The 115,343-nt window shown below is 60.6% G+C and carries 77 protein-coding genes, 1 rRNA gene and 2 pseudogenes; 43 read left to right on the plus strand and 37 right to left on the minus strand.

The genetic code is table 11. The features are described from left to right. The first annotated feature begins 67 nt into the window (after positions 1 to 67). The 3 genes from rrf (at position 68) to BK662_RS06840 (ending at position 2,907) form a co-directional block, all read left to right on the plus strand. Positions 68 to 183 (plus strand): 5S ribosomal RNA (gene rrf, locus BK662_RS06830). Between the two features lie 228 nt (positions 184 to 411). Then, positions 412 to 2,304 carry a penicillin-binding protein 2 gene (gene mrdA, locus BK662_RS06835; protein WP_123357436.1) on the plus strand — a complete coding sequence of 631 codons (1,893 nt, stop codon included), beginning with the start codon at positions 412 to 414 and terminating at the stop codon, positions 2,302 to 2,304. Between the two features lie 348 nt (positions 2,305 to 2,652). Further along, positions 2,653 to 2,907, plus strand: coding sequence for a DUF1652 domain-containing protein (locus BK662_RS06840; RefSeq protein ID WP_123357550.1), 255 nt, complete (start codon positions 2,653 to 2,655; stop codon positions 2,905 to 2,907). Between the two features lie 212 nt (positions 2,908 to 3,119). Here the strand turns inward: BK662_RS06840 and BK662_RS06845 are convergent, their stop codons facing one another. From BK662_RS06845 to BK662_RS06855, 3 genes are all read right to left on the minus strand, one after another. Next, positions 3,120 to 3,521, minus strand: a complete 402-nt coding sequence (locus BK662_RS06845) for a lysozyme inhibitor LprI family protein (protein ID WP_123357437.1) — start codon at positions 3,519 to 3,521, stop codon at positions 3,120 to 3,122. A gap of 93 nt (positions 3,522 to 3,614) precedes the next feature. Then, on the minus strand, positions 3,615 to 4,013 hold the full coding sequence (locus BK662_RS06850) for a GFA family protein (protein ID WP_123357438.1): 399 nt from the start codon (positions 4,011 to 4,013) through the stop codon (positions 3,615 to 3,617). Beyond that, positions 4,006 to 4,953 carry an ADP-ribosylglycohydrolase family protein gene (locus BK662_RS06855; RefSeq protein ID WP_123357439.1) on the minus strand — a complete coding sequence of 316 codons (948 nt, stop codon included), beginning with the start codon at positions 4,951 to 4,953 and terminating at the stop codon, positions 4,006 to 4,008. The genes BK662_RS06850 and BK662_RS06855 overlap by 8 nt, the downstream gene beginning before the upstream one ends. Before the next feature lie 198 nt (positions 4,954 to 5,151). Here BK662_RS06855 and BK662_RS06860 point away from each other — a divergent pair, with 198 nt between their 5' ends. Then, complete coding sequence (locus BK662_RS06860) at positions 5,152 to 5,637, plus strand: SRPBCC family protein (protein WP_007907615.1); 486 nt, start codon at positions 5,152 to 5,154, stop codon at positions 5,635 to 5,637. Between the two features lie 623 nt (positions 5,638 to 6,260). Here BK662_RS06860 and inhA read toward each other — a convergent pair. After that, complete coding sequence (inhA, locus tag BK662_RS06865; protein WP_123357440.1) at positions 6,261 to 6,947, minus strand: isonitrile hydratase; 687 nt, start codon at positions 6,945 to 6,947, stop codon at positions 6,261 to 6,263. Positions 6,948 to 7,038: 91 nt separating this feature from the next. Between inhA and BK662_RS06870 the strand changes: the two genes are divergently transcribed. Further along, entirely contained in the window at positions 7,039 to 8,031 is a 993-nt protein-coding gene (locus BK662_RS06870; protein WP_123357441.1) for a GlxA family transcriptional regulator, read from the plus strand. Here the strand turns inward: BK662_RS06870 and BK662_RS06875 are convergent. Genes BK662_RS06875 through BK662_RS06885 form a run of 3 tightly spaced genes read right to left on the minus strand, consistent with a single transcriptional unit; the run spans position 8,000 to position 9,964 of the window. Next, positions 8,000 to 8,902 (minus strand): alpha/beta fold hydrolase, encoded by a 903-nt coding sequence (locus tag BK662_RS06875; protein ID WP_123357442.1) that lies wholly within the window; start codon positions 8,900 to 8,902, stop codon positions 8,000 to 8,002. The two genes, BK662_RS06870 and BK662_RS06875, sit on opposite strands and share 32 nt — an antisense overlap. 27 nt (positions 8,903 to 8,929) lie before the next feature. Further along, a complete protein-coding gene (locus BK662_RS06880; protein ID WP_123357443.1) occupies positions 8,930 to 9,562 on the minus strand; it encodes a BRCT domain-containing protein in 633 nt (210 codons plus the stop codon). A gap of 12 nt (positions 9,563 to 9,574) precedes the next feature. Beyond that, positions 9,575 to 9,964, minus strand: a complete 390-nt coding sequence (locus BK662_RS06885) for a hypothetical protein (protein WP_123357444.1) — start codon at positions 9,962 to 9,964, stop codon at positions 9,575 to 9,577. Between the two features lie 686 nt (positions 9,965 to 10,650). Between BK662_RS06885 and BK662_RS06890 the strand changes: the two genes are divergently transcribed. Then, entirely contained in the window at positions 10,651 to 11,025 is a 375-nt protein-coding gene (locus tag BK662_RS06890; protein WP_123357445.1) for a DUF6124 family protein, read from the plus strand. 195 nt (positions 11,026 to 11,220) lie between these two features. Here BK662_RS06890 and BK662_RS06895 read toward each other — a convergent pair whose 3' ends face one another. Continuing rightward, the gene (locus BK662_RS06895; RefSeq protein WP_123357446.1) at positions 11,221 to 13,044 is read right to left on the minus strand and encodes a glycoside hydrolase family 15 protein; all 1,824 of its coding nucleotides are present in this window, start codon (positions 13,042 to 13,044) and stop codon (positions 11,221 to 11,223) included. Positions 13,045 to 13,215: 171 nt separating this feature from the next. On the opposite strand from BK662_RS06895, the gene BK662_RS06900 reads away from it, so the two are divergent. From BK662_RS06900 to BK662_RS06925, 6 genes are all read left to right on the plus strand, one after another. Further along, positions 13,216 to 13,959: a thioesterase II family protein gene (locus BK662_RS06900; RefSeq protein ID WP_185047091.1), complete on the plus strand. Its 744-nt coding sequence runs from the start codon at positions 13,216 to 13,218 to the stop codon at positions 13,957 to 13,959. A 42-nt stretch (positions 13,960 to 14,001) separates the two neighbouring features. Beyond that, complete coding sequence (locus BK662_RS06905) at positions 14,002 to 14,985, plus strand: TauD/TfdA family dioxygenase (protein WP_123357447.1); 984 nt, start codon at positions 14,002 to 14,004, stop codon at positions 14,983 to 14,985. Positions 14,986 to 15,321: 336 nt separating this feature from the next. After that, positions 15,322 to 18,729 carry a non-ribosomal peptide synthetase gene (locus BK662_RS06910; protein ID WP_123357448.1) on the plus strand — a complete coding sequence of 1,136 codons (3,408 nt, stop codon included), beginning with the start codon at positions 15,322 to 15,324 and terminating at the stop codon, positions 18,727 to 18,729. Beyond that, complete coding sequence (locus tag BK662_RS06915) at positions 18,726 to 26,558, plus strand: non-ribosomal peptide synthetase (RefSeq protein ID WP_123357449.1); 7,833 nt, start codon at positions 18,726 to 18,728, stop codon at positions 26,556 to 26,558. Before BK662_RS06910 ends, BK662_RS06915 begins: the two co-directional genes overlap by 4 nt. A gap of 12 nt (positions 26,559 to 26,570) precedes the next feature. After that, positions 26,571 to 38,957, plus strand: a complete 12,387-nt coding sequence (locus BK662_RS06920; protein WP_123357450.1) for a non-ribosomal peptide synthase/polyketide synthase — start codon at positions 26,571 to 26,573, stop codon at positions 38,955 to 38,957. 75 nt (positions 38,958 to 39,032) lie between these two features. Further along, positions 39,033 to 39,989 (plus strand): alpha/beta hydrolase, encoded by a 957-nt coding sequence (locus tag BK662_RS06925; RefSeq protein WP_123357451.1) that lies wholly within the window; start codon positions 39,033 to 39,035, stop codon positions 39,987 to 39,989. 160 nt (positions 39,990 to 40,149) lie between these two features. On the opposite strand, the gene BK662_RS06930 is transcribed toward BK662_RS06925, so the two are convergent. From BK662_RS06930 to pvdM, 7 genes are all read right to left on the minus strand, one after another. Further along, complete coding sequence (locus BK662_RS06930) at positions 40,150 to 40,509, minus strand: DUF6124 family protein (protein ID WP_123357452.1); 360 nt, start codon at positions 40,507 to 40,509, stop codon at positions 40,150 to 40,152. A gap of 581 nt (positions 40,510 to 41,090) precedes the next feature. Further along, positions 41,091 to 41,672, minus strand: coding sequence for a nucleotidyltransferase family protein (locus BK662_RS06940; protein WP_123357454.1), 582 nt, complete (start codon positions 41,670 to 41,672; stop codon positions 41,091 to 41,093). Between the two features lie 323 nt (positions 41,673 to 41,995). After that, positions 41,996 to 44,476: a TonB-dependent siderophore receptor gene (locus BK662_RS06945; RefSeq protein WP_123357455.1), complete on the minus strand. Its 2,481-nt coding sequence runs from the start codon at positions 44,474 to 44,476 to the stop codon at positions 41,996 to 41,998. Between the two features lie 114 nt (positions 44,477 to 44,590). Further along, positions 44,591 to 46,240: a cyclic peptide export ABC transporter gene (locus tag BK662_RS06950; protein ID WP_123357456.1), complete on the minus strand. Its 1,650-nt coding sequence runs from the start codon at positions 46,238 to 46,240 to the stop codon at positions 44,591 to 44,593. Between the two features lie 272 nt (positions 46,241 to 46,512). Continuing rightward, on the minus strand, positions 46,513 to 47,400 hold the full coding sequence (pvdO, locus tag BK662_RS06955; RefSeq protein WP_123357457.1) for a dihydropyoverdine dehydrogenase: 888 nt from the start codon (positions 47,398 to 47,400) through the stop codon (positions 46,513 to 46,515). Between the two features lie 253 nt (positions 47,401 to 47,653). Then, on the minus strand, positions 47,654 to 48,940 hold the full coding sequence (gene pvdN, locus BK662_RS06960) for a pyoverdine-tailoring periplasmic protein PvdN (RefSeq protein ID WP_123357458.1): 1,287 nt from the start codon (positions 48,938 to 48,940) through the stop codon (positions 47,654 to 47,656). Further along, entirely contained in the window at positions 48,937 to 50,307 is a 1,371-nt protein-coding gene (gene pvdM / locus BK662_RS06965; RefSeq protein WP_123357459.1) for a pyoverdine-tailoring dipeptidase-like protein PvdM, read from the minus strand. The genes pvdN and pvdM overlap by 4 nt, the downstream gene beginning before the upstream one ends. 312 nt (positions 50,308 to 50,619) lie before the next feature. On the opposite strand from pvdM, the gene pvdP reads away from it, so the two are divergent. Continuing rightward, positions 50,620 to 52,245 carry a pyoverdine maturation tyrosinase PvdP gene (pvdP, locus tag BK662_RS06970; RefSeq protein ID WP_123357460.1) on the plus strand — a complete coding sequence of 542 codons (1,626 nt, stop codon included), beginning with the start codon at positions 50,620 to 50,622 and terminating at the stop codon, positions 52,243 to 52,245. A gap of 140 nt (positions 52,246 to 52,385) precedes the next feature. Here pvdP and BK662_RS06975 read toward each other — a convergent pair whose 3' ends face one another. Genes BK662_RS06975 through BK662_RS06985 form a run of 3 tightly spaced genes read right to left on the minus strand, consistent with a single transcriptional unit; the run spans position 52,386 to position 56,922 of the window. Beyond that, on the minus strand, positions 52,386 to 53,780 hold the full coding sequence (locus tag BK662_RS06975; RefSeq protein WP_123357461.1) for an efflux transporter outer membrane subunit: 1,395 nt from the start codon (positions 53,778 to 53,780) through the stop codon (positions 52,386 to 52,388). Positions 53,781 to 53,787: 7 nt separating this feature from the next. Further along, on the minus strand, positions 53,788 to 55,761 hold the full coding sequence (locus tag BK662_RS06980) for a MacB family efflux pump subunit (RefSeq protein ID WP_123357462.1): 1,974 nt from the start codon (positions 55,759 to 55,761) through the stop codon (positions 53,788 to 53,790). Beyond that, positions 55,762 to 56,922 (minus strand): efflux RND transporter periplasmic adaptor subunit, encoded by a 1,161-nt coding sequence (locus BK662_RS06985; RefSeq protein WP_123357463.1) that lies wholly within the window; start codon positions 56,920 to 56,922, stop codon positions 55,762 to 55,764. It lies immediately after the preceding gene. Positions 56,923 to 57,213: 291 nt separating this feature from the next. Here BK662_RS06985 and BK662_RS06990 point away from each other — a divergent pair, with 291 nt between their 5' ends. The 5 genes from BK662_RS06990 (at position 57,214) to BK662_RS07010 (ending at position 63,703) form a co-directional block, all read left to right on the plus strand. Next, entirely contained in the window at positions 57,214 to 57,696 is a 483-nt protein-coding gene (locus BK662_RS06990; RefSeq protein ID WP_123357464.1) for a sigma-70 family RNA polymerase sigma factor, read from the plus strand. 130 nt (positions 57,697 to 57,826) lie between these two features. Beyond that, on the plus strand, positions 57,827 to 59,164 hold the full coding sequence (locus tag BK662_RS06995; protein WP_123357465.1) for a lysine N(6)-hydroxylase/L-ornithine N(5)-oxygenase family protein: 1,338 nt from the start codon (positions 57,827 to 57,829) through the stop codon (positions 59,162 to 59,164). Positions 59,165 to 59,323: 159 nt separating this feature from the next. After that, positions 59,324 to 59,782, plus strand: a complete 459-nt coding sequence (locus tag BK662_RS07000) for a helix-turn-helix domain-containing protein (RefSeq protein ID WP_123357466.1) — start codon at positions 59,324 to 59,326, stop codon at positions 59,780 to 59,782. 54 nt (positions 59,783 to 59,836) lie between these two features. Continuing rightward, the gene (locus tag BK662_RS07005; RefSeq protein ID WP_123357467.1) at positions 59,837 to 60,463 is read left to right on the plus strand and encodes a response regulator transcription factor; all 627 of its coding nucleotides are present in this window, start codon (positions 59,837 to 59,839) and stop codon (positions 60,461 to 60,463) included. Beyond that, entirely contained in the window at positions 60,464 to 63,703 is a 3,240-nt protein-coding gene (locus tag BK662_RS07010; RefSeq protein ID WP_123357468.1) for a transporter substrate-binding domain-containing protein, read from the plus strand. It abuts the gene before it with no gap. Positions 63,704 to 63,730: 27 nt separating this feature from the next. On the opposite strand, the gene BK662_RS07015 is transcribed toward BK662_RS07010, so the two are convergent. Continuing rightward, positions 63,731 to 64,639, minus strand: coding sequence for a LysR substrate-binding domain-containing protein (locus BK662_RS07015; RefSeq protein WP_123357469.1), 909 nt, complete (start codon positions 64,637 to 64,639; stop codon positions 63,731 to 63,733). A gap of 106 nt (positions 64,640 to 64,745) precedes the next feature. Here BK662_RS07015 and BK662_RS07020 point away from each other — a divergent pair, with 106 nt between their 5' ends. The 7 genes from BK662_RS07020 to BK662_RS07055 all read left to right on the plus strand — a co-directional run bounded on the left by BK662_RS07020 (position 64,746) and on the right by BK662_RS07055 (position 74,659). After that, positions 64,746 to 65,612, plus strand: a complete 867-nt coding sequence (locus tag BK662_RS07020) for a pirin family protein (protein WP_123357470.1) — start codon at positions 64,746 to 64,748, stop codon at positions 65,610 to 65,612. Positions 65,613 to 65,739: 127 nt separating this feature from the next. Beyond that, positions 65,740 to 66,366 (plus strand): isochorismate family cysteine hydrolase YcaC, encoded by a 627-nt coding sequence (ycaC, locus tag BK662_RS07025; protein WP_123357471.1) that lies wholly within the window; start codon positions 65,740 to 65,742, stop codon positions 66,364 to 66,366. A gap of 200 nt (positions 66,367 to 66,566) precedes the next feature. Then, positions 66,567 to 68,012, plus strand: a complete 1,446-nt coding sequence (locus BK662_RS07030; protein WP_123357472.1) for a mechanosensitive ion channel domain-containing protein — start codon at positions 66,567 to 66,569, stop codon at positions 68,010 to 68,012. A gap of 244 nt (positions 68,013 to 68,256) precedes the next feature. After that, a complete protein-coding gene (locus tag BK662_RS07035) occupies positions 68,257 to 68,697 on the plus strand; it encodes a carboxymuconolactone decarboxylase family protein (RefSeq protein ID WP_123357473.1) in 441 nt (146 codons plus the stop codon). 315 nt (positions 68,698 to 69,012) lie between these two features. Then, entirely contained in the window at positions 69,013 to 73,677 is a 4,665-nt protein-coding gene (locus tag BK662_RS07040) for an RHS repeat protein (RefSeq protein WP_123357474.1), read from the plus strand. After that, a complete protein-coding gene (locus BK662_RS07045; RefSeq protein WP_123357475.1) occupies positions 73,674 to 73,982 on the plus strand; it encodes a contact-dependent growth inhibition system immunity protein in 309 nt (102 codons plus the stop codon). The genes BK662_RS07040 and BK662_RS07045 overlap by 4 nt, the downstream gene beginning before the upstream one ends. Before the next feature lie 350 nt (positions 73,983 to 74,332). Beyond that, entirely contained in the window at positions 74,333 to 74,659 is a 327-nt protein-coding gene (locus BK662_RS07055; protein WP_123357552.1) for a hypothetical protein, read from the plus strand. Positions 74,660 to 74,807: 148 nt separating this feature from the next. Here the strand turns inward: BK662_RS07055 and BK662_RS07060 are convergent, their stop codons facing one another. The 3 genes from BK662_RS07060 to BK662_RS07070 form a co-directional block, all read right to left on the minus strand. Continuing rightward, positions 74,808 to 76,400, minus strand: a complete 1,593-nt coding sequence (locus BK662_RS07060; RefSeq protein WP_123357477.1) for a DHA2 family efflux MFS transporter permease subunit — start codon at positions 76,398 to 76,400, stop codon at positions 74,808 to 74,810. After that, on the minus strand, positions 76,397 to 77,518 hold the full coding sequence (locus BK662_RS07065; protein ID WP_123357478.1) for an HlyD family secretion protein: 1,122 nt from the start codon (positions 77,516 to 77,518) through the stop codon (positions 76,397 to 76,399). The genes BK662_RS07060 and BK662_RS07065 overlap by 4 nt, the downstream gene beginning before the upstream one ends. Before the next feature lie 93 nt (positions 77,519 to 77,611). After that, positions 77,612 to 78,376 carry an AraC family transcriptional regulator gene (locus BK662_RS07070; RefSeq protein WP_123357479.1) on the minus strand — a complete coding sequence of 255 codons (765 nt, stop codon included), beginning with the start codon at positions 78,374 to 78,376 and terminating at the stop codon, positions 77,612 to 77,614. A 100-nt stretch (positions 78,377 to 78,476) separates the two neighbouring features. Between BK662_RS07070 and BK662_RS07075 the strand changes: the two genes are divergently transcribed. The 3 genes and pseudogenes from BK662_RS07075 to BK662_RS07085 form a co-directional block, all read left to right on the plus strand. Beyond that, entirely contained in the window at positions 78,477 to 79,598 is a 1,122-nt protein-coding gene (locus BK662_RS07075) for an MFS transporter (RefSeq protein WP_123357480.1), read from the plus strand. 116 nt (positions 79,599 to 79,714) lie between these two features. Next, positions 79,715 to 80,093, plus strand: a pseudogene (locus BK662_RS35150) (sigma-70 family RNA polymerase sigma factor); the annotation flags it as partial. A gap of 11 nt (positions 80,094 to 80,104) precedes the next feature. Then, positions 80,105 to 82,423 (plus strand): annotated as a pseudogene (locus BK662_RS07085) (TonB-dependent siderophore receptor); the annotation flags it as partial. A 114-nt stretch (positions 82,424 to 82,537) separates the two neighbouring features. Here BK662_RS07085 and BK662_RS07090 read toward each other — a convergent pair. Continuing rightward, positions 82,538 to 83,689, minus strand: coding sequence for an MFS transporter (locus tag BK662_RS07090; RefSeq protein ID WP_123357481.1), 1,152 nt, complete (start codon positions 83,687 to 83,689; stop codon positions 82,538 to 82,540). 169 nt (positions 83,690 to 83,858) lie between these two features. Here BK662_RS07090 and BK662_RS07095 point away from each other — a divergent pair, with 169 nt between their 5' ends. After that, entirely contained in the window at positions 83,859 to 84,851 is a 993-nt protein-coding gene (locus tag BK662_RS07095) for a diaminopimelate epimerase (RefSeq protein WP_123357482.1), read from the plus strand. A gap of 130 nt (positions 84,852 to 84,981) precedes the next feature. Here the strand turns inward: BK662_RS07095 and codA are convergent, their stop codons facing one another. From codA to BK662_RS07125, 5 genes are all read right to left on the minus strand, one after another. Further along, positions 84,982 to 86,229: a cytosine deaminase gene (gene codA / locus BK662_RS07100; protein ID WP_123357483.1), complete on the minus strand. Its 1,248-nt coding sequence runs from the start codon at positions 86,227 to 86,229 to the stop codon at positions 84,982 to 84,984. A gap of 13 nt (positions 86,230 to 86,242) precedes the next feature. Further along, positions 86,243 to 87,514, minus strand: coding sequence for a cytosine permease (gene codB, locus BK662_RS07105; protein WP_123357484.1), 1,272 nt, complete (start codon positions 87,512 to 87,514; stop codon positions 86,243 to 86,245). A gap of 249 nt (positions 87,515 to 87,763) precedes the next feature. After that, positions 87,764 to 88,594: an alpha/beta fold hydrolase gene (locus BK662_RS07110; RefSeq protein ID WP_123357553.1), complete on the minus strand. Its 831-nt coding sequence runs from the start codon at positions 88,592 to 88,594 to the stop codon at positions 87,764 to 87,766. A gap of 262 nt (positions 88,595 to 88,856) precedes the next feature. Next, the gene (queD, locus tag BK662_RS07115; RefSeq protein ID WP_003173033.1) at positions 88,857 to 89,213 is read right to left on the minus strand and encodes a 6-carboxytetrahydropterin synthase QueD; all 357 of its coding nucleotides are present in this window, start codon (positions 89,211 to 89,213) and stop codon (positions 88,857 to 88,859) included. Positions 89,214 to 89,468: 255 nt separating this feature from the next. Further along, a complete protein-coding gene (locus BK662_RS07125) occupies positions 89,469 to 90,548 on the minus strand; it encodes a patatin-like phospholipase family protein (RefSeq protein ID WP_123357485.1) in 1,080 nt (359 codons plus the stop codon). Between the two features lie 325 nt (positions 90,549 to 90,873). Here BK662_RS07125 and BK662_RS07130 point away from each other — a divergent pair, with 325 nt between their 5' ends. The 7 genes from BK662_RS07130 (at position 90,874) to BK662_RS07160 (ending at position 97,378) form a co-directional block, all read left to right on the plus strand. Continuing rightward, the gene (locus BK662_RS07130; protein WP_123357486.1) at positions 90,874 to 91,182 is read left to right on the plus strand and encodes a PepSY domain-containing protein; all 309 of its coding nucleotides are present in this window, start codon (positions 90,874 to 90,876) and stop codon (positions 91,180 to 91,182) included. Positions 91,183 to 91,220: 38 nt separating this feature from the next. Continuing rightward, positions 91,221 to 91,502 (plus strand): PepSY domain-containing protein, encoded by a 282-nt coding sequence (locus BK662_RS07135; protein ID WP_375538984.1) that lies wholly within the window; start codon positions 91,221 to 91,223, stop codon positions 91,500 to 91,502. 3 nt (positions 91,503 to 91,505) lie between these two features. Beyond that, positions 91,506 to 92,174: a response regulator transcription factor gene (locus BK662_RS07140; RefSeq protein WP_123357488.1), complete on the plus strand. Its 669-nt coding sequence runs from the start codon at positions 91,506 to 91,508 to the stop codon at positions 92,172 to 92,174. Then, the gene (locus BK662_RS07145) at positions 92,171 to 93,484 is read left to right on the plus strand and encodes a sensor histidine kinase (RefSeq protein ID WP_123357489.1); all 1,314 of its coding nucleotides are present in this window, start codon (positions 92,171 to 92,173) and stop codon (positions 93,482 to 93,484) included. The genes BK662_RS07140 and BK662_RS07145 overlap by 4 nt, the downstream gene beginning before the upstream one ends. Before the next feature lie 253 nt (positions 93,485 to 93,737). Continuing rightward, positions 93,738 to 95,054, plus strand: coding sequence for a Na+/H+ antiporter family protein (locus BK662_RS07150; RefSeq protein WP_123357490.1), 1,317 nt, complete (start codon positions 93,738 to 93,740; stop codon positions 95,052 to 95,054). A 184-nt stretch (positions 95,055 to 95,238) separates the two neighbouring features. Further along, positions 95,239 to 96,915 carry a methyl-accepting chemotaxis protein CtpM gene (gene ctpM / locus BK662_RS36040; protein ID WP_511262097.1) on the plus strand — a complete coding sequence of 559 codons (1,677 nt, stop codon included), beginning with the start codon at positions 95,239 to 95,241 and terminating at the stop codon, positions 96,913 to 96,915. A gap of 304 nt (positions 96,916 to 97,219) precedes the next feature. Continuing rightward, positions 97,220 to 97,378: a metallothionein gene (locus BK662_RS07160; RefSeq protein ID WP_123357491.1), complete on the plus strand. Its 159-nt coding sequence runs from the start codon at positions 97,220 to 97,222 to the stop codon at positions 97,376 to 97,378. Between the two features lie 70 nt (positions 97,379 to 97,448). On the opposite strand, the gene BK662_RS07165 is transcribed toward BK662_RS07160, so the two are convergent. From BK662_RS07165 to BK662_RS07175, 3 genes are all read right to left on the minus strand, one after another. Further along, positions 97,449 to 97,676, minus strand: a complete 228-nt coding sequence (locus BK662_RS07165) for a DUF6555 family protein (RefSeq protein ID WP_008071169.1) — start codon at positions 97,674 to 97,676, stop codon at positions 97,449 to 97,451. Between the two features lie 316 nt (positions 97,677 to 97,992). Further along, positions 97,993 to 99,027, minus strand: coding sequence for a purine-nucleoside phosphorylase (locus tag BK662_RS07170; RefSeq protein ID WP_123357492.1), 1,035 nt, complete (start codon positions 99,025 to 99,027; stop codon positions 97,993 to 97,995). Between the two features lie 24 nt (positions 99,028 to 99,051). Next, entirely contained in the window at positions 99,052 to 100,008 is a 957-nt protein-coding gene (locus tag BK662_RS07175; RefSeq protein WP_123357493.1) for a nucleoside-specific channel-forming protein Tsx, read from the minus strand. Between the two features lie 517 nt (positions 100,009 to 100,525). Between BK662_RS07175 and selD the strand changes: the two genes are divergently transcribed. Continuing rightward, complete coding sequence (gene selD, locus BK662_RS07180) at positions 100,526 to 101,560, plus strand: selenide, water dikinase SelD (protein WP_123357494.1); 1,035 nt, start codon at positions 100,526 to 100,528, stop codon at positions 101,558 to 101,560. Further along, positions 101,560 to 102,663, plus strand: coding sequence for a tRNA 2-selenouridine(34) synthase MnmH (mnmH, locus tag BK662_RS07185; protein ID WP_123357495.1), 1,104 nt, complete (start codon positions 101,560 to 101,562; stop codon positions 102,661 to 102,663). The genes selD and mnmH overlap by 1 nt, the downstream gene beginning before the upstream one ends. A gap of 137 nt (positions 102,664 to 102,800) precedes the next feature. Here the strand turns inward: mnmH and BK662_RS07195 are convergent, their stop codons facing one another. Next, positions 102,801 to 103,475: a histidine phosphatase family protein gene (locus BK662_RS07195; RefSeq protein ID WP_123357555.1), complete on the minus strand. Its 675-nt coding sequence runs from the start codon at positions 103,473 to 103,475 to the stop codon at positions 102,801 to 102,803. A 379-nt stretch (positions 103,476 to 103,854) separates the two neighbouring features. Between BK662_RS07195 and BK662_RS07200 the strand changes: the two genes are divergently transcribed. After that, positions 103,855 to 104,562, plus strand: a complete 708-nt coding sequence (locus BK662_RS07200; protein WP_123357497.1) for a glutathione S-transferase family protein — start codon at positions 103,855 to 103,857, stop codon at positions 104,560 to 104,562. 129 nt (positions 104,563 to 104,691) lie between these two features. Here BK662_RS07200 and BK662_RS07210 read toward each other — a convergent pair whose 3' ends face one another. After that, complete coding sequence (locus tag BK662_RS07210) at positions 104,692 to 106,221, minus strand: FAD-dependent monooxygenase (protein WP_123357498.1); 1,530 nt, start codon at positions 106,219 to 106,221, stop codon at positions 104,692 to 104,694. A 203-nt stretch (positions 106,222 to 106,424) separates the two neighbouring features. Between BK662_RS07210 and BK662_RS07215 the strand changes: the two genes are divergently transcribed. Continuing rightward, complete coding sequence (locus BK662_RS07215) at positions 106,425 to 107,519, plus strand: DUF1615 domain-containing protein (RefSeq protein WP_123357499.1); 1,095 nt, start codon at positions 106,425 to 106,427, stop codon at positions 107,517 to 107,519. Between the two features lie 145 nt (positions 107,520 to 107,664). Further along, positions 107,665 to 108,285 carry a glutathione S-transferase N-terminal domain-containing protein gene (locus BK662_RS07220; RefSeq protein WP_123357500.1) on the plus strand — a complete coding sequence of 207 codons (621 nt, stop codon included), beginning with the start codon at positions 107,665 to 107,667 and terminating at the stop codon, positions 108,283 to 108,285. Between the two features lie 211 nt (positions 108,286 to 108,496). Here the strand turns inward: BK662_RS07220 and BK662_RS07225 are convergent, their stop codons facing one another. Further along, a complete protein-coding gene (locus tag BK662_RS07225) occupies positions 108,497 to 108,937 on the minus strand; it encodes a CBS domain-containing protein (RefSeq protein ID WP_007901706.1) in 441 nt (146 codons plus the stop codon). 353 nt (positions 108,938 to 109,290) lie between these two features. Between BK662_RS07225 and BK662_RS07235 the strand changes: the two genes are divergently transcribed. Next, positions 109,291 to 111,651 carry a DNA polymerase II gene (locus BK662_RS07235; RefSeq protein ID WP_185047093.1) on the plus strand — a complete coding sequence of 787 codons (2,361 nt, stop codon included), beginning with the start codon at positions 109,291 to 109,293 and terminating at the stop codon, positions 111,649 to 111,651. On the opposite strand, the gene BK662_RS07240 is transcribed toward BK662_RS07235, so the two are convergent. The 3 genes from BK662_RS07240 to BK662_RS07250 all read right to left on the minus strand — a co-directional run bounded on the left by BK662_RS07240 (position 111,616) and on the right by BK662_RS07250 (position 114,256). Then, positions 111,616 to 112,086 carry a DUF1810 domain-containing protein gene (locus tag BK662_RS07240; RefSeq protein ID WP_123357502.1) on the minus strand — a complete coding sequence of 157 codons (471 nt, stop codon included), beginning with the start codon at positions 112,084 to 112,086 and terminating at the stop codon, positions 111,616 to 111,618. The two genes, BK662_RS07235 and BK662_RS07240, sit on opposite strands and share 36 nt — an antisense overlap. A gap of 30 nt (positions 112,087 to 112,116) precedes the next feature. Continuing rightward, entirely contained in the window at positions 112,117 to 112,938 is an 822-nt protein-coding gene (locus BK662_RS07245) for an aldo/keto reductase (protein ID WP_123357503.1), read from the minus strand. Positions 112,939 to 113,107: 169 nt separating this feature from the next. Then, positions 113,108 to 114,256, minus strand: a complete 1,149-nt coding sequence (locus BK662_RS07250) for an aldose epimerase family protein (RefSeq protein WP_123357504.1) — start codon at positions 114,254 to 114,256, stop codon at positions 113,108 to 113,110. Positions 114,257 to 114,506: 250 nt separating this feature from the next. Between BK662_RS07250 and BK662_RS07255 the strand changes: the two genes are divergently transcribed. Then, the gene (locus BK662_RS07255; protein ID WP_008011377.1) at positions 114,507 to 115,256 is read left to right on the plus strand and encodes a hypothetical protein; all 750 of its coding nucleotides are present in this window, start codon (positions 114,507 to 114,509) and stop codon (positions 115,254 to 115,256) included. Positions 115,257 to 115,343 lie beyond the last annotated feature (87 nt).

A 115,343-nucleotide genomic window follows, 5' to 3' on the forward strand; every position in this document is an offset into this window, starting at 1 on the left:
CAAACTATCGCATACCCATTCGCTGGAGCGTGATCTTGCAAGAGAAAACGACCCGGCTACCGAATTTCTTGACGACCATAGAGCATTGGAACCACCTGATCCCATCCCGAACTCAGCAGTGAAACGATGCATCGCCGATGGTAGTGTGGGGTTTCCCCATGTGAGAGTAGGTCATCGTCAAGATTAAATTCCGAAACCCCTATCTGCGTATGCAGGTAGGGGTTTTGTTTTGTCCGCAGAAAAGGGTCGTAGAGGCTATCCCAGGTAACAGCAGCATTGTTCATGAAGTTTCGATAGAACGGGCGCTAAAGTAACCGCGCCGTTTTTGGTATGGTGCAGCTCGTTTTTTAACGGACTGATTTCAAGCCTACGGATCGGCACTCCCTCTACAGTCAAAGAGTTGCTGCAGAAATGCCCGAACCAATACCAATCAAGGACCACGAAAAAGAGACGCGCCTGGTCAACAAAAGACTGATGGCCTGCGCCTTGTTCGTCGTCGCTATTACCTGCGCGCTGGTGGTGCGGCTGTATGTTCTGCAGGTGGTCGAGTACGACTACCACTCGACGATCTCCGAAAACAACCGTGTACACGTATTGCCGATAGCCCCTACCCGCGGGCTGATCTACGACCGCAACGGTGTGCTACTGGCGGACAACCGACCCAGCTTCAACCTGACCATCACCCGCGAACGCGCCTGCGACGTCAAGGAAGAGCTGGATGACGTGGTCAACCTCCTGCACCTGCCGGCTGAAGACCGCACGCTGTTCGACAAGGCAATGAAGCAGGCTCGACACCCCTTCGTGCCCGTCACCTTGTTCTACGAGCTCAGCGAAGAACAGATCGCGGTGTTGGCAGTCAACGAGTTCCGTTTGCCAGGGATCGACGTAGAGCCACAGTTCGTTCGCCACTACCCGATGGGCGCGCACTTTGCCCATTCGATCGGTTACGTCGGCCGCATCAACGAGAAAGAATCCAAGGCTCTGGATACGGTGGAATACCGTGGCACCCAATCCATTGGCAAGACCGGCATCGAGAAGTTCTACGAGCCCGAGTTGCACGGCCATGTGGGTTATGAAGAAGTCGAGACCAACGCTCAGGGCCGCGTGCTGCGAGTGCTCAAACACACCGACCCGATCCCCGGCAAAAACATCGTACTGAGCCTCGACGTCAAACTTCAGGAAGCAGCCGAGGAGGCATTGGGCGATCGCCGTGGCTCGGTGGTTGCTCTGGACCCGTCGACCGGTGAGGTGTTGGCTATGGTCAGTAAGCCAAGCTTCGATCCGAACATGTTCGTGACGGGCATCAGCTTCAAGGAATACGCGGCGCTGCACGATTCCATCGACCGGCCGTTGTTCAATCGTGTGCTGCGTGGGCTCTACGCGCCGGGCTCGACTATCAAGCCGGAAGTGGCGATTGCCGGCCTCGACGCCGGGGTGGTCACCCCGCAGACCCGTGTCTTCGATCCGGGTTATTACCAGCTACCGGATTTCGATCATAAATACCGTAACTGGAACCACAGTGGCGATGGCTGGGTGGACATGGACGCGGCGATCATGCGCTCCAACGACACCTATTTCTACGATCTGGCGCACAAGCTGGGCATTGACCGCCTGCACGATTACATGACGATGTTTGGCCTGGGCGAGAAGGTCTCGCTGGACATGTTCGAAGAGTCTGCGGGGTTGATGCCATCCCAGGCCTGGAAGCGCGCCACGCGCCGTCAGCCATGGTTCCCTGGCGAGACTGTGATCCTCGGAATCGGTCAGGGCTACATGCAGGTCACGCCCCTGCAGCTGGCTCAAGCCACCGCGCTGATCGCCAACAAAGGTATATGGAACCGACCACACTTGGCCAAAATGGTGGATGGCATAGCGCCGGTGGACGAGCATCCGATGCCGAACATCCTGCTCAAGGACCCGCGTGACTGGGAACAGGTCAATCACGGCATGCAGATGGTGATGCACGATGCCCGTGGGATTGCCCGAGCGGCAGCGATAGGGGCTCAGTACCGTATTGCAGGCAAAAGTGGGACCGCGCAAGTGGTGGCAATCAAGCAGGGTGAACGCTACAACCGGGCGAAAACCCTGGAGCGCAACCGTGACAATGCCTTGTTCGTCGGTTTCGCCCCGGCCGCACATCCGAAGATTGTCATCTCGGTCATGATCGAAAATGGCGAGGCCGGAGGTCGCGTCGCCGGTCCGGTGGTGCGGCAAATCATGGACGCCTGGCTGCTTGATCAGGATGGTCACCTGAAGCCGCAATACGCTGTGCCGAGCAAAACGCCGGGCGACCCTCACGTCTAACGATCAAGGCTTCACAGCACAGGCTCACGAATACTGAGCATGTGCTGGCGGGTCAATCGAGCGGCGAACATTATCTCGACCGCCTGATCGTCTTCTCCTGCACTTCAATACCGATTTATTGCCCGCAGGGCGACATCCTAGAGCTGGACCTGTGGCACGACGGTGTCGGCAGGTTTTGTATGATGCAGGGCAGCTCCCAAGTGTTGTCGTAAATCGCGACAACCAATGAGACGACGAGCAACCTGTTACGGTCTTGAGACACCTGCTATTGAAGACTAGAATTCTCAGGTTAATGGGTGAATGAGGGAACATTTGCCCGGCCACACACCTGGCATGAGGGAGATAGCAATGTTCCTTTCAACCCTGGAAATTCAAAATATCATTGAGCATAGTTTCTTGCCCGCTGTGTGCACTTGCAGCATGGAGGCGGACCAGTCTCTGACAATTCGGGTCTGCGATTGCATGACCGGGAAAGTGGATCTGGTGGCCACCCATGTTCCGGTATGGACACTGGATAGTCCCCACGCGATCGCGTCGCTAGTGGCTGATATGCGGCAAGAAATCGAGGCTTACAAAGGCAGTCACCCTCCGTTTTACCGCTAAACCTGCGTCACGCCGCACCACATTGGCGGTGCGGCGTGTATCCGAAGCCGAGAAGGAAGACTCGGCCACTGCCGAACACTCCGATAGCCTGAAGCAGATCGGCAACATCAAGTTGCCGGGGGATTTTTGGTGAACACACAATTTTTGTCCCGCCAAAAGCCCCCTCAGGAGCGAGGCTTGCCCGCGAAGAAGCCCTCAAGAACACTGAACCCTCAAGCCCCAGGCACCGGACAACTCAAATCCCCTTCCTCACACTTCAAGTAAGTCTTGAACGCCTCGACCCGCGCCTTGGTCAGCTCAGTGGTGCAGTTGCTGTAGATCAGCGGATACACACTGCCACCCGCCACCCCGGACGCCGAGAACTTGCACTCGGCATCGCGAAACGCAATCCATGAGCGCTGCGCACCGATCAACAGCTTTTTCTCGTCGGGGCTATCCTTCAACCGTGTGGTGATCTGCTGATAAAGCGCATTCAGCTCCTTGTCGGCGGCCTTGTTCTGCTGCGCCGCGCACTGATTCATCGTCGACTGGTCAGTGGCATTGTCGCAGTCAATGGCATGCGCAATGGGGGTAAACAGCAGCGGCGTCAGCGCAAGGAGAAAACGTGGGGGCATGGTGGGCTCGCGGTGGTGATGGAAAGTTGGGGTGCAGTGTAGCGGGGCGCCGCCATCCAACAAATCAGAGTCTGGCGCGGTGTATCCGGAAAACTATGTCTGCCACTCCGGACATTTCTCATTCGATTCATATTCAAGCCAGGACACGTCATGGGACGTCCAGATATGAGCCTGAGGTGTCATTTTCGGATCATCGTCGAGCGTCGCCACGCGAACGATTACATGGGTTTGGGCCAAGCGCTCTGCCATCAGATGCGATCCGCAGATCGAACAGAAATGCCGAAGCTTGCCCGGCGACGACTCATAGGTGCTTAGCCGGTCCTGTCCTTTTATCCAGCGAAAATGCTCACGCATGACCCCGGCCGTCGAGACGAATGCTGCTGCATGTGCCTTGCGGCAGGTGTGGCAGTGGCAGTGACTGATGGGCATGTCGAGGCGATCAAGTTCGTATTCGATGGCTTTGCACAAGCAACTGCCATGTAAGTTATTCATGGGGTTTCCCTGGTTGCGTGGCTGAGATGGCGGCAGCGGTGGCGGCCCGAAGCAGGGCGTCAGCCGTGGCTTCGATGTCTTCGCGCTGGTGCAATTTCGCAAGCCAGCCGTCAGGTATGGCCTGCACACCGTAGTGAGCCCCGGCCAACTGGCCGACGATGGCAGCAGTGGTATCGGCGTCGTCGCCCAGGTTCGCGGCTTCGAGGATGGCGGCTTCAAAACTGTCAGTGTGGTGAAAGCACCACAAGGCCGCTTCCAGTGATGCAACGCAGTAACCGGTACCGCGAATATCGTCTTTGGATTTTCCGAGGTAATCGCCGCGGGCGATGCTCGCGACCTTCGGTTCCAGAAGCGTCGTTTCTGGCAGACTCTGCAAATCCGGCTTGGACGCGCCTTGCAATGCCTTGCGGATCAGATCGGCAAGCAACTGACAGCATTCAAGTGCCTCCGGCGCCGCATGGGTAGTGCGCGAGCTGTCTGCGGAAAACCTCCTGATCCGGTCGAGGTCGGGAAAGTAGTACAACACTATTGGCGCTAACCGCATCAGCGAGCCGTTACCGGCCGTATGGGGATCGGTGGATCCCGCGAATGGCTGACCGGTTTGCTGATAACGAGCCAGCGCTTCACGGACGGTCATACCAATGTCGAAGCATTCGCCGGTCGAACTCAGGTAACCCCATTGCCACCAGTTGAGGTAACGACCCATTTGGTCGGCAGCATCAAAACCTTTTTTGTTCAGCAAGCTTTCGGCCAGGCAAAGTGCCATGGAGGTGTCATCGGTCCATTGCCCTGGCTCCAGATTGAACGGGCCGCCCCCAACCATATCGGTCAGAGGGGCGAATGAGCCGCGCGGCTGGAATTCGGCATGGGTGCCAACGGCATCCCCACAAGCAAGCCCCAGCAGGGTTGCGCGATAACGTTCCGTGAGTGAAGGCTGCATGAATCTTCCTTGTAAGGGTTCCACGTCGTTGCAAACGTTAGCAGTTTCAGCCCGCTGACTCCCCCTTCAAACCAGAACTTATGGCCAAAACTGAGGCCGAATATTTCAGGTACGGGTGATTGCGGCACCTGTTTGATACAACTTTTAGGTTGGTCTTATGGTCTTTACGGGCCTACTGTTCAATACAGGAGGTGATTTATGAACCCAGCATCAGATCGCATCGAAAGGAAGATCCTGCTCAAGGTGCCGCGCTCGCAGGTCTGGCGCGTGCTGGCCAATGCCGAAGCCTTTGGGCAATGGTTCGGCGTGGCACTGGAAGGCAAGCGCTTTGTCGCCGGCGAGTGGACCCAGGGGCAGATTACTTATCCTGGTTATGAGCACTTGTTGTGGAATGTTCTGGTGGAGCGGGTCGAGCCGGAGCGGGTGTTTTCGTTTCGCTGGCACCCGTATGCAGTCGAACCCGATACCGATTACTCCCAGGAGCCCACCACGCTGGTGAAGTTCGAACTCCAGGATATGGACGAAGGCACATTGTTGACGGTCGTCGAGTCCGGTTTCGATCACATCCCTCAGTCGCGCAGGCTCAAGGCGTTCCGCATGGACAGCCGGGGTTGGGATGAGCAGATGAGCAATATCGAAAAATTTCTGGTAGACACCAAGGACCACGAGCGTCAGGGAGGTTGATGGCTGCAGGCCATGAAACTCGTGACTCAGCGTATGATGGCTGATACATCCAAGGGTTTTCGGAGGGGCGGCTATAGCGAATGTCTTACACGCGGTAGTAGCTATGTCGTCTATTGCAGATTGGATCCCAAGTGTAATCTAGCCTCATCAACTGAAGCACAGGAAGTGCTTCAGGGTCACGGATGATCGACCATAGCAAGGATCGCTGCCGACAGGGAGTCGATATGGTCTTGGGAAAAACCCGCTTCGGCGGGTTTTTTTTCGTCTTTAGAAAACTGAAGCCCGATTTCCCTGTAGCAACTGCTACAAGTTCAGGTTTCAGGCGTTGAATGGTCAATGGCTTACACGTAGCCAGTGGTATGTCGTCTTTTGAAGCTTCACCGATGCGTCTAATCTGGATCCATCAACTGAAGCACAGGACGTGCTCAGGATCACGGATGATCGACCATACGCCAGGATGGCTGCCGACAGGATGTCGCAATGGTCTTGAGAAACCCGCTTCGGCGGGTTTTTTTTCGTCTGCAGAAAACTTAAACCCTATCTCCTGCAGCAGCTGCCGAACGCAGCCTTCGGCAGCTGTTGCAGGGGGCAGGCTGGGGCAATACCTCCCGCAACCGTTTCTTTCACTGACGGGCGAGTTTCGCCGCTGCACGCTCGGTGATTTCCGAGCGCAACTTCAACGATGCGGCAGCGCGTTTGCGGGCTTCATCCAGCACGCTGACCGGCGCTGTCTCCGGGCTTCCCGAAGCAAACGGCGGCGCCGGGGCGTATTCCAGCTGCAACTGCACCAGTTGCGCCGTGTCCTTATCGAACAATTCAGCCGCCAGGGTCAGGGCAAAATCGATCCCCGCGGTGATCCCGCCACCGGTCAGCAGATTGCCGTCGCGCACCACCCGATCGTTCACCGGAATCGCCCCCAAAACCCCGAGCAATTGGTGATACGCCCAGTGAGTGGTGGCGCGTTTGCCCTTGAGCAACCCCGCCGCACCAAGCACCAGCGCGCCGGTGCATACCGAAGTGACATACTTCGCGTTAGCGGCCTGAGCCTTGATGAAGGCCAGGGTTTCGTCATCCTCCATCAACGGCCCCACGCCGCTGCCGCCGGGAATGCAGATCACATCCAGTACCGGGCAATCGTCGAAGGTTGTGGTCGGTTTCAACACCAGTCCGGTACTCGCGGTGATCGGGACCAGGTCCTTCCAGATCAGATGCACTTTCACGTCCGGCAGCGAGGCCAGCACGTCATAAGGGCCGGTCAGGTCCAGTTGTTGAAGCTGTGGAAACAACAGAAAACCGATCTGCAACGTCATGGCGTTTTTTCTCCTGGTTGGGGTGGACGACTTCACTGTAGGCTCGTAGGATCTGGCGCATACGCCAATAACCCCACGAATTACGCCAAACATGCCGAACAACCCGAAAACCATTCATGTGCTGGCCTTTGCCAACGTGCAACTGCTCGACGTCACCGGGCCGTTGCAGGTGTTCGCCTCGGCCAACGACATTGCTCGCCAGCAAGGTTTGCCGCCGCCCTATGCGCCGTCGGTGATTGCCAGCGGTGGCGGGGCGGTGATGTCGTCGGCGGGGTTGGCGCTGTTGGCAGAGCCCCTGCCGGATCAGGGCAGCGACACTTTGATCATTGCCGGTGGCTGGGGCGTTTACGCGGCGGCGAAAGACGAGTCGCTGGTGGCCTGGGTACGTGAGCACGCGACGGGGTGTCGGCGGGTGGCGTCGGTATGTACCGGGGCGTTTTTGCTGGCGGCCAGCGGTTGGCTCGATGGCCGGCGGGTGGTCACGCACTGGACCCGCTGCGAGCAATTGGCGCACCAGCATCCCAAACTCCAGGTCGAACCCAACCCGATCTTCATCAACGACGGCCCGGTCTGGACCTCGGCCGGTGTCACCGCGGGCATTGACCTGGCCTTGGCGATGGTCGAAGAAGACCTCGGCCGAACCATGGCCCTGGACGTCGCCCGGCAACTGGTGGTGTTTCTCAAGCGTCCGGGTGGCCAGTCGCAGTTCAGCGTGACCCTGTCCCTGCAAAAGGAAGGCAACCGATTCGACGATCTTCATGCCTGGATCAGCGAAAATCTTACCAAGGACCTCGGCATCCCGACCTTGGCCTTGCAGGCCGGCATGAGCGAGCGCAGCTTCGTCCGTCACTATCGCGCCGACACCGGCCAAACCCCGGCGCGGGCCATCGAACTGATTCGGGTCGAGACTGCGCGACGGCTGCTCAGCGACACCGGTGTGCCGATCAAGCGGGTCGCGGTGCAATGTGGGTTTGGCAGTGAAGAAACCTTGCGCCGCAGTTTTCTGCGAGCCATGGGCGTGACACCGCAAGCCTATCGCGAACGGTTTTCCGTCAGCTCTCCAGCAGATCCTGTATTGCCTTGAGGGTCGCCTCGGGCGCTTCTTCGGCAATGTTATGCCCGACGCCTGCCAATACTCGGCGTTCGTAAGGGCCGGTAAAACGCTCGGCGTCTTCATCGATTTCAGATGCGGGGCCGACACCGTCATCGGCGCCGCACAGGGAAATCGTCGGCACGCTGATCACCGGTTGTTGGGTCAGTGCTTCTTCCATCCACTCCAGCGCCGGATCGCCGGGCGCATACATGAACCGGTGTCGGTACGAGTGAATCACTACGTCGACGAAATCCGGATTATCGAAGGCTGGCGCACTCAAGGGATAACGTTCGGCATTTTTGGCCCAGGTCGGCGACCACAACTTCCAGAGCAGTTCGCACAGTGCCCGGCGGTTTTGGGTCAAGCCTTCAACACCGCGCGGGGTGTGAAAGTAGTACTGATACCAGAGACGGTGTTCAGTCTCCGGATCCAGAGGCTGGGTAGAGTGGGGAATGTTCTGAAGATTGTAACCGTCCCCGGTCACCAGGCAGCGCACTCGCTCCGGCTTCAGCGCCGCAACAATGCATGCCGCCCGACCGCCCCAGTCGTAGCCGCACAAAGCGGCTTGTTTGATGGCGAGGGCGTCCATCAGGTCCAGCAAGTCCTGGGCGAGGGCGGCTTGCTGGCCGGAGCGCAGGGTGTCGGGGGCGTTGAAGCGAGTCGGGCCGTAGCCGCGCAGGTACGGGACGATCACGCGGCAGCCCTTTGCGGCGAGGGCCGGGGCGATTTCGTCATAGGCGCGGGGGGAGTAGGGAAAGCCGTGGAGCAGAATGACCGGGTCGCCGGTGCTGGGGCCGTGTTGTTCGTAGGCGAGAGTCAAACTTGGAGTTTTGGTGAATTGGATCTGCACGTCCTTGTTCATTTGACATTCCATAGAAGCTGTAATGGGTTATCCGAACAGCACCTTTTGCCAATACTCTTCACTGATGATCGCTATCGGCACACCACTTTCTCTCAGTTCGACCGCTCTTTTGATCTTGGTCCCGTAGGTGCTATGCAGCCATTGATCATTGCCGATGCTGCCTACCACTAAATAGTGGATCTTCTTGCTGACGGATCCGCCGATAAGCCCGCCACGTTCAATAATCAGTGATTCGCACTCCTTGCGCGGACCGTAAGCCATGATCCCGGTAAACAGGAACATTCGGTCAGCCCAACTTAAAGAGGGCGCCGGGTTATCGAGAGGAAGGCTGGTCGGCGCAGTGAACGTTTGGGCCGAACCAATTGGCAGGCCTGCAAACTGGTGAAGCATCTCCAGCAGCTCGCCAGACTCCTCGGCATCTAGCACGCCGTCGCTCAACATGCCGGCGAGGCGCTTGTAGAGGATATTCACCACCGGGTCGCCGAGATGGATCAGATGGGTTTCGATCCAGGTCTTGAGAAACTCGGCTTCCTGCTGGTTGATCGTACCGTCGGCAGCGAGCCCGGCGGCGATTCCCACCAGTGCGTCAGCCGAGCGTCGATCAATCCGAGCTTCGTGGAAGAAACCGCTATTTTGAAATTCCTGATGTAGGTCGACCATGCGTCCTTCTCCTTAAGCCTCCGCGTCCGCCACCTGATTGAAATACTTCGACCGATCCGGCGTAAACGTCACCATCATTTTGGTCCTGGAACAGGTCAATGCCCGTTCTGCGCTCAGATCAATATCCAGATCTTCCCCGCGCAACCCCTGCCACTGGGCGAGGTATTTGAGGGATCCGTATTTTTCGAGTTTCTTCAGGCTGCGGCTGACGCCACCTTTCCAGCCTAGCACCGGAAGTTCACCGGTGAGGCATTGTTGGGCGAGGTCGGGGAAGCGGGCGGCGCGTTGGCGGCCGATTTCCCAGCATTTGATCAGGCCTTTGTCGTGGCCCTCCCACAGTTCATCCCGGTTCAGGCCTGATCGGAGTGGGGTGTCGATGCTGCGATGGATACGCTGGGTCATTCTGGTTCCTTGAATTCGGGTTTTGTTGGACAGCTCCGCTGTGCCCGTTGACGTGGATGGTAGGGATGGATGTAAGCGGTGGCAACAAGGTATTTCTGGATGTAGGAATGAGTGACAGAGTGTTGATTGGGCGAGTTTGTTTAATAAATGTAGGTAATTGGCCTACACGATCCTGTAGCGAGGGGGCTGGCCCCCGTTCGGTTGCGCAGCAGCCGTAAACCCAGCAAATGCGGTGTTTCTGCAGGAATGTGGTTGTAGATTTCAGGGCCGCTGCGCGCCCCGACGGGAGCAAGCTCCCTCGCCACACGAGGTCAGCAGTGTCAGATGGAGCGTGTTTAAGTTCATCGCGGGTAAGTCTCGATCCTACAAAAAGTGTCGTAAAAGTGGATATTTCCGACGAGTTTTGGCGGTTGTAGGTTAGGAAAGGGAGCCGATAGGCTTTGGGGGTCGCTGCAAATTCAGCGACCAGGCGTCGCGGCCTGAATTAGCTTACTTGGTGCATAATCGCCGTCCCCAACCGACGTTCCTTCGGAGTGTGTCGTTTGGTCTCATGGTGGCTGTGCGCGGGATACCTTCGGGTATGCCGGGTTTCCAAGTAGCTCGGTCCGCGAACCTGCGTACAGCTGCCACCTTCCATCGCATCGCGGCGATCAGTGGCAGCTCCATTACTTACTTGGAGTTTCACCATGTTCAAAGCCACACCGAATCCCCCAGAAACCGACAACGTCTCCCCCTACGAATCCCTCGATTCCAAAAAACTCCACGACGCCGCCGAACGGGCGCTCGACCACTACCTCAAACCCACCCCGAAAAAAACCGAAGGCCGCAAGCCAAGCAAGATGTTCATGGTTGCCCCGGACATGGACAACGAAAGCCTGCTCGCTCATGTCTGCGAATCACTGGCCTCTGCCAGTGTCATGACCAGCGACATTGCCGCGTATGTCGACGCCCCGCAGCGGCATACGATCCTGGCGATCCAGCAAGTCATCATGCTGGCCGAGCTGGCGGTGAATCGGGTGCTTGATAACGTCGACGTACCGAAGCCTGCGCCACACAGCTGATCCCCTGTGGGAGCGGGCTTGCTCGCGAAAGCGGTGTGTCAGGCGACATCAATGTTGAATGTGAAATCGCCTTCGCGAGCAAGCCCGCTCCCACAGTTTTGTACGGTGTACATCTCCCACAATTGGAACGGTGTGCGTCTGTAGCAGCGACCGGTATGGCGATCCGACTTGCCCGCGAAGAAGGCGACGCGGTCTTCAAGGCTGCCAAAGGTTTTTCTCCCCGCTCAACTTCCTGTTCAGGAAACTCGCCGCGCTGATCAGCGCCAGGTGCGTCAGCGCTTGTGGTGTGTTGCCCAGATGCCGGGCATGGCTGTCGAACTCTTCGGCATACAGCCCCAGCGGGTTGGCATACTTCAGCAATTGCTCGAACTCCAGGTGCGCCTTCTCCACTTGGCCGGCCCGGGCCAGGCATTCGACGTACCAGAACGAGCATGCGGCGAAGGCGCCTTCGGTGCCGGGCAGGCCGTCGATTTGGCTGTCGTCGTTGCGGTAGCGGTAGACCATGCCTGCGCGCACCAGGGTTTTCTCGATGGCTTCGAGGGTCGCGATCCAGCGCGGATCCTTGGCGCTGACGAAGCGCACCAGCGGCATCAGCAGCATCGAGCCGTCGAGGCCGGTGCCGCCGATGTGCTGGACGAAATGCCCGCGTTCTTCGTTCCAGAAATTGCTCCAGATGTCGGTGTAGATCGCTTGACGGGTCTGGTCCCAGCGGGCGAACGGGGCGGGCAGCGAACGTTTGGAGGCCAGCCGGATGGCGCGGTCCACGGCTACCCAGCACATCAGTCGCGAGTGCAGGAAATGATACTGCTCGCCACGCATTTCCCAGATGCCGACGTCTTTTTGCTGCCAGGTTTCGCAGACCTGATCGACCACTTCCACGGTGTGTTTCCAGCCTTCATGGGAAATCGCTTCACCGTGCTTGTTGACCAGGTACACCGCGTCCAACAGCTCGCCGAAAATGTCGAGCTGGATTTGATCGTAGGCCTGATTACCGATGCGTACCGGTGTCGCGCCGCCATGACCGGCCAAATGTGGAAGTTCAACTTCCGGCAGTTCCTGACGGCCATCGATGGCGTAGAGGATGTTGAGTTTCATCGGTTTGCCGCGGCAATCGCTGACCCTCCCGCGCAGCCAGCGCATGTAGGCGTTGGCTTCTTCGACGAAACCCAGGCGCATGAAGGCATAGACGGTGAACGAGGCGTCGCGGATCCAGATGTAGCGGTAGTCCCAGTTGCGTTCGCCGCCGGGCGTTTCCGGCAGGCCGAAGGTAGCGGCGGCGAGGATGGCGCCGTGCTTGCGCGAGGTCAGTAGCTTCAAGGCCAGGGCCGAGCGATTGACCATTTCCCGCCAGCGACCGCGATAATTGGACTGGCCGATCCAGTCACGCCAGAACTTCAGGGTGCGCTCCAGGCACAGCGCGGCGGCACCTTCCTTGAAGCGCGCATCATCAGCGCCGCCGAGCAGGAACTCGGCGCTCTGGTCCTGTTCGAGGATGAATTCGGCGACCGCCGCATGGCCCTCGATGCGTAAGGGCTGATCCGAACACAGCTGCATGTCTGGCTGGCCGGTGGCCTCGAAATACACACTTCGATCACGTGCGCGAGCCTTGGTGGAAGCCCGGGCATAGTCATGACGCACGGCGCAGCGCATGCGGATCGTCGCTTGTCCGCTGACCACTCGCACCCGGCGCATCAACATCGGCACATCATCTTCGCTGTCGCCGATGGGTAGCAGGTCGGTGACTTCGACCACCGCGTAATCGCTCATCCAGCGGGTTTGCAGGACGTTGGTGTCGGGCAGGTAAATCTGCTCGCGACGGGCGTCGGGCAGGTCCGGGGCCAATTGGAAGATGCCGGCTTCAGGGCTGTCCAGCAGCGAGCAGAAGATCGACGGACTGTCGAATTCCGGCCAGCAGAAAAAGTCCACGCTGCCCTTGTCATTGACCAACGCTGCGCTGCGCATGTCGCCAATGATGCCGTGGGCGTCGATGGCGCTTTGTCGTTCGGAATGATCAGCCATTGCCGCAGTGCTCCGGGAACCGAGGGTCTAACTAGCTGACCGGTTTGAGCCGTAGAGAGTTCATTTGCCGGCAAACCGTCGCTCTCCCACAGGTAACTCTGATCCATCCCTCAGACTAATTCTCGCCACACCTCATCCGTTCTCCTAAACAGATAACCCATTGAGGTGAGTGTGGTGACAAAGCTGACACTGCTGTGCCTGCCCTATTCGGGCGCCAGCGCCATGGTCTATAGCCGCTGGCGGCGCCAGTTGCCGCCGTGGCTGCACTTGCAGCCGGTGGAGTTGCCGGGGCGGGGCGCCCGTTATGACGAACCCTTGCAGACCGACATGCGAGCCCTGGCTCTGCAATTGGCCAGGGAACACAAGCCGTCCTTGCACGGTCCTTACGCCCTGTTCGGTCACAGTCTGGGGGCGTTGCTGGCCTGCGAGATGGCCCATGCCTTCCGTGCTCTCGGTGCTCCTGAGCCGGTGGCGCTGTTTGCTTCAGGCACGGCCGCCCCGACCATGCGCAGCGACTATGACCGTGGCTTCGCCGAGCCCCAGAGTGACGAACAGTTGATCGAGCAGCTGCGCACCTTCCAGGGCACCAGCGAGGACGTGTTGGCCAATCAGGAGTTGATGAGCCTGACGCTGCCGATCCTGCGCGCCGATTTTATGCTCTGCGGACGCTTCCGTCCGATGCAGCGGCCGCTGCTCAAGTGCCCCCTGCATGTGCTCGGCGGCAAGGAAGACAAGGCCACCACCGAGCAATTGATCGGCTGGAGCCAGGAAACCCAAGGCAGTTTCTCGGTAGACATGATGACCGGCGGGCATTTCTTCATTCATGAGCACGAAGCCAAGGTGATCCGGATTATCAAGAATCATCTGGAAGTCCATCACCGCCGTCATGCACAGCTGGCCGCGCCGGTTTTTTAGCGCGCGCGGTTCACTTTATTGAGTGTTAACAGGAGGCCCGTCATGGGTGTTGCTGTGGGTTTTGCCGTCCGGCCGTTGTTGCCGGCGCGGGGTTGCTTGCCGCTGTTGGTGGAGGCGACCGAGCCGAATACCCGCCTGTTGGCGGTGTTCGATGAATTGAATGAGCTGGTGGATGAGCATTTGCTACGTGACGGCGGCATTTTGTTTCGCGGCTTCCAGCTGGATGGCGCCGAGCAGTTCCGCCAATTCGCCGCCGGCTTCGGCCATCCGCTGCTCAATTACGAGTTCGGCTCGACACCGCGCACCAACGTCACCCAAGGGGTCTATACCTCCACCGAATACCCGGCGCATCAAAGCATTCCGTTGCACAACGAGCAGGCCTATTCCCGGGACTGGCCGATGAAAATCTGGTTCTACAGCATGATCGCCGCCACCTCCGGCGGAGAAACGCCGATTGCTGACAGCCGGGAAGTCTATCGCCGCATGCCTGTCGCGATCCGCGAGCGCTTCGTCAGCAAGGGCCTGATGTACGTGCGCAATTTCGGTAACGGCCTGGACGTGGCCTGGGAGCAAGTGTTCAACACCGAAGACCGTGAAGTGGCCGAGGCCTACTGCAAGGCCCACGGCATCATCTGCGAGTGGAAGGATGACGGAGAATTGCGCACCCGCCAGACCTGTCAGGCGGTGGCGCGTCATCCAGTGACCGGCGACATGGTCTGGTTCAATCAGGCTCACCTGTTCCATATTTCCAACCTTCAGCCGGAGGTGCGTGAAACCCTGCTGGACATCGTCGACGAGGAGGACCTGCCGCGTAACGTCTACTACGGCGACGGCTCGTCCATCGAGGATGAAGTGCTCAATGAGATTCGTGCCGTGCTCGATGACTGCGCCATCAGTTTCCCCTGGCAGGAGGGCGATGTGCTGATGCTCGACAACATGCTCTCGGCCCATGCTCGCGCGCCCTTCGAAGGCAAGCGCAAGGTGATTGTCGCGATGGCCGAAGGGCATTCCCAGGATGTGCGCTGATCTGATCAGTCCCTGACGCGCGCCGAAGCCGGTCTTGCACCGGCTTCGGCGTTTCAAGCGCAATCCATGTGGGAGCGAGCCTGCTCGCGATCGCGACGGATCACTCAACATTGATGCTGAATGTACCACCGTCATCGCGAGCAGGCTCGCTCCCACAAGTTGCGCACCTTAACTGACAGGTATTAGGGCAAGCCCGCTTTTACATGCGCGTAACCGACCGTCATTAACCGTTGGTCCCGCGTTTGTCAGTGCCGCTAAATCATCGCGTCAGCCATTCGTTCTTGTTGATACGACCGGGCCTCCTGGTCACGCCGCCGATCAGCAAGGACCCAATGCATGAATGCCGCAGACGCACAGAAACTCGCCCGCCGCTTTATCGAACTGCCGCAGGACAAGCGCCGCTTGTTTCTGGCAGGCATGGCTCGCGAAGGCATCGATTTTGCGCAGCTTCCCATGACCTCCTGTGTCGGGGTCGACGAGCGTGACGGCCTGTCCTATGCCCAGCAGCGGATGTGGTTTCTCTGGCAGCTGGATCCGCAGAGCGCGGCCTACAACCTGCCGATGGCGGTGCGCCTGAACGGTGCGCTGCAAACCGATGCGCTTGAGCGCGCGTTCAGCCTGTTGGTGGCACGCCATGAGTGCCTGCGCACCACCTTCGGCCAGGAGGGCGAGCGTGCGTTCCAGCGGGTGGCCGAACCCCGTGACCTGACACTGGCGATCAACGACCTGAGTGCCTTGCCTGAAGATCGGCGCTGGCCGCAGGCGCAACAGCACATGATGGCTGAAGCCACTCAGGCGTTCGACTTGCAACAGGGGCCGCTGCTGAGTATTCGCCTGTTGCGCCTGGCCGAACAGGAACACGTGCTGTTGCTGACGCTGCATCACATCATTGCCGATGGCTGGTCGATGAACATTCTGATCGACGAGTTCATGCGCACCTACGACGGGTTGGTGGCGGGGCGGCAACCGACCTTGCCGGAACTGACCGTACACTACCGCGACTACGCCCTGTGGCAGCGCAGTTGGCTGGAAGCCGGGGAGCGCGAGCGTCAGCTCGATTACTGGCGCACGCAGTTGGGCGAGGAACACCCGATCCTCGAATTGCCCACCGACCGTGCCTATCCGGCCCAGTCCAGCCACCAGGGCGCGCGCCTGGAAAAAGTCATCGACGGGGCCCTGCGCCAAGAGCTGAAAACCCTCGCCCAGCGCCAGGGCGTGACATTGTTCGTGGTGTTGCTGGCCGCCTTCAAGACCTTGCTGCATCGCTACAGCGGCCAGACCGACATCCGCGTCGGCGGCTTGATCGCCAACCGCACCCGCAGTGAAACCGAAGGCCTGATCGGCTTCTTCGTCAATACTCAGATCCTGCGCAGTGAAGTCACCCCGCAGACCCGTTTCAGCGACCTGCTGCAGAGCTTGCGTCAAGCGGCGCTTGGCGCCCAGGCCCATCAGGAACTGTCGTTTGACGCGTTGATCGAAGCCCTGCAACCGGCCCGCAGCCAAAGCCACAATCCGTTGTTTCAGGTGATGTTCAACCACCAGCCACTGGTGACCGATCTGCAGGACGCGCAGCTCGATTGCGGTTTGCAGGTCGGCTATCTGAGTGAGCAGCAACTGGCCGGCAGCGGACGTCAGCATGCGGCTACCAGCGACCTGATGCTCGACACCCGGGAGGAGGGCGAGCAACTGTTCGCCGCGTTCACTTACGCCACCGACCTGTTCGACGCACAGACCATCGCCGCGTTGGCTGAGCATTGGCACAACGTGCTGGTGTCGGTTTGCCGTGATCCGCAACAACCGCTGGGCGAGGTGGCGATGCTCGGCACGGATGAGCGCGAACGCTTGATTCAACCCGTCGCCATTCCGACACCGCTGCCCGGCATGCCGCAGCTGTTCGAGGCCCAGGTTGCGCGCATTCCCGACACCAGCGCCGTGATCCTGGCGGGCGATCAGTCGCCCTCACTCAGCTATGCCGAACTGAATGCTCGCAGCAATCATCTGGCCCATCAGTTGCGCGCCAAGGGTGTTGGCCCCGATGTGCTGGTCGGTGTGGCGTTGGGTCGCTCGCTGGAACTGGCCGTGGCGTTGCTGGCCGTGCTCAAGGCCGGCGGCGCCTATGTGCCGCTGGACCCGCACACCCCGGCCGAGCGATTGCGCCATGTGCTGGATGACAGCGGGCTGAAACTGTTGCTGACCGAGAGCTCCCTGCTGACCAGTCTGCCGGCGCTCGATGGCATCGACTGCCTGTGTCTGGACCGACTGCCGGACAGCGACGCTGCGAATCAAGACAACCTGCAAGTGACGGTAGATCCGCAGAACCTCGCGTACGTGATTTACACCTCCGGCTCCACCGGCCGGCCGAAGGGTGTGGCCGTCAGCCATGGCGCGCTGAGCGAATTCATCGCGCGGGCGATCGACTACAGCGACTTGCGCGAAGGCGATCGCGTACTGCAATTCGCCACCAGCAGTTTTGACGGTTTCGTCGAGCAATTCTTCCCGCCGCTGTGCCATGGCGCCTGTGTCGTCCTGCGCGATGCGGGCCTGTGGGACAGTGCGACCTTGCACCAGGTGATCGTCGAACAGGGCATTACCCTGGCGGATTTGCCGGCCGCTTATTGGTATTCGGTGGTGCAGGATTATGCGGCCAACCCGCCTGCCCACTTCGCTGCCTTGCGCCAGATTCATGTGGGCGGCGAGGCGATGGCGGTGGACGGGCTGCGCCTGTGGCAACGCGCCGGGTTGGGCCATGTGCGTTTGCTCAACACCTACGGCCCGACCGAGGCGACGGTGGTTTCGACCCTCCACGATTGCAGCGCGTTGACCGCCGAGGCGGTGTCATGGCGCGGCATACCGATCGGTCACGGCCTGGAGCAACGCCGGTTGTACGTGCTTGATGACGATTTGAACCTGCTGCCGCAAGGGGCGGTGGGCGAGTTGTACATCGGCGGCCCGGGCCTGGCTCGTGGGTATCACCGGCAGCCGACGCTCAGCGCCCAACGGTTTATTGCCGATCCGTTCGCGGTCGGCGAGCGCCTGTACCGCACCGGCGACCGCGCCCGGCTACGGGACGATGGCGCGGTAGAGTACATCGGCCGCGTCGATCACCAAGTGAAAATTCGCGGGTTCCGCATTGAGTTGGGAGAAATCGAATCGCGGTTGCAGCAATGCCCGGGGATTCGTGAAGCGGTGGTGCTGGCCTTGCCCCTGACTGGTGGCGCGCAACTGGTGGCGTATCTGGTCGTCGATCAGAGCGTGCTCGACAGCGCGGCGGAGCAGGCGATTCTGCGTCAGAAAATCAGAAGCGATCTGCAAAAGAACCTGCCGGACTACATGGTGCCCGGCCATTTGCTGCTGTTACCGCGTCTGCCCCTGACCCCCAGCGGCAAACTCGACCGCAAGGCCCTGCCGATCCCCGATTCGAGCCAATTGCAGAGCAGCTATCGCGCACCGCAAACCGACACCGAACAGGCGCTGGCGCAGATATGGATCGAGGTGCTGCAGGTGCCACGGGTCGGTGTCGATGACCATTTCTTTGAGTTGGGCGGGCATTCGTTGCTGGCCGCGCAAGTGATTGCGCGAATCAAAAGCCAGTTGGGCGTGGTGCTGCCGTTGCGCAGTCTGTTCGAGACACCGCTGCTGGGCGATCTGGCGCTGGAGCTGGCCGCGCTGGCAGACGGTGCAAGCGATAACGACTGGTCCGATATGGATCAGTTCATGAGTTCTTTGGAGGGGGTAGAAGTATGAGCGGCAATATGGCGGAGCGTATCGCTAAAAGGTTCGTCGGTTTGCCGCTGGAGCAACGTCGACTGTTTCTCGCCAAACTGCGCGAGGAGGGCAAGGACTTCAGCCTGTTGCCGCTGCCGGTCAGTCGTCACGACTGCGCGGTGATCCCGCTCTCGTTTGCCCAGCAACGTCTGCTGTTTCTCTGGCAGCTCGACCCGCAGAGCGCCGCGTACAACATGGCCGCCGGCCTGCGCTTGCACGGGCAGCTGAACGAGGCAGCGTTGGTGCGCTCCTTCGATCATCTGGTGGCGCGCCATGAAGTGCTGCGCACGGTATTCCAGACCGACAACGACCCGCCGAACCAGATCATCCTCGACCAGCAGAGCGTGCCACTGCAACGCGTCGACCTGTCGAACGTTGCCGTGCAAGCGCGTGAAGCCGAGTTGGCGCGGCGGGTTCAGGAAGCGGCCGCGCAACCGTTCGATTTGCTCCACGGGCCATTGCTGCGGGCCAGTCTGTTCTGCCTGGCGCACGATGAATATGTGCTGATCGTGAGCATGCACCACATCGTCTCCGATGGCTGGTCGATGGACGTCATGGTCAAGGAATTTGTGCAGTGCTATCAGGCCTTCAGCCTGGAGCGCGAACCGCAGTTGCCGGCGTTGCCCCTGCAGTACGCCGACTACGCGATCTGGCAGCGCCGTTGGCTGGAGGCCGGCGAGGGCGAGCGGCAACTCGATTACTGGCGCCAGCAGTTGGGTGAAGAGCATCCGTTGTTGGACGTGGCGGCGGATTTCCCCCGGCCGCTGACCCAGAGTTTCGAAGGCCAGACCCTGAGCTTTGATTTCGGTGCAGACCTGTCCCGGCAGTTGAACGGCTTTGCCCGGGATCAGGGCATCAGCTTATTCATGCTGGTGCTGGCCGGGTTTTCGCTGTTCCTGTCGCGTCTTGGCGGCGAGCGCGATATCCGCGTTGGCGTGCCCAATGCCAACCGTGGGCGCTCCGAGGTCGAAGGGCTGATCGGTTTCTTCGTCAACACTCAAGTGCTGCGTTGCCAGGTCGATGAGCGCGGCAGCTTCGACGATTTGCTGGCCCGGGTCCGGGAAGCATCGTTCGGTGCCCAGGCCCATCAGGAGCTGCCCTTCGAGCAACTGGTGGATGAACTGGTGCCCGAGCGAACCCTGGGGCATAACCCTTTGTTTCAGGCCAAGTTCAACCAGAACGTCGGCATGCAGACCCAGCGTTCGATGAACCTGCCGGGCCTGAGCGTCACCGAGTATCCGCTGGACAAAGAAGGCACGCACTTCGATCTGGCGCTGGACATCACCGATGACGGCACGCTGATCCACGGGCAAATGACTTACGCCAGCGACCTTTACCAGCACTCGACCATCGAGGGGTTTATCCCGACGCTGCTCGGCCTGTTCCGCGAATTGCTGAGCGCCCCGCAGGCGCCGCTGCACAGTCTTGCGACCACGCCTGTGCAACCGGCGCTGGCGCCACGGGAGGCGGCGGAGTCGGTGTTGCAGCAGTGGGATCGTCAGGTGGCCGCGCAGCCTGCGGCGCTGGCCGCACGCTGTCTCGAACGGACCTTGAGTTTCCAGGCGCTGGATCAGGACGCCAATCGCCTGGCCCATTACCTGGGTGCGCAAGGCGTGCAAAACGGGCAGCCAGTGGCGGTGCTGATGGAGCGCTCCCTGGATTGGTTGACCTGTGTGCTGGGGATCTTCAAGGCCGGGGCGGTGTACATGCCGCTGGACGTCAAGGCGCCGGCCGCGCGTTTGCAGCAAATGCTCGCAGGCGCGCAGGCGAAAGTCCTGTTGTGTGCCGCAGGCGCGCGGGAAAACACCTTGGCGGTCGCCGGTTGTCAGGGGCTGGCCTTCGCGCCCGAACGCTGGCAGGACCAGCCGACGACGAAGCCTTCGCTGACCGTGTCGGCGGATGCAGCGGCCTATGTGATTCACACCTCCGGGTCCACCGGCCAACCCAAAGGCGTGCTGGTGAGCCACGGCGCTCTGGCCAGTTATGTGCGCGGTGCGCTGGAGCGCTTGGCGCTCGAGCCTGCGGCAAGCATGGCGCTGGTCTCGACCATTGCGGCGGACCTGGGGTTTACCGTGCTGTTCGGCGCCTTGTGCTCCGGTCGCTTGCTGCATGTATTGCCGCAGGAGCTGGGCTTCGACCCGGACCGGTTTGCCGATTACATGGCTGAGCACCAAGTGGGCGTGTTGAAAATCGTGCCGGGGCATTTGGCGGCGCTGATGCAAGCGTACCGGGCCGCCGATGTGTTGCCGCAACACGCACTGATCGTGGGCGGCGAGGCCTGCTCACCGGCATTGCTCGAACAGGTGCGGCGACTCAAGCGGGGCTGCCGGTTCATCAACCACTATGGCCCGAGCGAAACCACGGTCGGCGTGTTGACCCATGAGCTTAAGGATCTCGACGCTGGTGCTCGCGGCGTGCCGGTCGGCCGCCCGTTGCCGGGCGCGCATGTCTATGTGCTGGACGATGTGCTCAACGCAGTCGCCGATCAGGTGGCGGGCGAGCTGTACATCGGCGGCGACAGTGTGGCGCTGGGTTATCTGGGGCAGCCAGGGCTGACCGCCGAACGCTTCCTGCCGGATCCGTTTGGCGCCGTCGGCACGCGGGTTTACCGCAGCGGTGACCGGGTGCGCCGCAATCGTCAGGGAGCACTGGAATTCATCGGTCGTGCCGACGACCAGGTCAAAGTGCGCGGCTTTCGGGTGGAGCCGGCGGAAGTCGCTCGAGTATTGCTGGGCCTGAGCGGCGTGAGCGAGGCCGCGGTGCTGGCCTTGCCGCTGGACGGTGATGAAACGCGCCTGCAACTGGTGGCGTACTGCGTGGCCGCGCCTGACCTGCCGTTGAATGTCGACGCCTTGCGTCAGCAGTTACAGGCCTGCCTGCCGGAGTACATGGTGCCGGCGCAGATCGTGGTTCTGGAGCGCCTGCCGCTGACCGCCAACGGCAAACTGGACAAGCGTGCCTTGCCGACGCCGGGGCTGGTGACGCAGCAATTTGTTGCCCCGGTGGGCGAGATCGAACAGAAGCTCGCCGCCATCTGGGCCGATGTCCTGAAGCTTGAACAAGTGGGCAGCACCGACAACTTTTTCGAGCTGGGCGGCGATTCGATCCTCAGCCTGCAAATCATCGCCCGGGCCAAACGCCAGGGCATCAAGCTGAGCCCCAAGCAACTGTTCGAGAAGCAGACCATCGGCCAGTTGGCGACGGTGGCCAAGCTGATCGAGAGCAAACCGGCGGCCAGCGTCGCGCAAAAGATCAGCGGCGAGTTGCCGTTGTTGCCGATCCAGGCCCGCTTCTTCCAAACCGACATTCCCCAGCGTCATCACTGGAACCAGTCGGTGATGCTGCAGCCGCAATCCCCCCTCGACGCGTCCCATCTGCACAACGCAGTGGCCGCCCTGATCGAGCAGCATGATGCGCTGAACCTGAGTTTCCAGGCGTCGGGCGAGACTTGGCAGGCGACGTTCCAGGCGCAGCGCCACACAGACCTGTTGTGGGTGCGGGCACTGGACAACCTTGCCGATTTGCCCGCGCTGGCCACCGAAGCCCAGCGCAGTCTCGACTTACAACAGAGCCGGCTGGTGCGCGCGGTGCTGGTGAACCTGCCTGACGCTACGCAACGTTTGCTGTTGGTGATCCATCACCTGGTGGTGGATGGCGTGTCCTGGCGGGTGCTGCTGGAAGATTTGCAGCAAGCCTATACCGCGTTGGCGGCAGGCAAGGCGATTGTCCTGCCGGGCAAAAGCAGTTCGCTCCAGACCTGGGCGCAACACCTGCACCGTTACGGGCAGAGCGATATTTTGAAGGCTGAGCGCGATTACTGGCAGCGCACGCTGGAGGGCGGTAACAGTGACCTGCCGAGGGATTTTCCCGAGACCGTCCAGACCCGCCGTCAGGCCGCTCGGGCCACTTCACGCCTGAACAAAACGTTGACCCACACGCTGCTCAAAGTGGCACCGGCCGCCTATCGCACCCAGATCAACGATCTGCTGCTGACGGCCCTGGCGCGGGTGTTGTGCGACTGGAGCGAACAGGAATCGGTGCTGATCCAGCTTGAAGGCCACGGCCGCGAAGATCTGTTCGACGACCTCGATTTGAGTCGCACCGTCGGCTGGTTCAGCAGCCTGTTTCCGGTGCGTCTGACCCCACAGGCAGAGCCGGGCACTTCGTTGTGCGCGATCAAGGAACAACTGCGAGCCGTGCCGGGCAAAGGCATCGGCTACGGCGTGTTGCGTTACCTCGCAGGTTTCGAGCCGCTGCGTGAACTGCCGCCGCCGCGCATCACGTTCAATTATCTGGGCCAGTTCGACGGCGCGTTCAGTGCCGCTGACGGCGCGCTGTTGGTGCCGACCGCCGACAGCACCGGTGAGCATCAGGACGATGCTGCGCCCTTAGGCAACTGGCTAAGTGTCGACGGCCAGGTCTACGGCGGCGAGCTGGAGTTGAGCTGGACGTTCGGCCAAGGCATGTACCGCCCGCAAACCATTCAGGCGCTGGCCGATGCTTATTGCCATGAGCTGGAACGGCTGATCGAACATTGCACTGCCGGTGAGCATGCCGGGGTCACGCCGTCGGACTTCAATCTGCTGCGTCTGACTCAGGCGCAGCTGTCGGCGCTGCCGGTACCGGCACGGGAGATCAGCGATCTCTATCCGTTGTCGCCGATGCAGCAGGGCATCCTGTTCCACAGCCTCAACGAACCGGACGGCCCGGCCTACACCAACCAGTTGCGGGTCGATGTGCGGCACCTGGACGCCGAGCGTTTCCGTCAGGCCTGGCAGCAGACGCTGGAGGCCCATGAGATTCTGCGCACGGTATTCGTCTGGCCCGAGGACGCCGACGCGGCGGTGCAGATTGTAAGGCAGACGGTGCAGATGCCCATGACCGTGCAAGACTGGCGCGGTAGTGATGACCTTCAAACGGCGCTCGATCAGTTGGCTAGGGAGGATCTGGCCGCCGGTTTCGAATTGGACCAGGCCCCGCTGTTGCGAGTCTTGCTGGTGCAAACTGGTGAGGCGCAGCATCACTTGATCTACACCAGTCATCACATCTTGATGGATGGCTGGAGCACCTCGCAGTTGTTCGGCGAGGTGTTGCAACGCTATGCCGGCATGACACTGGCGGCGACCCCGGGGCGCTATCGCGATTACATTGAGTGGCTGGGCCAGCGCGATGTTCAGGCCAGTCGCGCGTTCTGGACGTCGGCGTTGGTTGACCTTCAGGAGCCGACCCGGCTGGCCAGCGCCATGCCGGTCAGCCAGACGTTGGCCAGCGGTTATGCCGATTACCAGCATGTGTTCAGCGAACAACAGACCGGTGACCTGAACCGCTTCGCCCGCGAGCAGAAGGTCACCCTCAATACCTTGATGCAGGCCGCGTGGCTGGTGCTGTTGCAGCGCTATACCGGCCAGGACACCGTGGCTTTCGGCGCCACCGTGGCAGGTCGCCCGACGGACTTGCCCGGCGTCGAGCAGCAGATCGGCCTGTTCATCAATACCTTGCCGGTGGTGGCTTCGCCGCCCGCCGAGATCCCGGTCGGGCAGTGGATTCAGCAGGTGCAGAGCCTCAACCTGGCCCTGCGCGAACATGAACACACGCCGCTCTACGACATTCAGCGCTGGGCGGGGCAGGGCGCGGGTGCGCTGTTCGACAGTATTCTGGTGTTCGAGAACTACCCGATGGCCGAAGCGTTGGCCCAAGGCTCTGTCACTGGGCTGGAGTTTTCCACAATCGAGCGTCAGGAACAGACCCACTATCCGCTGACGCTGGTGGCAGTCACCGGTCGTGAGTTGACCCTGGGCTTGAGCTTCGATCAGGCCTGTTTCGATCACGCCACCATCGCCGACCTGAGCACCCGGCTCGAAGGCCTGATGATGCAATTCATGGCGGACGCTTCGCAGCCTCTGGGCGCGTTGCAACTGCTGAACGGCGCACCGCGTCAAGCGGCTGTCGACTGGGGCAAGGCCGCGATCACGGCACTGGATTCGCGCAGCGTGGTCGAGCGGATCGACGCGCAGGTACAGCGTCAGCCGCAGGCCGCTGCGGTGTTGTTCGCCGAGCAGACCCTCGATTACCGCACCCTCGACACCCGGGCCAATCGACTGGCGCACAAGCTGCAAACGCTGGGTGTCGGGCCGGAAGTGCGGGTCGGCGTGTGCATGCGCCGCACCCCGGACATGCTGGTCGGGCTGCTGGCGATCCTCAAGGCCGGCGGTGCCTACGTGCCGCTGGACCCGGAGTATCCGCAAGAGCGCTTGCTGCACATGCTCGAGGACAGTTGCGCGGCAGTGCTGCTGACCGAAGCCGCGTTGCAGGCGATGTTGCCCGAGGCGTTGCCGTCTCAAGTGCTGTTGGTCGAAGAGGGCGCCGAGTGGCTCGCCGGGTATCCGTCCACGGCGCCCGTCAGCCGCATCGTTGCGCAGAACCTGGCCTACGTGATTTACACCTCCGGCTCCACCGGCAAGCCCAAAGGCGTGGCGATCACCCATGCCAACCTCGCGGCGCTGATCCAGTGGTCGCAGGGTGTTTACCGTGATGAGCAGCTGCGTGGCGTGCTGGCCTCGACCTCGATCTGCTTTGACCTGTCGGTGTGGGAGATTTTCGTCACCCTGGCCAGCGGCGGTTGCATGGTGCTGGCAGACAACGCCCTGGCGCTGTCCGAGTTGCCGGCCCGTGAGCGAGTGACGCTGATCAACACCGTGCCATCGGCGATTGCCGCGCTGCAACGGGCCGGGCAGATTCCGGCGTCGGTCACCACCATCAATCTGGCCGGCGAGCCGCTCAAGCAGACGCTGGTCGATACGCTGTACGCCAGCACGTCGGTCAAGCAGGTTTATGACCTGTACGGGCCGTCGGAAGACACCACCTATTCGACCTTCACCCTGCGCACCGCCAACGGCCGGGCGAACATCGGTCGGCCGCTGGACAACACCGTGGCCTACCTGCTCGACAGCCAGTTGCAAGTGCTGCCGGCAGGGCTGGCGGCCGAGTTGTACCTGGCCGGCGCCGGCGTGACCCGTGGCTATCTGCTGCGTCCCGGCCTGACCGCTGAACGCTTCGTGCCAGACCCGTTTGCGACCAATGGTGAGCGGCTGTATCGCACCGGCGATCTGGTGCGCCAAGGGCCAGACAACGCGATTGAGTACATCGGTCGTGCCGACCATCAGGTGAAGATTCGCGGCTTCCGCATCGAGCTGAGTGAGATCGAAGCCCGATTGCTGGAGCAGCCCGACGTGCGCGAAGCCGTGGTGTTGGCGCAAGAGGGCGCGGCGGGCAAACATCTGCACGGCTATGTGGTGGCGAGCCAACCGGTCAGTGACCGTCAGTCGTTGGTGGAAAGCCTGCGGGTAGCCCTGGTCAGTCGTTTGCCGGCACACATGGTGCCGAGCCATCTGCACGTGATCGACGCGCTGCCGCTGACCCCCAATGGCAAGCTCGACCGCAAGGCCCTGATGGCGCTGGGCGGCAATCCGACGCTGCAGCGTTACGAAGCGCCGCGCACCGATCTGCAATGGGAAGTGGCAACCGTCTGGCAAGAGGTGCTGGAAGTCGAGCGCGTGGGCCTGACGGACAACTTCTTCCAGTTGGGCGGGCACTCGTTGCTGGCGACGCTGGTGGTCACCCGGATCAAGGAACGCCTGGGTGACAAGGTGCCGCTCAAGGAGCTGTTCGAAGCCGACACCCTGCAAGCGTTCTGCACCCGCGTCGAAGCGTTGCGCGTCGATTTATCGCCGGTTCAGGACGAATTGGCTAAATCCCTGGAGGCCCTCAAACGTCTATCCCTCGATGATCTGGAAAAACTGATTTCTTGAGGGGAACAACGCGTGCAAGAGTTAATCGAGTCGGTAGGACAACTTTCGGCTAAGCAAAGAAAGGCTCTGGCGGTTCTGCTCAAGCAGAAAGGGGTCAACCTTTTTGACATTGCCCCGGTTTTCAAGCGCACGGCTGAAGAACCGTTGTTGTTGTCCTACGCTCAGCAGCGCCAGTGGTTTCTCTGGCAATGGGCGCCGCACAGCGCGGCCTACAACATTCCCACGGCCCTGCGCTTGCAGGGCCCGCTGGATGTGGCCGCGTTGCAGCGCAGCGTCCAGGCGCTGATCGAACGTCACGAAACCTTGCGCACGGTGTTCACTCAAGACGCCGGGCAACCCTTGCAAACGATCCTGCCGGCAGGATCGTTTGCCCTGGATATTCACGAGCTGAGCCCTGAACTGGCGGCAAACCCGCAGGCGTCGATCCAGGCCTTCGTCCAGACCCAGAGCCAGCAAGCCTTCGATTTGCAGACCGGCCCGCTGTTGCGCGCGGCCCTGCTGCAAGTCACCCCGCATGATCACGTGCTGGTGCTGACCCTGCACCACATCGTGTCGGATGGTTGGTCGTTGCAGGTGATGATCGAGGAACTGGTGCAGTTGTATGCCGGTTTCAATCTCGGGCATGACGCCGGGCTGCCGGCCTTGCCGATTCAATACGCCGACTACGCCCTGTGGCAGCGGCAATGGATGGAGGCCGGCGAACAGGAACGTCAACTGGCCTACTGGCAACAACAGCTCGGCGGCGAGCAACCGGTGCTGGAGCTGCCTGCCGACCGTGCGCGTCCGGTGGAACAGAGCTTTGCCGGGGCCAGCCACAACCTGATTCTGGACCCGACGCTGAGCGACAGCCTCAAGGCCTTCGCCCGACGGGAAAACGTCACGCTGTTCGTGCTGTTGCTGGCCTCGTTCCAGGCCTTGTTGCACCGCTACAGCGGCCAGGCCGACATCCGCGTCGGTGTGCCGGTGGCCAACCGCGGGCGCGTGGAAATCGAGCGACTGATCGGTTTCTTCGTCAACACCCAGGCGCTCAAGGCGGACGTCGACGGGCAAGCCAGCTTCGTCGATCTGCTGCGCCAGGTTCGGCAAACCGCCCAGGAAGCTCAGGCGCACCAGGACCTGCCGTTCGAACAACTGGTGGAAGCCCTGGAGCCGGGACGCAGCCTGAGCCACAGCCCGTTGTTCCAGGTGATGTTCAATCACCAGGCCGAAAGCCGGATCAGTGTCGAGACGCGGTTGAACGGCTTGAGCATCGAGCCGCTGGAATGGCAAAGCGCAACCGCGCAGTTCGATCTGGTGCTGAACACCACCGAACAGGCCCATGGCATTGAAGCGGTGCTCAAATACGCCACCGACCTGTTCGAGCCTGCGACCATTGAACGTCTGGCGCAGCACTGGCGCAACCTGCTGCGGGCGATTGTTCAGGACCCGACCCAGCGCATTGCCCAACTGCCGGTGCTCGATGACGAGCAGCAACAACAACTGCTCGCGCACTGGAACCCGAGCCCGGTGATGCACCCAGTCAGCCAGTGCATTCATCAGTTGATCGAGGCTCAGGCCGAGCATCGTCCGGATGCGCCCGCGGTGGTGTTCGCCGGGCAACGACTGATATATGCCGAACTCAATCATCGGGCCAACCAATGGGCGCATCAGCTGATCGCCCGTGGCGTCGGCCCCGATGTGCGGGTGGGCGTGGCGGTGGAACGTTCGCTGGAGATGATCGTCGCCATTGTCGCTGTGCTGAAGGCCGGTGGCGCTTATGTGCCGCTGGACCCGAGCTACCCCGACGACCGCTTGCGCTACATGATCGAGGACAGCGGGATCGAGCTGTTGCTGACCCAGGGCCACCTGTTGGCGCAGCTGCCGATTCCGCCGGGGCTGGCCTGTCTGGATTTGAATCAACCTCTGCTGGAAAGCAGCACGGCCAACCCTCCTTGCCGCACCACCGCAGACAACCTCGCGTATGTGATTTACACCTCCGGGTCCACCGGCAAGCCCAAAGGCGCGTTGTTGTCCCATGGCAATGTCATTCGCCTGTTCAGCGCCACTGATCACTGGTTCGGTTTCGGCCCCGAGGACAGCTGGACCCTGTTCCATTCGTACGCGTTCGATTTCTCGGTCTGGGAAATCTTCGGCGCGCTGCTCCACGGCGGCAAACTGGTGGTGGTGCCCCACGATGTCACCCGTTCGCCGGAAGAGTTCTACACCTTGCTTTGCGATGAACAAGTCACCGTTCTGAACCAGACGCCGTCGGCGTTCAAACCGCTGATGCAAGTGGCCAGTGCTTCGTCGCGCAACCATGCGCTGCGTTACGTGGTGTTTGGCGGTGAAGCGTTGGAAGTACAGAGCCTGCGCCCCTGGTTCGAGCGTTTCGGCGATCGCGCGCCGACCCTGATCAACATGTACGGCATCACTGAAACCACCGTGCATGTGACCTACCGCCCGCTGTCCCTGGCGGACTTGCAACAGACCCACAGCAGCCCGATCGGCGAGCCGATTGTCGACCTGTCGTGGTACTTGCTCGATGACGCGCTGAACCTGGTGCCCCAAGGGTGCATCGGCGAGTTGTACATCGCCGGGGCCGGGCTTGCGCGGGGGTATCTGAACCAACCGGGCATGAGCGCTACCCGTTTCGTTCCGGATCCGTTCAACCCTGTGGCCGGTGAACGCTTGTACCGCACCGGCGACCTGGCGCGGCTGCGCGGCGACGGGGTGATCGAGTACATCGGCCGTATCGACCATCAGGTGAAGATTCGCGGTTTCCGTATCGAGCTGGGGGAAATCGAAACCCAATTGCTCAAGCATGACGCGGTGCGTGAAGCCGTGGTGTTGGCGGTCGAAGGGCTCAGTGGGCAGCAACTGGCTACCTGGATCGTGCCGAGCGAGCCACTGGACGCAGATGCCCATGCCGGCTTGCGCGATTCGATCAAAGCGCAATTGCGTGAAACCCTCTCGGACTACATGGTGCCGGTCAGCTGGGTGTTCCTCGAACGCCTGCCGCTGACGGCCAATGGCAAGCTCGATCGCAAGCAACTACCCAACCCTGATGTGAGCCTGGTGCAAGAGGCTTACGCGGCCCCGCGCAGCGAACTCGAACAGCGCCTGGCCGAGATCTGGCAGGACGTGTTGAAAGTCGAGCAGGTCGGCCTCAACGACAACTTCTTCGAACTGGGCGGCGATTCGATCATCTCGATTCAGGTGGTCAGCCGGGCGCGTCAGGCGGGCATCCGCTTCTCGCCCAAAGACATCTTCCAGCACCAGACCGTGCAACGCCTGGCCACCGTCGCACAGCAGAGCGATGCGGTGCAGGCGATGCAAGGTGATGTGCTCGGCGCTGCCGTGCTGACCCCGATTCAACAGTACTTTTTCGCCACTGACATTCCCGAGCGTCAGCACTGGAACCAGTCGATCCTGCTGACCCCGGCCGAGCCTCTGCAAGCGGCTGCGCTCAAGCAAGCCCTGGAACATCTGCAACGACATCACGATGCCTTGCGTCTGCGCTATCGCCAGACCGCAGGTGTCTGGGGGCAGGAACATGCCGCCGTCGATCAGCCGAACACACTGTTGCGCACCGTGGCGTTGCCAGATAGCGAGGCCTTGCCGGCGCTGTGCCTGGCGTTGCAGCGCAGCTTGAACCTGAGCGATGGCCCGTTGATCCGCGCGGCCCTGGTAGATCTGCCCGATGCCAGTCAGCGACTGCTGTTGGTGATCCACCATTTGGTGGTCGATGGTGTGTCGTGGCGGATTCTGCTGGAAGACCTGCAAACCACTTATCAGCAACTGAGCACCGGCACGCCGTTGCGCCTGCCGGCCAAGACCACGGCGTTCAAGGATTGGGGCGAACGCCTGCAAGGTTATGCGCGCAGCGCCGGGCTGGAAACCGAGCTGGATTACTGGCGCGGGCAACTGGCCGAAGCGCCGGCGGACTTGCCGCTGGACAACCCTGATGGACAATTGCAGAACCGTTTCGAGCGCAGCGTCGATACGCGTCTGGATGCCGAGCGTACCCGGCAATTGCTGCAACAGGCACCGGCGGTGTATCGCACCCAAGTCAACGATTTGCTGTTGACCGCACTGGCCCGGGTTTTGTGTGAATGGACCGCCTCCGACAGCGCCCTGGTGCAGCTCGAGGGGCATGGCCGCGAAGACCTGTTCGATGACCTCGACCTGAGCCGTACCGTGGGCTGGTTCACCAGCATGTTCCCGGTGCGCCTCACTCCGCAGGCCAGCCTCGAAGCGTCCATCAAGGGCATCAAGGAACAACTGCGCTCGATCCCGAACAAAGGCATCGGCTTTGGCTTGCTGCGGTATCTGGGCAGCGACGCTGCGCAAGCGGCCCTGAGCGGCTTGTCCCAACCCAAGGTGACCTTCAACTACCTGGGGCAGTTCGATAACAACTTCGACGAAGGCACCCTGTGGGTGCCGGCCACCGAAGACAAGGGCGCCGGGCAGGATGAACAAGCGCCGATGAGCAACTGGCTGACCATCGACGGCCGCGTCTACCAAGGGCAATTGAGCCTGACCTGGACCTACAGCAGTGACGTGTTCGAAGAGGCGACCATCAACGCCCTGGCCCGCGCTTATGAAGTTGCGCTGGGCGAGTTGATCGACCATTGCCTGAGCCATCCGAGCGGCGGTCTGACCCCTTCCGATGTGCCACTGGCCGGGTTGTCCCAGGCGCATCTGGACAGCCTGCCGATCACCGCACAGCGGATCGAGGACATTTACCCGCTGGCGCCGATGCAGCAGGGCATTCTGTTCCACAGCCTGTACGACGCCGACGCCAGCGCTTACGTCTATCAGATGCTGCTGGATATCGACGGTCTGGATGTACCGCGCTTCCAGCAAGCCTGGCAGCGGGTGGTGGACCGTCATGAAGTGCTGCGCGCCGGTTTCATCTGGGGCCGCGACGGCCTCGATACACCGCTGCAAGTGATCTATCGCCAGCTGACCCTGGAAATGCCGGAAGTGGATGTGCGCGCCGAACCGGACTTGCAAGCCGTGCTTGAGGCCCGTGCCTTGGCCGATCGCGAACGCGGTTTCGACTTGCAGAACCCGCCGCTGCTGCGCCTGTGCCTGCTGCGCACCGCCGATGACCGTCATCGCCTGATCTTCACCTGCCACCACATTCTCATGGACGGCTGGAGCAACTCGCGGATGTTTGGCGAAGTGCTGCAGGATTACGCCGGGCATCCGGTGCCGAGTGCGCAGGGTCGTTATCGCGACTTCCTGGCCTGGCTGCAACGCCAGGACAAGGACGCGGCGCAAGCCTTCTGGCGCGGGCAATTGGCCGAACTGGACGAACCGACGCGATTGGCCTCGGCCTGCCACGGGCAAACCGTGCCCGGCCCCGGTAAAGGCGTGCATAAGCTGACCTTTGACGCAGCCTTCACCCAGCGCCTCAACGGTTTCTCGCGCCAGCAGCAAGTGACGCTCAACAGCCTGGTGCAAGCCGCGTGGCTGCTGGTGTTGCAGCGCTACACCGGGCAGAGCAGTGTCGCGTTCGGCGCGACGGTGTCCGGTCGTCCGGTGGATCTGCCGGGCATCGAGCAACAGTTGGGCCTGTTCATCAATACCCTGCCGGTGATCGCCAGCCCGCCAGCGACCTGCAGTGTCAGCGACTGGGTGCGTAGCGTGCAGGACAAAAACCTGCTGCTGCGCGATTACGAACAGACGCCGTTGCAAGACATCCAACGCCTGGCCGCGCTTAACGGTGAGGCATTGTTCGACACCTTGCTGGTGTTCGAAAACTACCCGGTGTCCGACACCCTGGAGGCCAATCCGGGTGGGTTGCGTTTCAGCGGTCTCGAACACCGTGAGCAAACGAACTACGGCCTGACGCTGATCGCCGGTGCCGGCGAGGTGTTGAGCCTGGACTTCAACTACCTCACCGAGCACTTCGCCGAGCGCAGCATTGTCGGCCTGGCCGCTCATCTGGAAGAAGTACTGCGCCAGTTCCTCGACGCACCGCAACGCTTGCTGGGCGAGATCGGCCTGTTGCCGGCGAGCGAGCTGCGTACTCTGGCGGAATGGAATGACCATCATGCAGCGTACCCGGTCCAGGCCTTGATCCATCAAGGCTTCGAAGCTCAGGTCGAAGCGCGGCCACAGGCGATTGCCTTGCGGCATGCCGGTGCTGGGTTGACCTATGCCGAACTCAATCGCCGCGCCAACCAGTTGGCCCGTCATCTGCAAACGCTGGGTGTCGGCGCGGAAATCCGCGTGGGCGTGGCGATGCCTCGTTCCGCCGAGTTGGTGATTGCCTTGATGGCGGTGCTCAAGGCCGGTGGCACCTACGTGCCGCTGGACCCGGACTATCCGGCGGATCGCGTGGCCTACATGCTCGACGACAGTCAGGCGCGGGTGTTGCTGACCCAGCAGCACTTGCTGTCGCAGTTGCCCGAGACCCAGGCCCAAGTGGTGTGGGTCGAGGCGGGCGGTCAGGCCTTCGCCAACCTGGCGCCGCACAATCTTGAGGGGCGGATCGACTCCGCCAACCTGGCTTATGTGATTTATACCTCCGGTTCCACCGGTAAACCGAAAGGCGTGGCGATTGCTCATCGCAACGTGCAGGCGCTGATTCACTGGTCGCACGAGGTGTACAGCGAAGAGGACCTGCAAGGCGTGCTGGCCTCGACCTCGGTGTGCTTCGACCTGTCGGTGTGGGAGATTTTCGTCACCCTGGCCCGCGGCGGCTCGATCATCATGGCGCGCAACGCCCTGGAATTGCCGGACCTGCCGGAGCGCGATCAGGTGCGCCTGATCAACACCGTGCCGTCGGCCATTGCAGCCTTGCAGCGCGCCGGGCAGATCCCTCACGGCGTGCGCATCATCAACCTTGCGGGTGAACCGCTCAAGCAAAGCCTGGTGGACACGCTGTACCGCGAGACTTCGGTCGAGCACGTTTATGATTTGTACGGGCCGTCGGAAGACACCACCTATTCGACCTGCACCCGTCGCGAAGCCGGCGGCCAGGCGAACATCGGCCGACCGCTGGTGAACACCACCGCACACTTGCTCGATGCCCAGTTGCAGGCCGCGCCGATTGGGGTTGCTGCCGAGCTGTACCTGGCTGGCGACGGCATTACCCGTGGCTATCTGTTCCGTCCGGGCCTGACCGCCGAACGCTTTGTGCCCAACCCGCTGGCCAGCAATGGCGAGCGGATGTATCGCACCGGCGACTTGACCCGTTTGCGTGACGACGGCCTGATCGAATATGTCGGCCGCATCGATCATCAGGTCAAGGTGCGCGGGTTCCGTATCGAGCTCGGTGAAATCGAAGCGCACCTGCTGGCCTATGACAGCGTGCGCGAAGGCGTGGTGCTGGCGGTGGAAGGCCATAGTGGTCAGCAACTGGTGGCTTACGTGGTGCCGACGCAGGCCGACCTGAATTCGCAAGAACAAGACGATCTGAGCGAAGCGCTCAAGACCGGACTCAAGGCGCACCTGCCGGATTACATGGTGCCGGGGCAATGGTTGTTCATCGAACAGTTGCCGCTGACCCCCAACGGCAAACTCGACCGCAAGGCCTTGCCGACCCCGGACGTCAACCAATTGCAGCGCGATTACGTGGCGCCGCGCACAGCGCTGGAGCAACAGATTGCCGGGATCTGGCAAGACATTCTGAAACTTACGCGGGTCGGTGTGACCGACAACTTCTTCACCTTGGGTGGCGACTCGATTATCTCCATTCAGGTGGTGAGCCGGGCGCGTCAGGCGGGGATTCGGTTCACTCCCAGAGACCTGTTCCAGCAGCAGACGGTGGAACGGTTGGCTCGTGTGGTGCAGATGAATGTTTCTCTTGAGAACGATGAAAGCCCGGTCAGAGGCAGTACGGCGTTCAAACGCTCGAGTCAGCCGGGCAGCCATGAGTTGACCCCGTCGGACTTCCCGCTGGCCCGTCTCGACCAGACGCAGCTCGATGCCTTGCCGGTGCCCGCTGCGGCAATTGAAGACATCTATCCGCTGTCGCCGATGCAGGAGGGCATGCTGTTCCATACGCTGTCGGACAACGGCAGCAGCCTGTACGTCAACCAGGTCAGCCTGCCGGTCAAGGGCCTGGACGTGGGGCGCTTCCGCGCTGCGTGGGAATACATCATTGAGCGTCAGGCGATTCTGCGCACCAGCTTCCATTGGCAGGACGGGCTGACCAAGCCGTTACAGATTGTTCAGTACCACGCGGCCTTGCAGATGCAGGTGCTCGACTGGCGCGGGCAGGACATCAGCGACGCGCAGATTGCCGAGTTCGCCACCGAAGATCGAGCGCTGGGCTTCGACCTGGCCGAGGCGAAGTTGCAACGGGTGACCCTGCTGCGCTTGAGCGACGATCAGTACCAGATGGTCTGGACCAGCCACCACATTCTGATGGACGGCTGGAGCAGTTCACGGCTGTTCGGTGAGGTGTTGCAGTATTACTCGAAGGGGCAGGTCAGCGGCGAAAACGGCCGTTACCGCGACTTCATCGCCTGGCTGCAAGCACAGGATCAGGACGCCCAGGAACTGTTCTGGAAGGCGCGTCTGGCGGCGGTCAACGAGCCCACCGCGTTGAGTCAGGCGATTCATCCGCGCCACTCGGCCGATGTGTCCGGTCACGACGCGATTTATTCGAACTGGGATATCGCGCAGACCGCCCGGTTGCTGCAGTTCTGCCGCGACCTGCGCATTACCCCCAACACCCTGATCCAGGGTGCCTGGCTGTTGCTGTTGCAACGCTACACCGGCCAGCGCACGGTGACGTTCGGCGCCACGGTCTCCGGGCGTCCCGAGAACCTGCCGAATGTCGGCAACATGCTGGGCCTGTTCATCAACACCTTGCCGATCATCCAGACCCCGGAACCGGATCAGCGTCTGGCCGACTGGCTGAATCAGGTTCAGGCCTACAACCTGGATATCCGCGATTATTCCCAGGCACCGCTGGCGGATGTGCAGCGCTGGTCGAACCTCGGTGGCCAGGCGTTGTTCGACAGCATCGTGGTGTTCGAGAATTTCCCGATCGATGATCGCTTGCAGGAAGAAAACGACACCGACCTGACCTTCGGCAAATCCATCGGCCATGGCGTGACCAACGTGCCGATGGACTTGGCGGTGATGCTCGGTGATGAACTGTCGATCGAATACCTGTACCTGTGCAGCCACTTCAGTGCCGAGGCGGTGGAGGGGATTCGCCTGACCCTGGAAAACACCCTTGAGGCGATGATGCGCGCGCCTTACGAACGCTTGGGTAACCTGCAGCGTCTGTCGCCTGAACAATGGCTATCGATGCAGACCTGGAGCGCCAAGCCGCCAGCGGAGCATCAACCGCAGCTGTTGCCGGAGCTGATCAGCCGACACGCCTTGAGTCAGCCCGAGGCCATTGCGGTGCAATGTGCCGGGCTGAGCCTGAGCTACGGCGAACTGGAGCGCCGCGCCAATCGTCTGGCCCATTGCTTGATCGAGCATGGCGCAGGGCCGGAAGTGGTGATCGGCGTGGCACTGCCGCGTTCGCTGGAAATGGTCGTCAGCTTCCTCGCCGTGCTCAAAAGCGGCGCGGCGTATGTGCCGCTGGACATCGATTATCCGCCGGAGCGTCTGGCGTACATGATCGAAGATTCGGGCATGGCGCTGCTGCTGACCCAGAGCAGCCTGCGGGCGACGTTGCCGGCGCCCGAGGGCCTGTTGCGCCTTGAGCTGGATCAGCTCGATGAGTCCCGTTATGGCGATGAGGCGCCGGTGTGTCGCGTGCTGGAGCAAGGGCTGGCCTATCTGGTCTATACCTCGGGTTCCACCGGGCGACCAAAAGGCGTGGCGGTTACTCAGGGACCACTGAGCATGCACTGTCAGGCCATCGCCAAACTGTATGAAATGGACACCCGCAGCTGCGAGCTGCACTTCATGTCGTTCGCCTTCGACGGTGCCCATGAGCGCTGGTTGAGTACGCTGTACAGCGGCGGCCGGCTGGTGGTGCGGGACGGTTGCCTGTGGACGCCGGAACAGACCTGGCAGGCGCTGCACGAGTACGGCGTGACCATCGCCTGCTTCCCGCCGGCCTACCTCAAGCAACTGGCCGAGTACGCCGCGGCCAGCGGTATCGCGCCGCCACCGGTGCGCATTTACTGCTTCGGCGGCGATGCGGTGCCGGACCAGACCTTCGAACAGGTCAAGGCGGCGCTGCGTCCCGAGTACTTCACCAACGGCTACGGCCCGACGGAAACCGTGGTCACCCCGATGCTGTGGAAAGTGCCGGTGAGCCAGCAGTGTGAAGCGGCTTATGCGCCGATCGGCCGCGCGGTGGGCGCGCGTTCGCTGTACGTGCTGGATGAGGATTTGAATCCGCTGCCGCCCGGCTTTGCCGGCGAGTTGTACATCGGTGGCTACGGGGTTGCCCGTGGTTATCACGGTCGGCCAGACCTGACCTGCGAACGCTTCGTGCCCAACCCGTTTGCCAGCGGCGAGCGGCTGTACCGCACCGGCGACCTGGTGCGTTTGCGCCAGGACGGCGTGATCGATTACGTCGGTCGTATCGACCATCAGGTCAAGGTGCGCGGCTTCCGTATCGAGCTCGGTGAAGTCGAGGCCAGCCTGCGCCAACTGGCGCAGGTCAGCGACGCCTTGGTGATCGCCCGGGATAATGCCTCCGGCAAGCAACTGATCGGTTACGTCGTCACCGATGCCGGGCAGGAGCTGGGTGATGAGCTCAAGGCTGGGCTGCGCACCACGTTGCCGGAATACATGGTGCCGGCGCAGATCGTCTGCCTCAGCGCCTTCCCGGTCACCCCCAACGGCAAGCTTGATCGCAAGGCATTGCCCGAGCCGGAATTCAAAAGTGAGGAATACGTCGCCCCGCGCAATCAGCAGGAACAACTGCTGGCGGACATCTGGGCGCAGGTGTTGCAGGTGGAGCAGGTCGGTATCAGCGACAACTTCTTCGAACTGGGCGGCGACTCGATCCTGAGCCTGCAAGTGATTTCCCGGGTCAGGAACCACCCGACCCTGCAGATGGAACTCAAGCTGCGCGATCTGATGCGCTACCAGACCATCGCCGGCATCGTCGAGCAGGACGTGGTGAAGGCGGGCACCGCGCAACCGTCGGTGGACCTCACCCATGTGGCCAGTGAGGGGCTGTTCACTCTGCTGCCGATTCAGGAATGGTTCTTTGCCGAGGGCATGGCAGAGCCTCATCACTACAACCAATCGTTGTTGCTGAGTGCGCGTCAGGCGCTGGATCTGGACGCCCTGGAACAGGCGCTGGGCTGGATCGAAAACCATCACGACGCCTTGCGCCTGCGCTTTTGTCAGGAAGGCGGGCGCTGGTTGCAGCGCTACGCCGCGCCGACGGATCGCCGCGAGCCGGTGCTTTGGCGCCGCGAGGCCGAGAACAGTGAGCAGGTCGAAGCCTTGGCCAACCTGACACAGCGCAGCCTCAAGCTTGACGATGGACCGGCCTGGCGCGCGGTACACATCGCCTTGCAGGACGGGCAGGCGCGGCTGTTGATGGTCATTCACCATTTGGTGGTCGACACGGTGTCGTGGCGGATTCTGCTCGACGACTTGAAGGTGGCCTATGAGGCCTGCGTGATGGGCATCGAACCGCAACTGCCGATCCGCACCAGCAGCTATCGCGCATTTGCCGAAGCCTTGCAGGCGCAGGCGCCGGTGATTGCAGAGCAGGAATTGGGCTACTGGCTGGAGCAACTCGATCAGCCAGGCGTCGACCTGCCGTGCGATAACCGTCGCGGCAAGAATCAGGTGCGTCACCAGGCTCAGGCGCGGCTCAAGTTGTCTCGCGAGCACACCGAGCAGTTGCTCAAACAGGCACCGGCGGTCTATCGCACGCAGATCAACGATTTGCTGCTGTCGGCCCTGAGCCGGGCGTTGTGTCGCTGGAGTGAACAGTCGTCGGCGCTGATTTTGCTGGAAGGGCACGGCCGCGAGGACCTGTTCGAGAGCATCGACCTGAGTCGCAGCCTGGGCTGGTTCACCAGCATGTTCCCGGTCCGGCTCACCCCCGACAGCGCGGACATCGGCGCGTCGATCGTCAACGTGCAGGCGCAGTTGGCGGCCATCCCGCAGAAGGGCATCGGCTACGGCGTGTTGCGTCATCTGGCCGGCCCGCAACTGGCCCGCCAATTGGCCGACCTGCCGCAGGCACGGGTGACGTTCAACTATCTGGGGCAGTTCGACCAGAGCTTCGACGAGCAGGCGCTGCTGGTGCCGGCGCTGGAAGAAACTGGCGACAACTACAGCCTGCAGGCCAATCTGGGCAACTGGCTGGAGATTGTCGGCCAGGTTTACGACGGTCAGTTGGCGCTGCGTTGCATCTACAGCACCCAGCGTTATCGGGCCAGCACCATGGAGCGGTTCATGCAGGATTATCAGCGCGAGCTTGAGGCGTTGATCGAGCATTGCATGGCGCAGGTGGGCTGAGTGCCGGGTTTTTAATCATTGCCGGGGGGCGTTGCTCAGGCGCGTCCCTTTTTTACGGACATAAGGATTCTTTCGATGTCGTTACACCCTGATCTGGAAGCCTTCCTCGACCTGGCGCAAGACGGCCAGGACGCAGGCCTGCCGGCGCTGCATCAACTGACACCGGTCGAGGCCCGGGCGATCTTCGAACACACCACCGCGCAATTGCGTTGGGATGCTCCTCAGGATATTGACGTGCTGGAGGTCAACACCACGGCCCGGGACGGTGCGCCACTGGCGTTGCGTTTATATCGGCCGAGCGGGGCGATGGCGCCGATGCCGGTGCTGGTGTATTTCCATGGCGGTGGTTTTGTAGTGGGCAGCCTGGACTCCCATGACGGCGTCTGCCGCGAATTCTGCCGACGTACGCCGTGCGCGGTGTTGTCCGTTGGCTATCGGCTGGCGCCGGAGCACCGCTTCCCGACAGCGCTGGAGGACGGTGAAGACGCTTTGTCCTGGCTGGCGGAACAGGCGCTGGCCTTGGGGCTGGACGCTGGTCGCGTTGCATTCGGTGGTGACAGCGCCGGTGCCACATTGGCGACGGTGCTGGCTTTGCAAGCGGTGGTTCAACCAAACACCGTGGCCATCGTCCCCAAGGTGCAGCTGCTGTGTTATCCGGTCACTGATGCCTCGCGCACCCACGATTCGCGTTTGTTGTTCAGTGAAGGGTATTTGCTGGAGAACGACACACTGGACTGGTTCTACCAGCACTACGCCCGCAGCCCCGAAGACCTGCTGGACTGGCGTTTCTCACCGTTGCTGGCTGAGGACCTGCGCGGTGTGGCACCGGCGATTGTGCTGCTGGCCGGGTTCGATCCGTTGCTCGATGAAGGCCAGGCCTACGTCGACAAACTGCGCGCGCAGGGGGGGAGTGTCGAACTCGAACATTGCCCGGGTTTGACCCATGATTTGCTCAGGCTGGCGTCGGTCATGCCGGATGTACTGAGCGTGCATGAAAGCTTGAGTCGGGCGCTGGCTCGGCATTTGGGCTGAGCATAGAAACTGCACAACAAGTCCCTTTGCCATAGAGCTTCAAGATCAAAAGATCGCAGCCTTCGGCAGCTCCTACAGGTTCAGTATTCGCCGCCATATCGCGGTTGAACACAAATCCCCGTAGGAGCTGGCGAAGGCTGCGATCTTTTGCTTTTTCTGGCTAGCCTCGCGGATCGAGGTTATCCAGCACCCGGTTGACGGCCAACTCCCCAAGCATGACCACCGATTGAATCCCCAACATCATGTTGCGATGTGGCATGTCCATCAACCCGGCGAACTCACTGAGCATCATGCTCGCTGACGCCAGGGTTTCACAGGCGTTGACCAGCAGGGTCTCGTTATCGACCTCGGCGCCGACATGGTAAATGGTGCTGGGTTTGCGCACGGTGTCTTTGGGAATGGGCGGCTTGAGGTAATGGTCGAGGGCGCGGTCGGCGGCTTCGTGGAGTTTTTTGGAATCGAGGGATTCGTAGGGGGAAACGTCGTCGGTTTCCGGAGGATTTGGTGTTGGTTTGAACATGGTAAAACTCCTTGATCAATGGAGTCGCCACATGTCGCTGCTAAACGAGAAAGGGTGGCGACTGTACGCGGGTTAGCAGACCAGGGATCAAGGAACCCGGCGCACCGAAGTGCCCCACGCACAGTCACCATAACGCAGACCAGCGTAGGCAAAAGTAGCCGGCTGATCGAGAGATGACACTGCGTGCCTTGATATTTACCGAGCTGCTAAACCCGATCGCTGATTGGGCAGCGACCCGGAAACGATAGAGCCCGCCCCCAAGGCGCACAAGCCGGCGGATTCTGGCGTAGTCGTAGGCAACAGCGCAACGATGTGTAGCCTGAGTGAGTGTCTGGAAGTGTCGTTTAAACAGCGCCTGTTTAGCGGTCTGACACTGAGCCTTGTGGTGGCTGTACCGGCCTCATCGCGAGCAGGCTCGCTCCCACAGGGGAGCTGCGGTGAATCCATTTTTTGCGAACGCCGCAGATCAATTGTGGGAGCGAGCCTGCTCGCGATGAGGCCCGAAAGAACACCCTCAAACCCAGAAATCACCGGATAAACGAATGTGCCCGCTTTCCCGAAGCATCTGGTTAAGTCATCTTTCAAAGCTCGAATAGCTCTGTAGGCAGACCAGGTTCTTGCCTGAGTAGAGGCCACGCTGTCGTCCACCCCTTGGACTGCAAGCGCTCCTGGTACATCGCTTTTTTTTCTTCAGTAAATCTCCAAGTGGGTCTGATGATCAGGTTAAAAAGATCATCCAGTCCCAACGGGGCAGAGACCTCACAGGTGTTTCCTTCGCGCAATCTGACGGCTATTGCCGTTGCTGTCTCTGGCCAGTAACGCATTGCATCCGTAGTGGAGATGTAAGGCTTATCGCCGTTCTGAACATGCATTCTCGCCTGATTTTTTACTGACCAGAGGACTGTCGGGTCCAGATCTCGCAGAGCTGCTTCTAAAGCCCTGTCATCTGAGGGAGTGCAGTGACATGGATCAAACCAGATTACGTCGACGTCGCTCGAGATGGGGGACGGGTAGCGCCCGTGCAAGTAATCCCAAACCGCGTTCCGGACAAAACCTGCACCGACCCAACAATCCGGCAACCCCAAGGAATGAACAAGCTGGAGTAGGCGCCATCGAGCGGGGTCTTCTGAAATGATTGTCTGGATTCTTGAAGCGTTATTCACTGGCACCTCCAAGCCATCGTTGGGTAGAAAGATTCTCCTCACTACATCTTATGGTGTGCAGGAGATGTCGATGAAACATCATTTGTTTAGCAGTCTCACTTTGGATTTTGTAGTGGATGGACGGGCCTCTTCGCGAGCAAGCCCGCTCCCACAGTAGATCTCAGCCGTACACAAATAGTGTGTTCACCGAAGATCCCCTGTGGGAGCGGGCTTGCTCGCGAAGAGGCCCGCTAGAACACCCTCGAACTTTCAGTTAAACCACCGTCCTTTTCTCACTCAAAAAAACGCCCCGCAATTGCAGGGCGTTTTCATTGGCGCTGCAATCAGAAGTCAGCCTTGACCGACATCACGAAGTTGCGCGGTTCGCCGTAGAAGTTACCGAAACCTTCGGTACCGACCGTGGCGTAGTAGCGTTTGTCGAACAGGTTGTTGCCGTTCAGCGCCACGGACCAGGTGTCGTCGATGCGGTAGCCGATGCGCCCGTTCCAGACCGCAAAGCCGGCCTGGGTGACGTTGTTGTTGCTGGTCGGCGAGACGCGGTAGTTGCCGCTCTGGGCGTTGACGCCGGCACCGACGGTGACGCGTTCCAGGGGACCGCTGAGGGCATAGTCGCCCCATACGCGCAGCAGGTGGCGCGGCACATACGAGTTATACGACACACCGTCCTGACTGACATCGGCGTCTTCCAGCACCTTGGTCTGGGTGTAGGTGTAGCCGGCCAGCAATTGCAGGCGGTCAATGACTTCACCGCTGACTTCAGCTTCGAAGCCCTGGGCGCGCACTTTGCCGGAGTTCAGCGAGCAGGTGCTGTCCGGGCAGGCCGGGTCATCCTGGGCTTCGTCTTTCTGGATAGTGCGGAACAGGTTGAAGGAGCTGTTCAGGCGACCGTCGAACCATTCGCCCTTGATCCCCAGTTCATAGCTCTGACCGATCAATGGCTTGAGGGTCGAACCGGTGATGGTCTTGTAGTTGCCTTGCGGGGTGAAGATATCCGCGTAGCTGGTGTAGACGGTCAGGTTGTCGTTGATGTCGAACAGCAGGGCGGCAAACGGGGTGACTTGCCCGGTTTCCTTGGCCTCGGAACTGATCGGTGTGCCTTCGCCGCGCCAGAACGAGACGGAGTCGGTTTCGGACTTGTACCAGCTGACGCGGCTGCCCAGTACGAAGGTCAGCGGATCGGCCAGTTTCAGGCGTGCCATGGAGTAGGCGCCGTATTGCTTGATCCGCATGTCCACCGGTCCACCCCGGGTGGCGTTGGGCAGGTAGAAACTTTCATCCGGCTGGGGCAGGTGATGGTTGGGGTTCAGCACATTCTGAGTTTGAGGCAGGAGGGCCACGGCGAAGAAGTCATCTTTGTGGGAGCGGCTGGCGTTGGCGCCGACGATCAGCTCGTGCTCTTGGCCGAAAGCGTTGAACTTGCCATCCACATAAGCGTCGAGGCCGTAGTCGACCTGATCGTAGTCAAAGATGCTGCCGATCATCAGGGTACTGGAGCTGGTGGCGCCTACCGGTACCGAACCGCTCGGGAAGGCGTATTCCATGTCCTGGGTGTTTTTCGAATACACACCCGCAACTTTCAGCGCCCAGTTGTCATTGAACTCATGCTTCAAGTCGCCGAAGTACGTGGCCCGCTTGCTGCGCTGGTTGTTCCAGGCCGTGTTCAGGCACGTGGAGCGTGAGAGTTTCAGGTCGCTGCCATCGGCGTAACGCGGCAGGCCGCCCCAGCATGGGGTGGCATCGATGTCTTCATAGGCCATGCCCAGGCCCAGGGTGGTGTAGTCGCTCAGGTCGAAGTCCAGCGCGCCGTAGTAGATCTGGTCCCTGCGTTCGCCCACGTCATAGAAATACTGACGGGTCTGCTGGGTCACCACGGCCCGGCCACGGATGGTGCCGGCGTCGTTCAGCGGGCCGCCGGTGTCGACCTGACCACGGTAGTTGTCCCAGGTACCGGCAGACAACGACAGTTGGGTGTGCGGGGTGTCCTGGCCGCGCTTGCGCACGAAGTTCACGCCGCCCGCGGTGCCTCCGGCGCCTTTCATCATCCCGGCCGCGCCGCGCAACACTTCGACCCGATCATAGATCGCCATGTCGCTGCTGAAGGCATCGGCCTGCACATAGCTGCTGCCGATGTCCAGCGGCACGCCGTCGTACTGGTACTGGCCGGTCATGCGGAAACCCCGGGAGTAGAAATACTTGCCGCCCATGGGCGAGTCGTAAACGGTGATGCCCGGGGTCTTTTCCATGACCTGTTCGATGGTGTTCAGGTTCTGGTCATCGAGCATCTTGCGCGTGATGACGGTGACCGACTGCGGGGTTTCCTTGAGCGAGTGCTCGCCCTTGCCAATGGTCACCGCCCCGGTGGTGTAGGAGTTGCTGCCTTCGGTGGTCGCGCCCAATCGCTGACCGTTGATGCTGGTCGGTGCCAGTTCCATCGCATTGCCGGTGGCCGGCGCCAGCAGCGTGACCGTGTTGCCGTCGCGCTGATGGCGAATCCCGGTGCCCTTGAGCAGCGCGCCGAGCGAATCATCTTCCTGATAGCGGCCGTTGAGGGCACTGGACCGCAGGTTCTGAATGCTCTCCGGGCTGTAGATGATTTGCAGATTGGTCTGTTGACCGAGGGTCTGCAGCGCCTGAGCCAATGGCTGGGCCGGGATGTTCAGGGTCCATTCCTGAGCCTGGACATACGGCGTCATGGCCAGGGTCATCGCCAGGCCGAAGCCGGTGGACGTCATGCGCGAGCGGGTCGTTCGGCTCATTAACAGGGCGCGGGTCAGAGGTCGAAGCATGAAACGGGATGCGGACATGAGGTTAAGACCTTGGCAGGTATAGTTGGTAATGGTTCTTATTCATCTCATTAAGACGAGGAGGCCGCGGCAAACCGGAAAAAATATTCTTCCGACCGGCCACGGCCTGATCGATTACGCGGGTTGCAGTTCGCTTTTGACCTTGCCGGCCTCCATGCGCACCAGTTGATCAGCTACGTCGAAGTAGCGGTCATCGTGGGAGATGACGATGATGGTTTTGCCCAGACGCTTCAGGTCGGGCAGCAGTTCGGTGTAGAAAATGCGGCGGAAGGTCGGGTCCTGATCGGCCGCCCATTCATCGAACACCAGCACCGGCCGTTCTTCCAGCCAGGCGTTGACCAACGCCAGGCGTTTGCGTTGGCCGGTGGAAAGATCGGTGGTGCTGAACGCGCCGTCGCGCACGCTGACCTTGTGCGCGATCTCCAGGCGTTCGAGATAGCGCGTGGCATCCTGCGGCACTTGCCGGTCGCCCTGGATCAGGTCATCGAACAGGTAATAGTCGGCAAATATCGTGGTGAAATTCTGCCGGTAGTCATCGCGGTTGAGCGCGGTGATCGGCTGGTCGTTCACGCGGATCTCGCCTTCGGTGGGCGCATAGAGGCCCAGCAACAGTTTGATCAGCGTGGTTTTGCCGCAGCCGTTTTCACCGACGATGAATACGATGTCGCCTTGTTCGATGCGCAGGTTGACCGGCCCGAGGCGGAAGGGCTCGCTGCCTTCCACCGGCGGGAAGGCGTAACGCACGTTGCTCAGTTCCAGGCTGTGGACCGGGCCGGGTTTGTACCCCTGATCCTCCAGCAGCAGGTGTGGTTCCGGGGAGGAAAACTGTTCGCTGAGCTCGGCGATCCGGCGAAACGCAATCTGCGCCCGGCTGATGATTGGCAGCGTGCTGACCAAATGTTCCAGGGGGCCTTTCATGTACAGCAGCACCAATACAAAACCGCTCATCACGGCCTTGTCGGCACTGGGCCAGAACGATTGCAGGGCCAGCGCCAGGCCGATGACCACGAAGAACAGCATCGAGCCGAACGACTTGGCAATGACGAAGGTATTGATCGAGCGAATCTGCGTGTCACAGATTTTCTCGGCGGTCTTCTGGATGCCGGACACGAACATGCGCTGACGCCGCGGGCGGTGGATGCGCAGTTCCTTGGCCCCTTCGGCGATGGCGTTGTAGTGCTTTTGCAGCTCGTCTTCGGAGTCTCGCGCCGCATAGAAACCGCGCATGCCCTTGGCCCGGGCGATGGCCTGGATGGTGGTGCCGATGGCGATGGCCACCAGCATCATCAGAAACATTGGCCACGACAGCATCGCCAGATAACCGAGGCAACCCAGGGTGACGGTCAGGGAAATCGCCAACGGCGCGAAGGCGAAGGCGAAATCGCTGATGGTGTCCACGTCATGGGTCAGCACCGGGATCAACCGGTGGCTACGGTAGCGCTCGATCTGGGCGATGGGCGCCGACAGCACTTTCTCCCCCAGCTCTTTGCGCAGCCTGGCGATGATTTGCTGCCCGACGTAGTTGGTGCCGATGTCGGACACAATCGTGGTCAGCAGCGCCAGCACGCACAGCCCGGCGAAAATCATCACCACGGTGCGGGTCAGGCCATCGGCGGAGTGCAGGGCATTGTTGATGGTCGCCAGCAACACGGTGACGCTCAGGCCACCGATCATGCCGAGCACGATGGACACAGAGACAATCAGGCGGAAGGGCTTGAGCAGGGCGAACAATTCGTTGATCGCCCCATGCGTTGGCTTGGTCATGGAGGATTCCTTTCGACACGGAGGGAGTGCCGGTACTTAAGGAAAACGAATGGTTGCGGACTTTATTTAAACGGCAGCAGAGGTAATTGCCGGTTAGTCAGAAGACCTGTGGTGAGGGGGCTTGACCTAATGCTGGTAGCTAAAGCCGCGCAAACTTGTGGGAGCGAGCCTGCTCGCGATAGCGGTGGGTCAGGCAACATTGATGTTGAAGGTGCCGCCGTCATCGCGAGCAGGCTCGCTCCCACAAGGGCAGCCCCCTCGCCACAAAGGATTCAGAGCTCACGCACTACGCGAAACCCCAGCCAGTCGCCGCTGCTGGTGGGCAGGCTGCTGTTGCGATTGCCGGAGCGGGAAAACACCGGCGCTTCGCCCCAGTCGTTGCCGCGCATGACCTGGCGTTTGCAGTTCTGCTCCAGCCACGGGCTGCCGTCGCTGGGCACGCCGACATAGTCTTCGCGGTAGCAGTCGGCGACCCACTCATAAACGTTGCCGTGCATGTCGAACACGCCAAAGGCATTGGCCGGGAAGGTGCCGGCCGGGGAGGTGAAATTGTAGCCGTCGGCGGCGCCGTAGGTGTTGGCGTTTTTCGAGATCTGGTAGTCGGCGCCTTCATCGAACGCAAACGGGAAAGACCCGGTACTGCCGGCGCGGGCGGCGTACTCACGGATCGACTCGCTGGGCATGCGATAGGCATGACCGGTTTTCTTCGACAGCCAGGCAATGTAGCCCTGGGCTTCGGCCACGTTCATGCACACGGCCGGGTGGCGCGCGGTCTGTTTGAAGCTGGGTTTGCCGGCCGTGCAGCGCCGGCCTGGCCGATCATCAAAATCGGCGGGGGTGTTGCCGGTGGCGCGCACGTACGCGTCCCATTCACCGGCCAGTACCTGGAAGCGACTGATGGCGAAAGGGCGGGTGAAGGTCACTTCATGCAGCGGGCCTTCATCGGGCTGGTGGCCGACTTCATCCTCTGGCGTGCCCATGGTGTAGCGGCCGGCGGGCAGCACGACCATCTCCGGACAGTCCTTGCAGTCCTTGAACACCTTGCCGGGGGCAGGCGGGTTCGCGGCCTGGGCGGTGCCGGGCAGCAGACCGCCGAGCAGTGCGGTCAGTGCCAGGGCCGATAATGTTCGCAGGGAAGAGGGCATATGGAGCGTTTTCATAAGTCGTCTCGGTTAAAGGAAAACGGTGCCTCGCAGCGCAAAGCTGTTCACTTAAAGCGCGCTCATCAGTCATGCCTGCCTTTTGTGGCGAGCGAGCTTGCTCGCGCTGGGCTGCGTAGCGGCCCCAAAAATCTGGCAGTCATTGCCGGTTTTTGTGAGTGCTACGCACTCAAGCGGGAGCAAGCTCCCTCGCCACAGGTTTATCTGACTCAAGACGCTCTTAAGTGAATTGCATTGGCCTCGCAGCAAGGGTTCACGCGGAGCGCTTTTTGCCCAGCACGTCGATGAAGCGGTCCACCTCGGCTTCGGTATTGAGCAGGCCCGGCGCGGCGCGGATCACCGGGCCGACGTCGCGGCTGACCGCATCGCTGACAATCCGGTTTTGCATCAGGTGAGCGGCCACGGCATCGCCGTCCTGACCCTTGACCCGGAAGAAGCTGAACCCCGCCGAAAACCTCGGATCGACCGGGGTGACCAGTTCGACGCCCGGCTGCTCCTGCAATCGTTGTTTCAGGTAGCTGTTGAGCTGATGGATGCGCGCCTGGACGTCGGCCTTGCCCAGTTCCAGGTGCAATTTGAACGCTTCATCCACGGCCCAACGATGTTCGAACGCGTGATAGCCGCCCGGGGACATGGTGGTGGAAAAGGTCGTGGCTTCGGAGAAGGTCGGCACGCTCGGGCTGACGTACTTGAGCTCTTCGCTGCGGCTGCAAACGATGCCGGTGCCGCGGGGGCCGAACATCCATTTGTGGGTGCCGGCAATGAAGAAGTCGCAGTTCATCGCCGGGAAGCTCAGGTCTTCGACGCCGAAACCATGCACGCCATCGACCACGTAAACGATCCGGTCCTGGTCGTCGCGCTGGCGATTGTGTTCATCGACGAGTGCGCCGATGTCGCTGATCGGCAGCTTCACGCCGCTGCCCGAATGCACCCAGGTAATGCCCAGCACGCGGGTCTCGGGGCGGATGTGGCGGTTGATGGTATCCAGCACCTGGTCGGCCGAGATCGACTGTGGCTGCTCGAACAACTGAATCTTGCGCACCCGGGTGCCATCACGCTGGTTGCGAAAACGCAGGATGTTGTTCGTGGAATAGTGCTCGTGAACCGTGGTGAGGATTTCCTGATCAGGGCGCACCTGCACACCGCCATAAATCATCGCCAGGCCTTCGGTGGTGCTGCCGGTGAGGGCGATCTGTGTCGGTTTGGCCTGCAAATATCGACCGGCCCAGAGCCGCACGTTTTCTTCGCGCTGGTGGGTCACGCCCAGGTCCCAGTCCATAGCCAGCCCGGGATTCAGATCGAGAGCGGCGCGGTGACGGGCGATGGCCTCGCGCACGGGTTTGGGGTGGGAGGTCACCAGAAAATTGGCGAAGTGGATGTAGTTCGGGTCCTGGTCGAACAACTGACGCAATTGCGCCCATTTGTCCCGGGGCAGGGTTTGCATCTGCGCGGCGGCGACCTGGGGGCCGAGGCTGGCACCCAACGGCAGGCTGGCGGCGAGGACTCCGGCCTGTTTCAGAAAAGTACGACGGTCATTCATGGCTTGACCGGTTCCTGGCGAGAAATCAGCGTGGGCTTCGCGGCTTTTTGCACGTGTTCCCAGACCCGCAGGAAGTTACCGCCCCAGAGCTTGGCGATATCGGCTTCGGAATAACCGCGCTGGATCAGTTCGGCGGTGACGTTGCGGATCTCGCCAACATTTTCCCAACCCTTGATGCCGCCGCCGTCGTTGAAGTCCGAAGCGATGCCGACGTGGTCGATGCCGACCTTGCGCACGGTGTAATCGATGGCGTCGCCGAGGTCCTTGAGCGTGGCCTTGGGTTCGTCTTCGAGAATGGCGTACAGACCGCTGGCGTATTGACCGAGCTTCTGTTCGGACCAAGCGGTAATGATCGGGTCGCCGGGCATCAGCGCCATCGCCAGGTTGGGCAATGGTGGCAGATCGAAACGCGTGCGCAGGGCGTTGAGTTTGTCCTGTGTGCCTTGGGTCAACGGTTTGAGGTATTGCGAGAAACCGACCACCTGCACCACGCCACCGCTGTTCTTGATCAGCTGCAGCTCTTTGTCACTGAGGTTGCGCGGGATGTCCACCGAGGCCCGTGGTGCCGAGTGCGAGGCCACCATCGGCGTGCGACTCAGTTGTGCCACTTGTTCCAGGCCTTTGGTCGACATCTGCGACACATCAATGATCACACCCAGATCGTTCAGGCGTTGCACCGCTTGTTTGCCGATGTCCGACAGCCCATCGAGGGCATCGGGGGAGTCGTTGAAAAACGGCAGTGGTCGTGATGAGTCGGCCCAGCTGTTGTTGCCGATGTAGCTGAAACCGAACATGCGCATGCCACGGCCGGCCCACAGGTCCAGTTTGCTCAGGTCATTGCCCAGCGGGTAGGCGTTGAGCATGCTGATGAAAATCGCAAACTTGCCTTCGCCGTGCAGGCGCCGGAAGTCGTCGGGGGTGTAGGCGATGCCGACCTGATTGGGAAAATCGCGCACCAGGCCGGAGATGATATTGTAGCGCACTTCCTGCTGGTTGCGTGCTTCTTCGACGAAACCGTCGGTGGGCCTGTGCGGCGCGTTCGGGCCGTTCCACATTTCTGGCCAGCCGAAGACTGTCAGGGCCGCGCCGGACAGTCGCCCACGGTTGGCCTTGATCAGGTCGAACTGGCCGGAACCGTCCTTGTCGGCCTCGTTGCCGTGGGCGCCGAAACCCAGGGGGACGGTGATGTGGCTGTCGAAGGACAGGATCCGCTCCTGCAGTTCTGTGGCCTGTTTCATGACCTTGACCGGGTAGCCGGGGTTGTCCTTGAACCCGTAATCCCAGACCAGCCAGCCTGCGCCGGCACTGATGGCCAAGGCCAGTGGCAGGCCGAGGTACAGAGCTTTCTTCGAACGTGTTTTTGTCATCGCCATCTCAGTCAGGTTCGCCGCCCCGGTGCAGGCGCAGGGGCCTTTGCTATCTGGGAGGAACGAGTGACCGGCACAGGAATTTAGGTGGCCCCGAAAGATCTCATTTCAAATGTAGGAGCTGGCGCAGCCTGCGATCTTTTCGGGGCCGCCGGAGAGCAAGATCAAAAGATCGCAGCCTGCGGCAGCTCCTACGGGGGATCGCATTTCAGATTTAGGCGCCTGCGATCTTTGAGGCCCCATAAATTTGTAGAGGCAACGAACGTTCTAGCTTGGATAAAGCCTGCTTTCATGGCTGACACAGGTAGGGCAATGACGATTTCTCGACGCTGGTTCATGGCGGGCCTGGCGCTCACGAGCGCTGCGGTGCCTGCCGCTTTTTATGCACATCGCGAGCTGACCCGGGAAAAGGAACCGATCACGCCGGGGGAGGCTACGGTCGACCTGGCCAGCACCGCCGGGCAGCAACTGGCCGACAGCTTGCGCGGAATCTGGGACATTCGTTTTGTCGGCAGCGATGCCGGGCTTGATGGCTTGCCGCAGGACGGGCTGGAGTTGTTTCTCGACATCGCTCATCGCGGGCGCGGGTTGCGCGGTTACCTGGACACCGGCACTCACCTGCGCGGGGAAGACCAGTCGCGCTATCAGGTTATCGGCGATCTGGCACCGGCCACTGGCGCCGAACTGTACTGGCGACTGATGCGCACCGACGCCCCGCTGGTGGCGCCGGTGTATGAGTTCAAAGCTAAGCTTGATGAGGTTTGGGCCGCTTTCGGCAACGCCGGCAGCGGCACGTTCAGCGGCCAGGTGCTGAGCCTGAATCGCCCGTTGGGTTTGCCCGAACTCGACAACCGCTTTATCGCCATCAAGCGCCGGTTTCCCGAAGCGCGGGAGCGAACCGCCCTCAACCCTGCGTTTCTGGCGTGGCTGGTGTCCCCCGAGCATCGATTGTTTCATCAGCTCTGGCACGCGTCCCGGGACAAATGGCACAAGCTCTCGGAGAAAAAACGCGAGGCGTTGCGCGGTATCGGCTGGCAACCCGGCCCACGGGACAAGGAGCGTGATGCCCGCGGGCCGCGCAAGGACCGCAACGGTTCGGGCATCGATTTCTTCTTCATGCACCGGCACATGCTCGGCATCGCCCGGTCCATGCAGGATCTGCCTTCATGGCCGGCGTTCCCCTTGCCGCAGCCGGAACTCGAGCGTGATCGCCAGGGCTTCGCGCGCTATTTCGACAATCACGATGGCAATGCCTTGCCGCCGACCTGGTTGACCGAAGGCGACGACGAGTACACCAAGTGGGTCAGTGACATCAAAGCCGCAGAGACCTATCACAGCAACTTCCAAGTCTGGGAGTCGCAGTACCGCGATCCGCGTTACTTGTCGAAATTGACCCTCGGCCAGTTTGGCTCGGAGGTCGAGCTGGGCCTGCACGACTGGCTGCACATGCGCTGGGCGTCGGTGGCACGGGATCCGTCCAACGAGATACCGGTGCCGATGGCCCGGGATCAGGCCGACTTTGCGGCGCGCTGGTATGCCCCGGAAAACGATTTTCTCGGCGATCCGTTTTCCTCTCACGTCAACCCGGTGTTCTGGCGTTTCCACGGCTGGATCGACGATCGAATCGAAGACTGGTTTCGCGCCCATGAGCGTTTTCACCCGGGCGAACTGAACCGCCTGGAGGTCAACGGCGTGCCGTGGTTTGCACCGGGGCGCTGGGTGGAAGTGGGTGATCCGTGGCTCGGGCCGGACACCCACGGTTGCAGCACGACCCCAGGCCTGCAAACGGGGCGCTCGGTGGAAATGGACCCCGAAACCATGAAGCTGGCGTTGCGCATCACGTTTGGCGATGAAGACAACATGAGTGAGCTGTTGCGCAAAGTGCCGCGGCGGCCGTGGTATGCGCGGCATTTGAAGGTCAAGGGATGGCCGGTTTAAGCAGATAGACCGCGTTATCGTTCTTCGCGAGCAGGCTCGCTCCCACACTGGATCTTTGTAGTACACAGAATTTGTGTTCACTGAAGATCTACTGTGGGAGCGAGCCTGCTCGCGATAGCGATCTCAATGCTCACACTGAGCTAGAGGATTTGCCACCCCCCACCCAGCGCCTTGTACAGCGCAATACTGGCCTGCAACCGCGACAATCTCAGCTGCACATTCATATCCTGGGCGGCATACAGCGTGCGCTGGGTTTGCAGCACCGTGAGCAGGTCTTCGGCGCCGGCCTGGTAGCGGCTCTGGGCGATGTCGAAAGCGGTCTGTGCCTGGCTCAGTTCCTCCCCTTGCCACTGACGTTGTTCGTCCAGCCCGTGAATGCTGTTGAGGGCTTTTTCCACATCGGCGAAGCCATTGATGATTACCCCGCGATAGGTTTCCAGCAGTTCCTGTTGGCGTGCCGTGGCTTTGTCGCGGGTGGCGCTGAGGCGACCATTGTTGAAGACCGGCGCCACCAGCCCCGAGGACAGGTTGTAAAAAGTCGTGCGCAGCAGATCCGAAGCCAGGTCGGCACCGGTGCCCAGGCTGGCGGTAAGCGTCAGGGTGGGCAGCATCGCCGCGCGGGTGACAGTTACATCGGCTTGGGCGGCGGCGAGTTTGGCCTCGGCGCTGGCGATGTCCGGGCGGCGGCTCAACAGCTCACTGGGCACGCCGCTGGCAATCTCCGGCCAGTGCAATTGATCGAACGGCTGCTCCGTCAGCGTCAGCGCCTGCACCGGTTGGCCGAGCAGGGCGGCGAGGGTGATCCTAGCTTCCTGGGTCTGTTGCTGCACCAGCGGCAGTTTGCGTTGCTGTTCGGCCACCAGGCTTTTTTGCTGGGCCAGTTCCAGCGCGGTGGCGCTGCCGGCGTCATAACGGGTCTGCACCAATCGCAGCACGCTTTGGGCGTTGGCCAGGTTCAGCTCGGCGATCCGCTGCTGTTCACGCAATGACAAGGCTTGGGTGTAGCTGTTGGCCACGCCGCTTTGCAAGGTCAGTTCCACGGTAGCCCGATCGAACTCGCTGGCCTGCAAGCCGAGCAGGGCGCTGTCCCGGGCCGCCCGTTTGCCGCCCCAGAAATCGATTTCGTAACTGGTGCTCAGTTCTGCATCGTAATAATTCAGCGAGCGATTATCAGGGCTGACATCCAGTTGGCTGTACCCCTTGCCATGCAGCAAGCGTTGGCGATTGGCGTTGAGGCCAGCCTTGAGTTCGGGCAACAACGGGGCGCCGGCGATGGTGGCGCTGGCTTGGGCCTGCTGCACCCGGGCGACGGCGGCAGCCAGGTCATGGCTGCCCACGCTGGCCTGTTCGATCAGGCGATTCAGTTGTGGGCTGCCGAACTGCATCCACCATTGCCGATTGCTGTGTGCAGCGGCCGCGGTGTTCGGCGATTGCCAGGCGGCGGGTGGTTGCAAGCCGCTGTCGGGGGGCGGCGCAGGGGTGCTGCAGGCGGCCAGCAACAGGCTGGCGGCCAGAAGGGTCAGGTGCACTTTCATAGGTCGATCATTCACTGGTAAGGGCCGTGACCGGATCGAGCCGGGCAGCCTTGCGGGCAGGCATGAAGCCGAAGATGACACCGGTGACCAGGGCGCAGCCGAAGGCGCCGAGCACGGCGAACAACTGGAACGCGACCGCGACATTGCTCAGCAGCAACACGCCACCGACCAGCAGCGCCAGGCCGATCCCGGCGACACCACCGACCACCGAGAGCATGACTGCCTCGGTGAGAAACTGGCGCAGGATGTCGCGCTGACGGGCGCCGGTGGCCATGCGAATACCGATTTCCCGGGTGCGTTCACGCACGGTCATCAGCATGATGTTCATGACGCCGATGCCGCCGACCAGCAACGAAATCGCCGCAATCGAACCGAGCATCAATGACAGCGTGCCCTGGGTGCGGGCCTCGGCCTGGATCATGGCGGCGTTGTTGGTCAGTTCGAAATCACGCTTGCCCTTGTGCTCGCGCAGCATCGTTTGTTCGATCGCCTGCTCGGCCTCCTTGACCTTGCGCGCGTCCTTGGCGGCGATCACCACATACTCGGGGTTGCGGCTGCCAAACAGACGCACGCTGGCGGCCGAGTAGGGCACGGCGATGCGATTGTCGCTGTCGGAGTCGCCGGAACTGGAGCCTTTTTCGACCAGCACGCCGAGCACCTGAAACGGCACGTTTTCGATCAGGATGTACTGGCCGATCGGGTTGGCCAGGTCTTTGAACAGCTTCTCCCGGACCTTGTGGCCGATCACCGCGACTGCGGCGGCGCTGTCTTCATCGGCCTGGGTGAAATAGCTGCCCTGAACCACCGGCCAATTGAAGATGCTCGGGAAGTTGGTGTCGTTGCCGCCCACATAGGCGGTGTGATCGGCGTTGCCGAAACGCACGCCGGCCGTCGAGCCGTTAACCGGCATGATCCGCTGTACCTGAGGCAGGTTGGCGAGCGCGGCGACGTCATTGAGGGTAATGATCCCGGGCGGGGTACGCGGATTGGGCGCGGCGCCGCTGAGGTAAATGATGTTGGAACCGAAGGCGCCCATCTGCGCCATTACTTGCCGCTTGCTGCCTTCGCCCACCGCCAGCATCACCACCACCGACGCGACGCCAATGACAATCCCCAACAGTGTCAGGGCGGTGCGGAAGCGGTTGATCCACATCACGCGCCAGGCCGCCTGAATCGCGTCCACCAGTTCGCCTTTCCAGGCGTCATTGGCTTCGCTGCCGGCACTCAGGCGCTGGCGCAGGTCCACGGCTTGCAGCGCGCCGGGGCGGGCCATACGCGGGGCGGCCGTGGGATTGGTGGCGGTGTCGCTGATGATCAGGCCGTCGCGGATTTCGATGACCCGGTTGGCGCGTCTGGCCACTTCGCGGTCATGGGTGATCAGGATCACCACATGCCCCTGACTGGCCAGTTCGTCGAGCAGGCTCATGACTTCGGCGCCGCTGTGGCTGTCGAGGGCACCGGTGGGTTCGTCGGCGAGGATGATGTGGCCGCCGTTCATCAAGGCCCGGGCGATCGACACCCGCTGCTGCTGGCCACCGGAGAGCTGATGTGGACGGTTGCCGGTGCGCGAACCCAGGCCGAGGCGCTCGAGCAGGGCCCCCGCGCGGGCATGGCGTTCGTCCGCCGGAGTGCCGGCATAGATGGCCGGCATCTCGACATTTTCCTGGGCCGATCCGGACGGGATCAGGTGGTAACCCTGAAACACGAAGCCGAAGGCCTCACGCCGTAGCCACGCCAGTTCATCACTGCCCAGGCCGGCGACGTTTTCCCCGGCGAACAGGTAGTCGCCGCTGGTAGGGCGGTCGAGGCAGCCGAGGATGTTCATCAGGGTCGATTTGCCGGAACCGGAGGCGCCGACGATGGCGACAAATTCGCCGGCGTGGATCGACAGGTCGATGCCGCGCAGCACCTCCACCAAGGGGCTGTCGCCGCCGCCGTAGGCTTTGCGGATCTGTCGCAGGTCAATCAGGGGCGTTTGCATTCAGCCTCCGCTGCCGGTGAGCGGAGCGCTCAGCACGTGATCGCCTTCCGCCAGTCCGTCGAGAATCTGCGTGCGTAACCGGTCGCTGATCCCGGTGCGAACCTCGCGGCGCTGAACCTCGCCGTTAGCTGCCACCACTTGCGCCACTTGACGATCCGCCGCGGTGCCGTTTTGCAGGGCCGCGGAGGGCACCGTCAGCACGTTCTGCGCCTGCTGGGCGACGAAAAATACCTGGGCGGTCATGTCGGTCATCAAGGCGTTGTCGGCGTTGTCGACATCCAGCAGCACGGTGTAGAGCACGACTCGTTCGCTGCCACTGCGACCGCTGGTGGGGCTGCCCTGCGTCTGTTCGAGCGGGCGCGGCGGCACCGGCAAAATCTGCCGCACGGTGCTGCTCCAGCGCCGGTTGCCACCGCTGAGGGTGGTGAACCAGGCGGTCATGCCGGGTTTGACCTGGCCGATATCGGCCTCGGACACCTCGGCCCATACGGTCATCGGTGACAACCGGGCGATGCGCAATATCAGCGGCGTCTGTTGTTGGGCGTTGAGCGTCTGACCTTCCCGGGCGCCGACGGCGACCACCGTGCCGGACATCGGCGCGTAGATCCGTGTGTAACCCAGCTCCGCTTCATCGCTGCGCAAACTGGCCTGGGCTTGACGAATCTGCGCCTGGAACATGTCGATGCGCGCTTGGGTCGCCCGCACTTCGGCGCGGGCTGTCTGCACATCTTCTTCACGGGTCGCGCCGCCGGCCTTGAGGTTCTGTTGGCGGTGGTACTTTTGCTGCGCCAGGTCGTGCTGGGCGCGCTGCTCTTGTAGTTGGGCCTTGAGGTTGTCGATGGAAAAGCGCCCGGCGTCGAGTTTGGCTTTCTGGGTCGAGGGGTCGATCTCCACCAGTAATTGGCCTTCCTTGATCTGATCGCCGGCCTCGACATGAATCTTCTGGATCTGCCCGGACGCCTGGGCGCCGACGTCGACGTAACGTCGCGGTTGCAGGGTGCCGAGGGCGGTTACGCTGTTTTCGATATCGGCGCGGGTCACGGCGGCGGTGGCGAGTTTCTCACGCCCCGGCGGGATCACTTGCCAGGCGGCCAGGGCCACGGCGGGAATCAGGCACAGAGCGGCAAACAGGGCGCGTCGGGTGGGGCGGGGACGTTTCATGCGGGGTTCCAGCCGGTGAAAATCGGCCCGTCGCTCGGCGATCGCGGCGGTGATCCGCGCCGCTGAACGCTGTCGGTGGACCGACAGACACGGGAAGCTGTCCTGTAAACGAGAACCCCGGAGCAGAATTTAAGCCTGGATGCAGGTCGGCAAATGAGGTTATTTCTCAGGTAAATGGATCCAGTGCTTTAAATCTATATGAGAATTACTATAAATTACGCCTCTTGCGCGCTGCCATCATCGTGCCGCCATCTCTTTTATGGCGCAGATCTGGCTCAAGGACTGGGAGTCATGTTGGAAAACTACTATCGCGAGCTGGTGTGTTTCCTGAACGCCAAGCTAGGCAACCGTCAGGTGGCCGAAGATGTGGTGCATGACGCTTATCTGCGGGTACTGGAGCGTTCCAGTGAGACGCCGATCGAACAACCCCGGGCGTTTCTTTATCGCACCGCGCTCAATCTGGTGATCGACGACCACCGACGCAATGCCTTGCGGCAGGTCGAATCCCTGGACGTGCTCGACAGCGAAGAGCGCTACTTCACGCCATCCCCCCACAACAGCCTCGATCACGGCCATCGCCTGGACATGCTCCAGCGCGCGCTGGCGGAATTGCCAAGGCTGTGTCGCGAGAGTTTTCTTCTGCGCAAGATCGATGGCTTGTCGCACCCGGAAATCGCCGAGCAGCTGGGTATTTCCCGGGCGCTGGTGGAAAAGCACATCGTCAATGCCATGAAACATTGCCGGGTGCGAATGCGCCAGTGGGACGCTCCCTGATCAGGCCTCGTTAAATTTTTTTTCATTGTCCTCGTTCCTATTCAACAGACGATCTGCTGCCGCACAAGGCCGGTCAGGTCACCCAGGCGTTATCCCCGCTGGTCCGGGGTTCATCCAGAGGACACTGGAAATGACACAGGCAATTGCATCGCCCATCGTTCACGACCTGATCGGCGTCGGTTTCGGCCCTTCGAACCTGGCTCTGGCCATCGCCCTGCAAGAACGCGGGCCGAGCCAGGGCGAGCTGGATGTGCTGTTTCTCGACAAGCAGGCGGACTACCGCTGGCACGGCAACACCCTGGTCACCCAGAGCGAACTGCAGATCTCCTTTCTCAAGGATCTGGTGACACTGCGTAACCCGACCAGCCCGTATTCCTTCGTCAATTACCTCAAGCACCACGGTCGTCTGGTGGACTTCATCAACCTCGGCACCTTCTACCCGTGCCGCATGGAGTACAACGACTACCTGCGCTGGGTCGCCGGGCAATTTACCGAGCAGAGCCGCTATGGCGAGGAAGTGTTGGCCATCGAACCGGTGCTGCACCACCAGCAGGTCGAAGCACTGCGGGTGATCTCGCGTGATACGCAAGGGCAGCAGCATGTGCGCACCACCCGCTCGGTAGTGGTCAGCGCCGGCGGTACACCGCGCATTCCCGAAGCATTCAAGGTACTCAAGGATGACCGCCGGGTGTTCCACCATTCCCAGTATCTGGAGCGCATGGCCAAGCAGCCGTGCGTGAACAACCAACCGATGAGCATCGCGATCATTGGCGGCGGGCAGAGTGCGGCGGAAGCCTTCATTGACCTGAACGACAGCTTCCCGTCGGTGCAGGTGGACATGATCCTGCGTGGCTCGGCCCTGAAGCCGGCCGATGACAGCCCGTTCGTCAACGAAGTGTTCTCGCCGGAGTTCACCGACCTGGTATTCCAACAGGCCAGCAGCGAACGCGAGCGCCTGGTCAACGAGTACCACAACACCAATTATTCAGTGGTGGACATCGACCTGATCGAACGCATCTACGGCATCTTCTACCGGCAGAAAGTCTCGGGCATCGCGCGCCACGCGTTCCGTACCCTGACCACCGTCGAAAAAGCCACCGCCACCGAGCGCGGTATCGAGCTGGCGGTGCGCAACAATGCCACCGGCGAAGTCACGGTTCGCCATTACGACGCCGTGGTGCTGGCCACCGGTTACGAGCGCCAGATGCACCGCAAGCTGCTGGCGCCGCTGGAACAGTACCTGGGCGATTTCGAGGTCGACCGCAACTACAAACTGATCACCGACGAGCGTTGCAAGGCCGGCATCTACATGCAGGGCTTCTGCCAGGCCAGCCACGGTTTGAGCGACACCTTGCTGTCGATCCTGCCGATCCGTGCCGATGAAATTGCCGGCTCGCTGTATGACCATGACAAGTCGCGTGGGCATGGTCGGTCGGTGGTGGACGTGTTGTTGGCCACAGCGAGCTGATATTGAGTCGTTCCTGAAAAGATCACAGCCTGCCACAACGCCTACTACAGGAGCGCGTCCGAAAGGGGGGCGGTATTTCAGAAAAGTCCTACAGAAAGCCCGAGGGGTCTTCCGTAGCCTTGCGCCCTCATTAATCTGACACCCTTCAGGGGGGCGCCATTGTCAAACAAGTCCTTTCGCATCCTGATCGCTGACGAACAACACTTTAACCGGTTGGGAATCGAGCGTTGGTTCAACCAGCTCGGTTATTACCGGGTAGCGCCGGTGCAAAGCCTGGAAGAGTTGCTGACCCTGGTGGAGTACGCTCGCGAACCCTTCGATCTGTTGGTCATCGATGCCGCGCTGGCGGGTGGGAATCTGGACTTGGTGGATTACTGCCTCGATAACCGGCAACTGGAGCGTGTGCTGATCTACGACAGCCAACAGGCTTGGTTTCCACCATTTCCGGCCAGGGGGCAACAGAAGATTCAGGTCAGTCACGTCTTGCCTGGCCTCGCATCAATTCAATGCTTGATGGCGTTCATTGATTCGCAGGACCGTTCGTCTGAACTATCATTTCTGTCAGGTAGTTCAGACCGGCATTCCATGCAAAAGTCCATGCGCAGCTACTGCGTCTAATCCGGACCTTGCTCATGGGCAGTGAGTGCTCGTGTTTTTGCCTAGGGAGTTGCCATGAAGTCAGCGTTGATTGTGGACGATCATCCGGTGATTCGCAGCGCAGTCAAAATCGTCCTCCAGCTTGAGGGATACAAACGCATCTACGAAGCCTCCAGCGGTAATGAGGTCTTGCCGATGATTCGCGAATACAAGCCTGAACTGGTGGTGCTGGATCTCAACATTCCGTCCCTCGACGGGCTGGATGTGTTGGCACGGATTCAGGCCGGCGAGTTGCGGTGTCGCATCGTGGTCTTCACGTCCCAGGAGCCGATGTTTTATCAGGATCGATGCATGCGCGCCGGTGCCGCGGCCTATGTCGCCAAGACCAACGATCTGCAGCATCTGCACAAAGCCGTGCACGCCGTGATGAGGGGATACACCTATTTCACGCAGCTGCCCTCGAGTTCAGTGTCATTGAGTATGTTGCAGCGCAGCGAAAAGCAGATGATCGACAATCTGTCGGACCGCGAATTGACGATCTTCCAGCATCTGGCACGGGGCGTGAGCAACAAGGTCATCGCTGAAATCATGCATTTGAGCCACAAGACCGTCAGTACCTACAAAACCCGTTTGATCGGAAAACTCAACGTGGAATCGTCGGTGCATCTGCGGGATCTTGCCCGACGCAATCATTTGATCTGAATGAACGCCCTCCGACACTTTCGCTGCCTGAAAAGCCTGCTGTTGCTGGGGCTTGGCCTATGGGTGTCGTATGTCAGTGCCCAGCCGCAAACCTTGACCTTGCTGAGTCGTTCCCACGCGCAAGAGTCTACGGTCAAGCTGTCGGAGGCCGATTCACGCTGGCTGCAGCAAAAGGGCCGGTTGGTGCTTGCCATCTCTGCCCCGGATTATCCCCCCTTCGACATCACTACCACGGGCCATGCGTTGGAGGGGGTTACGGCGGACTACGCCGGTTTGCTCAAACAGCTTTTGCAGGTGGAGATCGACGTTCAACGCTACGGGTCGCGAGAAGAGGCCGTCCAGGCGCTCAAACTAGGGACGGCTGACCTGCTGGGAACGGCTAATAGTTATGAGGCACAGGATCCGCAGCTACAGAAGTCCAGCGCCTATGCCGTCGATCAACCGGTACTGGTGACCCGCACCGATTCGCCTCACACGCTGACCCCGGCACTGGCCGGCAAGCGCCTGGCGATGCTGTACCACTACTTGCCCGAGCAATATGTGCAGCAGTTTTATCCCGAGGCACGGGTCGAGCTCTTTCCTTCGACGCTGGGGGCGGTGGGGGCCGTGGCGTTCGGTCAGGCGGATGTCTATCTGGGCGATGCGATCAGCGCCCAATACCTGATCAGCAAAAACTACCTGAACAACGTCCAGCTGGCCGATTTTTCTTCCATGGAGCCCGGCCGTTTCGCCTTTGCCGTGGCCCGCGATAATCGCCGGTTGTTGCGTATCGTCAACCAGGCGCTGACGGCGATCACGACCAATGAACAAATGAATATCTTGCGCCGCTGGGGTGGTGGAGGCGCCTCTATTTCGGGCACTCAGCCATTGCATTTCAGCGTGACCGAGCAGCATTGGCTCAAGCAGCATCCGCATTTGAGGGTGGCGATCAATGAAAATCTGATGCCGATTTCCTTCTTCGACAGCGAAGGCAGGTTTCGCGGTATTGGCGCTGATGTATTGGAGAAAATCAGCCTGCGCACAGGCTTGACGTTCGACATACGACCGACAAAGTCCGTCGCTGAAATGTTCGAGTGGATCAGGACCGGGCAGATCGATCTGGTGGCAGGCATCAGCCCCAGCATCGAACGTGAAGCCGAGTTGCAGTTCACTCGCCCGTTTCTGACCAGCCCGAATGTACTGGTAACTCGCGCAGAGCCGGGCAGCCCCGTGACGCTTGATGACATGGCCGGCAAAACCCTGGCCGTTACCCAGGGCAACAGTGCCGGCGAATTCATCCGTCAGCATTTTCCGCAGATCCGGCTGGTCAATGCACCGTTGACGGCAGATGCGATGGAAATGGTCGCCCAAGGCAAGGCTGACGGCGGTATCAATTCGTTGATCGGCGCCCGTTACATGATTTCCCGGCTGTATCGCGGTCGTCTGCAAGTGACAAGCACCGTTGGCGTCGATCCCGCTCGCAGCACGCTGGCGACCGGTCGGGACGCCCCCGAGCTGCATTCGATACTGGACAAGGCGCTGCTCAGTATCGCCCCCGAAGAGATCGACGAGATGACTCAGTATTGGCGCAATGACCTGATGCTGGAGGAAAGCTACTGGCTGCGTCATCGCCAACAAATTCTCCAGGCCTTCGTCGTGGCCGGCGCCTTGTTGCTGCTCGCCCTGGCCTGGATCGTCTGGCAGCGTCGGCAGATTCGTCAGCGTCAGCAGTGGCTCAAACAATTGCAGGACGCCAAGGACGCCGCCGACGATGCCAACCGGGCCAAGACCACATTCCTGGCCACCATGAGCCATGAGATCCGCACGCCGATGAATGCACTGCTCGGCATGCTTGAACTGGCGCTGAAACGGGCAGACGAGGGCATTACCGACCGCGCGGCCATCGAGGTGGCGTCAAATGCCGGGCAGCAGTTGCTGGCATTGATCGGCGACATTCTGGACATCGCCCGTATCGAGTCCGGGCATCTGTCGCTGTCGCCGGAGCGGGCCAATTTGCAGGCGCTGGTAGTGTCGGTGTGCCGGGTCTTTGAAGGCTTGGCACGGCAGAAGAATCTGCAGTGGCGGGTCGAACTGGACGAGCACAGCGACCGTGATGTGCTGGTCGACCCCACGCGTTTCAAACAGGTGCTCTCCAATCTACTGAGCAATGCAATCAAGTTCACCCACGAAGGCGAGGTCAGTCTGAGCATGCGGATTGTGCCCGCGCCGCCTGACCGTCTCGTGGCCAGTGTGCGCATCGAGGACAGCGGCATCGGTATCAGCGCCTTTGACCAACAACGACTGTTCAGCCCTTTCGTGCAGGCCGGGAACAGTCAGCAATCAGGCCGACAGGGTTCCGGTCTGGGGCTGGCGATCAGTCGCACGTTGTGTGAAATGATGGGTGGTCGCTTGCAGCTCAACAGCCTTCTGGGGCGTGGCACCCGGGTGGACATCAGCCTTGAGCTGGTCGCATTGCACACGTTGCCCGTCATTGAAATGTCGGGGAGTGAATCACAGTTAAAGACCCGCCCTCTGACGATTCTGGTGGTCGATGATTACCCGGCCAATCGGTTGTTGCTTTCGCGGCAACTGAGTTATCTGGGGCACCACGTTCGGGTCGCGGAGGACGGTCAGCAAGGTTTCAAGCAATGGCGTGAACACACCTTCGATCTGGTCATCACCGACTGCAACATGCCGGTGGTCAGCGGTTATGAACTGGCGGGTGCGATCCGCGATGAGGAACGCTTTGAAGTGGGGCAACCGACCGTGATTCTGGGCTTCACCGCCAATGCGCAAGCCGAGGTGAAAACCCGTTGTATTGAAGCAGGTATGGACGATTGCCTGTTTAAACCGATTCGATTGGTCGACCTGAGTACATGGCTGGCCACGAGATTTTCCAGCGAACCGGCAGACGCGACCGAAGGGCTTTCCATGGTCGAAATCGATTTAAGCGGGCTGCAGCGATACACAGGGGCCGACTATGAACTGATCACCCAACTGTTGCGCGACCTGGCCGTGACCAACCGCGATGATCGCGAACGCCTGCTGCAAGAACATGCCAGCGGCAATCACCATGGCTTGCAGGACCTGGCACATCGCATCAAGGGCGGGGCGCAGATGGTCCGGGCGCTGAGCCTGGTCGAGTGTTGCGAACAACTGGAGCGTGCATGTGGCAAGGGCGATGCCGCATTGATTGACGTAGCCGTCGATCAGTTGCATCAAGCCATGACGCGCCTGGATCACAGTCTTGAGCAGGGCTGAGGTTTGATTTCTCGTCTATCGCCTGCCTCAAGCGATGTCACTGTGACTGAATTCCTCACCGAGAAAGTCGATCAAGGTCCGCACTGACGGCAACAATCCGCGTCGTGAGGGGAAGATCGCATGCACGATCCCGCACTTGGGTGTCCAGCCCGGCACCAGTTCCACCAGTCGGCCGGCGGCAATGTCATCACGCACCACCACGCTAGGCAGGTGGGCGATGCCGATGCCGGCGAGCACCGCGTGACGCAAGGCCAGCAAGTCGTCGGTGACCATCCGCGGGGTATGACGAATCAGCGCGCCGGCACCGTCGGCGCCGAACAATTCCCACTGATATTCACGCTGCGCGCCACCCCAATGCACGCTCGGCAGACCGCTGAGATCAGCCGGCGTGGCCGGTGACGACAAGCGCTGCAAAAACGCCGGAATGCCCACCAGGCATTGGGTGCTGTTGCCCAGCACCTTCATCACCATGTCGGTGTTTTCCAGCGGTGGAAAGCGCACGCGCAGAGCGATATCGAACCCTTCGTGGATCAGATCGACCCGGCGGTTGGTGCTTTCGATGAACAACTCCACCAACGGGTATTTGAGCATGTAGCGGGTCAGCATCGGCCCGACCCAGGTGTTCAGCAGCGCGGTCGGGCAACTGATGCGCACCAGGCCCTGGGGTTCGGAGCGATTGCGTTCGATCAGTTCGGCGGCGCTTTCGGCTTCGACCCGCATGGCCAGGCAACGCTGGTAATAGGCCTGGCCGATTTCGGTCAACGAGCAATGCCGGCTGGTGCGGTGCAGCAAGCGCACGCCGAGGCGTTCTTCGAGCTCGGCAATGCGTCGGCTGAGCTTGGACTTGGGCATGTCCAGCGCGCGTCCGGCCGGGGCGAAACCGTGGTGTTCTACCACTTGGGTGAAGTAGTAGAGGGTATTGAGGTCTTCCACCATCGTTCTCCAAATAGAACGCTAAGGCTGATTTTTGCAGTCTAGCGCATCAAAGGTCGCGGTTTTAAGCTTTGTCCATCGCGTCACATAAACAGATTTGGAGGAAAAGATGAAAAACATCATCGGTATCTACACCAGCCCGCGAACCCATTGGGTCGGCGACGGTTTTCCGGTTCGCACGCTGTTTTCCTACGACAACCTGGGCAAACACATCAGCCCGTTTCTGCTGCTGGATCACGCCGGTCCCGCCGAATTCACCCCGACCACCGAGCGTCGTGGCGTTGGTCAGCATCCGCACCGTGGTTTCGAAACCGTGACTATCGTTTACAAGGGCGAAGTGGAACACCGCGACTCCACTGGCAGCGGCGGCAAGATCGGCCCCGGCGACGTGCAATGGATGACCGCGGCCTCGGGGATTCTCCATGAAGAGTTCCACTCCGAAGGTTTCGCCAAGAGCGGCGGCAGCCTGGAAATGGTGCAGCTGTGGGTCAACCTGCCGGCCAGGGACAAGATGGCCGAGCCCGGTTACCAGACGATTCTCGACGGTGACATCCCGAACATCCCGCTCAAGAACAACACTGGCAGTCTGCGCTTGATCGCCGGTGAGTTCGAAGGCCATAGCGGCCCCGCGCACACCTTCACGCCAATCGATGTGTGGGATGTTCGCTTGAACGCCGGCAAGTTGCTGACCCTGGATCTGCACGAAGGGCGCAACACGGCGCTGGTGGTGCTGCGTGGCACGGTTCAGGTCAATCAAAAGGAACTGGTGCGTGAAGGGCAGTTGGCGTTGTTCGAACGCGACGGCGATCAGCTCAGTCTGGAAGCCAATAACGATGCTGTGGTGCTGCTGCTCAGCGGCGAGCCGATCGACGAACCCATCGTTGGCCACGGTCCGTTCGTGATGAACACCGAGCAAGAAATTCACCAGGCCTTTGCCGACTTCCAGTCGGGCCGGTTCGGCCGGATGAGTGATTGAAATCATTGTTGTAGCGCTATGGCGTGCCGGGCTTGGCTGACAACGCTTGCCTGGCCGCGTTGAAACGAAAAAACAGAGTTCACTTACGCCGGCCCGTTCGGCATCGATAAAAAGCGAGGATTACCCCATGACTACTTCCTACAAACGTCTCGACAAAGATAACGCCGCCGTTCTGCTGGTCGATCACCAGGCGGGTCTGCTTTCTCTGGTGCGCGACATCGATCCGGACCGTTTCAAGAACAACGTGCTGGCCCTGGCCGACCTGGCCAAGTACTTCAAGCTGCCAACGATTCTGACCACCAGTTTCGAAACCGGTCCCAATGGCCCACTGATGCCGGAACTCAAGGCACTGTTCCCGGACGCGCCGTACATCGCTCGCCCAGGCCAGATCAATGCCTGGGACAACGAAGACTTCGTCAAGGCGATCAAGGCCACTGGCAAGAAACAACTGATCATCGCCGGTGTGGTAACCGAAGTTTGCGTGGCATTCCCGGCACTGTCGGCCCTGGCCGAAGGCTTTGAGGTGTTCGTGGTGACCGATGCTTCCGGCACGTTCAACGAACTGACCCGTCAATCGGCGTGGGATCGCATGTCGTCCTCTGGTGCCCAGTTGATGACCTGGTTCGGCCTGGCCTGTGAACTGCATCGCGACTGGCGCAACGACGTGGAAGGCCTGGCGACTCTGTTCTCCAACCACATCCCGGACTACCGCAACCTGATGACCAGCTACAACACCCTGACTAACAGCAAGTAACCCGACAACACCTCTCTAATGTGGGAGCGGGCTTGCTCGCGAAAGCGGTGTAACAGTCAACATTATTGTTGAATGTGAAGCAGCCTTCGCGAGCAAGCCCGCTCCCACATTTGTTTTGTGGTGTTTTGCAGATCGCAGGCTTCGCCAGCTCCTGCAATCTGTGAGATCTTTGCGCCATTGGCCCTTGCTGGAGTCGCTCGATGCTGTCACTGCTCACCGAACACCCATTGATCAGCGCATTGATTCTTATCCTGATCGATCTGGGATTGTGGCGTTTGATCACAGCCAGCGGCAGCAATTGGAAACTGGTCGTGCGGCTGGTGATTTTCGCGCTGTTCAGCATGCTGCTGTTCAACGAAGGCATGAACCCCATGGAGACGGCGCCCTGGGTCGACAACGTCCCGCTGCACCTGGCGGCCACCGGTTTGCAGATCGGCTGGTGGCTGTTCGGCGCGCGCACTCTGACGGTGCTGATCGGTGCGGTGATGATGCAACGGGTCGGGCACACCGGGCGCTTGCTGCAGGATTTGCTTGGCGCGGTGATTTTCCTGATCGCGATTATCGCCGCCCTCGCGTACGTACTCGATCTGCCGGTCAAAGGTGTGCTGGCAACGTCCGGTGCGTTGGCGATTATCGTCGGCCTGGCCTTGCAAAGTACCCTCAGCGACGTGTTTTCCGGGATCGTCCTCAACACCACCAAACCCTATCAACTGGATGACTGGATCTCCATCGACGGCACCGAAGGCCGGGTCATCGACATCGACTGGCGCGCGACGCGCCTGCAAACGGCCCAGGGCAGCATGGCGGTGATCCCCAACTCCCTGGCAGCCAAGGCCAAGATCATCAACTTCAGTCGGCCCAGTGACATTTTCGGCGTCTCCATCAGCTTGCAACTGAGCCCGCACGCACGTCCGCAAACGGTGATCGACGCGCTGGAACGGGCGATGCAAGGATGCCGCTATCTGTTGACTAAACCGGCGCCGTGCGTAGCGTTGAAAGGCTCCAGCGCCACGGGCGTGGAATACGAAATCAGTGGTTTCGTCGTCTCGATGGATCAGAAACGCATGGTCCGCAATCTGCTGTTCGACCTGGCGTTCCGGCACTTGCAGGCCAGCGGTGTCAGCCTGTTGTCGAACGTCGAACCGATCGCACCTGCCAACCTGTCGCGGCCACGGGCATTGCTGGACGCCTCGAACATTTTCTCGACCCTGCGTCAGGAAGAGAAAGAAACCTTCAGTCAGAACATGAAGCTGCAAACCTTCCGCGCCGGTGAAATGATCCTGCCGGCGGGGGAGGTCAGCGATCATTTGTTCATCATCGAGTCCGGCGTCGTGTCGGTGGAGCTGAGCCGCGGTGGGGTCAAGTTCGAAACCGGGCGCATGGGGCCGGGAGAGGTGATCGGCGAGGGCGGGATTTTGTCCGATACGGCAATGCCGGCGGACTTTAGCGCCAAGACGGTCTGCAGCTTGTACCGGATCGAGAAGGAATACCTCCAACCGTGCCTGGATGCGCGGCATGACATTGGCGAAGCAATGAAGGCGTTGCTGGATTTCCGCTTGAACAAGGCTCAGATGCTGATTCAGGAAACACCCAAGGTGGTGGAGAAGAAAGGGTTTTTGCAGTGGTTGCGCAAGCGTAGCGGCTGATGTGTTGGTTGCCTGTTCCGGCCCTTCGCGAGCAGGCTCGCTCCCACATTTGATCTTTGGTGCTTATACAACTGATGTCTGACACAAAGCCCATGTGGGAGCGAGCCTGCTCGCGAAAGCGTCGGCACAGTCACTGAAAATCTTGTGGTCCATTGGCATCCTCAACTTCCCAATAATTGGCTATTTGTTCAACGGCAGGTCCGCATTAACGTAGCGCCAACCCCACCTGTGATTGGAGCTCACCATGCAACCTCGTATCGATTTCTACACCGCTTCCCCGGACGGTCTCAAAGCCATGATGGCCCTGGAAGCCGCCGTCTTGAAGCTGCCGCTGGAAAAGTCGTTGATTGAACTGGTCAAGCTGCGCGCTTCACAGATCAACCGCTGCGCGTTTTGCATCGACATGCACACTGCCGATGCCATCAAGGGCGGGGAAACGCCACGCCGGCTGTTCGCCGTGACGGCCTGGCGCGAGGCACCGTTCTTCACCGATCGTGAGCGCGCCGCGCTGGCCTGGACCGAATCCCTGACCCAACTGAGCCTGACCCATGCCCCGGACGAAGACTATGCACTGCTCAGCGCCGAGTTCAGCCCCAAGGAAATGGTCGACCTGACCGTGGCGATTTCCACCATCAACAGCTGGAATCGCCTGGCCGTGGGTTTCCGCAAAATGCCTCAGGCGTAACGCCTGGCTCTAAATTCAGTCAGTTAAGGAATTGAACACCGCAGCCCCGGTGGGAGCGAGCCTGCTCGCGATAGCGACGGGTCAGCCAACATTGATGCTGAATGTACTGCCGTCATCGCGAGCAGGCTCGCTCCCACCTGGATTACGCGTTATTGAGTCGCTGTTAATCAGCGAATCCCCCTACGGCTATTTCCACCTTTCCCGACTTCTTTCCTGATCGATCCCCCGCAAAGTCCTCGCGCCTAATTTTCTGCGCGAGGGATTGCTCATGTTCGAACCGTTTTTTAACCCCGCCTCCTGTCGTTCGGTGCGTTGATGGAGCACATCGCCCGCATCGAGCACGAGCTCGACGGATTCAAAGACACGCTGAGTTTGTATCGCCAACAGCTCGGTGGCTTCTTGAGTCGCAATGCCGACAAGGTCAGCCACGTGGCGGATCTGCCATCGCTGATGGGCATGGAACGGATCATCAGCTTCGGCAATGCCAGCACCATTGTCAGCAGTGGTGACGACGACTTTATCTCCACCGTCGTCCAGTGCCCGCAAGGCGGGATTCTGGAAATCGAGAGCAAGTTCGAATCGGTTTATGACATTCCGTTGGGGAACATTCAGGTCGATGTGATTGCCATGGATGGCGGTAAGTCGACGCCGGTGACGCTCGATAAACACGGCAAGGGAACATTCCGAGGAGAAGAGGGCAAGTCCTACCGCGTTCATGTCCAGGGTGAAGTTACACCCTCGAAAATCAATGACCTTTTTGATTCCTACAAAGGCCTGACCATCGAGCTGGAAGGCTGGCTACACAAGGAGTGGGAAGGCTTCAAACCGCAGTGGTCGCAATCGACTTTCTCGGCTGCCGGTAACGGCATGCTGGCGGGCAGTTGGGCGGCGGTCATCGGTGTTTGGGACAGCCTCAGCCTGCTCTCGGACATTCTTCGGGATCCCCGCAAGTTCGCTGAACGGCTGGGCAGCGGCGCCGATGAGTTGGCCAGGCTTGCGGAGACGGCGCCGGAGGTCATGGCCAAAGTCCAGCTGCTGGCGAGTGACGAAGCGGCGCTCTGTTTACTGCTGCGTACCGCGAGTCTGTGGCTGGAAATGCTCCCACCCAGCGAGATCGCCGGCAACTCGGCAGAGGTGACCAGCCAAGTCATTGTTTCGGTGCTGATCGATATTCTGATTGCTTTGGCGTTGGCCTGGACGGGTGTCGGTATACCCGCCGCCAAGGCCTATCTCACACTTCGTGGGATTAAGTACGGGGCGTTGCTGGCTGGCCTTGCGATGCGATTTGTCGAGGCCACTTTCAATATCCTCAACACCTTCATGAAGTACGTCGACCAGTACAAAGCCGTCGCCGCACGCGGTGTGGCAGCGGGTCTGAAAAAAGGTCGGATGCAACTGCGTTGGGATGCCAAACGCAACACCACGCTCAAGCAAAACGAACACCACGACGACGCGTCGAAACAGGCGACCAACCCCAACGGCGACAGCGCCGATTCCGCCGATAAAACCGCGACCAATAAATGCCCGGTGTCGATGGTTACCGGCGAAGAACTGCTGACCCTCACCGATGGTTCGCTGGACGGCATCCTGCCGTTTGACTTCACCCGGCTCTATCGCACCAGCGCCGCCGAGATCGATTGCGGGCTGGGTTTTGGCTGGAGTCATTCGCTCACCCATCGGCTGGAAATCGACGGCGACAGCGTCATCTGGGTCGACCACGAAAACCGTCGCACCACGTTCCCGCTACCGAATCGCGAACGCCCAGTCATTCACAACAGCCTCTCTCGCGCCGCGATTTATCTTGGTGATGATTCCGAAGAACTGATCCTCGCCCAGGCTGGCGACGAGGCGCGTTTCTACCACTTTCATAACGGTCGGCTGACGGCGATCAGCGACGCGTACGACAACCGATTGCGCATCACCCGCGACCGCCAGGAGCGCATTCAACGCCTCGACAACGGCGCCGGCCGTGCCTTGCTGTTGCGCTATGACCGCGCTCATCTGATCGCTGTCGACTATCAGGTGTTTGTCCCGGCGCAGACCCTTGATGAGGCCTGGCACACCGAACAGACGCTGGTCAGTTATCGCTACGACGAATGCGCTCAGCTGATCGAAGCGAGCAACGCCGCCGGGGAAAGCGAGCGTTACGACTACGACGACCGGAACGTGATTCTGCAGCGGCAGTTGGCCGGTGGCGCGAGTTTCTTCTGGGCGTGGGAACGCTCCGGCAAGGCGGCGCGCTGCGTCCGGCACTGGGCGTCGTTTGCGCAGATGGATGCGTGCTATGTCTGGGACGATCAGGGCAGCGTCACGGTTCATAACGTCGATGGCAGCCAAGAGGTTTACCTTCATGACGACCGCGCGCGGCTGGTACGCAAGGTCGAACTGGACGGCGGCGAACACCTCAAGGCCTATGACGATCAAGGTCGACTAATTGCCGAGCAGGATCCGCTCGGGGCCATCACCGAATACCGTTACGACGAAGTCGGACGGTTGGTGGCGCTGATTCCGCCGGAAGACGAGCCAACGGCCTACGAGTATCGCAACGGTTTCCTGCATGCGCGCTATCGCGGCAAAGCGGTGTGGAAATATCGGCGTAATGCGCAGGGCGATGTCACCGAGGCCACTGATCCCGATGGGCAGGTCACCCATTATCACTACGACGCTCAGGGGCGTTTGCTGTCGATCCGCTACCCGGACACCAGCCGCCATGTGTTTGTCTGGAATGCCTTGGGGCAGTTGCTCGAAGAGACCTTGCCGGACGGTGGTCAGCGACGCTTTTCCTACGATGCATTGGGGCGGCAGATTACCCGTCAGGACGAACACGGAACCGTCACCCGTTACCAGTGGGACGCCGTTGGCCGACTGCTCCAGACGATTTTGCCTACTGGCGCCAGCCGCGCCTATAGCTACAACGCTTACGGCAAGATCACCGCCGAACGCGATGAACTGGGCCGCGTCACCCGCTACGAATACGCCGACGACCTGCACCTGGTCAGCCGCCGCATCAACCCCGACGGCACGCAGCTCCAGTACCGCTACGACAACGCGCAACTGCTGCTCACGGAAATCGAAAACGAATCCGGCGAACAATATCAGCTGGACTACACACCCAATGGCTTGATCCGACAGGAAACCGGTTTCGACGGCCGCCGCACCGCGTACGTCTACGATCTCAATGGGCAGCTGCTGGAGAAAACCGAGTTTGGCGATGACGGCTCGCAGCTGGTTACGGCTTATGAGCGGGACTCGGCCGGACGGCTGCTGGTCAAAATATTGCCCGATGGCATCAAGGTCGAATACCACTACGACTCGTTGGGCCGACTGACCAGCGTCGACGATAGCCACGACCATCCGCTGGAATTTGAGTACGACCAACAGGATCGCCTGATCACCGAGCATCAGGGCTGGGGCACCTTGCGTTATGCCTACGACGCCTGTGGCCAACTCAACCGCCTGCGCCTGCCGGACAACAGCAAACTCGACTACCACCACGCCAAGGGCGGCGCGCTGACGGCGATTGACCTCAACGGCACCCGCCTCACCACCCATCAATTCGCCTTCGGTCGCGAACAAAACCGTCAGCAGGGTCTGCTGCTCAGCGAATACGCCTACGACGACCAAGGCCGTTTGAAGGCCCACGCCGTCAGCCAACAGCAAAAAAACCTGTACCGCCGCGACTATGCCTACAGCCTCAACGGCAATCTCGACCACATCGCCGACACCCGCCACGGCCAACGCAGCTACCAGTACGACCCGCTCAACCGCCTGACCCGCGTCCGCCACACCCGCGACGACCCAGCGGAAAGCTTCGCCCACGACCCGGCCGGCAACCTGCTGATGCAGGACCGCCCCGGCGCCGCGAAGGTGCTGGGTAATCGCCTGCTCATGCAAGGCGACCGCCATTACGACTACGACGCCTTCGGCAACCTTATCCGCGAGCGCCGCGGCACCGCGCAGAAACTCGTCACCGAATTCCGCTACGACAGCCAGCACCGGCTGGTCGGCGTCACCACTCCGGATGGTCGTTGCTCAAGCTACCGCTACGACGCCTTCGGCCGCCGCATCGCCAAAACCGTCGACGGTAAAACCACCGAATTTTTCTGGCAGGGCGACCACCTCGTTGCTGAAAGCAGCCGTGAGCATTACCGCAGCTACGTCTATGAACCGGGTAGCTTCCGTCCGTTGGCGATGCTCGACGGCAAGGGCCCGAAAAAGGCCTGCCCGTTCTACTACCAGCTCGATCACCTCGGCACTCCGCAGGAACTGACCGATTTTGGTGGCGAGATCGTGTGGTCGGCGAAGTACAACGCCTACGGCAAGGTCACGCATCTAGCGTTCGGTGGGGGCGAGCAGCTCGATCAGCCGTTGCGCTTTCAGGGGCAGTACTTCGACGTCGAGAGTGGCCTGCACTACAACCGGCATCGGTACTATGATCCGGAGGTGGGTCGGTATTTGACGCCGGATCCAATCAAGTTGGCCGGCGGGCTGAACCAGTACCAGTACACGCCGAATCCGACGGGGTGGGTTGATCCGTTGGGATTGGCTTGCAACCCGTGCCCCGGCGATATAGATGCCGATGGGCCGTATAGCGAAATTGTTCCTGGTGGAGGCTTGGCGGCGCATGAAGCTCAAGGTGGGCATCTCATCGCGAAGCACATAGGTAGAACAAATATGCAGTTAGCTCAAAGGTTAGAAGCGGAACCAACTATCCCTGCGGCATCAACATTTCCTGATCGAGCTACTGCTGAGTCAGCTTCTGCGAGAGCATTAGATGCAAATAAAACAAAGATCGAAAAATTCCTTAATGGGGGAAAAGGGAAGACGACAATTACTCATGAGTTTCCCTACCCAGTAGGCGTCAGCTTGCCGAACGGACGTACCGAATATCTGTCAGCAACGAAGGTATTGTTGGTATTAATTAAGGATGCCCGGCGGCCTGAGGGATATTTTTTGTTAACAGGATTTCCAGAGATATGAGCAGAGAGTTCCCCGAGCTACACGATTTTTTTGGAGCGTACTTTCATCAAGATTGGACAGTCGAGCATGATACGGCTGAGCAAGTGATTGATGCTTTTTTAGCTGACTCCGATCCTGGGGATCTAAGGGTGGTCCGGCAAGAGCTCAATGTGTTGCTTGATCAGCGGAAAGACGAGCTTGTGTTGCGGGAATATTTACTGAAAGAGCTGAGCTGTTATTACTGCTATTGGATTGCATGGGAATCAGGTGAGTTTTGGTTACGCCATATCGCTGACAGATTGGCTAGTCGACTTGATCATCCTTGATGACAGTGTTTGCGAAATTTCTGGACAAGCTCGTCGGAAGTTTCCTTCAACTCGTAGCGATTTCCATGAACTGGTGTGAAATGCGTTCCATCGATATTCTTTGGCGGCCACTGAAAATTCAGTGGCAGGGTGTAGGAACCCTTCAAGACCGATGGGATGCTCATAGCGTAAATGCTTGGTTTGCGGCCGTTAACATGCGTCCGTAAGATCATTTGCGGCGGCTATGCGCGGGCACGCTTTGGCGTGGTCGAGTTTTCCCAAAGGTCTCGATATTCCTACCTCGCGCATAGCTGCCACCCTAGCCTGTAGGAAGGCTGATGGCAGCTCCTATTCTTCTTTGGGAGTTTCTAATGACAACACTTACACCCGAGCCACCCTACGAAAAACCAATCCCCCATCCCAAAAACCGCTTCATGGCGCTCACCAGCAATTGCACCGACATGCCCACTCTGTTCGTCGATACCCACGCGCCGTTGGATATCCTGACCGATGCCGCCAGCTATCGAATTCGTGCCGTAACGCAGGTGCTCGAAAACATGTCCATGCGCGGCTCAGTCGAATGCGATTCGATGATTCTCAGTGACTTTGCCTTGCTCTGCGCCATTCCGTTACGGGATGGGTGCGATGTGCTGGATGTGATTGGGCGGCGGTTGAGGGCGCAGTCAGCAGCGGATTAGTTTCAGAGATTTCGGGTGTCTGATCCGGCGTCTTCGCGGGCAAGCCTCGCCTCCTACAGGGTTTTGTGTCGTGTGTAATTATTGCGAACGACGCAAGACCCTGTAGGAGAACCAGGCTTGCCGCTTCGCGACTCAACGGGGACAAGCCTCAATGTGCATCGGCACTCGGCGCGGCCGGTGGTTGTACCTTGCGCATCAAGGGCACCATCGCCGTGGCGAGGATGAAGCAGACCATGATCATCAGGAACGCGTCGCCGTAGGTTTGCGTCTGCGCTTCGCGGTAGGTCAGCAGCCACAGCTGACGCAGGCTGGCGGTGACGCCGATGTCGCCGCTCTGGCCGAGGGCGGCGAAGTTATTGCTGACCTGGGACAGCCACTGATTGAGTGCTTCGTTGGTGCTGTTGAGGTTCTCCGCCAACCGGGTGAAGTGCAGGTTGGTGCGGTCATTGAGGATGGTCGCGCACGCGGCGATGCCCATCGCGCCGCCAAGGTTGCGCATCAGGTTGAACAATCCCGACGCATGTTTGAGCCGTGCCGGTGCCAACCCGCCGAGGGTCAGGGTCACCGCTGGCGGCACTGCCAGTTGTTGAGCAATCCCGCGCAAGGCTTGCGGCAGCATCAACTCTTTAGCCCCCCAGTCGTGGGTGATCGGGCTGAAATCCCACATCGACAAGGCGAACAGCCCAAGGCCAGTCATCATGATCCAGCGCAGGTCGATGCGATTGGCCAGAAAGGCGTACAGCGGAATCGCCAGGATCTGGAACACTCCGGTGGAAAAAACCGCCAAACCAATGTCCAGCGCGCTGTAACCGCGCACCCGGCCGAGAAACAGCGGCGTCAAGTAAATCGTCGCGAACAGGCCGATCCCCGTGACGAACGAAAAGAAACAGCCGAGGGCGAAGTTGCGGTCTTTCAAAGCGCGCAGATCGACGATCGGGTTGGCCACGTGCAGGGTTCGACCAATGAAGGCCAATCCGGCCAGGCCACTGATCCAGGCAGTGGTCAGAATCGTGCTGTCGCTGAACCAGTTCCAGCGTGGGCCTTCTTCGAGGGTGTATTCCAGGCAACCGAGGAACACCGCCATGAACAGCATGCTCAGGTAGTCGGCGCCCTTGAGCAGCGACAATTCCGGCTGGTCGATTTTCACCAGCATCGGCACCGCCACCGCGACGAAGATCCCCGGTACCAGGTTGATGTAGAACAGCCAGTGCCAGGACGAAATGTCTGTGATCCAGCCTCCAATCACCGGGCCCAGCGTCGGTGCCAGCGAGGCCACGGCGCCGATGGTCGCGGCGGCGATCACCCGTTGTTTACCGGTGAAGAAAAAGAATGCGGTGGTGAACACCAGCGGGATCATCGAACCGCCAAGAAAGCCTTGCAGGGCGCGGAAGGCGATCATGCTCTGGATGTTCCAGGCCGCTCCGCAGAGCAGGCTGGCCAGGGTGAAACCCACCGCCGAGGCGCAGAACAACCAACGGGTCGAGAACACTCGGGACAGCCAGCCCGACAGTGGAATCACGATGATTTCGGCGATCAGGTAGCTGGTCTGCACCCACGCGGTTTCGTCGGTGCCGGCCGAGAGCCCGCCGCCAATGTCACGCAGCGACGCCGAGACGATCTGGATGTCCAACAGCGCAATGAACATGCCGATGCACATCGTGGCGAAGGCGAACACCTTGGTCGCCGTCGCCATGTTGGCGGCGTTGAACGGCTGCGCGGGGGCGGCGAGGGCGCGGCTCATGGCGCGCGGGCCACGGTCGGGATTTCAGGCTCGGCGCGGGTGTCCACTTCTGCAGTCACCGACAAACCGGGGCGCAGATGACCGAGCACGCCGTCAGCGGGATCGAGCAGGATTCGCACCGGTACCCGCTGGACGATTTTGGTGAAATTGCCAGTGGCATTTTCCGCTGGCAGCACGCTGAACTGCGAACCACTGGCTGGCGCGAGGCTGTCCAGATGACCGTGGAACTCACGCCCCTTGAGCACGTCGGCATGAACGATCACGCGCTGGCCCGGCGTCATCCGCGACAGCTGATCTTCCTTGAAATTGGCATCGACCCACAGCCCGCTGGCCGGCACCACCGACAGCAGTTGCGAACCGGCCTGGGCGTAAGCGCCGACCCGTGCCCGACGATTGCCGATCACGCCGTCGACCGGGGCTTTCAACTCGGTGTAACCGACGTTCAATTGCGCCAGATCACGCTCGGCCCGCGCTTGTATCAACGCGGCGCGCGCTTGCTGTTTCTGGGTTTCAATTACGTTCAATTGGCGCTGCGCGGCCAGCAGTTCGGCCTGGGCCCGGGCACTCTGCGCCTGTGCTGTCTTGAAGGTGGCGTCGGCTCGTTGCGCGCTTTCCACCGAGACGGCATTGCTGTTCACCAGGCGTTTGTAGCGAGCGTTATCGTCCCGCGAGCGCGCGGTTTCGGCGCCTGTAGCATCGATGCCGGCGCGGGCCTGGCCGATCACCGCGTGTTGCAGTTGTTCGGTAGCGTCGAGGTTGGCGAGCAACGCTTCTTCGGCAGCCACCGCACCTTCGGCCTTGGCCAGGTTGGCGCGGTAGTCACGGGCGTCGAGCCGAATCAACACATCCCCGGCCTTGACCTTCTGGTTGTCGGTGACCAGCACCTCTTCGATATACCCCGCGACCTTCGGCCCGATCACTGTGACGTCGCCACCGATGTAGGCATCGTCGGTTTCCTCGATGAAACGCCCGGCGGTCCACCAATGGGTCGCGTACAGCCCGATAAACACCAACGCCGCGATGGTCGCCGTCATCAAGAGCAGCCTTTTAAGCAGGGGAGGCCTGGGTGTGTTCACCGCGACAGCAAGGTCGGGTTCAAGGCTGGGCATGCTGGTCATAGAGAAATACCTGTGGGAAACGAGGCTTTATTACAGATGTAATATGATGCAGGTAATATTCACTGGCAATTAATTTCTGCTGCCGGTCGTCGCTTACTTAAGCCACGCGCCAGGGGTGATGCCGGTCATGTCCTTGAAGAACGCGATGAACGCGCTGTCACTGGCAAATCCCAGTTCGAATGCGCTGTAACTGAGGTTGCGTCCCGTGGCGAGTAATTCCATGGCGCGCATCAACCGCCATTGTTGGCGCCATTGCTGATAGCTCATACCGGTTTCGCGCTGGAAGATTCGACTGATCGTCCGGCCACTGGCACCGATTTGTCTTTCCAGCACCTGCAGTTCCGGTGGCAGTTTTTCTGGTGTCGCGAGCAGTGGCATCAGGCGCTTGTCCCGAGGCAGAGGCAGCAGCATCGGTTGTTGTGTGGCATCACGAATCTCGCTCAGGCACAGGCCCAACAGGTGGACGAACTTGCCCTGTTGCCAATCGGTGTCGAAGTCGGCCCCGGCGATCGGTTCCAGTACCGCTCGCAGCAGCGGGCTGACTTCAATGACGCAAACCTGTTGCGGCAATTCGGCGCATAACTCTGGTTTCAGGTAAATGGATCGATAGTCCACGCTCTGTTGCATTACGGCGCGGTGAACGATACCTGGCGGAATCCATGCGGCGCGGGACGGCGGCAATAAACACAATTGCTGCGCCAGTGTGATGCGCATGCACCCCTGACGCGTGAACAACAACTGCCCGCATGCGTGTCGATGAAGCCCGGAATCGTGATCGCCCATGGTCGCAGCGATGCCGATAACCAGTGCCGGGGAGGTGTCGGGGTTGAATTGTGCGTGAGCATCGAGCCAGGCCATAGTTGTCCGATTTAAACGATTGATTGTCATAATTTGGATAATACGTCAGTCACGGCCTCTTAAACTCCTCGGCAGTTTTTTCTTGAAGAGTGAAGTCGTGATGAATTCCAGAAGCCTGCTGGTGCTGGCGATCGCCTTGCTGATGTTTCCGCAAATTGCCCAAACCCTTTACAGCCCGGCGTTGGCGGATATCGGTCAGGTGTTTGCTGTCGGCCCCCAAGCGGCAGCACAAACGCTGTCGGTGTATTTTCTGGCCTTTGCGTTCGGCGTAGTGGTGTGGGGCCGGATGTGTGACCGTATTGGCCGTCGGCTCTCGATGCTCGCCGGGTTGGCGTTGTACGTCGGCGCGACAGTGATGGCGATGAGCGTCAGCACCTTCAGTGCATTGCTGGGGGCTCAGGCGCTGGCAGCGTTTGGCGCCGCAGTCGGCTCGGTGGTGACGCAAACCCTGCTGCGCGACCGCTTCAAGGGCGCGGAACTGGCTCAGGTATTTTCGGTGATGGGTATCGCCCTTGCCGCGAGCCCGGCGATTGGCTTGTTCAGCGGGACGAGTCTGGTGCAAGCCTTTGGATATCGAGGTGTGCAGGGTTGTCTGTTGCTGCTGTCGCTGGGGTTGTTGCTGTGGTGCTTACGTGCGTTACCGGAAACCCGACCGCAGCACCTGACCACGGCCAAGCTGTTCGAGACACTGTGGCGGATGCTGCAAGACCGCGATATCTGGCGTTCGACGCTATTGGTCGCGCTATTCAACATAGCCTTGTTCAGCTACTACAGCCTCGGCCCCTTCGTATTCGAGCGACTGGGCTTGAGTGCGCAGTATTTCGGTTACAGCGGTGTGATCCTGGCCTTGGGTTCCGGTCTTGGCGCCTGGCTCAACAAGCGCTTGCTCCATCGAGGGGTCAGGGGCCCGCGCTTGATTCGGCTTGCGGCGTTGTTGGCATTGCTGGGTGGCATCGGCGTATGGCTGATGCAGGACAGCGGTCTGTTCGTGCTGGCGATGCTGCTGGTGGTTTTAGCGTTCGGTATGGCAATCCCGAACATCCTCGGCTCGGCCTTGGTGAGTTACGGCGATCGACTGGGCACGGCTGGCGCACTGTTTGGTTTGATGTATTACCTGTTGATTGGCGGTGGGCTGATCTTGGCAGCCTGGAGTCAGGCGTTGGGTGAAACCTTGATGGTGTGCGGCGCACTGGCCGTGTTGTTGGCAGGGACAGAAAGCTGACCAAAAATATGCGCGCTGTAGGGCATGTCTTGTATGTTCACCCAGCCAGTGGAATGCATTGCTTCTGCTTAATAGGAAGCATTACTACTCACGTCTCCTCTCCACAGCACACCGCAATGACCCCCAAGCTGCCCCGCAGACACGGCTTTTTCGAGCATTACGAAGAGTTGATCGGCACCTGGACCCGTCGCCTGAGAAATCGTCAGCAGGCCGAGGACCTGGCCCATGACACCTTCGTGCGGGTGCTTGAGTCCGATTCGGCGGCGGTGCAACAACCTCGGGCGTATTTGCACCAGACCGCGCGCAACATTGCGGTGGACGGTTATCGGCGTGAGGATCGGCGGGGCGCCATGGAGTCCGAGGCGATCGATCACAGTGTGTCGTCGTCCGGACCCGGAGCATTTCATGCACGCGATCCAGTTGGCGGATTCCATCGAACGGGCGCTCACCGAGCTGCCGGTCAACTGTCGCAAGGTGTTCGTCTGGCAGAAGCTGCCGATGCCATTCATATTCAGGCGCAGCCGTTGGGTCAGGCCTTGAGTCAGCTGGGTCAGCAAACCTCGCTGCAGGTTTTTTTCAGCCCGGAACTGGTGGCGGGCAAACAGGCCCCGGCAGTCGACGGCAATCTTTCACCGGAACAGGCTTTGCGCCAATTGCTGCAAGGCAGCGGTCTGGAATATCAGATCGATGCAGGCTCGGTGACCCTGATGCCAGCCCCGACTTCCGCCGCCAACGGCCCGCTGGAACTGGGCGTGACCGACATCAAAGTGGTCGGCGACTGGCTCGGTGATGCCGACGCCGCTGTGGTGCAAAACCATCCCGGCGCGCGCACGGTGATCCGTCGTGAAGCCATGGTCGAGCAGGGCGCCATGAACGTTGGTGACGTGCTGCGTCGCGTACCCGGCGTGCAAGTGCAGGACGCCAATGGCACCGGCGGCAGCGATATTTCCCTGAACGTCGGCGTGCGCGGCCTGACCTCGCGCCTGTCGCCACGCTCCACCGTGCTCATCGATGGCGTGCCGGCCGCCTTCGCCCCTTATGGGCAACCGCAGCTGTCCATGGCACCGATTTCTTCCGGCAACCTCGACAGCATCGACGTGGTGCGCGGCGCCGGTTCCGTGCGTTATGGGCCGCAGAACGTCGGTGGCGTGATCAACTTCGTCACCCGCGCGATTCCGGAGAAAGCCACCGGTGAAATCGCCACTACCCTGGAAACCACTCAGCGTGGTGGCTGGAAACACATCGACACCGCGTTTCTCGGTGGCACCGCCGATAACGGCATGGGCGTGGCGCTGTTGTATTCCGGCGTGAACGGCAACGGTTATCGCAAAAGCAACAACAGCAATGACATCGACGACGTGATCCTCAAGACCCATTGGGCGCCCACCGATCAGGACGATTTCAGCCTCAATTTCCATTACTACGACGCCAGCGCCGACATGCCCGGTGGCCTGACGCAGAAGCAGTACGACGCTGATCCGTTTCAGTCCGACCGCGACCATGACAACTTCAGCGGCCGCCGCAAGGACGTGTCCTTCAAGTGGATTCGGCAGATCGACGACCGCACCCAGGCCGAAGTGCTGACCTACTATTCCGACAGTTTTCGTGGCAGCACCATCGCCGCGCGCGACCAGAAAACCCTCAGCTCTTATCCGCGCACTTACTACACCTTCGGCATCGAACCGCGGGTGTCCCATGTGTTCGATGTCGGTCCGACCACTCAGGAAGCCAGCGTGGGTTATCGCTACCTGAAAGAAGGCATGCATGAAGAGGCGAGCCGTCTGGCGCTGGTGAACAACCAGCCGGTGGTCACCAAAACCTCTGATGGTCATGTGTTCCAGGATCGCACCGGGGGCACCGAAGCCCACGCCGTTTACATCGATGACAAGATCGACGTCGGCAACTGGACCGTGACCCCCGGCATCCGTTTCGAAGGCATCAGCACCGAATGGCACGACCGGCCGGTTCTCGACACCGCCGGCAGACCTGTGCAGGAAAAGCGCCGCAGCATCGACAGCAACGAACCGCTGCCGGCCCTGAGCGTGATGTATCACCTATCCGAGGCCTGGAAGCTGTTCGCCAACTACGAAACCTCGTTTGGCAGCCTGCAATATTTCCAGCTCGGTCAGGGTGGTTCGGGTGACAACACCGCCAATGGTCTGAACCCGGAAAAGGCCAAGACCTACGAGATCGGCACGCGCTACAACGATGACGTGTGGGGCGGGGAGGTGACGCTGTTCTACATCGACTTCGATAAAGAACTGCAATACATCAGCAACGATGTGGGCTGGACCAACCTCGGCGCCACCACGCACCAGGGCCTTGAAGCCTCGGTGCATTACGACATGGCGGCGCTGGACCCTCGGCTCGACGGCCTGACCGCCAACGCCGGTTTCACCTACACTCGCGCCGTTTATGAAGGCGAGATTCCAGGCTTCAAGGGCCGTGACCTACCGTTCTACTCGCGTCAGGTGGCGACCGCCGGCCTGCGTTACGACGTCAACCGCTGGACCTACAACCTCGATGCCTTTGCCCAGTCCAAACAGCGCTCGCCGGGTACCGCGGTGAACGCTGATGGCAGTTTCAGCGGCAACTACATCACCGAAGGCAGTGCGGACGGCCAATACGGCGACATCCCGGGTTATGTCACCTGGAACGTGCGTGGGGGATATGACTTTGGCTCGCAACTGTCGAACCTGAAAGTGGGCGCGGGGGTGAAGAACATTTTCGACAAGCAATACTTCACCCGCTCCAGCGACAACAACTCGGGGATGTACGTCGGCGCACCGCGTACATTCTTTGTGCAGGCCAGTGTCGGGTTCTGATAGACCGAGGTGGATTCATCGCGAACAGGCTCGCTCCCACAATAGATCTTCAGTGAACACAACATTTGTGTACGACGTAGATCAAATGTGGGAGCGAGCCTGCTCGCGAAGCTTTTAAACCTTCAACACCTTCCCGCCAATCGCCACGGCCACCAGCAACACCGCCATCAACCCAAAGGCAAAACTCAAACTGCTGCCATGGGCGATAAAGCCGATCACCGCAGGCCCGGCGAGAATCCCTGCATAACCCAGAGTGGTAATGGCCGGCACGGCAATGCTTTCCGGCATGACGGTCTGTTTACCTACGGCGGTATAGAGCACCGGCACAATGTTCGAGCAGCCAGCGCCCAGCAGCGCATACCCCACCAGTGCCGCTTCCCAGCTCGGTGCAAATGTCGCCAGCGCCAGACCCGCCGCAGCCGTCAGGCCACCAAACACAATCACTCGTGTCGCACCGAGGCGCCGGACAATGGCATCGCCGGTCAAACGCCCGACAGTCATGGTCAGCGCAAACGCCGCATAACCCAGCCCTGCATATGCCGTGTCGATCCCGCGCTCCTGCGCCAGGAACACCGCGCTCCAGTCGAGCGCCGCGCCTTCGGCCAGGAACACGATGAAACACATCCCGCCGATAAACAGCACGATGCCATGCGGCACGGCAAACGCCGGGCCGGAGCTTTCGCTGCCGTAGGGCAACAGATGCGGCGCGGCCTTGAGCAAAGCCACCACCAGCAGCACGATCACCACCAGCATCGCCCCCAGCGGCGACATCCCCAGGCCGAGCAGCGCGCTGACACCCGCCGCGCCGACGATCCCACCAAGGCTGAACAACCCATGAAACCCCGACATCATGGTCTTGCCGCTGGCCCGCTCGACGATCACCGCTTGCAGGTTCACCGTAGAATCCACCGTGCCCAGGCCCGCGCCGAACATGAACAACGCGGCGATCAACGCCGGAATCGAAGACACCGTCGCCAACAGCGGCAGTGCTGCACAGATCAACAAAGTCCCGCCGCTCAACACCCGACGGCAACCGAAACGCGTAGCCAGAATACCGGCCATGGGCATCGCCAGAATCGAGCCCACCCCCAGACACAGCAACAACAGCCCGAGGGTTCCTTCATCCAGCCCGGCCCGCGCCTTGGCGTAAGGCACCAACGGCGCCCAGGCCGCGATGCCGAAGCCTGCGATGAAAAAGGCGATGCGGGTGGACATCTGTTCCAGACGTCCGGGGACGAAGGTGGCTTGGGTATTGAGGTTGGTCATATCAATCCTTGGCAAAAAACGTCGCGTCCCCAAGGGACAGTGAACAACCACAAAGGGTTCGCTCATCACGTCCGGGTGGAATCGCAGTCAGGCAGGGTGACATCCTTGCACAGCCAGCCGCTGTTTCGCGATATCGTCGACGCATCAATTGTTCACAGAGGGGGGCGCCATGACGCGGATTTACGATGCTCGGGGCAATATCTACGCGGTGGTGGCACCGGACGACGTGCGCAGTAGCGGTATCGAACTGTCTGCGCTGGCCAGCCATGCCGCGCAAACCCGTGAAGCCTGGGCGTTGTCGGCCATCGAGGCATTCTGCGCCTGGGCGCCCGGTGCACAACCGCCCGGCAGCAAGGCGCATCGCTGCGATGGACTGCTGGTAGGGCCGTTTCAATCGTCGCCGCCTTTTGACCTGCTGATCGTCAACACCGACGGCACCCTGGCCGAGCGCAGTGGCAATGGCTTGACGATTTTTTCCCAGGCCCTTGGCGAACAAGGGCTGATGTCGACGGAAGAGGCCTGTCTGCTCAGGGTTCATCACGACAAGAGCGATGCGGTTTCGCCGGTGGAGACTTCAGTGAAGCCCGCCGAGATCGAGGGTGTGAACGGGTTCTGGCTGGACCTGGGGCAGCCATCGTTCGGGCCTGAAGCGGTGGGGGCGCAAGGGGTTGAGCCCGTGACATTGAAGGGGAGCGAAGTCAGTCATGTGCAGCCACTGTCGTCGCTCGATCCTGCCTGGAATCACAGCCAGTTCGTGCGCATCGGCAATCCGCATTGCGTGACGTTGGTAACAGGCGCCGATGCGTTGCCGAGTAACACACAGATGCGCGAATCGGCGTTGGCCGAAGGATTGACCCGAATCGCCTATGCCATGCCAACCGGGGCAGGGCAGCCGTGTGTGGCTGGGGTGAACCTGCAATGGGCGATGCTTGAATCCGAGGGCCGAATCGTTGCGCGGGTGTTCGAGCGCGGCGAAGGGCCGACCGCCTCGTCAGGCACCAGCGCCAGTGCGGTGGCGTGTGCGGCGTGGCGCGTGGGGTGGGTGACGGCGGGGGAAGTGAAGGTGGTCATGCCTGGCGGCACGGCGCCGATTTTGCTGGAGGAATTGGATGGCGAGTTGAGTCGGGTCAGATTGTTTGGTACGGCGCGGTTGATGGGTTGAATTTTAGATCGCCATCGCGAGCAGGCTCGCTCCCACATTAGATCTTCGGTGGACACGGTATTTGTGTTCACAACGATCCAGTGTGGGAGCGAGCCTACTCGCGATGGCGTCGGCTCAAACAACCTGAACTTCAGCTCATATCGCTGCAGAACTCCACCACCGGCATCTGCCGCTTCATCAACACCTTGCCACCCCGCACCGAATACAGCGGCAAACCCTGACTACGAATCACCTCGTAATCGCTGTCCGCCGACAGAATCAGCAGATTCGCCGGTCGCCCTTGTTCCAGCCCATAACGATCGCCCAGGTTCATGGCCTTGGCACTGTTGTCGGTCACCAGATCCAGCGCGCTCTGCAGATTGCGATAACCGAGCATGTGGCAGATATGCAACCCAGCCTCGAGCACCCGCAAAATGTTGCCGTTACCCAGCGGATACCACGGGTCGACGATCGAATCCTGGCCGAAGCACACGTTCATCCCCGCTTCGAGCAACTCATTCACCCGGGTCACGCCACGGCGTTTCGGGAAGTTATCAAAGCGTCCTTGCAGGTGAATGCTTTCGGTCGGGCAGGAGACAAAACTGATCCCCGAATGCCCGAGCAGCCGAAAGAGTTTGGCGCAGTAGGCGTTGTCGTAAGAGCCCATGGCCGTGGTGTGGCTGGCGGTGACGCGTGAACCCATGTCGCGGCTGCGGGCCTCTTCGGCCAGCACTTCAAGGAAGCGTGAGTGCGGGTCGTCGGTTTCGTCGCAATGCACGTCCACCAGACAACCGGTGCGCTCGGCCAGGTCCACGAGGAACTTCACCGAGCTCACGCCCTGATCCCGGGTGTACTCGAAATGCGGAATGCCCCCGACTACATCGGCGCCCAAGCGGATCGCTTCTTCCATCAGCTCTCGGCCGTTGCGGTACGACTCGATGCCTTCCTGAGGGAACGCGACGATTTGCAGGTCGATCAGATGACGGCTTTCCTCGCGGACTTCGAGCATTGCCTTGAGCGCGGTCAGTTCCGGGTCAGTGACGTCGACGTGGGTGCGCACATGCTGAATGCCATGGGCGGCGAGGGTCTGGATGGTCTTCCTGGCGCGGGTCTTGGTGTCTTCCTGGGTGATGGTCGCTTTGCGCTCACCCCAGCACTCGATGCCTTCGAACAGCGTGCCGCTCATGTTCCAGCGCGGCTCGCCGGCGGTCAGGGTAGCGTCGAGGTGAATGTGCGGCTCGACGAAGGGCGGTACCACCAGATTACCGCCGGCGTCCAGGTCGTCAGGCCCCAGTGACGGGGCTTCGGTTTGCCGGGCGATGCTGTGAATCAGGCCGTTTTCCAGGTGCAACTCATGCAGGCCTTCTTGGTTGCGCAGGCGGGCGTTGATGATATGCATGAGGCGAATCCTTTTAGAGATCTTGTAATGGCGCGTCGGCGGTACGGGCACCCAGTACCCCGGTCAATAGCACATACGTTAGCGCGGCTACGGCAATCCCTACCAGCGGCGCGACCCACGGCGAGCTGAAGGCGGCAAATGTGCCGACCGCATAAGCGCTCAGTCCCGGCCAGTTGAAGGCGGGCAACCGTGTGTCGGCCAGGCGTGGGTAGCTGCCCCGATAGCGAAAGAAAAAGTCCGCCATGATCACCCCGCCAATCGGTGGAATCACTGTGCCCAGTAGAATCAGGTAAGGCACCAGCATGTCATACATGCCCAGCAGTGCCAGCAGCGTGCCGATCACCGCACCGGCCAGGGTCACGGTTCTGCGCCGGCCGGTGCGCAGCAGGTTGCAGCCGGCGACGGCGAAGTTGTAGATGGTGTTGTCCTGAGTGCTCCAGATGTTGAGCAGCAACATCGCCATCGCGGCCATGGCGAAACCTTGCAACAGCAGCACTTCGACCACGTCCGGTTGCTGATAGACGATGGCGCCGTAGGCACCGATCAACACCATCAGACCGTTGCCGACGAAGAAGCCGATCAGGCTCGCCAGCACCGCAACCCGCGCTGAACGGGAGAAGCGTGTCCAGTTGGTTGCTTGCGTCGCACCGCTGACGAACGTGCCGAACACCAGGGTAATGGCGGTCGACCAATCCAGCGTTCCTGTCGGAACCACCGCGAGCAAGCCCTCGAGCCCGCCGACCTTCACCGTGGCGACCCACATCGACAGCATCAGCAGCAACATCATGGCCGGCACGGCGATGTACGACAGAATCTCCAACCCGCGATAGCCGATATACGCCGTCGCGCAAAAGCCCAGGCCGAACAGCACCATCAGCCCCAGAACGGTGCCGTCGCTCAGTTCGAAATACTTGCCCAGCACCACCGCCGCCGTCGCGGTGCCCCAGGCGTACCAGCCGATCTGGGTGAAACCCAGGATCAGGTCGCTGAGTTTGCTGCCCACTTCACCAAAGCAGAAACGTCCCATCAGCACCGAGTTGAGGCCGCTCTTGAAGGCGATGTAGCCCAGCCCCGCGGCGTAGATCCCCAGCAGCAGATTGCCGACGATAATCACCGCCATCATCTCGCCGAAACTGAACGCCACGCCAAGCTTGCCGCCGGCAAACATGGTTGCGGTGAAGAAGGTAAAACCCAGTAGCACCATGGCGGTGGAGGCAAGTCCCTTGCGGGCATGCATCGGGACTTCGCTGAGGGGGTAATCGTTGCCCGAATCGTTCTGCGTCATGTGGCGTTCCTTGCTGGATGGAGGACGCGGAGGGTGTTGCAGTGCTCGTGCCAATGGCGCGAGGGTGTTGTTATTTATAGACGAGCAGGCGGATTTGGCCCGAAGAGGGCTCGAAAGCGGTGCACCTGAAGGAACACAGCACCCATGTGGGAGCGAGCCTGCTCGCGATAGCGGTGGCACATTCACTACTCGGGTGACTGTCAGACCGCTATCGCGAGCAGGCTCGCTCCCACATTTGATTCGGTTTTTTCAGGGGGATTTATGCAGGGGCAAAAATCGCAATATCGCCGCCACAATCGCCTCCGGCGCATCCTCCTGAACCAGATGCCCGGCATTGGCAATGGCGTGAAACTGCGACCCCGCAATCATCTGATGCAGCGCCTGGCCGCGCTCAATGGGAATCCACTGATCGTCCTTCCCCCAAAGAATCTGCACCGGGCAGCGAATCGTCGGGTACAGCCCCTCGACCTCGCGGGTATAACGTTCATCCATCTGCGCGATCTGCCGGTAGAACGCCGCTTGTCCCGGGTCTCCCAGCCAAGGCTGCGCATAGGGCGCCAGCTCATGATCGGGAATCTCGCGCTTGATCGCGCCACGAATATAGGTCGGCACAATCGCCTGCTGAATGTAATCGGGCAGTCCACTGAACGCTGCTTCATGCTGACGCACATGCTGTACGAACGGCGAACCCCAGGGCGACAGCGCCACTGGATTGATCAGCGTCAGGCTGCGGTAATCCTTGCCGTTGAGCAGATGCGCACGCAACGCGGTGGCGCCGCCGAAATCGTGGGCCACTACGTCTGGCCGCTCCAGGCCCCAATGGTCCAGCAATTGCGCCAACAGCAGGTTTTGTACGCCCAGCGACACATCGCCTTCCGGCTGTGTGGATTGCCCGTAACCCAGCAGATCGAAGTAGTGCACCCGGTGCGTGGTGATGAAGTGCGGCGCAATCCGGTGCCACACATAAGAAGAGAAGGGCGTGCCATGCACAAATACCAGCGGCGGACCGTCGCCACGTACGGCGTAGCGCACGGAATGCCCGTTGAAGCGATAGGTCTGAGCGAGCGGCCAGTCAGCCATGGGAGCGTCCTCTTGGCATGTGCGAGCCAAGAAGCATAGGCATAAAAAAACAGCCATTGAAGGCTGTTTCTCTATTCCCTGACGAAACGCAGTTCCCCTTGTGGGAGCCCTGTGGCGAGGGGGCTTGCCCCCGTTTGAGTGCGTAGCACTCACAAGATCTTTGGTGTATCAGCGATTTTGGGGCTGCTTCGCAACCCAACGGGGGCAAGCCCCCTCGCCACAGGTCGCTCCCACAGGGGATTTTCGTTGTCTTTAAATTGGTTTACTCACCACGATAGATGCAACCGCTGGTGCAGGTCTCATGGATACGAATCGCGCTGAGTTCCGGCAGCAGGGGCTTCAATTCATTCCAGATCCACTTGGCCAGCACTTCGCTGGTCGGGTTTTCCAGGCCGGGAATGTCGTTCAGGTAGTTGTGGTCCAGGCGCTCGTAGAGCGGCTTGAAGATCGCCTTGATTTCCGAGAAGTCGCGGATCCAGCCCGTGTGCGGATCGAGGTCGCCGCTCAGGTGAATCGCCACTTTGAACGAGTGACCGTGCAGGCGACCGCACTTGTGGCCGTCCGGCACGTGGGGCAGGCGGTGGGCGGACTCGAAGGTAAATTCTTTGAAGATTTCCACAGTGATGTTCAGCTCTGTCAGGTGGCGATCGCCGCGGCGATATGGGCAGGTGGCGAGTTTACCAGCTTGTGTTTGGCGATGCGGGAAAACACTGACCAGTGTCCTGTCTCACCAATACGTTCCTCTTTTGGCGAGTGGCTGTTGTCGTCAGGCAAGGCGCCGCGACGAGTCATAGCCCGCTATGGCGAGGAGCGGCAACGCAGCATGGCGACAACAGCCACCGTCAAAAAGGAACAGTATTGGCGAGACAGGGCACTAGAGGGTCAGCAAGCGCTCGCCGAGGCGACCATTGGCGGCCAGTTCAAGGAACTCATCGCCCAGGCGACGGCTTTCATCCATCGTCGTGCGCCAGTATTTCTGCCGGCTCGGGGCGTCGCCCATGAAGCGCTTGAAATCGTTCCGGTCCGGCAGTTTGCCGTAGGGCAGGCGCGACAGATATTCCTTGGACGGCGCCAGCAACAGAACATCCTGCAAACGCACCGGGCAGGCGCGGCGCCACGGCAGGGTCTTGTCGAACCAGCCGGGGATCACTCGATCAGTGAAGTGCGGGTAGAGCACGATGTCGTTGCCGCTGTAGGGCAGGTCGAGGTGATAGTCCAGCAGACCGCCATCGCGGAATGTCCCGGTGCCGGCACCCGGCAGATCGCGCACGCCTTGCATGACCATCGGGATCGAACCCGAGGCGAGCAGGGCCTGGCGCAGGTTGCCGGCATCCAGCGCAACGAAGCGCGACGGGAAGTCATTCAGCGCGTTGACCGGTGGCGCCAGGCGCGGGTCGTGGATGATCAGCCGCTCGAAATGCCGCGACAGCCGCGTGCGCCCGCGCAGGTTGTCGGCGATCACCGACGACAGGCCCAACCCCAGCCGACCGCGATGATCGTCCGCCAGCAGACCATGGCTTTTGACCACCATGATGTTCAGTCGGTAGTGGGTGTTGTCCAGAATCGACGCATCGCGGCCGTCGAGCAAGTCATCGAGCATGCGCCGGGAGCTCTGGCTGATCTGCGCCATGGTCACGCCCTTGGCGAAGTGCTGTTCGGTGTACAGATGGCCGAGGCGGCGAATGCCTTCTGCGGCATCCGGCAGGCAGGCGCTGGCGAAGCGCCAGGAACCCACCGACGCACCAATCAGCGAACGCTCCCGGGGCGCCGCCGGCAGCCATTCGCCGAACAGTGCCAGATCCAGCCCCTGAATCCCCAACGCTTTCGGGCCGCCGGCGGCGCCCGGCAACGTACCCACATCGGCGGCGCTCAAGCCATTTGCACGGATGCGCGCCAAGGCACGCGGGCCGGCCTTGAGGGTCAGGGAAGGGAACTTGATGTGGATCGCGGTCATACCGGTCTCGATGTCTGGCAGGCGGGGGATTATGTGGGAGCGGGCTTGCTCGCGAAAGCGGTGTAACAGTCGACATTTTTGCTGAATGTTAAGCGCCCCCGATCAATGTAGGAGCTGCCGAAGGCTGCGATCTTTTGATCTTTGGCTGCGTCATGAACGCCAAAAATCAAAGATCAAAAGATCGCAGCCTTCGGCAGCTCCTACAGGGGATTTGTGTGCCAGTAATGTCGCATTGCAATCATCAGTGATGGCAATTCAGTTTCAGTTAAGTTCGAATCACTAAGGTAGCTCTCGTAGCAACACATAAAAAAATACGGAGACACCCATGAAAATCCTGACTGCCCTGTTCACCGCCTCCATCATCGCCATGACCACCAGCATCGCCCACGCTCGCGACCTCGGCCCTGACGAAGCCCTGAGGCTGCGCGACGCTGGTACCATTGTGTCCTTCGAGAAGCTCAACGCCACGGCATTGGCCAAACACCCCGGCGCCAAAATCACCGAAACCGAGCTTGAAGAAGAGTACGGCAAGTACATCTACCAGGTGGAACTGCGCGACCCGCAGGGCCTTGAGTGGGACCTGGAATTGGACGCTGTCAGCGGGCAGGTTCTCAAGGATCATCAGGATACGTAATGAAGGTGTTTTCTTTTAATCGGCGCGCCAGCAGTCGAATGGCGCTGGCGCTCCTGGCTTTTTGCTCGGTGGTCATGGCCCGCGACCTGGATCAGGACGAAGCCCTGCGCCTGCGCCAACAAGGTGTGATCCTGCCGCTGGAGCAGCTCTTGCAGCAAGCGCTGGACCGCTATCCCGGGGCCAAACTGCTGGAAGCCGAGCTTGAAGAGAATCACGACGTCTATGTTTATGAGGTCGAGTTGCTGACCAGCGAAGGCGTGGTGCGCGAGCTGGACCTGAACGCCACCAACGGCCATTTACTGAAAGACAAGGAAGATTGACCGATGCGTTTGCTCCTGGTGGAAGACCACGTGCCGCTGGTCGACGAATTGATGGCCGGCCTCAACCGGCAGGGTTACGCCGTGGACTGGCTGGCCGATGGCCGCGATGCGGTGTACCAGGGCAGCAGCGAGCCTTATGACTTGATCATTCTCGATCTCGGCCTGCCGGGTTTGCCGGGGCTCGACGTGCTGGAACAATGGCGGGCCGGCGGCTTGGCCACGCCGGTGCTGATCCTTACCGCGCGCGATTCCTGGGCCGAGCGGATCGAAGGCCTCAAGGCCGGCGCCGACGATTACCTGACCAAACCGTTTCACCCCGAAGAGCTGCACCTGCGGGTCCAGGCACTGTTACGCCGCTCCCACGGCCACGCCAATCAGCCGACGCTCAAGGCCGCCGGTTTGCATCTGGATGAAGGTCGCCAGTGCGTGACCCGCGACGGCGCGGACATCCAGCTCACCGCCGCCGAGTTTCGCCTGCTGCGCTACTTCATGCTGCACCCCGAACAGATCCTTTCCAAAAGCCATCTCGCCGAACACCTTTACGACGGTGAAACCGAGCGCGATTCCAATGTGCTGGAAGTTCACGTCAATCACCTGCGACGCAAGCTCGGCCGTAGCGTGATCGAAACCCGTCGCGGTCAGGGTTACCTGTTCGGCGGGCAAGCGCAGTGAGGTCGATCCAGCGCCGTTTGAGCCTGGGACTGATCAGTGTGATGGTGATCGTCGGCCTGGTCCTGGCGCAAACCAGCCTGTGGCTGTTTGAAATGGGATTGCAGCGTTACCTCGAGGCCGGGCTGCGCAACGACAGCGAAAACCTGCTGGTGGCGCTGGTGCGTGGGCCGCAGGGATTGCAACTGGATGAGCGGCACTTGTCGCCGGCCTATCAGCGACCGTTCTCCGGGCATTACTTTCGTATCGATTTCGCCGACAGCCATTGGCGTTCCCGCTCGTTATGGGATCAGGAGCTGCCGAAGCTTGGACACCCTGGCCTGCATAGCAATCTGCAATTGGGGCCGGAAGGGCAGCAGCTGCTGGTATTGCGTTCGGACTACCGTCGGTTGGGCCAGGCGATTTCCATCAGCGTCGCCCAGGACTACACCCCGGTGCGCGAGAGCTTCCGGCGAATGCAACAGGTCGGCCTCGGGTTGGGGCTGACGGGGCTGTTGCTGATATTGCTGTTGCAACGCATCACCGTGCGCCGCGCCTTGCGCCCGCTGGAAAAGGCCCGCGAGCAAATCGCCCAGTTGCAGCAGGGCCAGCGCTCGCAACTCGACGAAGAAGTGCCGCTGGAGCTGGAACCGCTGGTGGCGCAGATCAACCATTTGCTGGCCCATACCGAAGACAGCCTCAAGCGCTCGCGCAATGCGTTGGGTAACCTCGGCCATGCCCTGAAAACCCCTCTGGCGGTATTGTTGAGCCTGGCTTCCAGCGAAAAACTCGATGCCCACCCGCAGTTGCGCAAGGTCATGCAGGCGCAACTGGAACAGGTTCAGCAACGGCTCAATCGCGAACTCAACCGCGCCCGACTGTCCGGCGATGCACTGCCGGGGGCATTGTTCGATTGCAATGCCGAGCTGCCGGGGTTGCTGGCCACGTTGAACATGATTCACGGCGAACACCTCGATCTCAGTTACCGGGCACCGGCCGGTCTGCAGCTGCCGTGGGATCGCGAAGATCTGCTGGAGTTGCTCGGCAATCTGCTGGACAACGCCTGCAAATGGGCGGATGCCGAGGTGCGGTTAAGCGTGGTCGAAACAGCAGACAGGTTCGAGTTGAACGTGGAAGACGATGGCCCGGGGATTCCCGAAGACCAGCGCGCTCAGGTGTTCAGCCGCGGTACCCGGCTCGATGAACAGACGGATGGGCATGGCTTGGGATTGGGCATCGTGCGCGACATCGTCGATACATGGGGTGGGGTGTTGAAGTTGCAGGAAAGCGAGTGGGGCGGGTTGAAGGTCACGATCGATTTGCCCAAGCGCTGACCTCAATCCAAAGAACGCTCCCACACTGGATCGGTGTTGCCTGCAAATTTTGCGGACAACCACTAACCGGGGTAACCCATGTCCCGGTCCAGACGGGGTGTTCGCTTTGACAAGGCGGCAGCGGTCCGGCACAGTGCGCGCCCTCTAATAAAACCCTTTTCTCCATCCGCTGGCGGCGCTCATGCAGGCTGCCGGCCGGACTCATTCCGTTTGGCGGTGATTGCCTCACCGCGCTGCTTTTGAGGTAACAACAATGAATGCAGTAATTGCCGCGGTCGGCATCATGCTGATACTCAGCCTGTCCCGCGTGCATGTGGTGATCGCGCTGATTGTGGGCGCGCTGGTCGGTGGCTTGACCGGTGGCCTGGGCATCGACGCGACCCTGAAAGCCTTCAACAATGGCCTCGGTGGCGGGGCGACGGTTGCGTTGTCCTACGCCTTGCTCGGCGCGTTCGCGGTGGCCATCGCCAAGTCCGGCCTGGCCCATGCGCTGGCCGACAGAGCCCTGGCCATGGTCGATCGCCAGCACGCCAACGGTGGCGGAAATGTCAAATGGCTGCTGATCGGCCTGCTGTGGGTGGTGGCCATCGCCTCCCAGAACATTTTGCCGATTCATATCGCCTTTATCCCGTTGCTGGTGCCGCCACTGTTATATGTGCTGACCAAACTGCAACTGGACCGTCGATTGATTGCCTGTGTCATCACCTTCGGCTTGATCACGCCGTACATGTTCCTGCCCGTGGGTTTCGGCAACATCTTCCTCAATGAAATCCTGCTGGCCAACGTCGCCCGCAGTGGCGTGGACATCAGCGGTATCAACGTCACCCATGCCATGGGCATTCCGGCGCTGGGCATGGTGTTTGGTCTCGCGGCAGCGTTCATCAGCTACCGCAAGAAGCGCGTTTACGACCTCGAGAAAATCGAGAAAGTCGAACAGGTCGCGGTGCAGTACAACCCAATGAGCCTGATGATCGCCGGTCTGGCCATTGCCGCCGCGTTCATTGTTCAGTTGCTGCTGGACTCGATGATTATCGGGGCGCTGGTGGGCTTCCTGATCTTTTCGGTGTCGGGGATCGTCAAATGGCGCGACACCGATGACCTGTTCACCGAAGGCATGAAGATGATGGCGATGATCGGCTTCATCATGATCGCCGCGTCCGGGTTTGCCGAAGTGATGAAAGCCACCGGTCATGTGCAGACGCTGGTGGAGTCCTCGGCCTCGTGGATCAACCACAGCAAAGGCATTGGTGCGCTGTTGATGCTGCTGGTCGGATTGTTGGTGACCATGGGCATCGGCTCGTCGTTTTCCACGGTGCCGATTCTGGCGGCGATTTTCGTGCCGTTGTGCGTGCAACTGGGCTTCAGCCCGATCGCCATCGTGTGCATCGTCGGCACTGCCGGTGCGTTGGGCGATGCCGGGTCACCGGCCTCGGACTCGACCCTGGGTCCGACCTCTGGTCTGAACATCGACGGCCAGCATCACCATATCTGGGACACCGTGGTCCCGACCTTCCTGCACTACAACCTGCCGCTCCTGGCGTTTGGCTGGGTGGCGGCGATGGTTCTGTAACGGCTACTACCTTGTGGGAGCGAGCCTGCTCGCGATTGCGATCTATCAGTCACATTGATGCTAAATGTATCGCCGCCATCGCGAGCAGGCTCGCTCCCACAATGACCGCGTTCAACTTTTGAATTGGCCTGCCGTTAAAGCCTTTACCCACGCCAACAAAATCAAAAGAGTGAACGTCATGCGCATGAGCCTGAAGGCTAAAGTCCTGTCCCTTGCCGTCCTCCCGGTGCTGCTCTTTGCGCTGGTCATCAGCCTGACCACGTTGTTCATTCTGCAGGAGCAGGCCCGCAAGGAAGTCGAGGAAACCCGTCAGCGCCTGCTCAGCGATGCCAAGGCAACCCTGCAAAGTTACGTCGCCGTGGCCATGACCACGATCAAACCGCTCTACGACGCGGCCGCCCCCGGCGATGATGCGGCGCGGGTGCAGGTGATCAAGTTGCTGTCGAGCATCATCTACGGCAAGGACGGCTACTTCTTCGGCTACGACTCCAACACCGTGCGCCTGTTCAAGGCCAACAGCCCGGAAGGCGTGGGTCAGAGCTTCAAAGATAACCGCGACCCGAACGGCGTCTACGTCAACCGCGACCTGGTGAAAGTCGCCAAGGACGGTACTCACTACCTGCAATACAGCTCACCGCTGCCCGGTAACACCCAAGTGCTGGTGCCCAAGCTCGGCTACACCGAATACCTGCCGAAGTGGGACATGGCGGTCGGCACCTCGGTCAACCTCGACGGTATCGAAGCTCAAGTGGCGCTGGTTGAGATCAAGGTCCAGGAACGCATGCAAGGCGTGGTGCTGAGCATTGTCGGGATTGCCGTGGTGGTGCTGCTGCTGATCGCCGCGGCCGGGATGTTGCTGGCCAACACCATTCTGCGTCCGCTGAACCTGATGAAAGCCAATCTCGACGACATCGCGGCGGGCGAGGGTGACCTGACCCGGCGCCTGACCATCACCAGCCAGGATGAACTCGGCGAACTGGCCGGCTCGTTCAACCGTTTCGTCGACAAGATCCACGGCTTGGTACGGCAGATCACTGAAATGACCTCGCAACTGACCGGGCTGGTGAATCAGGTCTCTGATCAGGCCCAGCGTTCGGATCAGGCCATGGAGCGCCAGCGTCACGAAACCGATCAGGTGGCCACGGCGATCAACGAAATGTCGACGGCGGCTCAGGAAGTGGCCAAAAGCGCGCAAAACGCAGCTGTCGCAGCCCAGCAGACCGATGAAGAAGGCCAGGCCGCCAAGCGCGTGGTGGCCGGCAGCATCGTGAAGATTCATGCGCTTGTGAACGACATTCGCAGCAGTGGCGTGTCCCTCGACAGCCTGCAGAAAGACGTGTCGTCGATTGTCAGCGTACTTGGGGTAATCCGTTCGATTGCCGAGCAGACCAACCTTCTGGCGCTCAACGCCGCCATTGAAGCGGCCCGCGCCGGTGAGGCCGGGCGAGGTTTTGCGGTGGTCGCCGACGAAGTGCGTGCATTGGCCAGTCGCACGCAAATCAGCACCCAGGAAATTCAGAGCATGATCGATCGCTTGCAGGCCGGCACCCAATCGGCAGTCGAAGCCATGCGCCGCTCCAGCGAGGCCGGCGACGGCACGTCGGCCCAGGCCAACGAGGCGGGGGCATCTCTGGATGCCATGGCCCAGTTGATCGGCACCATCAATTCGATGAACGCCCAGATCGCCAGCGCCGCCGAGGAGCAAACCGCCGTGGCCGAAGAGATCAACCGCAGCGTGCATCAAATCGCCGTGGCCGTAGACAGCGTCGCCGACGAAACCCAGCTCGGCGCCCAGACCTCGCGCAGCCTGGCCGACCTCGGTCAACGGCTGGGGCAACTGGTCGGGCAATTTCGTATCTGATTGATAGTGCTTTTGGGGCGAGGGGTTTGCCCCAATGCCGGTAAGTTAAGAAATTTGAGCGACGATAATCCTGTGGGCGCGTGGCTTGCCCGCGAAGGCGTCGTGTCATTCAACATTGATATCGACTGACACTACGCTTTCGCGGGCAAGCCACGCTCCCACAGGTTCCGCATCGCGACTACCCTCATTAGTAAGCAAGCACCGTCCAAGCGTTTGTTTGAACCCGTATCCGGGGCGGGCGGTCATTTGCTTCAGGTGTCGCGCATCCGCGACGCCCGGACGACCCTCACCATGGAGTCAGACTATGAATGACGGTACCTGCGACTGCCCGAAATGCAACTGTAAGCTGGGTGAACACCCCATCGTGCGTCACGGCAAGCACTATTGCTGTGAAGCCTGCGCCAAACATCATGAAAACGGTGAAGCCTGCGCCACCAAAGGCTGCAAGTGTGCTCAACACTGACCGTTCAGGCAAAAAAGTGGAGCCGTCCAGGCTCCACTTCGGTTTGAATCTTTCCCCTCCTTTTTGACGCTCAACTGGCCGGTCGCCAGGTCACATTCTCGATGCCGAATTTTTCCGCCAGCGGTTTGCTGGTCTTTTGCACCCGTTCACGGCCAAAGCGCGGGATCCGGCCGACTCCGGCGTCGCAACTTGCCCAGTGCCAAGCCTCTGCATTGTCCATTTTGTCCAGGCGGATAATGAAAGACTTGGGCTGGCCATGAAGGGTGTATTCAATAACGAAAAGTTTTGCATTGTTCATAAAGCCTGTATTCCTCCCTGTAGTTATAGAGGGATCGCGAGGCGCGGGGAAAATTCAGTCGAATTGTCGGACGGTGACAGTGACTGGCGACAGCCGGACGCCTCGTGATCATGGAGCCTTCCTGACCCCTAGATGATCCTAGCCTATGGCCCAAGGTGCGCCGGCGGAACCGTCACAGTTGGCATTTATGTTGAGTGTTCTGGCCCTATCGCGAGCAGGCTCGCTCCCACAGTTGATCTGCGCCGCTCACATGCTTTGTGACCAACACAGACCACTGTGGGAGCGAGCCTGCTCGCGATGACGTCTGAAGCCGAACTCAGACCTCAGGCACACCTTTCTCCCAAGCCGACCAGTTCTGCAAAATCTCCTGCACCAACGGATTCCCCGTGCGGTACAGGTTCTCCAGCGCCGGCACAAAACCGCCCTGATCGGCGTATTTGAGCAAGTTATCCACCTCGCTCTGGCCCGGCGCCGGCCGGTCGAAGTCGGAACCGGCGCGCAGCACCGCCAGACGCCGGACATCCACCAACCCCTCGCGGCTGGCGCGCAGCAGCGCCTCGTAGGTAGAGTTATCTTCCTGCTGAGTCGTGCAATAGACCCCTTCGTTATTGGTCAGCAGCTTGGTCCAGACTTCCGCCCGCTCACTCAACCGCGTCCCGGAAAACCAGGTATTGCCCGCCAGCGTGTCGCACTGGGTTACCACTGGCGGTTGATTGGCCGGCGCAGACGGATACTTCAAGCGCCATATCGCTGATTCCTTGCTCTCGCTCAGCTGGACCTTGTGGCTCAGGGCGAATGCCTTGGCCTGCAACTTCGGATTGAGTTCGAACACTTCAGTCTTGTAGTCCAGCGGCGGCTTTTCGTTCGGGCCTTTGGTGTTGATGCCCAGGTAACCGGTCGGCCAGTCTTTCGGCGCGTCCCGGGAATCCAGCTCCCACTGGGTGCCGAACTCCACCAGATAGTGCGCCCATGCGGTGGTGCCGATGGTGCCGTGGTGCGGGCTGATGCCGGCAATCCCGGCGATCAGGAAGTAGCTTTTACGCAGGTCGAATTTCGGCGACAGCGCCAGGGCCAGGGTGGAGGCCGCCGCATTGGTCTGGCCCATGCCGGTGACCATCAGGCACACCTGTTGGGTGTTGCAGCGAATATTCGGGTACTCGGCGGACAGGCCCGGTACGCGCACTTCTTGCTTGAGCTCCAGGCGATCGATCCAGTTCTGCGCCTCGGGGGCGAACATGGTGATCAGCATCACTTTCGGCTGGATCGGGGCGTCGCCAGCCCACGCGGCGGAAGAGAGCAGGCTGCTGCAGGCCAGGCCCACGCACAGGGAAAGACGGGTTATTGCCTTCATAAAACCTCCTGATTCAAATGAGCCTTAAAACTGATAACCGACACCGGCGTAGTAGCCCCAGCCGTTGGAACGGGCGCGGAAGTCACCGTCGCCGAAATTCAACTCGCTGCCGTCATCCCAGTTGCCGCCGTTGTGGAAGTAACGGCCGACCAGGGTGAAACGCAAGTGGGTGAAGGCGTAGAGCAACACGTTGGTGGCCACGGTGGCATTGGCGGTGCGGGCCGGGTTGTCCTTGTGCAGGTCGGAGCCGAAGTCGAAGTTGGTGAAACCGATGTAGGTCAACGAAGCGCCATTGCTGAAACTGCTGATGGGCACAATGTATTTGAGCTGGGCGCGGTAGCCATCCCACGAATATTCATTGCTGGCGCCATAGTTTTCCCACTGGTAACGGCCATAGAAGTTGGCCGACAGGTTGACCCGCGAATGGGTGTCGATGTCGGTGCCAAGGCCGCTGTACAGCGTGTTGGCGCGGTTGGCGCTGTTGCTGCCGTGGTCGTAGATCCAGTCGAACGCCACGTACCATTCCTTGAACGGCCCGACGGCCAGGCTGCGGCCGGCCAGGTAGTCGATGGAAATCCGCGGTTCGTGCTCCATGAACACCGGCGAGCCGTGGTCCCAGACACCTTTGTCATGGCTGTTGCCGATGTCGAAGATCTTCGGAATGTCGATGTAGCCGTACAACTCGAACGGCCCCTTGCGGCCGAAGTATTCATATTCCAGATAGATGTCGTCGGCCGGTTGCGGGCCGAAGCTGATGTCTTTGCTGCCGATGATGGTCAGGTCCTGGTTGAACCAGTCCGACAGGTAGGCGCCTTTTTTCGGCGGACTGGCTTCAGGGCTGAGGGCTTCACCCTGGGCGGATTCTTCGGCGGTGGCCGGTTGGGCCAAAACGTGGCTGCTGAGTAGTCCTGTAACGCTGGCCAGCAGCAAGGAAACAGCAAGGGTGCGCGAACAAGTCACGCGGCTGGAGGTGCAATGCATTAAAAGTCCCTTTTCGTGCGGATCGAAAGCCCGGTGGTGCGGGTCTGCGCGGTTAGGTGGCGAACAGGCCGGTATCGGCGACTCGCAAACGTTTGCACAAGGCATACCAGTTTTGTTCAATTGGCTGAAAAATAGGGAGAATTGGTAGTTTTGCTGTCCTTTTGGTCAAGGAATTCGGGGGGATGAGCAGAAGGAGTGGAATTCAGGGCGAAGGGCATCAGGTAGGGATATGCACCAAAGTGGTGTCGACTGTCGGATGAGTCTCCCGATCTGTGGCAAGGATGGGCAAAGGAGTTTTGTGGAGAGGGGCAAGCCCCCCACGCCACAATGGATTGGATCGCTTATTCCTGCGGGCTGTGAAGACCCTGTAGGAGCTGCCGCAGGCTGCGATCTTTTGATCGTCGGGCAATTTTAAATCTGCTGAAGATCAAGATCAAAAGATCGCAGCCTTCGGCAGCTCCTACGAAATGGGGTTGCTGTAGAATCCTCGGCATTGACTTCACAAGGTGCATCCCCGATGAGCGAGCCGATTCGTCTGACCCAATACAGCCATGGCGCAGGCTGTGGCTGCAAAATTTCGCCCCAGGTGCTGGAGGTGATTCTGGCCGGCAGCGGTGCGCAGAATCTGGACCCGAAACTCTGGGTCGGCAACGCCTCGCGCGATGATGCAGCGGTGTATGCCATTGACGAAGAACGCGGCGTGGTCTCGACCACTGACTTTTTCATGCCGATCGTCGACGATCCGTTCGACTTCGGCCGCATCGCCGCCACCAACGCCATCAGCGATATCTACGCCATGGGGGGCGATCCGTTGATGGCGATTGCGATCCTCGGCTGGCCGGTCAATGTGCTGGCGCCGGAGATTGCCCGGGAAGTGATTCGCGGCGGGCGTTCGGTCTGCGACGAGGCGGGGATTCCACTGGCCGGTGGCCATTCCATCGACGCACCAGAGCCGATCTTCGGCCTGGCCGTGACCGGGCTGGTGGAAAAGCGCCACATGAAGCGCAATGACACCGCCACTGCCGGTTGCTTGCTGTACCTCACCAAACCCTTGGGCATCGGCATCCTCACCACGGCCGAGAAGAAAGGCAAGTTGCGCAATGCCGACATCGGCCTGGCGCGCGACTGGATGTGTACCCTGAACAAACCCGGTAGCCGTTTCGGCAAACTTGACGGCGTGACCGCAATGACCGACGTCACCGGTTTCGGCCTGCTCGGGCACTTGGTGGAAATGGCCGACGGCAGCAACGTGACCGCCCGCATCGAATATGACCGTGTGCCGCGCCTGCCGGGCGTCGAGTATTACCTCGATCAGGGCTGCGTACCCGGTGGCACGCTGCGAAATTTTGACAGTTACGCCAACAAGGTTGGCCGGCTCCAGGAGTTGCACAAACGCGTGCTCTGCGACCCGCAGACCAGCGGCGGCCTGCTGATTGCAGTCACCCCTGAAGGTAACGAACAATTCATAAAAATAGCCGCCGAGCTTGGTCTGACCCTTGAGCCGATCGGCGAACTGGTTGAGCGACAGACTAACGCGGTAGAGGTGTTTTGATGTCCATCGACGTCACCGATTACCGCGACATCTTTCTCAACGACCGGCCGATGATGGATACCCGTGCGCCGGTCGAATTCCTCAAGGGCTCATTCCCTGGCGTGGTCAACCTCCCGCTGATGAATGACCTCGAGCGGCAACGGATCGGCACTTGCTACAAGCAGCAAGGTCAGCAAGCGGCCATCACGCTGGGACATCAATTGGTGTCTGGCGAGATCAAGGCCGAGCGCATCCAGGCCTGGGCCGATTTTGCCCGGGCGCATCCAGATGGTTATTTGTATTGTTTTCGCGGCGGGCTGCGTTCGCAGATCGTTCAGCAATGGCTGAAGGACGAAGCGGGTATCGACTATCCGCGAGTCGGCGGCGGCTATAAGGCCATGCGCACCTTCTTGCTCGACACGCTCGATCAGGCCATTGCCCAGTGCGATTTCGTTTTGCTGGGCGGCATGACCGGCACCGGCAAGACCGAGGTGCTCACGCAATTGAGCAACGGGCTGGACCTTGAAGGCCACGCCCATCATCGCGGCTCCAGTTTCGGCAAGCGCGCCACCGGCCAACCCTCCAATATCGACTTTGAAAACCGCCTGGCCGTGGACGTGCTGAAGAAGCGCGCCCGCGGCATCGAACAGTTCGTGTTGGAAGACGAGAGCCGCGCGATCGGCAGTTGCGCCTTGCCGTTGCCGCTGTATCAGGGCATGCAGCAATTTCCGATGGTTTGGCTGGAAGACAGCCTGGAAGGGCGTGTCGAGCGGATCCTGCGCGATTACGTGGTGGACTTGTGCGCCGAGTTCATCGAAGTGCATGGCGATGAAGGTTTTGCACTGTTTTCCGAGCGTTTGCTGGCGAGCCTGAACAATGTCCAGAAACGTTTGGGCGGCGAACGTCATCAACGGATGTTGGCCTTGATGGAAGACGCGTTGGCAGAACAGGCGAACAGCGGTGCGGTGGACATGCACCGAGGCTGGATCGAAGGGTTGCTGCGAGAGTATTACGACCCGATGTATGCGTTTCAGCGGGAGAAGAAGGGGACGCGGATCGAGTTTGTGGGGGAGCGGGGGGCGGTGCTCGAATATCTGCGAGCGCGAGGCAAACACCCAGGGTGATGTTGTTTTTGCCGGCCCCATCGCGAGCAGGCTCGCTCCCACACTGGATCTCGGTGGTACGCAAAGTCTGTGTTCACTGAAGATCAAATGTGGGAGCGAGCCTGCTCGCGATGAGGTCCTGACAGACGCTCGACCGCTTACGTCGGACAGGTCTCCTGACCGTTATTCAGCCCTTGCTTGTAGCTGTGGCTCTGCAGGCTGGCCTTGCCGTTGTGCCAGGTCAGCGTGAGTACATACAGCGAGTCGTAGTCGCTGGATGCCCAGTCATCGGCGATGTTCTGTTTTTCGCCGACGGCTTCCTCGGCGACCTTGTTGATCAGCTCGGGCAGGTAGCCGTGAGACCAGGCCGTATAAATGACCGAGTTGTGATACTTGTCGTGCAGCAGTTCATCTGCCAGGTCGCTGGTGTCGTTGGCCGAGAAGTTGATGTTCACCGGCAAGCCGAGCTTGATTGCGCTGGGGCTGATGGTCATCAGGGGGCGGATGTAACTGTAGGAATTATCAAATTCGCCTTCCTCGACATTGCGCGTCGGGTTGGCGGCGAACACGTAGTTGGCCTTGCCGAATTTTTCCGGCAACAAGGTGGCCAGGTCGATGGCGCGATTCAGCCCCTGACAATTGAGCTGGCCCAGGCCGCCGGCGGGTTTTTCCGCGTGACGCAGGAACACCAGCGTCTGGGTGCCATCCGCCGGTTGGGCGCGGCTTTCACTGGACTCCAACGACAAAAACAACACGCCGGCCGCCAGCAGGGCAGGCAGGAAGATATAGGCGCGATGTTTGAAGCGTTGAGCGAATTTCAATGGATTCATCATCGAATAGGTCATCTTCAGCGTATTCGGTTAAGGCTGACAAACCTTCATCCGCCAGCTCCAGGCATCCGGGTGTTTTCCATGTCTTGACCCGGTCCGTTTCCTGCGGGGCAATGCTCAGAGTCTTCTGAAGCCCTTTGGTTCGATCTGAGTGAGGTGCCCGGCACTTTAGCGGCAACCTTGACCGGATTGGTGGAAAGCTTATCGACAGGATGTTGCGAATTTATGGACACGGCATACACCTTACCCTTTGTAGGAGCTGCCGAAGGCTGCGATTTGTTGATCTTTCTCTTCGGCACCCCCCTGACGGCGCCAAAAGATCGCAGCCTTCGGCAGCTCCTACATTATGATCTTCAGTCCGATTTTCTCGTGGATGCCCCTTATGACCGATTTGTCTGCATTCCCCATCACTCAAAAATGGCCGGCGCAGTACCCGGAGTGGATCCAGCTCTATTCCTTGCCAACGCCCAATGGCGTCAAGGTTTCGATCATGCTCGAGGAGATCGGGCTGCCCTACGAGCCGCATCGTGTGGGCTTCGAGACCAACGATCAGCTGTCTCCCGAATTTCTGTCGCTGAACCCCAATAACAAGATCCCGGCGATCCTCGACCCCCACGGTCCGGGGGATCAACCGTTGGCATTGTTCGAGTCCGGGGCGATTCTGATTTACCTCGCGGACAAGAGCGGGCAACTGCTGGCGCAGGAATCGGCGGCGCGTTACGAGACCATTCAGTGGCTGATGTTTCAGATGGGCGGTATCGGGCCGATGTTCGGCCAGCTCGGTTTTTTCAACAAATTCGCCGGCAAGGACTACGAAGACAAGCGTCCGCGTGATCGTTATGTCGAGGAAAGCAAGCGCTTGCTTCAGGTTCTTGATGGACGTCTGGAGGGGCGCGACTGGATCATGGGCGAGCGCTATACCATCGCCGACATTGCGACCTTTCCATGGGTGCGCAACCTGATCGGCTTCTATGAAGCCGGCGACTTGGTGGGCATCCGGAACTTCCCCAACGTCACCCGCGTACTGGAACGCTTCCTGGCAAGGCCGTCGGTGATTCGCGGACTGGAAATCCCCAAGCAACCCCTTTGAGTTATCGCACTGAACCTGTGGGAGCGGGCTTGCTCGCGAAAGCGGTGGGTCAGTCGACATCAATGTTGAATGATAGCCCGCCTTCGCGAGCAAGCCCGCTCCCACATTTGATCTTCAGTGGTCTCGGGTTCAGCCGACGAAAGGCCGAATCCCACGGTCCCGGAAATACCGCTCGATCACTTTCGGATCGGCGCTGTACTCGGCAATCGCTACATAGGTATCCGGCCGCAGCAGGTAAAACCCGTTGCGCGCCAGCCCCACCGTTTCAAACACCGGTCGCCAGTCGAACACCTGCAACGGTAGGTGATGCTCGGTGCACCAGGCAATCATCTCATTGCTGGTCTCGCCATACACATGCACCTGCCAGGTCGGATTTTTCAGCGATTCGAAATTGTCCCCTTCGCCGTCGTGGGCCCAGGGCAGGCGATCACCTCCGTGAACATGACCTGCAACGCCCTCGCTCAGCGGCATGCCGCGATAGTTGAGGGTGGTCTGCGACACCGTGCGAAACATGAACTCCCGGGCCGCCTCAAACGAGATCATTTTCGGGATCAAAAAGGGGGCCACGCGCATACGCACCATGTCAGCAATTGGCCCATCGGCCGTGACGAAACTGAAGACCCGATCGGTGGTGGCCACCAGGCGCCGGGCAAAGGCGATGCGTTCGGTTTCATAACTGTCGAGCAGTTTGGGGGTGGCGCCGCCGCTCAATACTGTCGCGAGCTTCCAGGCCAGATTGATCGCATCGCCAATCCCGGTGTTCATGCCCTGGCCTCCCGCCGGGCTATGGACATGGGCGGCGTCACCCAACAGAAACGCGCGCCCGGTGCGAAAGTGATCCGCAACCCGGTGATGCACGCGGTAGGTCGAGAACCAGTTCACCTGATCGATCTGCACCTTTAAATTCTCGATGGCCCGTCTGCTGACGTCTTCAAACTGGAGGGTTTCGGCGCGGTCGGCACGCTCGTCGCGAACCGTGCCGATCAGGCGGGCGCGACCTTCGTCGGACAAGGGGAAAATGGCGAGGAAGTCGGCTTCATCAAGGTCCACATGCAGTTCACCGTTGAACGTGGGGCCACGAGCCTGCACATCGGCCACGTAGAAAATCTGCTGGTAGGTGCCGCCTGGAAAACCGGTGTCCAGCGTCTTGCGCACAATCGACCGGGCGCCGTCGCAGCCGGCGAGGTAACAGGCCTGGCAGGTTTCCTGCTGGCCATCGGGCAAGCGCAGCCGGGCGGTGATGCCGTCGCCGGTTTCCTCGAAGCTTTGCAGTTCGGTATCGCGCTCCACTTTAATACCGAAGGCCTCCAGGCGTTCGATCAGCAAGCGTTCGTGCTCATCTTGCGGGTAGATTTCCAGAAACGCGTAGGGCGTCAGACCCTCGCCGATGGTGCTCAGCGGCAGGCGCGCGACGGGTTCGCCCTTGACCCAGAAATTCGCCGCGGCCACTTTATGGCCGTTTTGCACAACGGCGTCGCTGAGGTCGAGCTGGCTATACAGTTCAAGCGTTCGCGCCTGTACCGCCAGCGCACGCGAAGTGGTGCCGGGTTCCGACGTCTTGTCGATAATCCGCACCGCAATCCCCAGTTTGCTCAACCACAGCGCCAGTACCAGCCCGGTCGGGCCGGCGCCGATGATCAGCACGTCGCTACGGTTCATGAGCCTGTCCTCCTCGGTATGTGGATCAAGTATGGTTCAGCCCGGATGCACCGGCCTCCCGGCTGCCCAACGGAAAACACCCCCGTGTAGCAGCGCCACAGCGCTGCGGGGCAGGGGAACAGTCCGTGTCTGTCACAGTCATAGCCTGCGCCAGGCCATTGATCGTATGGTTAACCCGGCTCAACGGATTTTGATGGAGCATCATGCAAGCCAATCGATTGATCATGAGCGTCGCGGCACTGTTGGTCCTCGCCGGTTGCGGTACCCAGCGCACTCAGGAACCGCCGGCCCGCGAACCTGCCGAGGTCAAGGCCGAGATCATGCGTCTGCTCCCGGCCAAGACAGCCGACCGCCAAGGCTGGGCCACGGACATCCACGCGGCATTTGCCGCGCAAAAGATTCCACCGACCACGCAAAACCTGTGTTCGGTACTCGCGGTCACTGAGCAGGAATCGACGTTTCAGGCTGATCCGCCGGTGCCGGGCCTGGGCAAGATCGCCCGGGACGAGATCGACCGCCGCGCCGCCAAGGCCCACATTCCCGGCCTGCTGGTGAGCGGTGCCTTGCAGGTAAGTTCGCCCAATGGCAAAAGTTACAGCACCCGGCTGAATGCCGCGCGCAGCGAAAAGGAACTCAGCGCGATTTTCGATGACTTCATCGGCATGGTGCCCATGGGGCGAACGCTGTTCGATGGTTTCAACCCGGTGCATACCGGTGGGCCGATGCAGGTCAGCATCGACTTCGCCGAGCAGCAGGCGCGGGATTATCCCTACCCGGTGGATGGCTCGATTCGCCGCGAAGTGTTCACGCGTCGCGGTGGCCTGTATTTCGGTATTGCCCACTTGCTTGGTTATCCCGTGAGCTACGAGCAGCCGCTGTACCGCTTTGCCGATTTCAACGCCGGTTGGTACGCCAGCCGCAATGCCGCGTTTCAGAACGCGGTCAGTCGTGCGACCGGCATTGCGCTGGCGCTGGATGGCGATCTGGTGCGCTACGGCTCGATCATGCCCGGCACCACGGAACTGGCGGTACGCACCCTCGGCAAGCAATTGGACATGCGCAACCCGACCATTCGGGACCAATTGGAGGAAGGTAAAGGTCTCGAATTCGAGGACACCAGGCTCTATCGGCGGGTTTTCGCCCTGGCCGAACAGGCTGAAGGCCGACCATTACCCCGGGCGGTGTTGCCGGGGATCGTGCTGCAAAGCCCGAAAATCACCCGCAAACTCACCACGGCGTGGTTCGCCAAGCGGGTCGATGAGCGTTATCAGCGCTGTATGAAGCGCGCGGGGATGTAACCGAACCTGATTACAACGACGGCCCTATGGGCCTGCTCGCGAAAGCGGTACTACATTTGACGGATGAATTGACTGGCCCACCGCTTTGGCCGAGCGCAATCTTCGGTAGCTGCTACAAAGAGAGAGTCGCAGAGGAGATTTAGTCATGTACCAGCTCTACGGGCATCAGAACTCAGGTGCGGCCGCCATCGAAGCCGCGTTGGAACTGTGCGAGGTTCCTTATCGCTTCATCGATGTTTCATCGTCCCCGGAGGCGGTTCAGGCATTGGAGAAGCTCAACCCGCTCAAGCAGATTCCCACCCTGCAACTGCCCGATGGCGGTGTTCTGACCGAGAGTGCGGCCATCCTGATTCATCTGGGCCTCACGTTCCCGGAGTCGAACCTGCTGCCGGATAACCCGCTCAAGCGTGATCAGGTTATTCGGGGCCTGGTGTACATCGTCAGCAATTGCTATGCCGCCATCGGCATCATCGATTATCCCGAACGCTGGCTGGCCGAGGCGGACGAATCATCCAGGGAAAACCTGATGGCCGGTGCCCGCCAACGCCTGCACTGGAGTTGGGAGGTGTTTGCCGATCAGTTCGCCGGCAAGTTGTACCTGGGCGAGGGAGCACCGGGCGCGCTGGATATTCTGGCGGCGGTGGTGACGCGGTGGGCGGGTACCCGAGAGCACTTGCGCGCTGCGCGGCCGGGGTTTTCCGCCTGGCTTGAACGCTTCGACCGGCATCCTGCATTGGCACCGGTTTTCGCGCGACATTGGCCATAGGAACACATCAAGCCAATGTGGGAGTGGGCTTGTGGTTAGGGGGCTTTTGTGGCGAGGGAGCTTGCTCCCGTTGAACTGCGCAGCAGTTCCTTCTTTGGGGCCGCTTCGCAGCCCAACGGGAGCAAGCTCCCTCGCCACAAAAGCTCCTTGCCACAGAAGCCCTTTGGCCACAGAAGCTTGCTCCCACAAGGGGATTTGCGGTGGATTGCAATCACTCGCCGCGGATGTACTGCTCCAACTGCCGAATCAGTTCAGCCTGTTCGGCAATGGCTTCCTTGACCAGGTCGCCGATCGACAGCAAGCCTATCAACTCGCCGTTTTCCACCACCGGCAAGTGCCTCAGGCGTTTTTCGGACATGATGCCCATGCAGGTTTCGACGGTTTGATGGGTGTCCACCGTAATGACCGGCGCGACCATGATGTCGCTGACCGGTGTGCCGACAGAGGAGCGCCCCTTGAGCACCAGTTTGCGCGCATAGTCACGCTCGCTGATGATGCCGACGACCTTTCCCTCTTTCAGCACCGGTAACGCGCCGACGTTTTTTGCGGCCATCACCATCAGCGCTTCCAGCACCATTTGATGAGGCGCAATGGTGTGGACTTCCTGATTCTGTTGGGCCTTTAACTTGAGCAGTTGGGCGACGGTTTTCATGGCGGATTCTCGGGTGTTGTCGTTGTTCTTGAAGAATCGTAGAGACGCGCTCGCAGAGCAAGGCAGAAAGCGGCAGATACCGCGCAAAAAGCGTCATTCGGCGATTTTTCTTTGTAAATGTCCACCCCTAATGCCGGTAAGTTAAGGCGCAGAACCTGTGGGAGCGAGCCTGCTCGCGATGACGGCGGTACATCCGGCATCAATGCAGGCTGACACGACGCTATCGCGAGCAGGCTCGCTCCCACAGGTTCTGCGGTGTTCAGTCCTTAACTGACAGGTTTCAGGGCTTGCCCCAATGCCAGGTCGATCACGCGTAGAATTACCCCTTGAATCAGATCGTTGAGGTTGCAGTGGTGGATTTACAGCAGGGCTTCGTCCTGACCCGGCATTGGCGCGATACCCCGGCCGGCACGGAAGTCGAGTTCTGGCTGGCGACCGATGCCGGTCCCCGACGCATTCGCCTGCCGCACCAACCGTCGGTAGCGTTCATTCCGGCGGTCCAGCGCGAGCAAGCTGAAGCGCTGCTGCGCGGCGAGAAAAACCTCGAGCTGAAGCCCTTGGCACTCCTGGATTTCGAGCACCGCCCGGTGCTCGGCCTGTATTGCCAGCAGCACGGTCAGTTGATGCGCCTGGAAACCGCGCTGCGCAAATCAGGCGTCGAGGTATTCGAGGCCGACATTCGCCCGCCGGAACGCTACATGATGGAGCGTTTCATCACCGCCCCCGTTTTATTCGGCGGCACGCCCAGCGCCGAAGGCTTGCTGCTCGACGCGCAAATGAAACCCGACCCCGGCTACCGACCGAAGCTCAGACTGGTCTCGCTGGACATCGAAACCACCGCCCAGGGCGAGTTGTACTCCATTGCCCTGGAAGGCTGCGGCGAGCGTCAGGTGTACATGCTCGGGCCGCCCAATGGCGATGACAGTGCAGTGGATTTCCAGCTCGAATACTGCGAATCCAGAACCCTGCTGCTGAAAAAACTCAATGAATGGTTCGCCCGGCACGACCCCGACGCCATCATCGGCTGGAATGTCGTGCAATTCGATCTGCGCGTACTGCACGAGCATGCTCGTCGCCTGGCGGTGCCGCTGAAGCTGGGGCGTGGCGGTGAAGAAATGCAGTGGCGCGAGCACGGCAACGGCAAGCATTACTTCGCGTCGGCCGCCGGCCGGTTGATCATCGACGGCATCGAGTCGCTGCGCTCGGCGACCTGGAACTTCCCCTCGTTCAGCCTGGAAAACGTCGCACAAACCCTGCTGGGCGAAGGCAAGTCGATCGACAACCCGTACCAGCGAATGGACGAAATCAATCGCATGTTCGCCGAGGACAAACCGGCCCTGGCGAAGTACAACCTCAAGGATTGCGAACTGGTGACGCGGATCTTCGCCAAGACCGAGTTGCTGACCTTCCTGCTCGAGCGCGCCAGCGTCACCGGTTTGCCGGCGGACCGCAGCGGTGGCTCGGTGGCGGCGTTCACTCACCTGTATATGCCGTTGATGCACCGTCAGGGCTTCGTCGCACCGAACCTTGGTGGCAAACCACCGGAGGCCAGCCCCGGCGGTTTTGTCATGGACTCACAACCGGGGTTGTATGAATCGGTGCTGGTGCTCGACTACAAAAGCCTCTATCCGTCGATCATCCGCACCTTCCTGATCGACCCGGTGGGCTTGATCGAAGGGCTCAAGCATCCCGACGACAGCGAGTCGGTGCCGGGCTTTCGCGGTGCGCGTTTCTCAAGAACCCGGCATTGCCTGCCGGCCATTGTCGCCCGGGTTGCCGAAGGTCGCGAAACCGCCAAGCGCGAACACAACGCGCCGTTGTCCCAGGCCCTGAAGATCATCATGAATGCCTTCTACGGCGTCCTCGGTTCCAGCGGTTGCCGCTTCTTCGATACACGGCTGGCCTCGTCCATCACCCTGCGCGGTCACGGGATCATGTTGCGCACCCGCCAGTTGATCGAGGCCCAAGGCCACTCGGTGATCTACGGCGACACCGACTCCACCTTTGTCTGGCTGCGCCGCGCCCACGGTCAGGCAGAAGCCGCGCAGATCGGCCACGCGCTGGTGGATCACGTCAACCAGTGGTGGCGCGAGCATGTGAAACAGGAATACGGGCTGGAAAGCGCCCTGGAGTTGCAGTTCGAAACCCACTACAAGCGCTTTTTGATGCCGACCATTCGCGGCGCCGAGGAGGGCAGCAAAAAGCGTTATGCCGGATTGGTCACCCGCGCCGATGGCACCGATGAAATGGTCTACAAGGGCCTGGAAACCGTGCGTACCGACTGGTCGCCGCTGGCCCGGCAATTCCAGCAGGAGCTGTACCTGCGCATCTTCAATCGCAAACCCTATCAGGACTATGTGCGTGACTATGTGCGCAAGACGTTGGCCGGTGAGTTCGACGAGCGCCTGATCTATCGCAAACGCCTGCGCCGTACCCTCGACGACTATCAACGTAACGTGCCGCCCCACGTGCGGGCCGCGCGGATCGCCGACGACTACAACGACCAGCAGGGACGTCCGCGGCAATATCAGAATGGCGGCTGGATCAGTTATGTAATCACTATCGCCGGCCCCGAGCCGCTGGAAATCCGCAGCGCGCCCATCGACTACGACCATTACGTCACTCGGCAGCTGCAACCGGTGGCGGATGCGATCCTGCCGTTCGTGGATGACGATTTCTCAACGCTGATTGGGGGGCAACTGGGCCTGTTTTGAGTCCAGTAGCGACAACGTCCAGCCATCCGGTATGCCGTGAAAATACTGATCCAGCGCCTGATGGAACAGGCTGCCTTTTGGCGAAACCTGGGCGAACAGCGTCATCGATGAGTGAAACTTGAGGTTATCGGGATGGCCGAAAATCTTGGCGATCGACTGATGAGGAACGTCCAGAACCAGTTGCGTGCACATGCGCAAGCGTGGACCCAGCAACGGATGCTCCAGGTACGCCGTGGCTTCTTCGCTGGAGCGAATGGCAAAGTAGCGGGACATCTCGCTGTCGCCCAAGCCGGAAAACTGCGGAAAGATAAACCACATCCAGTGGCGGCGCTTCTGGCCGGCGCGTAGCTCCTCCTGCACCCACTCGAACACAGGGTCCTGCGCCTGAACGAAGCGTGGCAAATTGAAAGAGTCGAGCTGATCGGTACTTCTCATGCCGATGCCCTCTGACAGAACGGCGATGGCTTAGACCATGGCCAACCGCTGCTTGCGTTGTGGCGCGCGAAAAGCTTGGTCCAGCGCCTCCAGATCCCCGACCTCAAGCCGCAATTGCGCCGCTTGCGCATTGAGCTGCACATGCTCGGGACGGACCGCTTTGGGGATGGCGATCACGCCGTTCTGACGCAGAATCCATGCCAGCGCTACCTGCGCAGGTGTCGCCTCGTGACGGACGGCAATCTGCTTGAGCGTCGAATTGGCCAGCATGTGCCCGCCCTGGCCGATTGGACAATAGGCCATCACTGGCATCCTTTGGTGTTGGCTCCAGGGGAGCAAATCAAATTCGATACCGCGCTCTTCCAGGTTATACAGCACCTGATTGGTGGCGCAGGCTGGCGAGGCCAATTCTTGCAGGTCATCCAGGTCGAAATTGGACACGCCCCAACGGCCGATCTTGCCCTCTTCGCGCAGGCGTTCGAAGGCTTCGACGGTTTCCTCAAGGGCATAGTCGCCGCGCCAGTGCAACAGGTAGAGATCGATGTAATCGGTATTCAACCGCCGCAGGCTGCGCTCGCAGGCCTGGGGGATGCCTTTGCGGCTGGCGTTGTAGGGATAGACCTTGCTGACCAGAAAAACCTGGTCGCGAAGGCCGGCGATGGCTTCACCCACCACCTCTTCAGCGCCTCCTTCGGCGTACATTTCAGCGGTGTCGATCAGGGTCATGCCCAACTCGATGCCCAAACGCAACGCTGCAACTTCCTTTGTGTGTCGGGAGCGTTCCTCTCCCATGCGCCAGGTTCCGTGGCCGATGACCGGCACATTGCTGCCGGCCAACTCAAGAGTACGCATGAATCCTCCGTTCTGACGTCCGATCGATACTACAGTTGGCAGCAAAATAGTCCGGTGGTTCCGTGGATATTCTCGAAAGATCGCAGCCTGCGGCAGCTCCTGCAGGGGTGGGGGCATACCCGATATTGGGGGCCGATGCAGGAGCCGCCGAAGGCTGCGATTTTTTGATCTATAGGGTAGAAAACTTATACACCGTAGTCTGGCTATAACTCTTGCCCGGATCCAGCCGTGTGGACGGGAAATTCGGCTGGTTCGGCGAATCTGGATAATGTTGTGTTTCCAGAGTGAACGCCCCCCAATGCGGATAAATCTTGCCAGCCTTGCCCTTGACCGTGCCATCGAGGAAGTTGCTTGTGTAGAACTGCACACCCGGTTCAGTAGTGTAGAGCTGCAACCGGCGCCCGGATTGCGGATCGCTGACATCGGCGGCGAGTTTGCCCAGATCACCCTTGGCGTCCAGCACCCAGTTGAAATCGAAACCGCCTTGTTTCGGTTCGGCGAATTTCAGTTGCGGGTGATCAGCCTTGATGTGTTGACCGATGGCGGTCGGTTGAGTGAAGTCCATGGGCGTGCCGGCAACCGGGGCCAGCTCACCGGTGGGGATCAGTTTGCCGGTGACCGGCGTGTAACGGGCTGCATGCAAGGTCGCAAGCTGCTTCAGGACGTCGCCGTTGCCCGCGCCGGCCAGGTTGAAATAACTGTGGTTGGTCAGGTTCAGCACCGTGGGTTTGTCGGTGCTGGCCTTGTACTCGATGCGTAGCTCATTGTTCTCGGTGAGGCTGTAGGTGACCTCGGTTTTCAGGTCGCCCGGGAAACCCATTTCACCGCCCGCCGACAGATACGTCAGGGTCACGCCCACCGAATCCTTGCCTTTGTTCGGTTCAGCTTTCCACACCCGTTTATCGAAACCTTGGGCCCCGCCGTGCAGTGAATTGCTGCCGTCGTTGAGTGGCACCTGATAGCGCTTGCCGTCCAGCTCGAAGGCACCGTTGGCCAGGCGGTTGCCGAAGCGGCCAATGGTCGCGCCGAAGTACGCGGTGCCGCTTTGATAACCCTGCACATCATCGAAGCCCAGCACCACATCGTCGAGCTTGCCGTTTTTGTCCGGCACTTTCAGCGACTGCAGAATCCCGCCGTAGGTAATGACCGTGGCTTGCAGACCATGGCTGTTGCGCAAGATGTATTGCTCGACGGGCGTGCCGTCATTGGTTTTGCCGAAGGCTTTGTGTTCGCTGGACAAGCCGGCGGCATGAGCGGGGAGGGTGGCGATCATCAGGGACAGTCCGAGGCCGGAGAGCAGGTATCGAGATTGAAGCATGGTTGACCTTCCTTTTTGTTGTTTTGTGAGAAGTAGTCATACTAATAATCGAGTTTTAACCCGATCAAGGAAGGATTTATAGCTTATCTGTGCAGTGTTGCAATTATAAAGTATGACTAATGCGGAGCCGCTTTCACGGTGACCCGCGTTTACGGACCACCGGCACTGCACTTTTCCAGCTTTCGCGGTTCTATCCTTGGCCAGCCCGCGGCGATCCCCACCGCCGGCCCATGCCCAAGTTCAAGAACCCATGGCTCGAGTTTTACCCCGCTTTACCCCGCACATTCGCCGTTATTGCTTGCTGCTGATTGGCCTGTCGATGCTCTTCGCCAGCGGCTGCAGTCATCAGCCGGGCAACGATATCGTCAGCCAGTTTCGCAACGGCCAACCCCAGGAATTCCTCCAGACCAGCGTCGACCGTATGGCGACCCTGACGATGCGTGACAACCTCGAAAGCCTCTACCTGCTGATGAACAAGCTCTACCTGCGCAACCCGGAGGAGCTGAAGAAATCCGGCTTCCTCGATGTCGGCACCGCGGAAAAACAAGTGCGCATGGCCATCGAACAGCAAGAGCCGCTACCCACTCTCGGCGGCAAAAAAGATCTCGCCGCGCTGAGCTACGCCATGAGCCCGGAATTCCTCGGCGACCGGGTGGGGGCCTTCATCTATGCCATCGGCAGCATGCTGGTCACCGCCCACGGCAATCGGCTGGAGTTCTACATGACGGATGCGATCAACCCGACCTTCGTCAGCAATGCCGCGCGCAACATCGAGAAAGCCACCTGGATCTTGAGTCAGCGGCAAAACAAGCAAGGCGAGCCCTTGCTGTTTTCCAACGAAATCTCGGAGGAGGGCAGCAACCTGAGTTTTGCCGTGGAGTTCGGCAAAATCGTCGCGCGGCTGGACCTGCTGACCCAGATGCTGGATGAACGCTACCGGCGAATCGGCCTCAACTATGCCCAGAGTTTGCTGTTCCTGAATTTCTTGCCGGTGCAGTAATTCGAGTAGTGAACCCAAATCCCCTGTGGGAGCGGACTTGCTCGCGAATGCGGTGTGTCAGTTGGTACTCATGGTGACTGACACACC

Origin of the sequence: Pseudomonas frederiksbergensis (genome assembly GCF_003732275.1) — a bacterium.
Lineage (GTDB): Bacteria > Pseudomonadota > Gammaproteobacteria > Pseudomonadales > Pseudomonadaceae > Aquipseudomonas > Aquipseudomonas frederiksbergensis_H.

What these genes read in the sequence shown, in the direction of transcription:
- mrdA (WP_123357436.1), top strand. Translation starts at nt 412, where the DNA reads ATGCCCGAACCAATACCAATCAAGGACCACGAAAAAGAGACGCGCCTG.
- BK662_RS06840 (WP_123357550.1), top strand. Translation starts at nt 2,653, where the DNA reads ATGTTCCTTTCAACCCTGGAAATTCAAAATATCATTGAGCATAGTTTC.
- BK662_RS06845 (WP_123357437.1), bottom strand. Translation starts at nt 3,521, where the DNA reads ATGCCCCCACGTTTTCTCCTTGCGCTGACGCCGCTGCTGTTTACCCCC.
- BK662_RS06850 (WP_123357438.1), bottom strand. Translation starts at nt 4,013, where the DNA reads ATGAATAACTTACATGGCAGTTGCTTGTGCAAAGCCATCGAATACGAA.
- BK662_RS06855 (WP_123357439.1), bottom strand. Translation starts at nt 4,953, where the DNA reads ATGCAGCCTTCACTCACGGAACGTTATCGCGCAACCCTGCTGGGGCTT.
- BK662_RS06860 (WP_007907615.1), top strand. Translation starts at nt 5,152, where the DNA reads ATGAACCCAGCATCAGATCGCATCGAAAGGAAGATCCTGCTCAAGGTG.
- inhA (WP_123357440.1), bottom strand. Translation starts at nt 6,947, where the DNA reads ATGACGTTGCAGATCGGTTTTCTGTTGTTTCCACAGCTTCAACAACTG.
- BK662_RS06870 (WP_123357441.1), top strand. Translation starts at nt 7,039, where the DNA reads ATGCCGAACAACCCGAAAACCATTCATGTGCTGGCCTTTGCCAACGTG.
- BK662_RS06875 (WP_123357442.1), bottom strand. Translation starts at nt 8,902, where the DNA reads ATGAACAAGGACGTGCAGATCCAATTCACCAAAACTCCAAGTTTGACT.
- BK662_RS06880 (WP_123357443.1), bottom strand. Translation starts at nt 9,562, where the DNA reads ATGGTCGACCTACATCAGGAATTTCAAAATAGCGGTTTCTTCCACGAA.
- BK662_RS06885 (WP_123357444.1), bottom strand. Translation starts at nt 9,964, where the DNA reads ATGACCCAGCGTATCCATCGCAGCATCGACACCCCACTCCGATCAGGC.
- BK662_RS06890 (WP_123357445.1), top strand. Translation starts at nt 10,651, where the DNA reads ATGTTCAAAGCCACACCGAATCCCCCAGAAACCGACAACGTCTCCCCC.
- BK662_RS06895 (WP_123357446.1), bottom strand. Translation starts at nt 13,044, where the DNA reads ATGGCTGATCATTCCGAACGACAAAGCGCCATCGACGCCCACGGCATC.
- BK662_RS06905 (WP_123357447.1), top strand. Translation starts at nt 14,002, where the DNA reads ATGGGTGTTGCTGTGGGTTTTGCCGTCCGGCCGTTGTTGCCGGCGCGG.
- BK662_RS06910 (WP_123357448.1), top strand. Translation starts at nt 15,322, where the DNA reads ATGAATGCCGCAGACGCACAGAAACTCGCCCGCCGCTTTATCGAACTG.
- BK662_RS06915 (WP_123357449.1), top strand. Translation starts at nt 18,726, where the DNA reads ATGAGCGGCAATATGGCGGAGCGTATCGCTAAAAGGTTCGTCGGTTTG.
- BK662_RS06925 (WP_123357451.1), top strand. Translation starts at nt 39,033, where the DNA reads ATGTCGTTACACCCTGATCTGGAAGCCTTCCTCGACCTGGCGCAAGAC.
- BK662_RS06930 (WP_123357452.1), bottom strand. Translation starts at nt 40,509, where the DNA reads ATGTTCAAACCAACACCAAATCCTCCGGAAACCGACGACGTTTCCCCC.
- BK662_RS06945 (WP_123357455.1), bottom strand. Translation starts at nt 44,476, where the DNA reads ATGTCCGCATCCCGTTTCATGCTTCGACCTCTGACCCGCGCCCTGTTA.
- BK662_RS06950 (WP_123357456.1), bottom strand. Translation starts at nt 46,240, where the DNA reads ATGACCAAGCCAACGCATGGGGCGATCAACGAATTGTTCGCCCTGCTC.
- pvdO (WP_123357457.1), bottom strand. Translation starts at nt 47,400, where the DNA reads ATGAAAACGCTCCATATGCCCTCTTCCCTGCGAACATTATCGGCCCTG.
- pvdN (WP_123357458.1), bottom strand. Translation starts at nt 48,940, where the DNA reads ATGAATGACCGTCGTACTTTTCTGAAACAGGCCGGAGTCCTCGCCGCC.
- pvdM (WP_123357459.1), bottom strand. Translation starts at nt 50,307, where the DNA reads ATGACAAAAACACGTTCGAAGAAAGCTCTGTACCTCGGCCTGCCACTG.
- pvdP (WP_123357460.1), top strand. Translation starts at nt 50,620, where the DNA reads ATGACGATTTCTCGACGCTGGTTCATGGCGGGCCTGGCGCTCACGAGC.
- BK662_RS06975 (WP_123357461.1), bottom strand. Translation starts at nt 53,780, where the DNA reads ATGAAAGTGCACCTGACCCTTCTGGCCGCCAGCCTGTTGCTGGCCGCC.
- BK662_RS06980 (WP_123357462.1), bottom strand. Translation starts at nt 55,761, where the DNA reads ATGCAAACGCCCCTGATTGACCTGCGACAGATCCGCAAAGCCTACGGC.
- BK662_RS06985 (WP_123357463.1), bottom strand. Translation starts at nt 56,922, where the DNA reads ATGAAACGTCCCCGCCCCACCCGACGCGCCCTGTTTGCCGCTCTGTGC.
- BK662_RS06990 (WP_123357464.1), top strand. Translation starts at nt 57,214, where the DNA reads ATGTTGGAAAACTACTATCGCGAGCTGGTGTGTTTCCTGAACGCCAAG.
- BK662_RS06995 (WP_123357465.1), top strand. Translation starts at nt 57,827, where the DNA reads ATGACACAGGCAATTGCATCGCCCATCGTTCACGACCTGATCGGCGTC.
- BK662_RS07005 (WP_123357467.1), top strand. Translation starts at nt 59,837, where the DNA reads ATGAAGTCAGCGTTGATTGTGGACGATCATCCGGTGATTCGCAGCGCA.
- BK662_RS07010 (WP_123357468.1), top strand. Translation starts at nt 60,464, where the DNA reads ATGAACGCCCTCCGACACTTTCGCTGCCTGAAAAGCCTGCTGTTGCTG.
- BK662_RS07015 (WP_123357469.1), bottom strand. Translation starts at nt 64,639, where the DNA reads ATGGTGGAAGACCTCAATACCCTCTACTACTTCACCCAAGTGGTAGAA.
- BK662_RS07020 (WP_123357470.1), top strand. Translation starts at nt 64,746, where the DNA reads ATGAAAAACATCATCGGTATCTACACCAGCCCGCGAACCCATTGGGTC.
- ycaC (WP_123357471.1), top strand. Translation starts at nt 65,740, where the DNA reads ATGACTACTTCCTACAAACGTCTCGACAAAGATAACGCCGCCGTTCTG.
- BK662_RS07030 (WP_123357472.1), top strand. Translation starts at nt 66,567, where the DNA reads ATGCTGTCACTGCTCACCGAACACCCATTGATCAGCGCATTGATTCTT.
- BK662_RS07035 (WP_123357473.1), top strand. Translation starts at nt 68,257, where the DNA reads ATGCAACCTCGTATCGATTTCTACACCGCTTCCCCGGACGGTCTCAAA.
- BK662_RS07040 (WP_123357474.1), top strand. Translation starts at nt 69,013, where the DNA reads ATGGAGCACATCGCCCGCATCGAGCACGAGCTCGACGGATTCAAAGAC.
- BK662_RS07045 (WP_123357475.1), top strand. Translation starts at nt 73,674, where the DNA reads ATGAGCAGAGAGTTCCCCGAGCTACACGATTTTTTTGGAGCGTACTTT.
- BK662_RS07055 (WP_123357552.1), top strand. Translation starts at nt 74,333, where the DNA reads ATGACAACACTTACACCCGAGCCACCCTACGAAAAACCAATCCCCCAT.
- BK662_RS07060 (WP_123357477.1), bottom strand. Translation starts at nt 76,400, where the DNA reads ATGAGCCGCGCCCTCGCCGCCCCCGCGCAGCCGTTCAACGCCGCCAAC.
- BK662_RS07065 (WP_123357478.1), bottom strand. Translation starts at nt 77,518, where the DNA reads ATGACCAGCATGCCCAGCCTTGAACCCGACCTTGCTGTCGCGGTGAAC.
- BK662_RS07070 (WP_123357479.1), bottom strand. Translation starts at nt 78,376, where the DNA reads ATGGCCTGGCTCGATGCTCACGCACAATTCAACCCCGACACCTCCCCG.
- BK662_RS07075 (WP_123357480.1), top strand. Translation starts at nt 78,477, where the DNA reads ATGAATTCCAGAAGCCTGCTGGTGCTGGCGATCGCCTTGCTGATGTTT.
- BK662_RS07090 (WP_123357481.1), bottom strand. Translation starts at nt 83,689, where the DNA reads ATGACCAACCTCAATACCCAAGCCACCTTCGTCCCCGGACGTCTGGAA.
- BK662_RS07095 (WP_123357482.1), top strand. Translation starts at nt 83,859, where the DNA reads ATGACGCGGATTTACGATGCTCGGGGCAATATCTACGCGGTGGTGGCA.
- codA (WP_123357483.1), bottom strand. Translation starts at nt 86,229, where the DNA reads ATGCATATCATCAACGCCCGCCTGCGCAACCAAGAAGGCCTGCATGAG.
- codB (WP_123357484.1), bottom strand. Translation starts at nt 87,514, where the DNA reads ATGACGCAGAACGATTCGGGCAACGATTACCCCCTCAGCGAAGTCCCG.
- BK662_RS07110 (WP_123357553.1), bottom strand. Translation starts at nt 88,594, where the DNA reads ATGGCTGACTGGCCGCTCGCTCAGACCTATCGCTTCAACGGGCATTCC.
- BK662_RS07125 (WP_123357485.1), bottom strand. Translation starts at nt 90,548, where the DNA reads ATGACCGCGATCCACATCAAGTTCCCTTCCCTGACCCTCAAGGCCGGC.
- BK662_RS07130 (WP_123357486.1), top strand. Translation starts at nt 90,874, where the DNA reads ATGAAAATCCTGACTGCCCTGTTCACCGCCTCCATCATCGCCATGACC.
- BK662_RS07135 (WP_375538984.1), top strand. Translation starts at nt 91,221, where the DNA reads ATGGCGCTGGCGCTCCTGGCTTTTTGCTCGGTGGTCATGGCCCGCGAC.
- BK662_RS07140 (WP_123357488.1), top strand. Translation starts at nt 91,506, where the DNA reads ATGCGTTTGCTCCTGGTGGAAGACCACGTGCCGCTGGTCGACGAATTG.
- BK662_RS07150 (WP_123357490.1), top strand. Translation starts at nt 93,738, where the DNA reads ATGAATGCAGTAATTGCCGCGGTCGGCATCATGCTGATACTCAGCCTG.
- ctpM (WP_511262097.1), top strand. Translation starts at nt 95,239, where the DNA reads ATGAGCCTGAAGGCTAAAGTCCTGTCCCTTGCCGTCCTCCCGGTGCTG.
- BK662_RS07160 (WP_123357491.1), top strand. Translation starts at nt 97,220, where the DNA reads ATGAATGACGGTACCTGCGACTGCCCGAAATGCAACTGTAAGCTGGGT.
- BK662_RS07165 (WP_008071169.1), bottom strand. Translation starts at nt 97,676, where the DNA reads ATGAACAATGCAAAACTTTTCGTTATTGAATACACCCTTCATGGCCAG.
- BK662_RS07170 (WP_123357492.1), bottom strand. Translation starts at nt 99,027, where the DNA reads ATGAAGGCAATAACCCGTCTTTCCCTGTGCGTGGGCCTGGCCTGCAGC.
- BK662_RS07175 (WP_123357493.1), bottom strand. Translation starts at nt 100,008, where the DNA reads ATGCATTGCACCTCCAGCCGCGTGACTTGTTCGCGCACCCTTGCTGTT.
- selD (WP_123357494.1), top strand. Translation starts at nt 100,526, where the DNA reads ATGAGCGAGCCGATTCGTCTGACCCAATACAGCCATGGCGCAGGCTGT.
- mnmH (WP_123357495.1), top strand. Translation starts at nt 101,560, where the DNA reads ATGTCCATCGACGTCACCGATTACCGCGACATCTTTCTCAACGACCGG.
- BK662_RS07195 (WP_123357555.1), bottom strand. Translation starts at nt 103,475, where the DNA reads ATGATGAATCCATTGAAATTCGCTCAACGCTTCAAACATCGCGCCTAT.
- BK662_RS07200 (WP_123357497.1), top strand. Translation starts at nt 103,855, where the DNA reads ATGACCGATTTGTCTGCATTCCCCATCACTCAAAAATGGCCGGCGCAG.
- BK662_RS07210 (WP_123357498.1), bottom strand. Translation starts at nt 106,221, where the DNA reads ATGAACCGTAGCGACGTGCTGATCATCGGCGCCGGCCCGACCGGGCTG.
- BK662_RS07215 (WP_123357499.1), top strand. Translation starts at nt 106,425, where the DNA reads ATGCAAGCCAATCGATTGATCATGAGCGTCGCGGCACTGTTGGTCCTC.
- BK662_RS07220 (WP_123357500.1), top strand. Translation starts at nt 107,665, where the DNA reads ATGTACCAGCTCTACGGGCATCAGAACTCAGGTGCGGCCGCCATCGAA.
- BK662_RS07225 (WP_007901706.1), bottom strand. Translation starts at nt 108,937, where the DNA reads ATGAAAACCGTCGCCCAACTGCTCAAGTTAAAGGCCCAACAGAATCAG.
- BK662_RS07240 (WP_123357502.1), bottom strand. Translation starts at nt 112,086, where the DNA reads ATGAGAAGTACCGATCAGCTCGACTCTTTCAATTTGCCACGCTTCGTT.
- BK662_RS07245 (WP_123357503.1), bottom strand. Translation starts at nt 112,938, where the DNA reads ATGCGTACTCTTGAGTTGGCCGGCAGCAATGTGCCGGTCATCGGCCAC.
- BK662_RS07250 (WP_123357504.1), bottom strand. Translation starts at nt 114,256, where the DNA reads ATGCTTCAATCTCGATACCTGCTCTCCGGCCTCGGACTGTCCCTGATG.
- BK662_RS07255 (WP_008011377.1), top strand. Translation starts at nt 114,507, where the DNA reads ATGGCTCGAGTTTTACCCCGCTTTACCCCGCACATTCGCCGTTATTGC.